This window comes from Amycolatopsis rifamycinica (genome assembly GCF_000695625.1).
GTDB lineage: Bacteria > Actinomycetota > Actinomycetes > Mycobacteriales > Pseudonocardiaceae > Amycolatopsis > Amycolatopsis rifamycinica.
Genome location: NZ_JMQI01000047.1, coordinates 56191 through 170682 on the forward strand (window position 1 = coordinate 56191; position 114492 = coordinate 170682).

Here is a 114492-nt window from a genome sequence, read left to right on the forward strand (position 1 = left end):
CTCGTCCTTGGACCGGCCCGTGACGTCCGGGACCGGCGGCAGCGGGATCGGGCCCTTCGACACGGTGATCGTGACCTGGCCGCCGATGGTCAGCTGGCTGCCCGCCGACGGCGTCGTGCGGATGACCGCGCCCTGCGGGACTTCGGCGTCGAAGTCGTCGCCGCCGCGGACCGGCGTCAGCTGCGCCGCCTTGATCGCCTGCTCGGCGTCGGCGAGCGCGGTGCCCGGCTGGATGTCCGGCACCTGCGGGCGGCCCTTCGACAGCACCACCGACACCGTCGCGTTCGGCGACAGCGGCGTGCCCTCCGCCGGGTCGGCACGCAGCACCGTGTTCGACGGCGCCGTGTTGTCGTACTCCTGGCTGAACCGCGGGGTCAGCTTCACCGCCCGCAGGGCGTCGCCGGCCGCGGCCTGGTTCAGCCCGACCAGCTTCGGCACCCGCGCGGTCTTGTCGCCGCCGGTGTCGGTGAGGATGAACGCGAACGCCCCGATCAGGCCGCCGATCAGCAGCACCGCGGCGGCGATCACGAGGATCCGCTTGCGGTTGTCCTGCGGCGGCTTCTCCGGCTCCGGCCGGCTCCGGCGCCGCGGCGGGGGCGGCGCCACGGGCGGGACCTGCGTGGTCGCCGGCCCGGCGGCGTGGGTCAGGGCCCGCGTCGGGTTCGAGGTGGGGTGCGGGTTCGGGCGGTGCACCGGCATCGTCTTCCCGGTGTCCGGCACCTGCGGGATCCGCGGCAGCGTGCGCTCGGTGTCGGCGAGGTCGCCCTGGCCGCGGGACACCGGGATCGGCACGGTCACCGGCAGCAGCCCCAGCTGGGCGCGCACCGCGGTCAGCTCGGTGAGGAACTCGCCGGCGTCGGCCGGCCGCAGCTGCGGGTCCCGCCGCGTCGCGCGGACGACCAGGTCGTCGAGCGCCGGCGGCAGGTCCGGGCGCAGCCCGCTCGGCCGCGGCACGTCGTCGTTCACGTGCCGGTAGGCCACCGAGATCGCCGTGTCCCCGGTGTAGGGCACCCGGCCGGTCAGCATCTCGTACAGCAGGATCCCGGCCGAGTAGACGTCACCGCGCGAAGACGCCGCGCCGGTGGCGACCTGCTCCGGCGACAGGTAGGCGACCGTGCCGAGGATGACGCTCGAGGAGGTCGTGCCCGCGCTCGCCACGGCCCGCACCAGCCCGAAGTCCGCGACCTTCACCGCCCCGCCGGTGTGCTGCCCGACCCGGCCGATCAGCACGTTCTCCGGTTTGACGTCCCGGTGCACCAGCCCGGCCCGGTGCGCGGCGGCCAGCGCCGACAGCACGGGCTCGGCGACGCTCAGCGCCAGCGCGACGTCCAGCGGGCCTTCGTCGTCGAGCAGGTCGCGCAGCGTGCCGCCGTCCACCAGCTCCATCACCAGGAACGCCAGCCCCGACTCCGCACCCGGCGGCAGGTCGAACCCCTGGTCGTGCACCGCCACGACGTGCGGGTGGTGCAGCTGCGCCGCGGACTGCGCCTCGCGCACGAACCGGTCCACGAACGACCGGTCGTCGGCGAAGCGGGGGTCCATGATCTTGATCGCGACCGGACGGTCCAGCCGGGTGTCCGTCCCCCGATAGACGGAAGACATTCCGCCGTGGGCGAGCAGCCGGTCCACCCGATAGCGGCGCTCCAAGAGCGTGCCGACCAGGCTGGGTTGGGTGCGTGTCACGAGTATGGATCGTACGGAACCGCGCACGCCTCGTGGAGGAGACCTCGCGGGTCACCCGTGCGTACTAGCGGGTGCGGGGACGGAATGTGGCACAGTGTCACCTGTGAGTGGGATTCCTGTCGCCGAAGACATCCTCGACACCGCCATCGCGGTCCTCCCGTTGCCGGAGGTGGCGACCGTCCTCGGGACTTCGACCAACAAGGTCCGGCAGATGCTGCGGGACGGGCAGCTGATCGCGCTCAAGCGCGGCGGCGAACTGTGCGTGCCCAGCGACTTCTTCGTGAAGGACGGCGTGGTCAAGGGCCTCACGGGGACGATCACCGTGCTCGCCGACTCCGGGTTCTCCCGGACCGAGATGCTGCGGTGGCTGTTCACCGCCGACGACACGCTGCCCGGCAGCACGCCGATCAACGCCCTGCGGACCAGCCACGGCACCGAGGTCAAGCGGCGCGCGCAGGCCATGGCGTTCTGACCTGCGCAGACAGGTCATGGCCGCGGCCAGCTGAACGGCGGTCGCGGTCAGCAGGCACGCCGGGAGCGACCACGCGGCCAGGGGACCGGCCAGCGCCGCGCCCGCTGCCAAACCGGTGATCTTCACGCTCGCGGCCGTCGTGAACACCTGGGCGCGAACGTGCTCCGGTGCTTCGCGGTGCCGGATCGCGAACAACGCCGTGAGCTGCGGACCTTCGGCGAATCCGGCCAGCACCGCCGCGACGACGACGGACCCGCTCGCGGCGACCAGGCAGCTCGCCGCCAGGAGGAGCGTGCTCAGCCAGACGGTCCGGTCGGGCGCCCACGGCAGCGGCTTCCTCGCGAAGACGGCGTTGGCCAGCAGCGACGCGACGGCGAGGACGGTCAGCAGCAGCGCGCCGTCCGCCGGTCCGCGCAGGTGCGCCGCGCCCAGCAGCGGGTAACACACGGTGACCATGCCGATGCCGGCGCAGGAGATCGTCGAAGCGACGGTCGCCCGCCTCAGCGGTGCGTTGCGGACCAGCACCCGGAAGCCGTCCTTGAGGCGCGTCTTCGCCGGTTGCCGCTTCGGCAGCGACCACGCCATCGGAAGGGCCGTGGCGACCAGGCCGACGGCGACCACGAGCCCGGTCGGACCGCCGAGGAGCCCGGCCAGCCCGGGCCCGGCGAGGGCGGCGGCGGTGAACGTCATGGCGTCGAGACGGCTGGCCTTCGGCAGGGCGGGCCCGGCGACCGCGGGCAGCTGCGCGGTCCAGCCGCCGGCGATGGCCGGGTTGAGCAGGCCGGTCACCACGGCCACCGCGACGACGGCTGCGAGCGGCAGGTGCCCGAAGGTGGCGGCGACCAGCGCGATCCCGCCCGCGTAGCCGCCGAGCGCGACGGCGAGCAGCCGTCCGGGCGCCGGGCTGCGGTCCAGCAGCGCCCCGAACAGGGGTCCGCCGGCGGCGGCCGCCGCGGTCAGCCCGGCGAGCAGCGCCGCGCCGGCGTGCGGGCCCGCGGTCATCCCGAGCAGCAGCAGGGCGGGGCCGGACAGTTCGTCGCCGGTCCGGGCGAGGGTGGCGCCGGCGAGGTAGCCCGCGTAACGGCTTGGCATGATCGAGACGTTACAGTGGAGCATGGCCTTCCCGCACCGCGATTCCGTGCAGCGCGCGGTGGACCTGCTGAACGTCCTGCTTCCGGACCCCGACCCGGCCGCGGTCGGGCGGGTGCTGCGCGATCACGGCGAACCGGACGTCTCGCTGTCCGCGGAGGACGTCGCGGAACTGCGGGCGGCGGCCCGGGAACTGCGTGAGGTCTTCGCGGCGCCCGACGTCGCATCGGCGGCTTCGGTGCTCAACGCGCTGTTCGCGGCGTACGCGGGACCACCGCGCCTGACGGACCACGAAGAGGGCTACGGCTGGCACCTGCACGCGGACGCGGCCGACGACGGGCCGTGGGGCGCGTGGCTGGTGACGTCATCGGCGCTGGGGCTGGCGTCGCTGCTGGCCGAGCGGCAGGACGTGCCGGGCGGGCTGTGTGCGTCACCGTCGTGCGGGAGGCCGTTCGCCCACACGGGCGGCGGCAGCCCGCGACGGTTCTGCTCGCCCCGGTGCGCGACGCGCGAACGCGTCGCCGCGCACCGGGCTCGCGGGTGAAGCTCAGCCCTGGGTCTTGTCGCGCCAGGCGATCCAGGACTTCAGCGCGTCGAGGTCGTAGTCCGGGCCGCCGACGCCGACGGTGAACGTCGTGACGCCCAGCGCCAGCAGCTTCGGGCCCAGCTCGTCCGGCTCGCCCTGGACGCCGCACGACCGCTCGATCTCGCCGGGGTCGCGGCCGACGTCCGCGCAGTGCTGGTCGAGGATCTTGACCTTGCGCTCGACGACCTCGGGGTCGCCGAAGCCGTGCCAGATGTCGCCGTGCTTGGCGACCAGCTTGAGCGTCTTCTTCTCGCCGCCGCCGCCGATCAGCACCGGGATCTTGCGGGTCGGCGCCGGGTTCAGCTTGCCGAGCCTGCTCTCGATCCGCGGCAGGGACTCGGCGAGGTCGTCGAGGCGGCCGCCGGCGGTGCCGAACTCGTAGCCGTACTCGTCGTAGTCCTTCTCGAACCAGCCGGAGCCGATGCCGAGGATGAGCCGGCCGCCCGAGATGTGGTCGACCGTGCGGGCCATGTCGGCGAGCAGCTCGGGGTTGCGGTAGCTGTTGCAGGTGACGAGCGCGCCGATCTCCACCCGGGACGTCGACTCCGCCCACGCGCCGAGCATCGTCCAGCATTCGAAGTGCATGCCGTCGGGGTCGCCGTAGAGCGGGTAGAAGTGGTCCCAGTTGAAGACGATGTCGGCCCCGAGGTCTTCGGCGGCCGACGCGGTGCGCCGGATGGAGTCGTAGTCGGCGTGCTGCGGCTGGAGCTGCAGGCCGATCCGGATGCGTCGTTCGGTCATGATCGCAGCCTACGACCGCCGCGGAACGTCTCGCGCGCCCAGACCGTGGCCAAGGGTGGTAGCGCGACTACCAGCCTCCGTGACTTCGGCACGACGGCCCGGCGGGTCAGGATGTCGTAGTCCAGCGCGACGATCTCGTCGAGGATGCCCTCGTACAACGTCAACGCCGTCCGCACGCACGGCCGCGATTCCGGGCGCAGCGACGCCACCCCGGCTTCGGCCCGCCGGTACACCGCCCGCGTCCGCGCGACGAAGTACGCCAGCGCCGCCCGGATCCGCGGGTCGGGCCGCCGCGCCTCGAGCAACGAGCGCGAAACACCGAAGGCGGCGAGTTCCGCGGTGGGCAGGTAGAGCCGCCCCCGGTCGAGGTCCTCGCCGACGTCGCGCAGGAAGTTCGTCAGCTGGAACGCCTCGCCCAGCGCGATCGCGCCCGGTTCGGCGTCCTCCACCGCGCCGACCGTGCCGAACACCGGCAGCATCTGCAGCCCGATCACCGCGGCCGAGCCGTACATGTACTCGCCGAGCTCGGTGAACGTCCGGTATTCGACCGGCGCCAGGTCCATCCGCATCGACTTCAGGAACGCGTCGAACAAGTCCCGTGAGAGGCCGTAGCGCCGCACGGTGTCGGCCAGGGCGACGAGCACCGGCTCGGCCGGGTCCCCGCCCTCGAAGACGACGTCGACCATCGCGCCCACCCGGTCGAGGGACTCCGCCGGGTCGCTGCCCGGGGCCGGGTTGTCGACCAGCTCGTCCGCCATCCGCGCGAACCCGTACAGCGTGTGCGCGGCGGGCCGGGCCCGGGCCGGCAGCAGCCGGGTCGCGAGGAAGAACGTGCGCCCGTAGTGGGCGTTGATGCGGCGGCACTCCGTGTACGCCGCCCGCAGGTCCGGCGCGAGAATGCCCGCCGCGTCGAGTTCGTTCACCGGCCGGTGATCCTTTCCGCCGCCAGTCGTCCGGAGATCAGCACCGGCGGGATGCCGACGCCGGGGGTGGTGCCGCAGCCGGCCAGCACGACGTTGCCCGCCGCGCGGACCAGGTTCGCCGGCCGGAACGGACCGGTCTGGGTGAACGTGTGCGCGAGCGAGAACGGCGTCCCGGCCGTGAGCCCGCGCGCCGCCCAGTCCGCCGGGGTGATCGTCTCGTCGACGGTGAACCCGCCGCCGAAGCCGGTCAGCCCGCGGGCCTCCAGCGTGCGAAGCAGCTCCTCGCGGTACGGCCCGCGGATGCGGTCCCAATCGATTGCGCCGCGACGCACGTTCGGGGCGGGCGCGAGCACCGAGACGATCTCGCCGCCGCGCCCGGCCAGCCCCGGATCCGTCGCCGTCGGCCGCGTCACCAGCAGTGACGGGTCGCTCATCAGCTTGCCCTCGCGGATGATCTCGGCGAACGTCCGCTCCCACGCGCCGCCGAAGAAGATCGTGTGGTGGCCGAGGTCCCACTTCTCGGTCGTCCGCCCGTGCAGCACCACGGCCGAGGGCGAGTAGCGCAACGGCAGCGGACGGCGGGGCCGCGCGCCGAGCAGCCGGTAGGCCGTGCCCAGCTCGGTGGCCAGCACGACCGCGTCGCAGGCGATCCGCTCGCCCGAACGCGTCCGGACCGCGCGCACCCGGGAATGCACCCGCTCGAGCCACGCCGCTTCGGTGCCGAACCGCACGTCCGCGCCCGCCCGCGCGGCGGCGCCGGTCATCGCCCGGCCGATCTCGCCCATCCCGCCTTCGGGGTAGTAGACGCCGCCGACGGTGTCCATGTAGGCGATGACGCCGTACGCGCCGATCGCGCTCGCCGGGTCGAGACCGGCGTACAGCGCTTGGAAGGTGAAAAGCCGCCGGACGCGCTCGTCGAGCAGGTAGCGGCCGACGCGCGGGCCGAGCCGCCCGAAGCCGCCCAGCGCGGCGAGCTTCGCCAGCTCGGGGCGGGCCAGGTCGAGCGGTGAGTCGAAGTTCGCCGCCAGGAACCGGTCCTTCTGCACGGTGTACAGCTCGGTCAGCCAGCGCCGCAGCGCGCGGTAACCCACCGCCTCGCGGGCGCCGGCGAAGGCGCGGATCTCGGCCTCCATCGCGTCGCCGTCCGTGCGCAGCGCCAGCGAGGTGCCGTCGGCGAACCGGGCCCGGTACGCGGGGTCGAGCCGGGTCAGGCGCAGGTTCTTGGCCAGCGGCTCGCCGACCGCGGCGAACGCTTCTTCCAGCAGCTCCGGCATGGTGAGCACGCTGGCGCCGGTGTCCACGGCGTTGCCGTCGAAGTTCTGCTGCCCAGCCCGGCCGCCGGGCGTGCCCGCCTGCTCCAGCAGCGTGACGCGCCGTCCCGCGCCGAGCAGGTGCAGGGTCGCCGAAAGCCCGGCCAGCCCCGCCCCGATGACGACGACGTGGTCGGCCGGCCCGTCGATCGTGCGCACGTCAGTACGTCCGCTGGGTGGCCTTGACGACCAGCCCGGTCAGCGCCGCGGGTGCGGGCTCGGCCAGGTGCGCGCGGTCCAGCGCGGCCATCGCCGCGGTGGTCAGCTCGTCGATCCGCCGCTCGACCGCCTCGACCGCGCCGACCTGCTGCAGCGCCATCCGGACGGTCTCGACGCCCTCGTCGGACAGGTCCGCGTCGCCGATCGCGTCGGCGATCACCGTGGCCGCGGCCTGCTCGCCCGTTTCCGCCGCGAGCTGCAGGCCGAGCGCGACGAGCAGGGTGCGCTTGCCCTCGCGCAGGTCGTCGCCGGCGGGCTTGCCGGTGACCGACGGGTCGCCGAAGACGCCCAGCAGGTCGTCGCGCAGCTGGAACGCCACGCCGACCTCGCCGCCGAACTCCAGCAGGGTGGCGATCAGGTCCGGGCCGGCTCCGCCGAGCGCGGCGCCCAGGTGGAGCGGCCGCTGCACGGTGTAGGCGGCGGTCTTGAGCCGGTCGATCTTGAGCGCGGCCTCGACGGAGGCGTCACCGGTGGCCTGGGTGCGGACGTCGAGGTACTGGCCGGCGAGCACCTCGGTGCGCATCGCGCGCCAGGCCGGGCGGGCCGCGGACAGGGTCGCGGCCGGCAGCGGGGCGTCGGCGAACATGTCGTCGGCCCAGGCCAGCGCCAGGTCGCCGACCAGGACCGCGGTGGCCAGGCCGAACGTCGCGGGGGAGCCGAGCCAGCCACGGTCGGCGTGCAGCTTCGCGCCCGCGATGTGCACCGTCGGGTGGCCGCGGCGGGAGTCGGAGGAGTCGATGAGGTCGTCGTGGATCAGCGCGCACGCCTGGATCAGCTCCAGGCTGGACACCGCCTGCAGCACGCCCTCGGCGTCCGGGCCGTCCGGGTCGCCGCCCGCGCCGCGCCAGCCCCACCAGGCGAAGGTGGGGCGCAACCGCTTGCCACCGCCCAGCACGAACCCGCGCAGCGCGTCGATCCCGGCGGCCACGGTGGGCTCGGTTTCGAGGATGGTGGTGCTCGCCCGATCGAGGAATCCGGCCAGCGCGCGCTCGACGTGGGCGGGCAGGTCACGGTCGGCGGCGAGCGCGTTCATGCCCGTAATACTCGCCGAACGCGCGGGGGCGCGGCCCGCCGGGGCACCCGGATGTGGTGAATCAGACTCCGGCCGTGGCGGCCCAGAACGGACCGGTGAGACCCGCCTCGGCGAAGTAGGCGACGGCGTCGTGCGGTTCGCGCCGCCGGTAGCCGCGCTCCAGCCGTCCCGCGTACCAGCCGCGGGCGAGCCGCCACAGGGTGACCAGGTCGAGCACGGAACCCTTGGGCTGCCCGGTTTCCGCGAGCCAGGCGTCCACACAGGACTCGCAGCAGAAGAGGCGCTGGTTCGCGCAGGTGTGCAGCACGTCGTCCCACATCCGCGCGGCGGGCACCAGGAAGTGCGCCACCTGGGCGCCCTCCGGCGGCACGGCCCGGTTCACCACCAGCGCGTGCGGCTGCGCGCAGCCGGGGCAGCGGGTCGCGACGAGCACCTCCGGCTCGGCGTCCACCAGGTGGGGGATGGCGAACGAGTCCCACGCGCAGCCGCCCCACCACAGCGTGTGCGAGCCCATCACGGAGAAGCCGAGCGACTTCGCGGCGAAGGGGTGGGCCAGGACGACGTGCTCGCACTCGTCGAGGACCAGGTGGTGGGCAGCGGCGAGGCGGTGCAAAGCCTGCTTCGCGACGGCCAGCGACCCGCCCGCGGCGTCGGCCAGCTCGGGCGCGGTCGGCGCCCGGCCGTGGCGGGCGAAGGCGCGGTAGACGGCGAGGCGCACGTCCTCGTCCCAGCTCGCGTCGTCGTCCCTCATCGCCTCAGTTTAGTCCTCGAAGGTGACTCGAATGACTGTCTCGGGACGCGGACGGGGACTCCCGCATGGCGGGCGTCGGCCCTTAACATGCCGGTATGACGTCGGTGATCGAGCGGTTGCGCGGAGACGGGCCGAAGTTCTCCATCGAGTTCTTCCCACCCCGTGACACGGCGGACGAGGCCGTCCTGTGGAAGGCCGTCCGGGAGCTCGAGCCGTACGACCCGGCCTACATGTCGATCACCTACGGCGCCGGCGGCTCCAGCCGCGACGGCACGATCCGCAGCATCGCCCGCGTCGCGACCGAGACGACGCTGGTGCCGATGGCGCACCTGACGGCGGTCAACCACTCCGTCGCCGAGCTGCGCAACGTGATCGGCTGGTACGCCTCGGTGGGGGTCCGCAACATCCTCGCGCTGCGCGGCGACCCGCCGGGCGACGTCTACGGCGAGTGGATCCCGCACCCGGAAGGCCTCCAGTACGCCGAAGAGCTGGTCCAGCTGGTCCGGTCGCTGGGTGATTTCTGCGTCGGCGTGTCGGCGTCCACCTACGGCCACCCGCGCTCACCCGACCTGGAGTCGGACACGAAGTACCTGGTCCGCAAGCTGCGGGCCGGTGCGGACTTCGCGATCGCGCAGCTGTTCCACGACGCCGAGGACTTCCTGCGCCTGCGCGACCGGGTGGCCGCGACCGGCTGCGACGTCCCGGTGCTGCCGGGCGTCATGCCGCTGACCACCATGCGGACCCTGCAGACGACGATCAAGCTGTCCGGCGCGCCGGCCCCCCGGAAGCTGCTGGACCGCCTGGAGCCGCTGGCCGACGACCCCAAGGCGTTCCGGGCCGCGGGCATCGACGTCATCACGGAGCTGTGCGAGAAGCTGATCGCGGAAGGCGTGCCGAACCTGCACTTCTACACGTTCAACCGCTCGAAGGCGACGCGCGAGGTGATCGCCCGGCTGGGTCTCGTCCCGGCCCGTGCTTAAGTACGTACCGCACGGTACGGGCGGCCCGGTAGCGTGCCGCGCATGGCTTCTACTGCTTCCGAAGGCGTGCACGAAATCTGTGACCGATACGTCGACGAATACGTGGCCGCGGATCCGGTCGCGGCGACCGTCCACGGCGTCGCCGGTCACGACCACCGGCTGACCGACTACTCGGCGGACGGCTTCGCCGAGCGCGCCGGGCTGGCCGCGCGGGCGCACGCCGCCGTCACCGCCGCCGAGCCGCGCGACGCCGCCGAGCGCGCCGCCAAGGCCGTGTTCACCGAACGCGTCGGCCTGGAGCTGGAGATCCACGAGGCCGGCCTGGACGTGGCGAACCTCAACGTCATCGCCAGCCCGGTCCAGGAACTGCGGATGGCGTTCGACCTGATGCCGTGCGAGACCGAGCAGGACTGGGCGGTCGTCTCGGCCCGGATCGCCGAGGTCCCGCGCGCGCTGGCGAACATCCGCGGCGGCCTGCTTTCGGCGGCCGACGCGGGGCACGTCTCCGCGCTGCGGCAGGTCGCGAAGGTGGCGGAGCAGTGCGAGACGTGGGCGGGCATGAAGGAGGAGACGGGCTTCTTCACCGAGCTCGTCGGCGGCGCGTCCGCGCCGGCTTTGCGGGCCGACCTCGAGCGCGGCGCGCGGGCCGCCGAAGAGGCGTTCGCGGAGTTCGCCGGCTTCCTGCGGGCCGAGCTGGCGCCGAAGGCCCCGGTCAAGGACGCCGTCGGCGAGGACGTCTACCGCCTGTGGTCCCGCTACTTCGTCGGCGCGGCGCTGGACCTGCGCGAGGCCTACGAGTGGGGCTGGGCGGAGTTCGCCCGGATCGAGGCCGAGATGCGCGCGGTGGCGAACCGCGTCAAGCCGGGAGCGACGCCGGCGGAAGCCGCGGCGGCCCTCGACGCCGACCCGCGCTACCGCGTCCGCGGCCGCGCGGAGTTCGAAGCGTGGATGCAGCGCCTGTCCGACGACGCGATGGAGTCGTTGCGCGGCAAGCACTTCGACATTTCCGACCGGGTGATGGCCCTCGAGTGCAAGATCGCCCCGCCGGGCGGCGGCGTGGGCGCGTACTACACCCCGCCGAGTGAGGACTTCTCGCGGCCGGGCCGCATGTGGTGGTCCCTGCCGGCGGGCCGTGACGAGTTCAGCACCTGGCGCGAGACGAGCACGGTCTACCACGAGGGAGCGCCGGGCCACCACCTCCAGATCGCGACGGCGGTGGACCAGTCGGGCGCGCTGAACAAGTACCAGCGGCTGCTGGCGTTCACGTCGGGTCACGCGGAGGGCTGGGCCCTGTACGCGGAGCGCCTGATGGAGGAACTGGGCTACCTGTCCGACGACGGGGACCTGCTGGGCATGCTGTCGGAGCAGCTGTTCCGCGCGGCCCGCGTGGTGGTGGACCTGGGCATGCACCTGGAGCTGGAGATCCCGGCCGGAACGGGTTTCCACGAAGGCTCGCGGTGGACGCCGGAGCTGGGCCTGGAGTTCATGCTGACCCGCACGATCACCGACCAGGCCCACATCCGCGACGAGATCGACCGGTACCTGGGCTGGCCGGGCCAGGCCCCGGCGTACAAGATCGGCGAGCGCCTGTGGCTGACGGCCCGCGCGGAGGCCCGGACCCGCGCCGGGGCGTCGTGGGACATCAAGCGGTTCCACACGGAGGCGCTGAAGATGGGCGGGATGGGGCTGGACACGCTGCGGGAGCAGCTGGCCCACCTGGACTGAGCGCGGGGCGGGGTCACCGGAAAACCCGGTGGCCCCGCCGCGCGTCTCCCCGTTAGGTTCCTCTCGTGCGTCGCATCCTCTTCGTCACCCCACCGCCCCGCGCCTGAGCGGGGTGGTCCCTCGCCGCGTGGCCTTCCGGGCCCGCGGCTGCTTCGTCTTGCGCACCGCCCCGCGTCGTCGAACTCCCTTTCCTTCGACGCAGGAGCGTTCATGTCCCTCACCCTCCCCACGCGCGCCCGCTCGTCGGCCGCGCTGGTCCTCGCCGGTGTCCTCTGGGGCACCGGCGGTCTCGCCGGCTCGCTGCTCGGCTCGCGAGCCGGGCTGCACCCGCTCGCCGTCGCCGACTACCGGCTGCTCGTCGGCGGCACCGTGGCGGCCGTCCTCCTGAAGGGCGGCACCTTCCCGCGCACTGCGGCCGCGGCCAGGCGCGTCCTCGCCGTCGGCGGGCTGTTCGCCCTCTTCCAGGCGAGCTACTTCGCCGCCGTCGCGCTCAGCTCGGTGAGCGTCGCCACCATGACCACGATCGGTGCCGCACCCGTCATGGTCACCCTCGCGTCGGTGCGGAAGTTCCGGCGCTGGACGGTGGTGTCCGTGGCGGGCACCGTCGCCGGCCTGGTGCTGCTCCAGTGGTCACCGGGCGAGCCGATCTCGTTCGGCGGCCTCGGCTTCGCCCTGCTCGCGGCGGCGGGCTTCGTGACCCTGACCCTGGTCACCGCGAAGCCGGTCGAAGGCCTGGAGCCGCTGTCGACGACGGCCTTCGGCTGTCTCGCCGGCGGGCTGCTGCTCCTGCCGTTCGCGAGCTGGTCCGGCATGGCGATCCCGCTGCGCGCGGACGTCCTCGCGGTCGTCTGCTACCTCGGCGCCGTCCCCACGGCGCTCGCGTACGCCGCGTACCTGCGCGGGCTGGCCGACGCGCACCCCGTGCTCGGCTCGCTGTCGGCGGTGTTCGAGCCGCTGACGGCCGCGGTGCTGTCCGCGGCGCTGCTCGGGGAACGGCTGAGCGTCACGGCGTGGTGCGGCGCGGCCGTGCTCGTCGCGGCGCTGGTCGTCGGCTACTGGCGGCCCGAGCCGCGGTGAGGACCGCCGCCCCTCGGCTCAGCGCGGGTCGAGGGGCAGCGCCCGCCCCAGGATCGCGAACGGCCGCGGGTCGCCGGCGAAGTGGTAGTCGCGCAGGACGTCGACGAAGCCGGTGCGGCGGTAGAGCTTCCACGCCCGGCTCGTGCCCTCGGGCGTCGACAGCAGCACGTTCGCGCTCGGAACGCCTTCCAGGAGGCTGCGCAGCAGGTCCTCGCCGATCTGGTGGCCCTGGTTCTCCGGCCGGACGTGGATTTCGGTCAGCTCGAAGTAGTCCGACAGCCAGCGGTCGGCCTCGGCGGCCCCGGACCGGCGGCTCAGGCCGTGGCGCACCTGCTCGTGCCACCACTGCCCGGCCCGGCCGCGGTAGCCGTAGGCCACGCCGAGCAGGACGTCGTCGGCGTCGAGCGCGGCCATGCAGCGCCAGCCCTCCCGCAGCGCGTGGGTGAGCCACATCGGCGCGCGCTGTTCGGCGGTGCCCGCCGGGTACCGCATCGCCCGGACGTAGATGTCGAGCGCTTCGGGCAGGCGGGCGCGGAACTCGTCCGCGGAGAGCTGGACGTACCGGGAGCAGCCGGCGGGCATCGCGGTCACGGCTGTCCATCTTCCTCCGCGCCGCCGAGCGCGCCGGGGGTGCCCCCGGTCAAGGCGACCAGCCCGGCGAAGGTGGTGGGGAACACGGCCTTGGGGTGCCCGGCGGCGGCCCACACGACGTCGTGCTCCCGCAGCGCGGTGTCGACCAGGGTGGGCAGCGGCTCGGGGTGCCCGACCGGGGCGACGCCGCCGATCGGCTGCCCGGTGTGCGTCCGCACGAAGTCGGCGTCGGCCTTGCCGATTTCGCCGCCGGCCAGCCGCGCGAGGGTGGCCGGATCGGCGCGGTGGGCCCCGGAGGTCAGCGCGAGGAGCGCTTTTTTGTCGGACCCCAGGCGGAAGATGAGGCTGTTGGCGATGGCCCCGACGGGCACGCCGAGTGCTTCGGCCGCCTGAGCGGCAGTCCGCACCTCGGCGGGCAGGACACGGATGCCCTCGGCGGCGCCGTGTTGCCCGGCTTCGGCCAGCGCGGCCGCCACCTTGGCGACGGCGGGGTGCTCCAGCGAACTCATGAACCTATGAGATCACGCCACCGACCTGGTGTCCCGCACCACGCCCCCTGGGGTTGAGCGGGCGGTGGGTCGGGGGTTACTCTGGAAATCGTTCGAACAAGCGTTCGACATTCGGTGAGTGCGCACCGGACCGGTGCCCGCGCTCACCCGCGCAGGAGGAGGGTCGCCATGTCCGTCAAGGTCGTGTCCCCCACGGATCCCGGGCAGCCGGAGCTGCCCATGCCGCCGCACCCGCAGGCCACCCACCGCGGCCGAGCCCGCCAGTGCCTGCCGACGACGACCCCGGACCCCCGCCACCGCCCCACACCGGCGGCGGCGGACTCGCGGCAGCCTCAGCTGCCGATCTCCCTGTGCCCTTCGAGCCCGGCCGGTCCGGGACGCTCGGAGGGGCGTGAGCCGTCCCCGGCCGCGGCGGGCCGGGCGCAGCCGACGGCCGCGGAGGAGCGGTTCGGCCAGTCCGAGCTGCCGCTTTCCGCCCCGCTGATCCCGGCCCAGACCCGACCGGCGCGGACCGGTCGTCCCGAGCTGCGCACGGGTGCGGATTCCGCGCAGCTAGAGCTGCCGTCCGCGGCGCAGCTTCACGGGACGGCAGCGTCTCCCGCCGCCCGGCGTGGGTCGGCTGTTGCTGGGGATTCGGGTCAGGTCGGGCCGGTGGCTGCCGGCGCCGGTCGGCGTGAGCCGGGCACTTCCGCGGATTTGGCGGAGGGTCGGCCGGTGGCTGCTGGCGCCAGCCGGCGTGGGTCGGGTACTTCCGCGGGTTCGGCGGAGGCTCGGCCGGTGGCTGCCGACTCCGGCCGGCCCGAGCCAGCCACCCCTGCGGAGTCAGCGCAGCCCCGGCCGGTGGTCACCGAGCCCTCGCAGCCGCCCGTCGAGGCGTCGGCGGCTCCTGGCTCTCGGCCGTCCGACCTGCCGCTTCCCGAGGCCCCCGCGCCGGCGGCCACCGCCGCGTCGGCCGAGTTGCCCGTGTCGCTCCGGCCGCCGGGTGCCGGCTCCGATCAGTCGCAGCTGCCCATGGCCCTGCGTCCTCCCGCCTCGCCGGCCGCTGCCGGGTTGCTTGCCCAGGCTCGGCGCGGGCTCGCCGAGGCCGCGCAGGAAACCCGGCCCGCCGAACGCTTCATCGGCGCCTACCTCGCCGCCCTCCGGGGGGCCGCCGCCGTGCTCGCCGCGCGGGGGCGGCCGCACCGGGGACGCGCGCGGCCCGCCAGCACCTGGGTGCTGCTCGACTCCGTCGCCCCCGAACTGCGGGAATGGTCCGCCTTCTTCGCCAGCAACTCGGCCACGCGCGCCGCCGCGCAGGCCGGGATCACCGGGAAGGTCACCGCCGAGTCGGCCGCCGGGCTGGTCGGGGCCGCCACGCCGTTCCTCGAACTCGTCCGCCGTCTCGTGCACGGCCTGCCGATCACCGGGGGAGCCCATGTCGCGTGAGCACGGCCCGGTCGACCAGGGGCGGTTGCTCACGGCGTTGGGAATCGAAGGCAGGCTGCTGGCCGAAGCGGTGCACGCGGCGCCGACCGAAGCGCCGGTGCCCGCCTGCCCCGGCTGGTCGCTCGGCGAGGTCGCCCGGCACGTCGGCAGCCTCTACCGGATGGTCCGGCGCCGGCTGACCGACGGCCGGAGCCCCGACGACTGGCCCCGCGAACCCGAGCCCGGCCAGAGCCTGCGGAACTTCCTGGAAACCGGTCTCACCGAGCTGCTCGACGAGCTCGCCGCGCACGACCCGGAGGACCGCGCCGACACCTGGTGGCCCGCCGACCGGACCTACGGGTTCTGGCGCCGCCGGATGCTGCACGAGACGGTCGTCCACCGGGTCGACGTCGAGCAGGCGGCGGGCGCGGAGCCGCGCGGCGTGCCCGAAGACGTCGCGATCGACGGCATCGACGAGGTGCTCACCCTGTGGTTCGGGCAGAAACTGCCGATGCTCGGCCTGACCGGCACGAAAGCGGGCTCGGTCGGCGTCCGGGCCGGCGCGCACAGCTGGATCGCGCGGGCCGGACCCGTCACCACGGAGGCCTGGCGCTGTTCGGCCGAGGAGGCCGAGGCCGCGGACGACGTCGTCACGGCCAAACCCGCGCAGATCTACCTGTGGCTCTGGGGCCGGGCGTCCCTGACCTCGGTGACCGTGCGCGGGGTCCACGACCAGGCGGCCCAGCTCTGGGCCCTGCTGCGGCTCGCGACCCGATGACCCGGCCGGTGGGGAAGCCGAACCGGAATCGTCGGAGGTGGCGGTTAGCCTGCGGCGCATGACCACGCGCCTGGTGAACCTGGTGATCGACGCGGCGCGGCCGGAAGTCCTCGCGGGCTTCTGGGCCGCGCTGCTCGGTTGGCACGTCGCCGTCGAGGAGGCCGGCGAGATCGACGTCCGCGCCCCGGAAAGCGACGGCTGGGGCCTGGACCTGGTTTTCGTGCCGGTCCCCGAACCCAAGGAGGTCAAGAACCGCATCCACCTGGACCTGGCGAGCACGACACCGGCCCACCAGGTCGAGCTGGTCGCGCGCGCCTTGGAACTGGGCGGCCGCCGCGTCGACCTCGGGCAGGGTGACGTGCCCTGGGTGGTGCTCGCGGACCCGGAAGGCAACGAGTTCTGCGTCCTGGAGCCCCGCGAGCGCTACGCGGACACCGGCGCGGTGGCGTCGATCCTCGTCGACGCGCACGACCCGGAGCTCCTGGCGGCCTTTTGGGCCCGGATCACCGGCTGGCCGGTCCGGGCCCGCGACGGCGACGTCCTGGTGGGTCTGCGCGCGCCGTCCGGCCGCGGGCCGTGGCTGGAGTTCCTGCGCAACGGTGACGTCAAGCGGGTCAAGAACCGCGTACACCTCGACGTCGCGCCCCCGGCGGAGGCCGCCCACGCCGCGGCGGTGACGGAGGTCGTCGCGGCGGGGGCGGCGCCGGCGGACCTGGGTGGTCCCGAGTTGCCGTGGCGGGTGCTGACCGATCCGGAGGGCAACGAGTTCTGCGTGCTCACCCCGCGCTGACCCGGCGTGGGGGCCGCCCGGCCGGGGGAGCGCGCCGGATCGGAGCCCGCGTTGGCGGCCGCCTGCCGAAGCGGCGCCGCTCGGCTGAGAAATTCCCGGCGCGACGTTCGCCGCGGCCACCTCGTCCAGCGGGTCGGGCCGATCGTCAGCCACGGTTCCGGCTCAGTGTTTCGGCGGCGTTGCCGGGGCGCGTCGAACGCTGACCTGAGCGAAACACCGGCGTCCTGGAGCGGCAACAACCCCGGGGGACCGTGGAGGCATGGAGACCTCCAGAGCGTTGCCCCAGCCGGGCCGGACGGCCACCGTCGAAGAGCCGGCGGCGCCGTCGGCGTGGCGGGTGCGGATCCGGATGCACGACCACCCGGGCACCCTCGCCCGCATCGCCATCCGGCTCGCCGACCTCGAGTGCAACATCCTCGGCCTGTCCGTGCTGCCGGTGCCCGGCGGGGTGCTCGACGAGATCGTGCTGCGTCCCGCGACCGGCCTGCCCCGGCAGCACCTGGTCGACGCCATCCGCGCCGAGGGCTGCGAGTGCACGGCGATCATCGACGCCGACGTCCACGAGCTCGTCGACCCGTCGGCCTCGACGCTGCTCGCGGCCCGCCGCGCGATCGACGACCCGGCCCGGCTCGCCGAAGTGCTGAAGGACGTGCTGGCCGCGGACGTCGTCACGTTCGTCCCCGCCGCCGAGGCGAACCCGGCGCGCACGGAAAGCGGGCACCGGGCGGTGTTCGCGCTGGCGGACGGCAGTGCGCTGGTCGCCCGCCGCCAGTGGGCGCCGTTCGTGCAGCTGGAACTGACCCGCGCCGCAACCCTGCTGTCCCTGCTCGCGGCGGCGGCGCGGAACGCGGCCGGTCCGGTCGTCCTCGACCGCCCGGACGGCGCGGCGATCGTCCTGCGCAAGGGGCTCCCCGGCGACGCCGACGCGGTGGCCGAGCTCCACCGCCGCTGCTCGATGGCGACGCTGTTCCGGCGCTACCACACGGGAGTGCGGACGGTACCCCGCCGCCGCCTGCACCGGCTGCTGGTGCCCCCGCGCGGCACCAGCGTCCTCGCCGTCTTCGGCCGCGACGTGATCGGCCTGGCCCAGCTCATCCCGATGAACACCGGCGGCGCCGAGATCTCCCTGCTGGTGGAGGACGACTGGCAGCGCCAGGGCATCGGCACAGCCCTGCTGGCGCGGCTAGCGGTGCTGGCGGAGGCTCAGGGCATCGCGGAACTGGCCGCGGACTGCCTGGCGGGCGACGACATCCTGCCCCGCACGGCGGCCCGGGCCGGCCTGCGCACGGAACGCAGCGTCGAGGACGGTGCCCGGCTGAGGCTGTTCCTGCCGGCCTGAGCTCAGCGCTTCCAGAACCAGTCCTTGTCGCGCGCTTCGCGCAGGGCGGACTTCTTGCGCTCGGCGGTGAGCCGGTCGAGGTAGAGAATGCCGTCGAGGTGATCGGTCTCGTGCTGCAGGCATTGAGCCAGCACGTCCTCCCCTTCGACCTCGATCGGCTCGTTGCGGACGTCGACGCCGCGGACCTTCGCGTGCTTGGCGCGTTTGGTGGGGAACCACAGTTCCGGCACCGACAGGCAGCCTTCGTCGATCTCGTGCGTCTCCTCGGACAGCTCGACGATCTCGGGGTTGATCACGTACCCGGTCAGCCCGCCGACGTCGTAGCTGAAGACGCGAAGCCCCACCCCGATCTGCGGCGCGGCCAGCCCGGCCCGCCCGGCGGGTTTGACGGAGTCGACCAGGTCCCGCACGAGCGCCTCGAGTTTTTCGTCGAACACGGTGACCGGATCGCAGACGGACTTGAGGATCGGGTCGCCGAAATAGCGCAGTTCGCGCATCGCCATGAGCAGAACATCCTTCGTGCGTGTCGGACTGGCAGCTTAGGCCAGGCCGGACCGGTGCCGTAGGCGAATCCGGGACTTGGGGACCTCGACGGGTTTGCCGCGCCCGGCGGGCGGAGCCGGGCCGCGCTCGTCCGGCGACGGTGCCGGTGGATGTGGGGGCCTCCCTTCAGCTCTTAGGCCCGCAGGCGCAGACCGGAGGGGGTGGCGCGGAAGCCCGCCTCCTGCAACACCTCTGCCAGCTCGGATGTCAGTGCTTGCTCGCCGTCCGCGCGTTGGACCGACAACTGGCCCAGCCAGCCTTCGCGGACCGCGGCCGACAGTGCCTGAGCCGCCTCCGACAACGCTTGGCGCTCCTCCGTGAAGCTCAGCAGGGATCGGCCTCCTCGCTCGACGTACAGGGCCGGGACGCCGTCGACCAGGACTGCCAGCGCTCCGGCCTTGCGGGCGGGACGGTGCTTCGTGTCGCCCGTGGCCGCCGGCCAGGGCAGGGCCGCGCCGTACGGCTGGGCCGGATCCGCGGCCGCCAGGACCACCGGACGGCCCGGCGCCGGACGACCCGGGCCCGACAGGGCACGCAGACGGTCCACCGCCCCCTTGGCCGCGAACTGGGCCGCGCCGAGGCCCTCCACCACGTACCCGCGGATCACCTGGCCCGTGTCCTCCATGCCGCGGAGCACCTTGTAGATGCCGGAGAACCCGCCCGTGACGCGTTCGGTGTCCAACGCGCCGCGGGTGAGAACGCCGTGGCGTTCGAGGAAGGCCTCCGTCCGCGCGTGGGCGCGGCGAGTGGCGTCGGTTTCCCGCGGTGGGGTCAGCGCCCACCGGCCCGCGACCGTCGGCGGCCCGGACCGCGACGGCATCTGCGGCCGCCCGGCGCGCAGCCGGGCGTAGCGGCCGCGGGGTGCCTGGCGTCGCGGCTTGTGGGCGCCGTGGCCGGCGACCTGGGCCCGCAACGGCCCCAGCGTGTCGCCCGTGACCAGGCCCGCCCAGACCAGGTCCCACAGCGCCGCCACGACTTCGGCGTCGTTGGGCGCCTTGTCCACCAGCACCGTCGCGCGGTCCACCAGCTGGCGGAAGAACAGCGCGCCACCCTCCAAAGTGGACACGATGGCGTCGTGCAACGGGCCGGTCGGGATGTCCTCGACGACCTCGGGCAGCAGGAGGTCGGCGACGTCGGTCGGGGCCAGTGCGATCCAGCCGTCGCCCCCGGACAGTGCGCCGCAGCCCGCCCAGGTGACTTCGCCCGCCGTCGTCAGCTCGTCCAGCAGCGCGGGGGAGTAGCCCGGCAGCCGGCCGGGCAGGATGAGCGACTCCACCGCGCTCGCCGGCAACGGTGCCCCGGCGAGCTGCTCGACCACCGACAGCACGTCGTCCGCCGTCGGCGCCGCCCGTACGCGGCCGCCGAACCCGTGCCACGACGGCAGGAACCGGCCCAGCGCCGCCGGTTCGACCGGCTCGACTTCGGCGCGCAACTTGGCCAGCGACGCCCGCCGCAGCCGGCGCAGCACGGCCGCATCGCAGTACTCGACGCCGGCACCGTGGGTTTCCGGGCGCCCGATCGGGCTCAGCTCGCCCCGCACCAGGCGGCCTTCCCCGGTCATCCGGTCCAGTACCCCGGTGACGACCGCCGTGCCGAGCCCGAACCGCGCGGCCGCGTCCGCCGCCGCGAACGGGCCCCGGCCGCGGGCGTAGCGCGACAGCAGGTCGCCGAGCGGGTCCGCCACCGGTTCGGTGAACGCCTCGGGTACGCCCACCGGCAGCGCGGTGCCCAGCGCGTCCCGCACCCGGCCCGCGTCCTCGATCGCCAGGAAGCGTTCCGCACCGCCGATCCGCACCCGGATCGCCCGCCGGGCGGCTTCCAGTTCGGTGAGCCACTCGGCCTGGATCCCGCGCTCCGCGGCCTCCTCGACGGTCAGGTCGCCGAGGAACCGCAGCAGGTCGGCGGCGTCCTCGGCCGAGCGCGCGTGCCTGTCCGGGTCGAGCCGCTGCAGCGACCGTTCCACCTCGGTGACGGCTTCGGGATCCAGCAGTTCCCGGATCGCCTCGGTGCCCAGGAGCTCGGCCAGCAGCGCCGAGTCCAGCGACAGCGCCGCGGCCCGCCGCTCGGCCAGCGGGGCGTCGGTCTCGTACAGGAACATCCCGACGTAACCGAAGAGCAGGCTGCGCGCGAACGGCGACGCGGCCGGCGTTTCGACCTCCACCAGCCGGACCTTGCGGGCCCGGACGTCGGCCATCAGCTCGCGCAGGCCGCTGACGTCGTAGACGTCCTGCAGGACCTCCCGCATCGCTTCCAGCACGACGGGGAACCGCTCGTACTTCGCCGCGACCGAGAGCAGTTGTGACGCGCGCTGCCGCTGCTGCCACAGCGGGGTCCGGCGCCGCGGGTCCCGGCGGGGCAGCAGCAGCGACCGGGCCGCGCATTCGCGGAACCGCGCCGCGAACACGGCCGAGCCGCCGACCTCGGCGACGATCAGCTGCTCGACCTCCTCCGGGTCGAGCAGCACGTCGTCGGCGCCGATGGTGACCTCGCCGCCTTCGGCGTCCAGCGCGTCCGGCAACCGCAGGACGATGCCGTCGTCGGAGTGCGCCACCTGCGCGTCCACCCCGCGGTTTTCCCGCAGCCGCGCGGCGATGGCCAGCGCCCACGGCGCGTTCACCTGTGCCCCGAACGGCGAGTGCACGATGATCCGCCAGTCGCCGAGCTCGTCGCGGTAGCGCTCCAGCAGGATCGTCCGGTCGTTCGGGACGTGCCGGGTGGCGGCCTTCTGCTCGGCCAGGTAGGCGAGGAGGTTGTCGCACGCCCGCTCGTCCAGCCCCGCCGCCTCGGCCCGCTCGCGCGCCTTCTCGTCGTCCGAAGTGGACAGTTCACGGACGAACTTCCCCAGCGCCCGGCCCAGTTCCAGCGGGCGGCCCGGCGCGTCACCCTTCCAGAACGGCATCCGCGCCGGTTCACCCGGCGCCGGCACCACGATCACGCGGTCGTGCGTGATGTCGGTGATCCGCCACGACGACGTGCCGAGCAGGATGGTGTCGCCGACGCGCGACTCGTACACCATCTCCTCGTCGAACTCGCCGACGCGTGAGCCGGGTTTGTCGTCCGCGCCCGGCGTCATGACGGTGAACAGGCCGCGGTCCGGGATGGTGCCGCCGGACGTGACGGCCAGCCGCTGCGCGCCGGGCCGCCCGCGCAGCTCGCCGCCGATGCGGTCCCAGGTGATCCGCGCCCGCAGCTCGCCGAACTCCTCGCTCGGGTAGCGGCCCGCGAGCATGTCGAGCACCGCGTGCAGGGCGTCGTCCGGCAGCGCGGCGAAGGGAGCCGCCCGCCGGACCAGCGACGCCAGGTCCGGCACCGTCCACGGCTCCAGCGCCACCATGGCGACGACGTGCTGCGCCAGGACGTCCAAGGGGTTGCGCGGGTAGCGGACCGCCTCGATCGCGCCGCTCGCCATCCGCTCCGCGACGACCGCGCACGAGACGAGGTCACCGCGGAACTTCGGGAACATCACCCCGGACGACACCGCGCCGACCTGGTGCCCGGCCCGGCCGACGCGCTGCAGCCCGGACGCCACCGTCGGCGGCGCCTCGATCTGCACCACCAGGTCGACCGCGCCCATGTCGATGCCCAGTTCCAGCGACGACGTCGCCACCACGCACGGCAGCTGCCCGGACTTCAGCGACTCCTCGACGTGCGTGCGCTGTTCGCGCGACATCGACCCGTGGTGGGCCCGGGCGATCACCGGCGGGGCGCCGGTGCTCACGCCGGACTGCCCGACGGCTTCCGCCGGGAACGCCTCGCCCGGCGTCAGCTCGGACTGCTCGGCGGCCAGCTCGTTGAGCCGGGCGGTGAGCCGCTCGGTGAGCCGGCGCGAGTTGGCGAAGACGATGGTCGAGCGGTGCGCGCGGATCAGGCTCAGCACCCGCTCCTCGACCGCCGGCCAGATCGACGGCCGCTGCACCGGGTTGCCGGCCATCTCCTCCAGCGTCCCCAGGCCGCCCGGCGCGATGTCCGCCGGCGGGAACGCCTCGGTCAGCGACTCCAGCGACTGCAGTGACTCCAGCGCGTCGAGCGGGCTCGGCGCCGGGCCGCTGCGGGGCGCGTCGAGGTTGCTCATGTCCTCGACCGGGACCTCGACGCGGACCTCGATGGTCTTCGCCAGCTTCGGCTGGACCACGCGCACCGGGCGGCCGCCGGCCAGGAACGCGCTCACTTCGTCGACCGGGCGGACCGTCGCCGACAGGCCGATCCGCTGCGCCGGCTTCGGCAGGAGGGCGTCCAGCCGTTCCAGCGAGACCGCGAGGTGCGCGCCGCGCTTGCCGCCGGCGACCGCGTGCACCTCGTCGACGATCACGGTCTCCACGCCGCGCAGCGACTCCCGCGCCGACGAGGTGAGGATGAGGAACAGCGACTCCGGCGTGGTCACCAGCACGTCCGGGGGTGTCTTGGCGAAACTGCGGCGCTCGGCCGCGGTCGTGTCGCCGGTGCGCATGCCCACTTCGATCCCGGGCACCGGCAGCCCGAGCCGGCGGCTGGCCTGCGAGATGCCGGCGAGCGGGGCCCGCAGGTTCCGCTGGACGTCGACCGCCAGCGCCTTCAGCGGCGAGACGTAGAGGATCCGGCAGCGTTTCGTCGCCTCCGCCGGCGGCGGCTCCACGGAGAGCCGGTCCAGCGCCCAGAGGAACGCCGACAGCGTCTTGCCGGACCCGGTCGGCGCGACGACGAGGGCGTGCTCGCCCGCGTGCGCCGCACGCCAGGCCCCTTCCTGGGCCGCGGTGGGCGCGGCGAAGGCCCCGGCGAACCAGTCCCGGGTCGCGGGGGAGAAGAGGTCGAGCACGTCGGTGGCCACGTCATTCATGATGCGCGGCACCACCGACAATTTCCGGGGCTCCGGCCACGATCACGCTCTCGGCGAACTGCGGGAACACCACGTCGACCCGGGGTTCGTCGGTGATCAGCCGGTAGTCGCGGTCGAGCGGCGTCCAGTAGGAAAAAGGGGCCTGGTCCAGCTTGGAGTGGTCGGCCAGCACGTACGCCTCCGCGCCCGCGTGGAGCATCGCGTGCTTGACCACCGACTGCTCCAGTGACGGGCAGCACAGCCCCCGGCCGGCGACCACGCCGTCCGCGCCCAAGAACACCCGGTCGGGTGAGATGTGCCGCAGCTGGGCCAGCACGCTCTCGCCGAGGATGGCTTCGCCCGGGTGCCGCAGCCGGCCACCGAGGACGACCAGGTCGATGCCGGAGAAGCCGGCCAGCTCCCGGATCGCGGTGACGCCGTTCGTGACCACGGTCAGCCCCTCGCGGTGGGCGAGGTGACGGGCCAGCCTGCCCGTGGTCGTGCCCGCGTCGAGCAGCACCACCTCGCCGTTCCGGACCAGCGCGGCGGCCTCCCGGGCGATGGCGTCCTTGGCCGCCGCGTGCTCCCGGTCCTTGTCGCGGGGACTGCGTTCCGTGTCGAGCGCGCCGCCGTAGGTGCGGACGACGTGCCCCGCGCCGGCGAGCGAGGCGAGGTCACGCCGGATCGTCGACTCGGAGACGCCGAACTCTTCGGCCAGCTCGGCGATGCTGCCGGAGCCGTCACGGACGGCCTCCAGCAGCAGCGCGCGCCGGTCACGGGTGCCTGGTCGCGGCTGGGACATGCGCCGACTCTTCCACAGTGGCGGGTTTCAGCCCGAAGAACGCCAGCCCGGCGGCCACGGCGAGGAACGCGGCCAGGACGACGAACCCGGTGGTCGCGGCGCCGGTGACATCGGTGAGCCAGCCGACCAGGTAGGGGCCGGCGAACCCGCCGAGGTTGCCCAGCGCGTTGATCAGGCCCATCGCCACGGCGACGACCTCGATGCCGAGGACCCGGCTGGGAATGGCCCAGAACGGCCCGTACGGCATGTGGACGCCGGTCGCGACCACGCAGAGCAGCACCAGCTGCACGGCCGCCGGCCACCGCACGAGGTTGCCCGCCAGCAGCCCGGCGATCGCGACCAGCAGCGGCACCGTGACCGCGAGCCGCCGGTTGCCCGTGCGGTCGGACCAGTGCGCGCACGCGACCATCCCGGCCAGCGCCAGCACGTACGGCACGGCCGACAGGAAGCCGACGGCGGTGGCCGAGCCGCCGGTCATCGTCTTCACCACCGATGGCAACCACAGGGAGAAGCCGTAGAAGCCGGTGATCCAGAAGAAGTAGACGCCGACCAGCAGCAGCACGTGACGGTTCGCCAGTGCCTGCCGGTAACCCTGTTTGGCGAACGCCGGCTTCGCGTCTTCTTCGGCCTGCAAGGTGGTTTCGAGGTACTCGCGTTCCGCCGCGGAGATCCACCGCGCCCGCGCCGGCCGGTCGGCCACCGCGAACCACCAGACGACCGCCCACAGCAGCGGCGGCAGGCCCTGCAGGACGAACACCCAGCGCCAGAACATGTGGTCGAGCATGAACCCGGACAGCGGCGACATCAGGATCGCCGAGATCGGCAGGCACGTCATCCACAGCGCGTTCGCCCGCGCCCGCTCCGCCTGCGGGAACCAGGACGCCAGCAGGACCAGCACCGCGGGCCACACCCCGCCCTCGAACAGCCCGAGCAGCAGCCGGGCCAGGTACAGCTGGGTCTCGCTCCGCACCAGCCCGCACAGCACGGCCGCGACCGCCCACGCGATCATCAGCAGCAGCACGGTCTTGCGGGCGCTCCACTTCGCCGCCAGGACCGCCGCGGGGATCTGCAGCACGAGGTAGCCGACGAAGAAGATGCCGCTCGCCAGCCCCTTCGCGCCGGCGGACAACGGGAAGTCGCCGCCGATGTAGGGCAGGATCACGGCGACGTTCGTGCGGTCGAGGTAGGCCAGCATGTACATGACCACCGCGACCGGGATGACGTACGCCCAGCGCTTGCGGGGGATCACCGGACCCCCGGTGGGTAGATCGCGGGCAGCCTCCGCGCGTACGGCGCCAGGGTGGCCGCGGCCTTGAACGCCGCCCGCATGGTGCCGTGCGACGCCCGGCCGGTACCGGCGATGTCGAACGCCGTGCCGTGGTCGACCGACGTGCGCAGGATCGGCAGGCCGACGGTCACCGACACCGTGCCGTCGAAGTCGTACGTCTTCGACGCGATGTGCCCCTGGTCGTGGTAGAGCGAGAGCACCCCGTCGAACCGGCCCTGGATTCCCTGGTGGAACACGGAATCCGCGGGGATCGGACCGACCACGTCGAGGCCGGCCACCCGTGCGGCGGCGACCGCCGGGGCGATCGCGATGATCTCCTCGTCGCCGAACTTGCCGTTTTCCCCGCCGTGCGGGTTCAGCGCCGCTACCGCCAGTCTCGGTTTCTCCGTGCCGAACACCTCCAGCGCGGTGTACGCCTCCCGGATCGCGTGCTCGATGTTCTCCCGCGTGATCTGGCTGATCGCTTCGCGCAGGGAAAGGTGCCGGGTGGCGAAGAAGATCTTCAGCCCGGAGACCCAGAACATCGTGTTGAACCGGGTCGACCCGGTCAGCTCGCCGAGCATCTCGGTGTGCCCGAGGTGCTGCGAACCCGCCGCCCAGATGGCCTCCTTGTTGATCGGCGCGGTCACGATCGCGTCGACCTCGCCGGCCATCGCGAGCCGGGTGGCGACCTCGATCGCCCCGACCGCTGCGGCGCCCGCGGTGGCGTTCACCTCGCCCCACGGCAGGTCCTCGCGGACGACGCCCAGGTTGAGCACGTCGATCACGCCGGTGGTGAAGCGCGCGTCGGCGACCGTGGCGATCGGGTTGATCTCCAGGTTCAGGCCCAGGTGCCGGACCAGGCGTTCCAGCACGATCGCGTCGCCCACCGCCACCCCGTGCGCCATCTGCAGGGCTTCGGGCTCGGCGAGGGTCTTCAGGGTGATCTCCGGGCCGATGCCGACGGGGTCGCCGAGGGTGACGGCGAGAACGGGGAGGTCGCTCACAGGTTCTTCCTTCCGGTGGGGAGGACGTGGTTCACGGTGGTCTCGCGCCGCCTGGGCAGCGTGTGGCGGCGAGGTGTGCTGGGTACCTCGCTTCACCACCAGCGCGTCGGTCAGGTCGTCCCGAGGACGAGCAGCTTCAGCACCAGCCTCTCCCATCTTGCGCGAACTGAGCAACTCTGTTGATCGAACTGTGCAACTAGAGTGCACCTTGATCGCCATCCGAGTCAAGGAGCAGTGACTTTTCCGGGTCCGCACGCACGGTGACCGCACGCATGGCAGCATCACCGCGGGCGCGTCGGCGCTTGTTTTCGCGAAGGGGAGTGCTGTGCGGATCCTGTCGGTGGACCTCGGGACGTCCAACACCGTGGCCGTGCTTTCGGCGCACGGTATGCCGCCCCGGGTCGTCGAGGTGGACGGCTCGGCCAACATGCCGTCGGCGGTGTTCGCCACCGAAGAGGGCACGATCATGGTCGGCCGCGACGCCGAGCGGCGCGCCCGGCTCGACCCGACGCGCTTCGAGCCGAACCCCAAGCGCCGCATCGACGAGCAGACCCTGCTGCTCGGCACTGACGTCGTCCCGGTGACCGACGCGCTGGCCGCCATCCTGCGCCGCGTGCTCGAGGAGACCTCCCGCCAGCTCGGCGGCGAGCAGCCCGACGAGGTCCGGCTGACCCACCCCGCGCAGTGGGGGCAGACGCGCCGCAACGTGCTGATGTCCGCCGCCCGGCTGGCCGGGATGGGCCCGAACATCCTGCTGGTGCCCGAGCCGGTGGCCGCCGCGGCGCACTTCGCGTCGTTCCCCGGCAAGTCGCTCGCGCCCGGCCAGGCGCTCGCCGTCTACGACCTCGGCGCGGGCACCTTCGACGTCGCGGTCGTCGGTGCCACGCAGAACGGGTTCACCGTGCTCGCCGAGGACGGCCTGCCCGACCTCGGCGGCCTCGACGTCGACCAGGCGCTGATGGTGCACGTCGGGCGCGAGGTGTCGCACTCGGACCCGCAGCGCTGGCAGCGGCTGCTGCGGCCGGAGTCCACCGGCGACCGGCGCACCCGGCGTGCGCTGCAGGAGGACGTCAAGGCGGCCAAGGAGGTGCTCTCGCGGCACCCGCAGACCGAGGTGCCGATGCCGGAGCCGTTCAAGGACGTCCTCGTCACCCGCGGCGAGCTGGAAGGCCTGGTCCGGCCGGCGATGCTGCGTAGCGTGGAGCTGCTGTCGCGGACGCTGCGGTCGTCCGGGCTGACGCCGGACCGGCTGGCGGGCATCTACCTCGTCGGCGGGTCGAGCCGGTTGCCGCTGGTCGGCACGATGATCGCGGAGAAGCTCGGTGTCGTGCCGGGCAGCCTCGACCAGCCGGAGACCGCCGTCGCGCTCGGCGCCCAGCACGTGGCCCGCGACGGGCTGTCCGTGCGCACCCAGAACGTCGAAGGGGCGGTGGCCGCGGGCGCGCCGCCGCACCGGCCGCAGTACGCGCCGCCGCCTGCGCCGCAGTACCCGAACTACGCGCCGTCGAACTTCCCGGCCAGTGGCCCGCAGCCGGTGCCCTCGAACTTCCCGGCGTACTCGCCCGCGCCGGAGAAGGCCGAGCCGAAGCCCGGCGGGAAGAAGAAGCTGCTGATCGGGATCGCGGCCGCGGTCGTCGTGGCGCTCGCGGTGGGCGTGACGTTGTTCCTCACGTCGTCGTCCTCGGTGGCGACCTACACCGCGGACCAGTGCAAAACGCCGGGTCAGGAGGACGACAAGGGGTTCACCGGTTGCCTGCGCCAGCTCGCCGGGAAGATCGCCGACACCGGCGACTGCAAGCCCGGCATGGGCAACGGCCCGGCGGCGCCGGCGCAGCGCCTGGGCGCCGCCTCGACCTGCTCCGCGCCGGGCCGGGCAGGCACGCAGGTGACCTACGTCCACGGCGACAGCGCCGACACGCTGAAGCAGTACACCGACGGCCTGCTCACCTCGGCGGGCGGCGACCGCACCGAGGCCGACTGGGGCGGCAACGGGCTGAAGGGCCACTACTCGTCGGCGGCGGGGAAGACGTCGGCGGTGCTCGTGTTCACGGTCGCGGACCGGCCGCTGGCCGGGTTCATCTACCAGCTGAACACGAGCGACCAGGCGGCGGCGACCACGCCCGGCACGCTGGCCGACTACTTCGAGGCGAGCGTCCAGCCGGGTCAGTAGACGGCGCGGACGGGCCGTTCACGCCCGCCGGTTAGAGTGGGTCCGATGCGGATCACGGTTTTCCGGCGGCTGATGGCCGAGGAGTTCGGTCCCGGGCGGGCCCAGGTGCTGGCCAGCGACCACGTTCTGAGCGGGCTCGGCGGGCGCACCGTCGACCAGGCGCTGACCGCGGGAATCCCGGCCAAGGAGATCTGGCGCGAGGTCTGCAACGCCTTCGACGTCCCGGCTGAACGGCGCTGACCTGGAGTTTTGTGGATAGGCATGACCCGGGCGGGCGAAAACTCTACCGCAAGGGTGTGTCGCTGCGGACCTCGAACAGGTGTTCGTCTAAGGTGTTGTCCACATCGGGTCCAGCGATCCACAGATTGGGCGCCGCGCCTGGAATTGTCGGTCCCCGCCGCTAGCGTCGGACCGGACAGCTGAAGAACCGACACAGAGCCCTCGAGACGAGGGCTTCGACCAGCGAGGTGGACTTCCATGCCTGCAGCACCCGACAAGGACAAGGCGCTCGAGCTCGCGCTCGCGCAGATCGACAAGCAGTACGGCAAGGGCTCGGTCATGCGCCTGGGCGAGGACACCCGGCCGCCCATCGCCGTGATCCCCACCGGCTCGATCGCCCTCGACGTCGCCCTCGGCATCGGCGGCCTGCCCCGGGGCCGGGTCATCGAGGTCTACGGGCCGGAATCCTCCGGTAAGACCACGGTCGCCCTGCACGCGGTGGCGAACGCGCAGCGCAACGGCGGCATCGCGGCGTTCATCGACGCGGAGCACGCGCTGGACCCGGACTACGCCAAGAAGCTCGGCGTCGACACCGACGCGCTGCTCGTCTCCCAGCCGGACACCGGTGAGCAGGCCCTGGAGATCGCGGACATGCTGGTCCGCTCCGGCGCGCTCGACATCCTGGTCATCGACTCCGTGGCCGCGCTCGTGCCCCGCGCCGAGATCGAGGGCGAGATGGGTGACTCGCACGTCGGCCTCCAGGCCCGCCTGATGAGCCAGGCCCTGCGCAAGATGACCGGTGCGATGAACAACTCCGGCACCACGGCGATCTTCATCAACCAGCTGCGCGAGAAAATCGGCGTGATGTTCGGCTCCCCGGAGACCACCACCGGTGGCAAGGCGCTGAAGTTCTACGCGTCGGTCCGCCTGGACGTGCGCCGCATCGAGACGATGAAGGACGGCGGCGAGGCGGTCGGCAACCGGACCCGCGTCAAGGTCGTCAAGAACAAGATGGCCCCGCCCTTCAAGCAGGCCGAGTTCGACATTCTGTACGGCCACGGCATCTCCCGCGAGGGTTCGCTCATTGACATGGGGGTCGACCAGGGCATCCTGCGCAAGTCCGGCGCCTGGTACACCTACGAGGGCGACCAGCTCGGCCAGGGCAAGGAGAACGCGCGGAAGTTCATGCGCGACAACCCGGACATCGCCAACGAGATCGAGAAGCGGATCAAGGAGAAGCTCGGCATCGGCCCGCAGCTCGACGCGGCCGCCATCGAGCCCGTCCCGGCGCCGGTCGACTTCTGATCGCCCGCCGCCGTCGCATCGAGTGGTGACGGTGCGGCCGGGTGAGGCGCGGCCGGCTGTGAGAACGAGGAGTGATCGAGGTGGCGAGGGCACCGAAGGTGCCGCCCGCCGAGCTGCCTCCTGAGGAGCGGTACAAGAAGGCCAAGGAGATCTGCTTCGATCTCCTGGCCGCCCGGCCGCGCACTCAGGAAGAGCTGCGGCAGGCGCTGCACCGCAAGGGGTTCGACGAGGAGACCAGCGAGACCCTGCTCGGGAAGCTCGACCGGGCGGGGCTGGTCAACGACGCGGAGTTCGCGGAACTGTGGGTGAAGTCCCGGCACGCGAACCAGGGCCTGTCCCGCACCGCGCTGGTGGCCGAGCTGCGGCGCAAGGGCGTCGACGACGAGATCGCCACGCAGGCCGCCGGCGAGGTCGACCGCGAGTCCGAGGAACAGATGGCCAGGGAACTGGTCCGCAAGCGCCTCGGCTCGCTCGGCAACGTAGACGAACAGACCGCCCTGCGGCGGCTGCTCGGCTTCCTCGCGCGCAAGGGCTACCCGCAAGGGCTGGCCTACACGGTGATCAGGGAGGAACTCCGCGAGTACGGCGCGGAGTCCACCCTGCTCGACGACGCCGTCATCGACTGACCGACGCTCGCCGTGCCGGGTTTCGGCTCGGTGTTGTGGCCGGTGGCCGGAGTGGGTGCGGTGCGGCGGCCCGGTGGTGCCGGTGGCCCGGTGGCCGCGGGTGAGCCCGGTGGGGCGCGGCGGTGTGGCGGCCGGGCCGGGCGGTGGTGTGGCGCGGCGGTGCGTGGCCGGGGTGGGTCCGGTGATCGGTGACCGAGGTGGGCGCCATTGGTGTGGTGGCTGGGTCGGGCCGGTGGCGCGGCGCGGCGGCCGTTAGCCCGTCGGTGCGCTCGGTGAGGGTCGGCGGCTCCGCGGGGTGGGCTGGTTTGGCCCTGCGCGAGCGCCGGTGCCTGTGCCTGCCGGCACCCGCTCGGCGGTGTGAGGTGGCTCGGTGGTGCGTCAGCGCCGATGCCCGGCCGCATTCCAAGCCGGCGCTGGGGTCAGTGGCGGACTTCTCCCACCTCGTGCCGTGTGCGGAGTTGCGGGTCGGCCGGTGGGAAAGTCGTGCCCGGACGGCGGGCGGCGGGGACCCGGCGGTCCGAGCGGTGCTTGCGGACCGCCAGCAGCAGCACCGCGAGCAGACCCATCGCGCCGCACGTCACGATGGCCGTCAGCAGGAGGAACTCGTTCAGCTGCCCGGCTGCCAGGTACGCACCCAGTGCCACCGCGACCAGTGCGCACACCGCCCTGTCCACAATGGACTCCATGGACAGGAGTGTCGCGCGGTAGCGGGAGTCCGTGATGGAGTCGTTCAGCAGTTGCTTCTGGATCGGGAACGCGATTCCCGTCGCCACCGCGAACACGCACAACAGCACCACCGCCGGGAAGGCGCCCACGAACACGATCACCCCGAGGCAGAGGGCCATCACGATCGTCAGCGTGAACACCGAACCCACCGGGCCTATCGCGCGGCGAAGCCGGTGGGGGCGGGCCGCGCCCAGTGCTTCGAAGACCGTCATCGCGGCCAGGACCGTGCCGTACCAGTTCACCGAGAGCGTCTTCGACTCCAGGATCGGCTGGAACAGGTTCACCTGGCAGATCCGGACCAGCGTGAACATCGCGACGCCCTGCACCATCAACAACACCAGCCACCGGGACGAACGCAGCGTCCACAACGCGCCGCCGAGTCCCGCCACCAGTGATGCCGTCTTGTCGGTTACGCGGCGGCCGCCCGGGATCGGGGGGAGTTTGAGCGCGAAGGCGAGCGCTATGCCCGCGTTGATCGCCGTCAGCCAGTACGGTGAGGGGAGGCTCCACGACATCAGCAGGCCGATCACCGGCCAGAACACGATCTTGCCGACCAGGCTGTACGCGCGGCCGACGCCTTCCACGCGGAGGTAGTGTTCCCCCGCGCCGGATGCGTGCAGGTACTCGTACAGGTACGCGCTCTGCGCACCCGAAACCAGCGAGCGGGCCAAGGCGATCAAGACGAAGTGCACCAGGAATCCGGGGTAGGAGCTCAGGAACACCGGCACCAGGTTCGCGGCCACCAGCACGCCCGCGCCCGCCGTCAGCGAGGTGCGGTAGTCGAAGCGGTCGGCGATCATCCCGGTCGGGATCTCGAGCAGGCAGAACACGATGTAGTAAATGCTCTGGATGCCGAAGATCTCGCCGTCGGAGAGCCCGATGAGCTTCTGGTACGAGTAGAAGATCGGCACCCACAGCAGCAGGCCGAAGAAGAACTGGAAGCCGTAGGTCAGCCGGACGGCGCGCTGAACGGCGGGTTTCGCGGGCAGGCGAAGCCCCAGCATGATCGTGTGTCTCCCGGGAAGGTCAGGCCGAATAGGGGCGCAGCTGCACGAGGTGGAGGTGCTCGCCGTCGGCGAGCCACTCGATGTCCACTGGTGAGTCGAAGGTGTAGTCGGGCGAGAAGTGGCCCTGCAGCAGGCGGCCGGCGACGGCGAGGCGCTGCAGCTGCGCGTGGGCGCGCTCGTCGAGGTCCGCGGGCGCGTCGCCCAGGGACAGCGTGCGGCCGCCGCCCTCGACCGTCGAATACAGGTACTGCATCGGCAGCGCCGCACCGTCGACGACGTCCGTCATGCGAGGCGACACGTTGACGTACACCGTGCGGAAGTCCGCGCGGTTCATCGGGTTCGTCGTCACCAGCACCCCGCCGAAGTCCGCCGCGACCTGCTCCTGGATCACCACGCCCATGTAGCACTCGTCGAGGGAGATCCCGGCCTGCTGCCGCAGCCGGACGCTGCGCACGGACACCAGCGACGCCCAGACCTCCTTGACACTGGCGAAGATCCGCTCGGCCGTGGTGACGTGGTTGTGCGACTCGTAGATCCCGGCCGCGGAGAACCCGGCGAGGTCTTCGGCGTTCGACGAGCTGCGCACGACGAACGCCCGCACGCCGGCCAGTTGCGATACCAGCGCGGAGTCGATTTCGCCGGCCAGCGCGCCCGGCATCCGCGCGGACCGGATCAGGCCCTGCAGCTCGACGCACAGCGGCTCGATCTCGCGGGCGTCCAGCTCCAGAGCCATCTTCAGCTTCCCGATGGCCTGCTGAATCCGCGGCGACGACTCCAGGAACCGCCGCTGCAGCGAGAAGGGCAGCGCGATGCCGCGCGGCACGCGGACGTGCTCGTCGAGCAGCCGCCGGGCCGCGGCGCGCAGGTCGGCGTCGAGCGGGACGTCCAGCAGCCGGGCCAGGTAGGGGAGCAGGTTGTCCCGCGGTGGCCGCGGCACCTGGTAGAAGCCCAGGAGCCGCTGTGAACCGGAAGCCAGCACGTGGTGCAGCTCGCCGAGGTTGGCCGCCTTCGTGCCGTAGCGGTGGCGGTCGGACGCGCGCAGCCGGGCGAGGTTCACGATCGGGCTGTGGTCGGCCTCCGGCTGCTCCAGCGTGACGCGCTGGGCGTACCAGGCCGGCGGCGCCGCGCCGGCCGGCTCGTCGACCTCGCGCAGCGAGAGTCCCTGGGCGTCCACTGTGTACTCGACCCACTTGCCGTCGAGCCCGCGGCGCTCGACCTCGGCCAGCGCGCCGAGCTGGACGGCGTTCGGGATCTGCCAGCCGGTGGCGAGGACGTTGGTGTGCGACAACGGCGTCGTGTGCCGGGCGTTGACGATCCCCGCCAGCCGCGGGATGTCGTCGGGGACGCGGTCCATCACGATGATGTCGGTCCAGTCCAGCGTCGCGGCCCGGTACTCGGCCTCGGTGCGGAACGCGCGCAGCCGCCCGGTGGCCGTGCCCGGGTTCAGCGCCACGAACGGCGCCGTGGAGAACAGCTCGTGCGCGAAGACGCGCGGCAGCTCGCCCGCCGGGATGTCGCGGACGATCCGCTCCTGCAGCTGGTTGGCCGGCTTGAACAGCAGCGGCAGCGACGGGTCGACGTACTGGGCGACGAAGGCGTGGAACTCGCGGATCAGCTCGGCCGGCATGGTGTCGACCTCGACCGTCTCCAGCGAAAGCATCTGCGGGTGCAGGGCGAGAATGCCGAGCAGGAACCGGCGGTCCGGCGCGTGGTAGAAGGCCTCGTTGTACGAGTCGATCTCGGCGCGCACGCGTTCTTCGCCGACGCCGAGGATCTCTTCCCCGATATAGATCGCGTGAAAGGAATGCCGCGCGTTGTGCAGGAAGTGGATCTTCGCCTGCTCGCGGTCGACCACGACCTTGACGAAGGAATAGCCGCCGACAGTGTCGCCGAGCTGGTGAAGTGCGGACACCGAAAGGCGTTCGCCGACGAGTGCGGCGACGGTCTCGGGGGCCGGATCGGGCGCGACCACGCTGGTCAGGGACACGGATTCTCCTCGCTGGAAACAGCGAAGAGAAAGATAACAGGCAGGTAAATAACCCACCAGAGCGGCATCTGCGCCATTCAGCGGAACACGCGAAGATTTCATGACCGGCGCCACACCCGCACGGAGCACCGTTCCAGCGCGCTGGAACGGTGCTCCCGGAATGCGGACGCCGGTTCCGCCGTTCGGGTGCGGCGCCGACGCGGAGTGATCTCCGCTACAGCGCGGCGGCCTCGGCGGCCAGCTTCTCGATCGTGGCGGGGTCGAGCGAGGCCGTCAGCCACGAGCCGCCGATGCAGCCGACGTTCGGCAGCGCCAGGTACGACGGCGCCGAGGCCACCGTGATCCCGCCGGTGGGACAGAAGCGCAGAGACGGCAGCGGACCCGCGATCGACTTCAGGTACGCGACACCGCCCGACGCCTCCGCCGGGAAGAACTTCAGCGCCGACAGCCCGCGCTCGGCGAGCCGCATCGCCTCGGACACGGTGCTCGCGCCCGGCAGGAACGGCAGCCCGGTCTCGAAGCACGCGTCGACGACGGCGTCCGTGCAGCCCGGCGTCACGAGGAACTTCGCGCCCGCGTCGGCCGCCTGCTTCGCCTGGTCCGGCGAAGTGACGGTGCCGGCGCCGATGACGATGTCCGGCACCTCGGCGGCGACGCGCTCGATCGCCGGCAGCGCCGCCGACGTGCGCAGGGTCAGCTCGATGACCCCGATCCCGCCGGCGAGCAGGGCCCGCGCCGTGGGGACCGCGTCGTCGGCGTCGTCGATCACCACGACGGGCATCACGGGGGACAGCTCGAGCAGGTCCTGACCGGTGGTCACTGACCGACCTCCTGTGTTTCCAGAGTGGGCATTCCGAAGTGCTCCGGGGTCAAACCGCCGAACACCGAAGCGCCCTGGTCAGCGGGGCCGACGGCACGGCGCAACGCGGCGAACAGCTCTCGGCCGGTGCCGGTCCAGGATGCTTCGGACGGCGGGGAGTCCACAAGCTCGCGCCGGGCGAGTTCTTCGTCACCGACCAGCACGTCGAGCGAACCCGCGGCGGCGTCGAGCCGGATGACGTCGCCGTCCGCGACGCGGGCGATCAGGCCGCCCGCGGCGGCTTCCGGCGTCACCTGGATGGCGGCCGGGATCTTGCCCGACGCGCCCGACATCCGGCCGTCGGTGAGCAACGCCACGGCGTGCCCGCGGTCCATCAGCACGCCCAGGGCCGGGGTCAGGCCGTGCAGCTCCGGCATGCCGTTGGCCCGCGGGCCCTGCTGCCGGATCACCACGACGACGTCCCGGTCGAGCTCGCCGGCCTCGAACGCGGCCGTGAAGCCCTCCTGCGTGGTGAACACCCGTGCCGGCGCCTGGACGACGCGGTGCTCGGGCGCGACCGCGGACACCTTGACCACCGCGCGGCCGAGGTTGCCCTCGACCATCCGCAGCCCGCCGTCCGCGGCGAAGGGCCGCCACGCCGGGCGCAGCACCTCTTCGTCCAGGCTGCGGGTGGGCACGTCGCGCCAGACGAGCTCGCCGTCGGACAGGATCGGCTCGGCGCGGTAGCGGTGCAGCCCGAACCCGGCCACCGTGTGCACGTCCTCGTGCAGCAGCCCGGCGTCGAGCAGCGTGCCGACCAGGAACTGGATGCCGCCGGCGGCGTGGAAGTGGTTGATGTCGGCGCTGCCGTTCGGGTAGACCCGCGCCAGCAGCGGCACCACGGCCGAGAGGTCGGAGAAGTCGTCCCAGGTCAGCTGGATGCCGGCGGCCGCGGCGATCGCGACCAGGTGCATCGTGTGGTTCGTCGACCCGCCGGTGGCGAGCAGCGCGACGACGCCGTTGACGAAGGCCTTCTCGTCGAGGATCCGCGAGACGGGCGTGTACTCCTCGCCGCGCGAAATCGCCACGATCCGCCGCCCGGCCTCTTCGGTCAACGCGCGGCGCAACGAAGAGCCGGGCTGGACGAAGCTGGCGCCGGGCAGGTGCAGGCCCATCACCTCGACGACCATCTGGTTCGAGTTGGCGGTGCCGTAGAACGTGCAGGTGCCGGCCGAGTGGTACGACGCCGCTTCGGCGTCGAGGAGGTCTTCGCGGGTGGCGAGGCCCTCGGCGTACAGCTGCCGGACGCGCGCCTTCTCCTTGTTCGGCAGCCCGGAGTTCATCGGGCCGGCCGGGATCAGCACCGCCGGCAGGTGGCCGAACGACAGCGCGCCGATCAGCAGGCCGGGCACGATCTTGTCGCAGACGCCCAGCAGCAGCGCCGCGTCGAACATGTCGTGCGAGAGCGCGATCGCCGTCGACATCGCGATGACCTCGCGGCTGAACAGCGACAGCTCCATGCCCGCGCGGCCCTGCGTGATCCCGTCGCACATCGCGGGCACGCCGCCGGCGAACTGGGCGACACCGCCCGCGGAGCGCACGGACTTCTTCAGCCACGCCGGGTACTCCTGCATCGGCTGGTGCGCCGACAGCATGTCGTTGTAGGAGGACACGATCGCGACGCCGGGGGCGCGCGCGGCGCGCAGCGCTTCCTTGTCGACGCCGTCCATCGCGGCGAAGCCGTGGGCGAGGTTGCTGCACGCGAGGCCGCGGCGGACCGGGCCTTCGGCGTGCGCGGCGGCCGTGCGGCCGAGGTAGGCGGTGCGGGTCGCGGCACTGCGCGCGGCGATGCGGGCGGTGACCTCGGCGACGACCGGGTGCAACGATGTGGTGGGGGTCGGGCTCATGTCCGGCTCCGGATCACTGGTGTGGGGTGGTCCGCGGGACGGCAGCGCTGACGCCTCTGGGTCGTGACTCTGGCCACACTACCTCGGGAAAACGCTGAATCAAAATCGATTCAGAAGATCGATCCGAGTGACCCCGATCACCCTCGGAACCGTTAGTGTGCTAGTTGTCACACTGCACGACGCGTGGCAGTGCCTTCGAAGGTTGCCTTCGCCGGTTCCCTGCCAGCCCCACCACACGGGAGGCATGATGTCCACCTCCGAGATCGCCGAGCTGCGGCGAACCATCGGCCAGCTCCGGCAGTGCGTCGGCGCACTGCGCTCGCGCTACGGCGACGCGTCGGCGGTGCGCCGGCTCGCCAACGACGTCGAGCGCCTCGACATCGACATCGCGGACCTCGACGGCGTGCCGCTCGCGGTGCCCGCCCAGGCGAAGGCCGCGGAGCGCGTCCCCGTCCCCGACACCCCCTACGACCCGGCGCTGTGGCACGGCGCCGATGACGAAGGCGTCGGCGGCTACAAGCGCGACCAGCGGTGAGCGCTCCCGCTGACAACGGCGTCGGCACCGGCGTCCGGGCCCCCAAGCGGGCCCGGATCGCCGAGCGCACCCTCCGCACGGACCGGTGGTGGCTCCAGCCGCTGCTGACCGTGCTCGGACTGTCGGCGTTCATCGTCTACGCGACGGTCCGGTCGTTCGTGCGCACCGCCTACTGGGTGCCCGACTACCACTACCTGACGCCGTTCTACTCGCCGTGCCTGTCCACGTCCTGCGTGGCGGGCTCGAGCCACTTCGGCCACTGGTTCGGCGACCTGCCCGGCTGGATCCCGCTCGGCTTCGTGGTGCTGCCGTTCCTGCTCGGGTTCCGCCTGACCTGCTACTACTACCGCAAGGCCTACTACCGGTCGGTGTGGTTCTCCCCGCCCGCCTGCGCCGTCGCGGAGCCGCACGCCAAGTACACCGGCGAGACGCGGCTGCCGCTGATCATCCAGAACGTCCACCGCTACTTCTTCTACGTGGCGCTGATCGTCTCGCTGGTCAACACCTACGACGCGATCACGGCGTTCCACGGCAAGACCGGCGGCTTCGGCTTCGGGCTGGGCAACATCGTCCTGCTCGGCAACGTGATCCTGCTCTGGGCCTACACGCTGTCCTGCCACTCGTGCCGGCACGTGACCGGGGGCCGGCTGAAGCACTTCTCCAAGCATCCGGTGCGCTACTGGATCTGGACGAAGGTCTCGAAGCTCAACACCCGCCACATGACGCTGGCCTGGACGACGCTCGGCACGCTGGTGCTGACCGACTTCTACGTCATGCTCGTCGCCAGCGGCGCGATCTCGGACCTGAGATTCGTCAACTAGCGCCCGCTCTCCCAACCACAGACGTCCCCAGTTCCGAGGTGGAATCTCTTCATGACCGAGGTCGAACGGCACAGCTACGACGTGGTGGTGATCGGTGCCGGTGGCGCCGGTCTGCGCGCCGTGATCGAAGCCCGCGAACGCGGCTTCCGCGTCGCGGTCGTGTGCAAGTCCCTGTTCGGCAAGGCGCACACGGTGATGGCCGAGGGCGGGTGCGCCGCCTCGATGGGCAACGCGAACTCGAACGACAACTGGCAGGTCCACTTCCGCGACACCATGCGCGGCGGGAAGTTCCTCAACAACTGGCGGATGGCGGAGCTGCACGCCAAGGAGGCGCCGGACCGCGTCTGGGAGCTCGAGACGTACGGCGCGCTGTTCGACCGCACCGCCGACGGCCGGATCAGCCAGCGCAACTTCGGCGGCCACACGTACCCGCGGCTGGCGCACGTCGGTGACCGCACCGGGCTCGAGCTGATCCGCACGATGCAGCAGAAGATCGTCTCGCTGCAGCAGGAGGACTTCGCCGAGACCGGCGACTACGAAGCCAAGATCAAGGTCTTCGCCGAGTGCACGGTCACCGAGCTGCTCACCACCGAGGGGAAGATCGCCGGCGCGTTCGGCTACTGGCGCGAGAGCGGGCGGTTCGTCCTCTTCGAGGCGCCCGCCGTCGTGCTCGCCACCGGCGGCATCGGCAAGTCGTTCAAGGTGACGTCGAACTCGTGGGAGTACACCGGCGACGGCCACGCGCTGGCCCTGCGGGCGGGCGCGAAGCTGATCAACATGGAGTTCGTCCAGTTCCACCCGACCGGGATGGTCTGGCCGCCGAGCGTCAAGGGCATCCTCGTCACCGAGGGCGTGCGCGGGGACGGCGGCGTGCTCAAGAACTCCGACGGCAAGCGGTTCATGTTCGAGTACGTGCCCGACGTGTTCAAGGGCCAGTACGCCGAAAGCGAAGAGGAAGCCGACCGCTGGTACTCCGACCAGGAGGACAACCGGCGCACGCCCGACCTGCTGCCCCGCGACGAGGTGGCCCGCGCGATCAACTCCGAGGTCAAGGAGGGCCGCGGCTCGCCGCACGGCGGCGTCTTCCTCGACATCGCCAGCCGGCTGCCCGCCGAGGAGATCCGCAAGCGGCTGCCGTCGATGTACCACCAGTTCAAGGAGCTGGCGGACGTCGACATCACCGCCGAGCCGATGGAGGTCGGCCCGACCTGCCACTACGTCATGGGCGGCATCGAGGTCGACCCGGACACGGCCGCGGCGAGCGTGCCCGGCCTGTTCGCGGCCGGGGAGTGCTCGGGCGGCATGCACGGGTCCAACCGGCTCGGCGGCAACTCGCTGTCCGACCTGCTGGTGTTCGGCCGCCGCGCCGGGCTCGGCGCGGCCGAGTACGTGTCCGGCCTCGAGGGCAGGCCCGCGGTACTGGAGTCCGATGTGGACGCCGCGGCGAAGATGGCGCTCGCGCCGTTCGACCCGCCGGCCGGCGCCTCCGCGGAAAACCCGTACACCCTGCACACCGAGCTGCAGCAGTCGATGAACGACCTGGTCGGCATCATCCGCAAGGCGGGCGAAATCGAGCAGGCGCTGGTGAAGCTGGCCGAGCTGCGCGAGCGGATCCTGCGCGTCACCGTCGAGGGGCACCGGCAGTTCAACCCCGGCTGGCACCTCGCGATCGACCTGCGCAACATGCTGATGGTCAGCGAGTGCGTCGCGAAGGCGGCGTTGACGCGGACCGAAAGCCGCGGCGGGCACACGCGCGACGACTACCCGAGCATGGCCCCCGAGTGGCGCAACAAGCTCCTCGTGTGCTCGGCCGCCGCGGGCGACAACCCGGTGGTGCCGGACATCGACGTCGAGGTGAAGGAGCAGGTGCCGCTGCGGCAGGACCTGCTGGAGCTGTTCGAGTTCGGCGAACTCGGGAAGTACTACACCGATGCGGAGCTCGAGACGCACCCCGGGAGCAAGGCATGAGCTACAAAGCGAGTTTCCGGGTCTGGCGCGGCGACGCCGACGGCGGCGGGCTGCAGGACTTCACGGTGGAGGTGAACGAGGGCGAGGTCGTCCTCGACATCATCCACCGGCTGCAGGCCACGCAGGCCGCGGACCTCGCCGTGCGCTGGAACTGCAAGGCGGGCAAGTGCGGTTCGTGCTCGGCGGAGATCAACGGCCGCCCGCGCCTGCTGTGCATGACGCGGATGTCGACGTTCACCGAGGACGAGGTCATCACGGTGACGCCGATGCGGACGTTCCCGGTGATCCGCGACCTCGTCACCGACGTGTCGTTCAACTACACGAAGGCGCGCGAGATCCCGTCGTTCACCCCGCCGGCGGACCTCAAGCCGGGCGAGTACCGGATGCAGCAGGTGGACGTCGAGCGTTCGCAGGAGTTCCGCAAGTGCATCGAGTGCTTCCTGTGCCAGAACACCTGTCACGTGGTGCGTGACCACGAGGAGAACAAGGAAGCCTTCGCCGGGCCGCGGTACCTGATGCGTATCGCCGAGCTCGAGATGCACCCGCTGGACGTCGCGGACCGCCGTGACGCGGCGCAGGACGAGCACGGCCTCGGGTACTGCAACATCACGAAGTGCTGTTCCGAGGTGTGCCCGGAGGGCATCCACATCACCGACAACGCGCTCATCCCGATGAAGGAGCGCGTCGCGGACCGCAAGTACGACCCGATCGTGTGGCTGGGCAACAAGCTCTTCCGCCGGGACAAGTGAGCCTTTCCCGTTCGACGCTCGCGAACCGTGTGCTGGCCGCCCTCGAGGCGGCTCAAGCCGGTTCGCGAGCGTCTTTACGGGGGTCGCTCGCCCGGGGGACCGCCGACGCGTACAGCGACATCGACGTCGAGTGGCTCGTGCCGTCCGCCGCCTTCCCGGGTTGTCTCGCCGTGACGCCGGTGCTCTCGGCGGTGCGGCCGGTGGCCGCCGTGCGGTTTTCGCCGGACTTCCTGCACTCGCCGGTGCAGCGGCTGGTCTTCGTGCGGTTCGCGGGCGTCCCGGTGTTCTGGCGGCTCGATCTCGACGTGCGCACCGAATCGGCCGACGACCGGCCGGTGCCGGCGGCCGAAGGCGAATGGTCCCGGCCGGCCAGCGCGCTGGCCAACGCGCTCGGCGCGGTGAAAGCCGTCGCCCGCGGCCGGTTCGACGACGTCCGGGGGTTGCTCGACCGCGGCTTCGAGCGGATCGGCTCGGACAGCCGGGCGACCGGTGACGCCCCGGCGGACATCGCCCGGCTGGCGGCCCAGTGCGTCCGCCTCGAGCCGGAGCTGGCGGGGTTCGCGGCGGAGGTCGTCGCCGCGGCGTGACAAGGTGGGTGGCATGGAGATCGAGGTACTGGCACCGTCCGCCGGGGCCGCGGTGATCGAGCGGGTCACCGGGCTGGTCAACGAGGTCTACGCCGAGGCCGAGAAGGGGCTGTGGCGGGGGAGCACCGATCGGACCACGGCCGGCGAGGTGGCCGGGTTCGTGCGGGCCGGGGAGATCGCCGTCGCTTTCGTGGACGGGGACGTCGCCGGGGCGGTGCGGATCCGGCGGCTCGACGCCGCGACCGGTGAGTTCGGGATGCTCGCCGCCGATCCGGCGCGGCGGGGGCTCGGTGTCGGGCGGGAGCTCGTGCGGTTCGCCGAGCGGGTGAGCCGGGACGCCGGGTGCCGGGAGATGCAGCTCGAACTGCTCGTGCCGCGGGAATGGACGCACCCGTCCAAGCAGTTCCTGGCCGAGTGGTACGGCCGGCTCGGCTACCGGGTGACGCACCGCGCCGACCTCGCCGAGGACTACCCGCACCTGGCGCCTTCGCTGGCCACGCCGTGCGACTTCCTCGTCTATCGCAAGGATCTCGCGTGACGGTGCTCGTTGGCGCGCGGGTGTTCGATCCCGAAACCGGGGACAGCACGCGCGCCGACGTGCGGCTGGACGGCTCGCGCATCGCCGAGGTCGGCCTGGGCTTGGACGGCCCCCGCGTCGACTGCTCGGGCGGCCTGCTGATTCCCGGGCTCATCGACTGCCACGCGCACGTGGCTTTTCCGCGGCCCGAGCCGTTGCCGCGCAGCGCGCGGATCCTCGAAGCCGTGCCGGTGCTGCGCGGGCTGCTGGCGCGGGGGATCACCACCGTCCGGGACGCTTGGGGTGCCGACGCCGGGTTCAAGCACGCCCTGCGCGCGGGGTGGATCACCGGGCCGGACCTGCTGATCAGCCTGCGTCAGCTGAGCCCGACCGGCGGGCTCGGCGACAGCTGGGAGCCGCCCGCGGGCGCCGTCGACCACTACGGCGATCCGTCGTTGCCGGACCCGCTCTTCGACGGGCCGGACGCGGCGCGCGCGGCGGTCCGCCGGATGGTGCGCGCGGGCGCCGACTGGATCAAGGCCGGCGCGAGCGGGGCGATGCGGGCGGTGCGGGCGGGGACCGACGTCAGGCCGGCCGACGACGAGCTCACCGCGCTGGTCGACGAGGCCCGCCGCTGCGGCCGGGACGTGATGGCCCACGCGCACTCGACCGCCGCGGTCGTCTCGGCCGCCCGCGCCGGAGCACGCAGCATCGAGCACGGCACGTTCCTCGACGACTCCGCTGTCGCGGCGCTGGCCGGCGCTTGGTACGTGCCGACGCTCTCGCCGATCAGCGACAGCGAGTTCGCCGAGGCACACCGCCGTTCGGTCCGGCTCGCCGTGGACGCCGGTGTCCGCATCGCCGCCGGTTCGGACCTCGCCCCGCGTCCCCATGTCGACTTGACGACCGAGCTGCGATTGCTGGCCGCGGTGCTCGGCGAGGCGGCCGCCCTGAAGGCGGCCACCTCCGAGGCGGCCCGCCTGCTCCGCCTCGACGACGACCGCGGCCGCATCGAGCCGGGGCTGCGCGCCGACCTGGTGCTGCTGGACGGCACGGATCTCGACGTGACGGACCTGCCCGGGCGGACCCGGGCGGTCTGGCACGACGGGGAACGCGTCAGCGCAGCGAGCTGAGCAGCGCCTTCCACGCGGGGTGGGGGACGGTCAGGTGCCCGGCGGCGGGCGCCTTCGAGTCGCGGACCGCGGTGGTTCGCGTGTCGAGAGCTACTTCGACACAGGTGCTGTGTTCGGTGTCGGCATCGCTGTGACTGCTCTTGAACCACATCCGTTCGCGGCCCGCCATCGGTCACTCCTTCATGCGCTCGAACTCGTCCGCCAGCCGGACGAGCACCTCCCTCGATTGTCCCTCGGAAAGGGCGGCTTGTTCCAGCCGTGTGGCCAGGACGTAGAACGCCTCCACCGCGACCCGGTCGTCGATGAACAGGCCTGCCGCATAGGTTTCCTCGTACACGACCGGCGAGTGTTCGGGGAACTCCATGATGGTGAACCGGCTGCCCACCAGGTGGTAGGGCAGGGCTGTCTCCGGCAGGATCCGGATGGTGCAGTGCGGCAGGTTGGTCGCCAGCACCAGGTACTGCAGCTGCTCGTGCATCAACGCCGGGTCGCGGACGACGGTCCGCAGGCTGCGCTCGTAGACGAAGTACAGGCAGCGCGGCGGATTCCGCCGTTGCAGCAGCTGCTGCCGGTCGAGCCGCGCCTGGACGAGGAGCTTGAGGCGGTCCGCCGTGTAGCGCCCGGCCAGTTCGTGGAGCTCCTTGACGTAGTCCTCGGTCTGCAGCATGCCCGGGATGGCGGTCGGGCTGTGCGAGACGATCGTTTCGGCCAGGTTTTCCTGGACGACCAGCGATTTCATCGGGTCGACGAGCTTGTCGAAGTAGGGCCGCACCCAGTAGAGGTCACCGGGCGGCTTGGCCAGCTCGAGGAGCCGCGCGCGTTCGGCGGCCTTGGTCCCGCAGTGGGCGAGGTAGATCGCCGCGTCGATCGGCGAGATGCGGCGGCCGTTCTCCCAGGCCGACACCTTCGACGCCGACCAGTCCGCGCGGCGGGCCAGCTCGCGCAGGGTCATCCGGTTCAGCTCGCGCTGGCCCTTGAGTTCGTAGGCCATTTCCCGCGTGCGCACCGTGCTCTTTTCGGTCATGGCAGGGACGGTAGAGGGGACCTCCGACAAAACGACGTGCGCCGCGCGCGGATTCACCGCAAGGAGGTCGGTGTTTCGCCTGTGTGACAACAAAAACCGGCCGCGAAGCGCTGCGAAGCAGCTTCGCAAAATGAAGCGCGCTTCGCGCCTTCGCGCGACACAATGTGCCCATGGAATTCACTCCAGGAATCGAACTGTCCCGGCGGTTCCACGCCGAAGCGGTCCGCCCGATCCTGCGCCGCGCGTTCCCGCGTATCCGGTACACCGCCGCGCTCATCGGGTACGGCTCCGAGGTGCTGGGCTTCGATTCGCCCCGCTCCACCGACCACAACTGGGGACCGCGGCTGCTGCTGTTCCCCGATGGCGACGGCGCCGGGCTCCCCGACCTGCTCGCCGACCAGCTGCCCCGCACCTTCCTCGGGTACTCGACGCACTTCGTCACCGACGGCGAGGGCACCCGGCACCTCGCTCCGGCGACCGGCCGTGTCGACCACGGGGTCGTCGTCGCCGGGCTCGACGACTGGGTCCGCGGAACGCTCGGGTTCGACCCGCGGCGGCCGGAGCGGGCCGACTGGCTCGCGACCCCCACGCAGGTCTTCGCCGAATTCACCGGCGGCGCGGTGTTCCACGACGACCTCGGGCTCGAAACCCTGCGGCAGCACGTCGCCTGGTACCCGGACGACCTCTGGCGGTACGTCCTGGCGTGCCAATGGCAGCGGATCGGCCAGGAGGAGGCCTTCGTCGGCCGGTGCGGTGAGGCCGGGGACGAACTGGGGTCCGCGGTCGTCGCCGCGCGGCTCGTCCGGGACCTGATGCGACTGTGCCTGCTCATGGCGCGCCGGTACCCGCCGTACAGCAAGTGGCTCGGCAGCGCCTTCGCCCGGCTGCCCGCGGCTGCGCAGCTCACCCCGCACCTCACCGCCGCACTGGCCGGCACCACCTGGCGCGAACGCGAGCGGCACCTCGTGGCCGCCTACGAGCGCGTCGCCGGACTGCACAACGCCCTCGGCCTCACCGATCCGGTGGAGCCGCGGACCAGCGGCTACCACGACCGGCCGTACCAGGTGATCCACGCCGGCCGCTTCGTGACGGCGTTGCTCGCGGGGGCGCCGCCGCACGCGCTGACCGGGACGATCGACCAGTTCGTGGACAACACCGACGCGCTCGGGGACCGCGCGTTCACGCGCCGGGTGGTTGACTGCCGGCATGGCTGAACCGAAACCGCGGGACCTGGCCGCGCTGCTGCTGACGCTGACCGTCGTCACCGGGGTGGTCGACGCCGTCAGCTTCCTCGGCCTCGGCCGGGTGTTCGTGGCCAACATGACCGGGAACGTCGTGTTCCTCGGGTTCGCCGCGGCGGGGGAGACGACGCTGTCGGTGCTCGCCTCACTGACCGCGGTCCTCGCGTTCCTGGCCGGTGCGCTCGCGGGTGGGCGGCTGGCCCGTCGCGGGGACGACTACGACGCCCTCCGGCAGGCGACCGCGGCGCAGGCGGCGCTGATCGCCGCCGCCGTCGTGCTGTCGGCGACGCTGGGCAGTGGTACGCGGCTGGGCAGCGAACTGCTGATCATCGCACTCGGGCTGGCGATGGGCCTGCAGAACGCGGCCGTCCGCCGGATCGGGGCGCCCGATCTGACGACGACCGTGCTGACGATGACGCTGACCGGCTTGGCGGCGGATTCCCGGGCGGCCGGCGGGACCGGTTCGCACCCGCTGCGGAAGATCGCCGCGGTGGGGGCGATGCTCGTCGGCGCCTTCGTGGGCGGCCTGCTGCAGCTGCACGTCGCGATGTGGGTCGCGCTCGGCCTGGCGCTCGTGCTCGTGCTGGGAGTGCTCGCCGTGCTGCAGCGGGCCAGCCGAACCCAGCGGACCGAGCGGAACGACGCGCGGCGGCGGGCCCGTCGGGGTGGCCCGCCGCCGCGCACCCGCTGAACCGTCCAATCGGACGATCAGGGACCGGTGACTGGAAAAGGGCCGGGGCCGCGCAGCGCGCCAACATGCTCGGCAACGAGCGGGACGCGAAGGTCGCGGACATCGTCGGCGGCAAGCGCACCAAGGAACTCACCGGCCACGGCCAGGACTTCGAGATCGTGATGCCGGGTGTCAACAGGACCGGGGGTGGATGTGTTCGGGCCGAACGGCGAATACATCGCGGTCGGCGGGCCGGGCAAGTCACGGCTTCGGCGGTCCGGTCCACCGGAAGGGACAGGACACGGTGATCCGCCGGATCCTGGCCGAGTTCCGGACGACCGGGCCGGCCGCGGTCGGCCTGGTCGTCGACCGCTGGGGGCCGTCACTGGACACCGACCTCGACGACATCGTGACCGGCGGCCCGACACCGGTGACCGTGACACCGGAGCTGATGGTGCTGCGGCCCGAGGTCGCCGTCCGGCACCCGGAACTGCGGAATCCGGTCCCGTTCGGCGGCTTCCTCGCCCGAGACACAGACGGGGTCCTCGCGCTGGTCCCGGACTAACCGAGCGAGCGGCCGCCGTCGACCAGCAGGCGCTGGCCGGTGACGAAGCCCGCCTCCTCCGAGGCGAAGAAACTCACCGCGGCGGCCACGTCCTCGGGCGTGCCCAGCCGTCCGGCGGGGACCGAGGCCTGGTAGGCCGAGCGCTCGGCCTCCGGAACCTCCGCGTGGCGCTCCACCGGGATGAACCCGGGCTCCACCGTGTTGACCGTGATGCCGTCCGGGGCCAGCTCGCGCGCCCAGGCCCGGGCCAGGCCGGCCTGCGCGCTCTTGGCCGTCGCGTACGCCGAGCGGCCGGGCGGCGGGCGGTCCGCGACCTCCGAGCCGACGTGCACGATGCGGCCGTGGCCGCGGGCGCGCATCCCCGGCAGCACCGCGTGGCCCAGCAGCACCGGCGACCGGACGAAGAAGTCGAGCTGGGCCAGGTGCTCCGGCCAGTCCACCCCGGACAGCGGTGCCTCCGGCTGCGGGCCGGTGGCGTTGAGCACCAGCACCCCGATCGGGCCGAGCACCGCCGTGACCGCGTCGACCAGCTCGCCGACCTGGCGCCGGTCGGTGACGTCCGCGGCGAACGCCGCCGCGCGGCCGCCTTCGGCGAGGATGCCCTCCGCGGCCGTCTTCAGGTCGGCGTCGTCGTGGCGGCCGTTGACCGCGACGGCGAACCCGTCTCTGGCCAGCCGGCGCGCGATCACGCGGCCGAGACCCCGGGAACTGCCGGTCACCAGTGCGACACCCATGCGCCCGACGCTAGGGGACACGCCGGGACACGACAAGGCCCCCGGGACGCGTCCCGGGGGCCTCGAACGGGTGACTCAGGCCGACGCGGCGGCGAGGGTGTCGGTCACCGGGGGCGGGGCCGCGACGACCTTCTTGTTGCGGCGGTTGCGCCGCTCCAGGTACGTCGCCAGCGCCGTCAGCAGCAGGCACATCACGACGTAGATGGCGGTCGCCACGATCGTCGACGGCACGATCGGCCGGCCGAACGAGCCCTGCGAACCGATGTAGCGCGCGTAGTACAGCAGCTCCTGGAACGTGATGATGAAGCCGAGAGCGGTGTCCTTCAGCAGCACGACCAGCTGGCTGATGATCGTCGGCAGCATCGCCCGGATCGCCTGCGGCAGCAGGACCAGGAACATCACCTGCGTCTTGCGCATGCCGAGCGCGTACGCGGCTTCGCTCTGGCCCTTCGGCAGCGACTGGATGCCCGCCCGGAACACCTCGGCGAGCACCGAGCCGTTGTACAGCGTCAGGCCCAGGACCACGCCGAGGAACGGCGTCGTCGGGACGCCGACGGTCGGCAGGCCGAAGTAGAACAGGAACATCAGGATCAGCGCGGGGATGGCGCGGAAGAACTCGACGACGAACCCGGCGATCCGGCGGACCCACGCGTGGTCGGACAGCCGGCCCGCCGCGAAGATCGCGCCGAAGACCAGGGCGAGCACCGCCGCGGCCGCGAACGCCTGAAGGGTCTGGAGCACCGCGTTGAGCAGGTCACGCTGCACCTGCGCGTACTGCAGCCACTCCCACTTGCGGGCGGTGAACTGGCCGCTGTCGTAGAAGCGCCACCCGATGTAGGCGACGAACGCGAGCACCAGGAGCGTGCCGGCCACCGCGTACGTGCGGTACCGCAGCCGCGCCTTCGGCCCCGGTACGTCGAACAGTACGTTGCTCATCGGGCCACGCTCCAGCGCTTCTCCAGGCTGCGTTGGACGAACGACAGCACGGCGACCAGGATGATGAAGCCGAGGGCCACCCACAGCAGGCCGATCAGCTGGTTCTCCCCGCGTTCGGACAGGTACGAGCGGATCGCGCCGGCCTCCGCGACGGAGAAACCGGCGGCGATGGTGGTGTTCTTCAGCAGCGCGATCAGGGTGCTGATCAGCGGCGGGACGACCGAGCGCAGCGCCTGCGGCAGCACGACCTGGCCGAGGATCTGGCCGAAGGTCAGCCCCAGCGCCCGGCCCGCCTCGGCCTGGCCGACCGGCACGGTGTTGATGCCCGAGCGCACGACCTCGCAGATGAACGCCGAGGTGTACACGGTCAGGGCGACGACCGCGGCCGGGAAGTAGTCGAGCTTGACGATGTCGAGCAGCGGGTACGCGAACACGAAGAACGCGAACACCAGCGTGAGCGGTGTGTTGCGGGCGATCGTCACGTACGTGGTGCCGACGGCGCGGAAGACGGGGACCGGGCTGACCCGCAGCATGGCGAGGATCGTGCCCCAGATCAGGCTGCCGACGGCGGCGAGCACGAACAGTTCGATCGTGCGCAGGAAGAACGGACCGAACAGGTCCAGGTTGTTGAGCAGGACGTCCATGGAGCCTTCCCCGCGTCCGTGGTCAGGTGGCTGAAATGAGGCCGGTGGACCGGGCGCACCCGATCCACCGGCCTCGTGTCACGTCAGTACTTCTCGAGGGTCGGCTTGGTCGCGGTCGAGCCGGACTTGCCGAGGGTGGCGTCGTAGATCTTCTGCCAGGTGCCGTCGTCCAGCGCCTTCTGCAGGATCTCGTTGACCTTGTCGCGCAGCACCTTGTCGTCCTTGTTGAGGCCGATGCCGTACTTCTCGGTCGAGAACGTCTTGCCGACGACCTTCAGGTTGTCCGGGTCCTGCGCGGCGTAGCCCTTCAGGATCGCGTCGTCGGTCGTGACCGCGTCGACGTCCTTCGACAGCAGCTTCTCGACGCACTGCGAGTACTTCTGGAACTCGACGATGTTGGCCGGCTCGGTCAGGTTCTGCTGCCGGACCTTCTGGATCGGGGTCGAGCCGGTGACCGAGCAGACCTTCTTGCCCTTGAGGGTCTCCGGGCCGGTGATCGAGCTGTCGTCCTTGCGGACGAGCAGGTCCTGGCCCGCGAGGAAGTACGGGCCGGCAAAGGAGACGAGCCCCTTGCGCTTGTCGGTGATCGAGTAGGTGCCGACGTAGTAGTTCACGTCGCCGTTCGCGATCGTCTGCTCACGGGCGCCGGAGTCGACCGTGCGGAAGGTGATCTTCTCCGGGTCGAAGCCGAGGCCGGCCGAGACGAGCTTGGCGATCTCGATGTCGAAGCCGCCGAACTTGCCGGTCGTCGGGTCCTTCTGGCCCAGGCCGGGCTGGTCGTCCTTGGCGCCCACGGTCAGCGCGCCCGCCGACTTCATCTTCGCGAACACCGGCGAACCCTGCAGGTCGACGCCCTGCGCCACCGGGTAGCTCAGCGCCGCGGGGGCGTTCGTGCCGCTCTGGTCGCCCGAACCCGGCGAGGTCGGCGTGCCTTCCTTGCCGCAGGCGGTCAGCGTGGTCAGCGCCAGGCCACCGGCGAGCAGTCCCACCGCGAGGGTGCGGATCCTCATGTGAATCTCTCCTGTGTGTCGTCACCCGGACGCCGACGGCGCCGCGGAACGTTCTCAGCGGTTGTGCTCAGTGGGTAAGGATCTTGCCGAGGAAGTCCTTCGCGCGCTCGCTCTTCGGCGCGGTGAAGAACTCTTCGGGCGTCGTGTCCTCGACGATCTCGCCGTCGGCCATGAAGATCACCCGATCGGCTGCCCTCCGGGCGAAGCCCATCTCGTGGGTGACGACGAGCATCGTCATGCCGTCCTTGGCCAGGCCCGTCATCACGTCGAGGACCTCCTGGACCATTTCCGGGTCCAGCGCCGAGGTCGGCTCGTCGAACAGCATGACCTTGGGGCGCATCGCCAGCGCCCGCGCGATGGCGACGCGCTGCTGCTGGCCGCCCGAGAGCTGCGCCGGGTACTTGTCGGCCTGGTTGGCGATGCCGACGCGCTCCAGCAGCTCCATCGCCGTCTTGCGGGCCTCGGCCTGGCCGACCTTGCGCACCTTCACCGGCGCGAGCATGACGTTCTCGACGATCGTCTTGTGCGCGAACAGGTTGAACGACTGGAACACCATGCCGACGTCGGCCCGCAGGGCCGCCAGTGCCTTGCCCTCGGCGGGCAGCGGCACGCCGTCGACGGCGATCTCACCCGAGTTGATCGGCTCCAGCCGGTTGATCGCCCGGCACAGGGTCGACTTGCCCGAGCCCGACGGGCCGAGCACCACCACGACCTGGCCGCGAGGCACCTCGAGCGTGATCTCCCTGAGCACGTGCAGGTCGCCGAAGTACTTGTTCACGGCGGACGCCTTGATCATCGGCGCCGCCACCTCCGCGGTCATCTGGCCTCCCGGGTCGTTCGTGCAATTCGGGCATGGGTCACCACGCGATGGGCGAGAACCTACCGTTGTCGTACCGGCTGGCAAGGCCGCTTGAGCAATACTTAGGGTTTCAACTGAGTATCGATGTCCATTTTGGGGGTGTGCCCCTCGTGGGCACCGGGAGTAACCGTCCGGGTGGCCGGTGCGGTGGCCGCGCGGACGTCCTAGAGTTCGCGCTACCGGCCGGTGGAGCAGGTCACCATGGGAGGCGGACGGGTGCGGGTGCTGCTGGTGGAGGACGACGACCGGGTCGCCGGTGCGCTCATCCCGGCGCTGACCCGCCGTGGCCTGGCGATCGCCCGGCTGGCCACCGGAGCCGGCGTGCTCGACCGGGTGCACGAGGTCGACGTCGTCCTGCTCGACCTCGGCCTGCCCGACATCGACGGCGTCACGCTGTGTCGCCAGATCCGCGCGGTCAGCGACGTCGCGATCATCGTCGTCTCGGCGCGCGGCGAGGTCGACGACCGGATCCAGGGCCTGCGCGCGGGCGCCGACGACTACCTGGTCAAGCCCTACGACGTCGAGGAGCTGCTCGCCCGGGTCGAGGCCGTGCGCCGCCGCCGCGGGGAGCACCCCGCCGCCGAGCCGGTGGTCATCCGGGTCGGGGACGTCACCGTCGACGTCTCCCGGCACGAGGTGCTGGTCGGCGGCAAGGCGGTCGCGCTGTCCCGCAAGGAGTTCCAGGTGCTGGCGCTGGTGGCGGGGGCGCGCGGCGCGGTCTGCTCGCGTGAGCAGGTGCTCACCGAGGTGTGGGGCCACCGCGGCGCGGCGGAGAGCCGCTCGCTCGACGTCCACGTCGCGACGCTGCGGACGAAGCTGGGCCGCCCGGCGCTGATCGAAACCGTCCGCGGGGTCGGCTACCGGCTCGGCGGCCAGGTCGCCAGGAGCTGAGGGGCGTGCGCGTCCGGCTGCAGGGCATCGTGCTGACGCTGGTCGCGTTGCTGGTGTTCGGCCTGGGCATCCCGCTGGCCAGGAGCATCGCCGCCGGTGCCCAGCAGGACCTGTTCCTCGACCGGCTGACCGACACGGCCCGGTTCGCCTCGCTGGCGCAGCGGCCGCTGCTGGACAACAAGCCGGGGCTGATCGAGCCGGACCTGATCCGCTACAACGAGGTGTACGGCGTCCAGGTGGCGGTCGTCGACCAGGACGGCGGGCTGTTCGCCTCGTCGCTCGGGCCGTCCGCCGCGCGGATCGACCTGAAGGCCGAGCGGATCAGCGGGCCGGTCCACGAGGCGCTCGCCGGCCGCCGGTCCCAGCCGGCCGGCGTGCTGATGCCGTGGGATTCGACGCCGCTGGTGCTCGCCGAGCCGGTGCTGGCCGACGGTGAGGTGCACGGCGCGGTGCTCACCGTGTCCGACACCGGCGCCGAGCGCGCGGATGTGCTGTGGTGGTGGCTGCTGCTGGCCGCGGGCGGGATCCTCGCCTTCACGCTCGCGCTGGCCGTGGCGATCCCGGTGGTCCGGTGGATCCTGCGGCCGGTGCAGCGGCTCGACGACGCGACCGGCGCGCTGGTGGCCTCGGTGGTCGGCGGCCGGGAGGCCGAGCCGGTGGGGGAGGGCGGCGGGCCGCCGGAGCTGCGGCAGCTCGGCCGGTCGTTCGACCGGATGGCATCGAGTGTGTCGGGCGCGCTGGCGGCGCAGCGCGCGTTCGTCGCCGACGCCTCCCACCAGCTGCGCAACCCGCTGACGGCGCTGAAGATCCGGCTCGGCAACCTCGACGGCCACGTCGACGACGAGGCGGCGGCCGCCGACCTGGAGGCCGCGCGCGTCGACGCGGGCCGGCTGCACCAGATCCTGGACGGGCTGCTGACGATGGCCCGCGCCGAGGCCTCCGGCGGCGAGCTGGACCCGGTGGTGCTGGACGAGGTGGTCGCGGACCGGGTCGCGGACTGGTCGGTGGTCGGCGAGGCCCGCGACGTGCGCCTGGTCGTCGACGCGTCCGGGGACGGCGCCCGGGTCCGCATGCCGCCGCGCGGCGCCGAGACGATCTTGGACGCGCTGCTGGACAACGCGCTGAAGTTCACCGCGGCGGGCACGGAGATCCGGATCGCGGTGGTCCGGGAAGGCGACCGGGTGCGGTTGTCGGTGCGGGACCACGGGCCGGGCCTGCCGCCGGACGAGCTCGATCGCGCGCTGGACCGGTTCTGGCGCAGCCCGGCGCACCAGAACGTGCCCGGTTCGGGGCTCGGGCTGGCGATCGTCAGCGAGCTCGTCGCCCACTCCGACGGCGAGCTGGAGCTGGACCTGCCCGAGGGCGGCGGGCTGCGGATCTCGATGGTGTTCCCGGTCCTCTAGGTCTTCTGCGCCCGGTAGTACCGCAGCGCGCCGGGGTGGAGCGGGACCGGCTGGGTCTCGATGCCCGGGTGGACGTCGATGGACAGGGCGGCCGGATTGGCGCTCGCGAGCCGGCGGCGGGCGTCGAACAGGCCGCGGACCAGGGCTTCCGCCACGTCGTCGGGCATGGACTTCGGGACCACCAGGAAGTTCGGGACCACCAGCGTCGTCACCGGCAGGCGCTGGTTGTACGTGCTCGCCGGGATCGCCGCGGTGCTGTAGACCTGGTTGAGGCCCTGCACCTTCGGCAGCACGTCGGTGAGGTCGAGCAGGCGCAGCCGGCCCCGGATCTCCGGTTCCGCCAGCTTCGGCGTGGGCAGGCCGCCGGACCAGAAGAACGCGTCGACCTCGCGGTTGAGCAGCGCGCCGACGGATTCGTCGAGGCCGCGGGTGGTCGTGCTGACCGAGTTCCGCAGCCCGACCGCGGCGAGCAGGGACTTGGCGATGTACTCGACGCCCGAAGCCGGCGAGCCGATCGCGACCTGGTGGCCGCTCAGCTGGGACACCGACCGGATGTCGGAGTCGGCCCGGACGGCGATGTGCAGGTAGTCGTCGTGGATCCGGGCGAGCGCGGCGAACCCGGGGCTGGCCTGGTAGCGGTCGGCCGCGACGTCGGCCGCGACGAAGGCGACGTCGGCCTGGCCGGCGAGCACCTTGGTCACGTTGTCGGGCGAGCCCTGGGTCTGCAGCACCTCCGGCCGGTCGATACCCAGATCGGCCTGCCAGGCGGTGGCGAGGGGCTGGGCGAGCTTGTAGTAGACGCCGCCGGAGTTGCCGGCGGCGATCCGCAGCTTGAGCTCGCCGAAGCCGGTGGTGCAGGCCGTGAGCACCAGCAGCAGGGCGGCCGCCACCGCGAGTCCGCGCGTCCACCGGCTGCTGCTCACGGCCTGATGGTGCCAGACTCCGCGCCGTCCGGGCAGCTAACGGCCTTCCCGGAGGCGCAGCACCGCGTAGAGGACGTCGTTGACGGGCGTCGGGATCCCGGCCTCCCGGCCGAGCCGCACCACCGAACCGGTCCAAGCGTCCAGTTCGGACGGCCGCCCGGCGGCGATGTCGCGCTGCATCGACGTCGTCCCGTCGGCGGGCTGCCGGTCGACGAACGCCATCGTGCGGGCGACGACGTCGGCGGGCAGCTCGACACCGGACGCGCGGGCCAGGCGTTCGACCTCCACCATCGCGGCCTGCAGCGTCCGGCGCGTTTCGGGGTGCTCGCGCAGCTCGCCGAACGGCACGCCGGCGACCGCGCCCAGCCCGCCGAGCGGGGCGATGAACAGGAACTTCGCCCACAGCTCGGTCCAGATGTCCGCCGGGGGCGTGGTGGGGATCCCGGCGGTGCCGAACGCGGCGCGGATCCGCTCGGCCCGCTCGCTCGGCCGGTTGTCCCACTCCGCGAAGTCGAGCGAGCCCGGGCCGCCGACGTGCCGGACCGTGCCCGGCCCGGCGAGTGCGGCGATCACCTTCGCCACGCCGGGGAGTACCGCGTCCTTGCCCACCGTCCGGGCGACCTGCGCGGGGGCGTCGACGCCGTTCTGCAGGGTGATCACCGCGTCCGCCCAGGGCGGCAGCGCGGCCACGGCGGCGTCCAGCTGCGCGATCTTCACCGCCAGCAGGACGGCGTCGGCGGGGTCGAGTTCCGCGGGGTCGGCCGTGGCGTGGACGGGCCGGGCCGTCGCCGTCCCGTCGGGGGCGAGCAGGGTCAGGCCGCGCTCGCGCAACGCCGTGAGGTGCTCGCCGCGGGCCAGGAAGGAGACGTCGTGTCCGGCGTCGGCGAGCCGGGCCCCGAAGAACCCGCCCAGGCCGCCCGCGCCGATGATCGCGAATTTCACGAATCCCACGTTACCGGTTGAAGGGGTAACGCGGTAGCCTGGCCGGGTGGAAGACAAGCTCGGCTTCCGCTTCCACGGCGGGCGGCCCTCGGTGAACTTCACGGCCACGGTCGGCATGCGCCGGACCGACGGCGGTTTCGAGCGCCTGCCCGACCCCGCGGCGCTGGGCCGCTGGTTCACCGAAGCGGGCCTGACGCCGGAGGACCCGCCCTGCACGGTGGCCGACCTGACGGCGGCGCGCGAGCTGCGGGAAGCCGTGTACCGGCTGATGCTGGGCCGGCTGACCGGGGACCCCGCGGCGGAAGCGGACGTGGCCACGGTGAACCGGTGGGCGGCGCACCCGCCGCCGGTCACCGCGTTGCACGTCACCCCGGAGGGGCTGCGGGCGCGGCCGGCCTCGGCGACCGTGCCCGCCCTGCTGGCCGCGATCGCCGCGGACGCGGTCGCGGTGCTCGGCGACGCCGCCCTCCGGTTGCGCGAGTGCGCCGACCCGGGGTGCACATTGCTGTTTCTCGACACCTCGAGGGCGGGCGCGCGCCGCTGGTGCTCGATGAGTGCGTGCGGCAGCCGCGACAAGATGCAGCGGTACCGAGCCGCCGAGCGGTAGCCCGGGCGCGCAGTGTCCAGAGTGGACACCTGCCGCGCGCCCGGGACCGGGTGAATTCGTCGAATTCGCGATACCCCCGCGGAAGATCAGGTTACTGCCCGGCGAATTACTCCGGACGCGCCTTGACCGGGGTCGGCCGGGCGCTGATCATTCCCCGCAGCGATTCCGCGTGCGCTTTTCCGGCGCCTTCCCAGGAGACCGACTTGACCTCTGTGCTTCGGGACCGGCGGACCTTCCTGCGCTGGTCCGCGCTCGTCCCCGCCGTCGCCGCCCTGCCCGCCGTGGCGGGCGTGCCCGCCTGGGCGGAGGAGGCGGCGTTCGTCGACACCTACCGCACGAACGTCCCGGCCAACCGCACCCCGGAGACCAACGCGGCGGTGCGGATCCTGAGCGGGATGCACCGGGTCTGGCGTACCGGGTCCACATGGGACAGTGGCGTCGTGCTCGACGCGGCCCTGCTGCGCGCGAACGTCCGGCACTGCGTCGCCGTCACCCACGCCCGGACCGACGCCGAAGCGAAGCGCGCCTTCGTCTACGACCGCCGGCACCAGTCCTACGCCGCCATCGGCGGCCTCGGCCCGCTGGCCGACCTCTACCGCAGCGGGGCCAAGGCCGTCACCGGCATCACCTCCGCGCCCGACGGCACGCCGCCGGCCAAGATCGACGACGCCGTCCCGGCGAACGCCCCGGCGGGCTCGGCGCTCGGCGCCGGCGCGCACGACTCGGAGCTCGGCCTGGTGGCCACGCTCGTCGACACCGTCCGCGGCACCTTCGCCTCGGGCAACCCGAGCAAGAACGCCTACCAGTACCCGCGGCCGTGGCGGCTGACCGCCGACAGCCGGGTCGAGGACACCGGCCGGGCCGACGCGCTCGGCTTCCCGGTCTACCGCTCCGAGGTCGTCGTCGCGCCGCAGCTGCTGCGGCAGCGCGGCACGACCCCGGCCGAAGACGGCGGCTACCCCAGCGGCCACACCAACGCGTTCCACCTGGCCTGCCTCGCACTGGCCTACGCGGTCCCGGAGCGGTTCCAGGAGCTGGTGGCGCGGGCCTACGACCTGTCCGACACGCGGATCGTCGCCGGGATGCACTCGCCGGTGGACGTGATCGGCGGCCGCACCCTGGCCACCGCGCTCGCCGCGGCGACGCTCGCCGATCCGGAGAACGCCACGCTCAAGGCGGCGGCGCGCGAGCAGGCGCTGGAGTACTTCACCGCCAAGACCGGCACGACCCCCGACACGCTCTTCGCCCGGGCCCACACGGGCGCCGACGAATACGGCGACCGCCGCGCGAACGCCGCCATGGTCGCGCGCCGGGCGACCTACGGGCTGCCGAGCCGCGACACGCGGACGCCGATGCGGGTCCCGAAGGGGGCCGAGGTGCTCCTCGAAACCCGCCTGCCGTACCTGGACGCGGCCCAGCGGCGGGAAGTCCTGCGCACGACGGCGTTCCCGGCCGGGAACCCGCTGCTCGAGGGCCCCGAGCCGTGGGGACGGCTGAACCTCTTCGCCGCGGCCGACGGCTACGGCGCGTTCGGCTCCGGCGTCCGCGTCACGATGGACGCCACCCGCGGCGGGTTCGACGCGAACGACAGCTGGCGCAACGACATCGGCGGCGACGGCGGGCTCGTCAAGGCGGGCACCGGCACGCTGACGCTGGCCGGGGCCAACAGCTACCGCGGCGGCACTCGTGTCGAAGCCGGCACGCTGGTCGCGGCGACACCGGGCGCGCTCGGCACCGGCACCGCCGAACTCGCCGGGGGCACCCTGCGCGCATCCGGCCTCCGCGTGGGCGGCTACCACCAGACCGGCGGCACGCTGTCCGTCGCCGCCGGATCGGCGCTGGTCGTGCGCGGCGAGGCCACCCTGGAGCGAGGCGTCCTCGAGATCCGGCTGACCGGCGGCTGCCCGGCGCACGAGATCGAGGTGCTGCGCGCGCGGCGGCTGCGTGGCCGCTTTTCCGCCATCCGCGCCGACCGCCCGGGGTACCGGGTGGTCCCGCGCTGCACGCCCACCGGTTTGTCCGTCCGAATCCTCCGGGAGTTCTCGTGAAGAAACGCTTGGCCGTCCTGGCGCTCGCCGCCGCGGTGTCCACAGTGGTCAGTCCGGCGGCCGCGCACGCCGCCACCGACAGCGGCGGCTTCTCGGTGCTGAGCTACAACGTCGCCGGGCTGCCCGAGAGCATCTCGAGCGCGCCGACCCCGCGTGACCCCGCGACGACGGCGATCGGGCAGCGGCTCGGCCCCTACGACGTCGTGCACGTCCAGGAGGACTTCAACTACCACGCCAGGCTCTACGCCGCCGACAACCACCCGTACCGCACGCCCACCAGTGGCGGCGCGGGGATCGGCAGCGGGCTCAACACGCTGTCTTCGCTGCCGTACGACGTCGACGACTTCGAGCGCGTGCGCTGGACGTCCTGCCAGATCGACTCCGGCGACTGCCTGACCCCGAAGGGCTTCACCTTCATGCGGGTACGGCTGGCCGAAGGCGTGTACGTCGACTTCTACAACGCGCACACCAACGCCGGGACGAACGACGGCGACCAGGCCTCGCGCGCGTCGAACCTGGCCCAGCTGACCGCGTTCATCCGGGCGCACTCGGCGGGCAACGCGGTGGTCGTCATGGGCGACACCAACACCCGCTACACCCGCGCGGCCGACACGATCGCCCAGTTCGGGGCGGACAACGGGCTGACCGACGCGTGGGTGAAGCTCGTGCGCGGCGGGGTCGCCCCGGCTCCGGGCAGCCCGGCGCTGGTGTGCGACCCGCAGGCGGTCACCAACGACTGCGAGGTCGTCGACAAGGTGCTCTACCGCGGCAGTGAGCTCGTGTCACTCGACGCGACCTTCTACAACAACGAGCACGCGAAGTTCCTCGCCGCCGACGGCAAGATGCTGTCCGACCACGACCCGATCACCGTGCGCTTCGGCTGGAAGCGCAACCCGGCGCTGCAGCTGTCGGAGCAGTACGGCGGCCCGCACGGCGGCTACTTCACCGACGTCCCCGCCGTGCCCGCCGGCGCCCGGGTGCGGACGGTGTCGCTGCGCAGCGGGTCCCGCGTCGACCAGCTCGGGCTGACCCTGGAGAACGGCACCACCCTGACCCACGGCGGCACGGGCGGGACGGCGGCTTCGCTCACGCTCGGCACCGGCGAGTACGTCACGACGGCGACCCTGTGCCAGGGCAAGTACAGCACCACGACCCGGATCTTCTCGGCCCGGTTCACCACCAACCTCGGCCGCGTGCTGGCCGGTGGCTCGGCCACGCCGGACTGCGTGACCCGCACCGCCCCGGACGGCTGGCAGATCGCCGGGTTCCACGGCCGCGCCGGCGACGAGGTCGACAAGGTCGGCTTCGTCTACACGCAGCGGTAGTCGCCTCCGAGAGCAGGCCTGGCCCCGCCGTCCGGCCGCGAAACCGGACGGCTGGGCAGGAAGCCGCTCAGCAGCTCTTCGGCGGCCGCCATCGTGGGCCGTGCCGTCGGGTAGGGGTGGAGCAGCCGGAGCACGGCCTCGGTGAGCGGATGGCACTGCTCGCCGCCCAGCGCGGCGTAGAGGGTCGCGCCCAGGGAATACACCTCCGACGGGAAGTCGGGGAAGCCGCCGTCGAGCACCTCGGGGGCGAGGAAGGCGCGCAGGGCGCTCCCACTGGCCACGATCCCGGCGCGGCCCTCGGCCGAGAGCACGACGTGGTCCGGATCGACGGCGGAGTGCAGGACGCCCTCGTCGTGCGCGGCCGCCAGCGCCGAGGCCAGCTGGGCCCCGAACCGGGCGACGAGCCCGGGGGCGAGCGTGCGGTGCTCGTCGAGCAGCTCGGTCAGCGTCCGCGCCCCGGGGTAGGCCAGCACCAGGTAGGTCGTGCTGTCTTCGTCGACGACGTCGCAGACGGCGGCCCGCGGCGCTGGGACGGCCGGCGCCGGCTCGTCGAACAACGGCCGGAGAGCGACGATCCGGTCGAGCCGTTCGTCCCGGGCGTGCACCGTGCCGTGCCCCGCCGGGCCGAGCAGGCGGTACCGGTCACCGATGAGTGTGCCTTCGTGCGCCACGTCGTCGTCCCTCCGCGTCGTCCACCGTCCTGCTGGGGGATACGGCCCCCACGCCGATCCGGTTCGCTTGATCGACTTTTTTCCCGGCCTCGGGTGGGGGCCGCCGAGCCGGCTCCCGACGATCGGCCCCTTGACATGGTGTGGCGCAGCTCACCTACACTGTGTTAACGCTAACAATCGCGCTCTCGACGACGAGGCGGGTGGACGATGATCAGCCGGCGAAGACTGATGGCAGGCGCGGCGGGAGCCGCGGTCGCCGGCGTACTCGGCAGGGAAGCGTTCGCCCAGGCCGCCGCCGGCGCCTACGTCATGGCGTACTTCACCGAGTCGCCGTCCATGACCGGCGCCGACTACGGCCTGCACCTGGCGGTCAGCGCCGACGGCCTCGACTGGATGCCGCTCAACCAGAACAACCCCGTGGTGACGCCGACGGCAGGCACGGGCGGGCTGCGCGACCCCTTCGTGCTGCGCAGGCAGGACGGCCGGTTCGTCGTGCTGGCGACCGACCTCAAGGGCACGGACTGGTCGCTGCAGAACCAGTACGTCCACGTCTGGGATTCGGCGGACCTGCGCGGGTTCACCGGCTACCGCCGGATCAAGCTGCACTCGATGGCCACGCACAGCTGGGCGCCCGAGGCGTTCTGGGACCCGTCGCGCAACCAGTACGCGATCATCTACTCGGCGGCCTACGGCGGGCACGACGTCATCATGGTCAACTACACCACCGACTTCGTGACGGTCGGCGCGCCGCAGGTGTTCTTCGACCCCGGCCACGCGACGATCGACGGGACGATGGCCACCATCGGCGGCGTCAACTACCTGTACGTCAAGAACAACACCAACAGCACCCTGGCCGGCCAGCGCTCCGGCACCCCGGCCCCCGGCGGCTTCACCACCTACCGAACCGGGATCTCCCCGGGGCGCGGGGTGGAGGCGCCGCAGATCGTGCCGGCGGCGTCGGGGACCCGCTGGTACCTGTGGGGCGACACGTGGAGCCCGAACGGCCGGTTCTTCTGCTGGGAAACCACCGATGTGGCCGCCGGGAACTGGACGTTGCTGAACGACCGCGCCTACACGCAGCCGGTGAACTCCAAGCATCCCGGCATCACGCCGATCACGGCCGCGGAGCGGTCCGCCCTCGTCGATCGCTGGGGCGCCCCGGCGTGGCGGCGGCTCAAGTCCTACAACTTCCCGGACCGCTACGTCCGGCACGCCGATTCCGTGGGCCGCATCGACGCCTACCCGTTCGACCCGTACGCCGACCAGCTGTGGAAACCGGTGCCCGGCCTGGCGGACGTGGCCGGCGTCTCGTTCGAGTCCGTCAACTACCCCGGCCGGTACCTGCGCCACTACAACTACGAACTGCGCCTCGCGGCGAACGACGGCACGGCGGCGTTCAAGGCGGACGCCACCTTCCACCAGGTGGCCGGGCTGGCCGACGCGAGCTGGTCTTCGTTCCGTTCGCACAACTATCCGGACCGCTACCTGCGGCACTACGACTACGTGCTGCGGATCGACCCCCTCGGCAGCACATCCTCCACTGTGGACAAGCAGGACGCGACTTTCCGCGTCGGCTACTGACCCCCCGCTCGCGAAGGAGCCGTCATGCTACGACGACGTGGCGTGGTTTTGTCCCTGCTCGTGCTCGTCACCCTGCTGCTCGGCGCGCCCGGGGCGTCCGCCGCGCCGGTGGCGGTGACCAGCGGGAGCCAGTTCACCGACACCTCCGGCGCCCTGGTGCACGCCCACGGCGGCGGGATGCTGAAGGTGGGCGCGTACTACTACTGGTTCGGCGAAAACCGCAACGCCGACGACACCTTCCGAGCGGTCTCCGTCTACCGCTCGACCGATCTGAAGACGTGGGAGTTCCGGGGCGACGTGCTGACGCAGTCGTCGGCGGCCGAGCTGGGCCGGGCGAAGATCGAGCGGCCGAAGGTCATCTACAACAGCTCGACCGGGCAGTACGTGATGTGGATGCACAAGGAGAACGGCGACGACTACGCCGAAGCGCGCGCGGCCGTGGCCACCTCCTCGACGGTCGACGGCGGCTACACCTACCGCGGCAGCTTCCGCCCGTTCGGCACCCACATGTCGCGGGACATCACGCTGTTCAAGGACGACGACGGCACCGCGTACATGGCGTCCGCGGCCCGCGAGAACGCCGACCTCAACGTGTACCGGCTCACCGCCGACTACACCGGAACCGCCGCGCTGGTGCAGACCCTGTGGCCCGGCTCGTACCGCGAGGCGCCGGCGATGTTCAAGCGCAACGGCGTCTACTTCCTGCTCACCTCGGGCGCCACCGGCTGGCAGCCGAACCAGCAGAAGTACGCCACGGCGTCCAGTGTCACGGGCACGTGGAGCGGGTTGACGAACGTCGGGGACGCCACCGGTTTCGGCAGCCAGACCGCGTATGTGCTGCCCGTGCAGGGCACGCAGGCGACGTCGTACCTGTACCTCGGCGACCGCTGGGCCGGCGCCTGGCAACGTCCGGTCAACGAGTCGCGGTACGTCTGGCTGCCGCTGGGTTTCCCCGGCGCCACCACGCTGTCCATGAGCTGGTACCCGAAGGTGAGCATCGACGCGGCGACCGGCGTCGTCTCGGGCACCGGCGGCGGCAGCGCGTACGAGTCGCTCGTCGCCCGGCACAGCGGCAAGTGCGCCGACATCCCCGGTTCGTCCCGCAACGACGGTGTGGCGCTGACGCAGTACACGTGCAACAACGGCTGGAACCAGCAGTGGAGCGTGCTCGACCTCGGCGACGGCTACGTCACCCTGATCGCGCGGCACAGCGGGAAGTGCCTCGGCGTCGCGGGCGGCTCGACGGCGGACGGCGCGGCGGCGGTGCAGGGGACGTGCACGTCGGGCGCGAACCAGCAGTGGCAGGCCCAGTCCGCCGGCGGCGGGTACGTCCGGTGGGTGGCCCGGCACAGCGGGAAGTGCCTCGACGTCGTCTCCGCGTCCACGGCCGATGGCGCGGCGGTCAAGCAGTACCCGTGCACCGGCGTGACGAACCAGCAATGGCAGCGGCGGGCGGCCTGAACGCACCGTCCGGCCCTTGACGCCCGAAGGCCCGCTCGCTAACTTTTTTGCGAAACTCCTTCATGTTTGGGGCCGCCATCATGCGCATGCTCGTGGCTTTGCTCACCGCCGTGGCGATGACTTCCGGCGTCGTCGCGTCCGCCGTGGCCGAGGACGTTCCCGCGCACCGGCTGACCGTGCGCGGCTCCGCCTTCGTCGACGAGTACGGCCGCGAAGTGGTGTTGCGCGGCTTCAACGTCTCGGGGGAGACGAAGCTGGCGGAAAACGGTTTCCTGCCGTTCGCCACCGCGGCCGACGCGCGCCGCTCTGCCTCGGCGATGCGGGCGCTGACCGGCGCGAACGCCGTGCGGATCCCGATCGCGTGGGCCGGGACGCAGCCGGTGCGCGGGCCGGTGAACACGCGGTACCTGGCCGCGCTGACCGAGCAGCTGAAGGCGTTCCTGGACGAGGGGTTCACCGTCCTGCCCGACTTCCACCAGGACCTGTTCTCCCGCTACCTGTTCAACCGCGGCAGCTGGTACACCGGCGACGGCGCGCCGAAGTGGGTCGTCGACCTCGGCGGCTACCCCGCGGAGAGCTGCGGCATCTGCGCCCACTGGGGCCAGAACATCACCCAGAACGGCGCGGTCCAGGACGCCACGAAGGACTTCTGGCACAACGCCCGCGGCGTCCAGGACGAGTTCGTCGGCATGGCCGTCCAGACGATGACGTACCTGCGGGCGAACCTGAGCGCCGCCCAGTTCGCCGGCATCGCGGGCATGGACCCGTACAACGAGCCGTTCGCCGGCCGGTACGACCAGGGCCAGGACAGCAAGGCGTGGGAACAGAACGTGCTGTGGCCGTTCTTCCAGCGGTTCCGCGACGCGATGGATTCCGCCGGCTGGCAGGACAAGCCCGCGTTCGTCGAGCCGAACATGTTCTGGAACGCCAACATCTCCTTCCAGCTCCACCCGGGCGGCTTCCTGGACACCGGCGTCATGGGGCCGCGATACGTGTTCAACACGCACTTCTACGACCAGCTCGCCCAGTCCGGCGTGTTCATGCCGGGCAAGGCGGGCGACGGCCAGTACAGCGGCGCCTTCGGCACGGTCCGCGACCGCGCGTCCGCGCTGGGCACGGCGGCGATCGTCACCGAGTTCGGCCACCCGATGACCGGGTACACCTCGGACAAGACCCCGACCGTGGACAAGGCGATGTACCAGGCGCTCGACTCGCGCGTGTCCGGGGCGAACTGGTGGCGCAGGCCGGCGGAGTCGGGCCCGGTGCTGTCGGGAACGCAGTGGCAGTGGGACATCTACAGCGGCCGTCACCACGAGCTGATGAACGACAACCCGGACAAGGTGAAGACGGACGGCGACGCCTGGAACGGCGAGGACTTCTCGTCGGCCCGCACGGCCGACGACGGGACGGTCCAGCTCCGCCAGGACGCGCGGCTGCTCGACCGCCTCTACCCGGCCGCGGTCGCGGGGCACACGCTGGCGTTCACGTACGAGGACCGCTCGCGAGACGGCGGCCGGCCGCTGACGTGGAACCAGATCCCGGCCACGCTGCCGGCGACGGCGGCGCTGACCGGCGCGGGACGCTACGGCGTCCTCGTCTGGCAGGGCACCGACGCGGGCGCCCCGACCGAGCTGCACGTCCCGGCGGGGATGACCCCGACGGTGGTGACGGACCTGCCCTCGGCCACCCGGGTGGGTGACCGCCTGCGCCTGCCGGCCACTCCCGGCCTGCACTACGCGCTGATCGCGGAACCGGCGGCGGCGCCGACCGCGGCCCAGCTCGCGGCGGTCCGGGCGGAACTCGCGGCCTGGGCACCCACGGCGGTCCGCTAGCCGGGTCATGCTCGTCGCCGGGCCGCGCCACCCGGCGGGTTGCGTAAGCGGAAAACTTTTCCGTATAGTTCCGGAATAAGTTTCCACTTACGACCGGCGTACGGTGTCCGCGCCGGCCGGCACCTCGGCGGGAGAGAACCCCATGCACTACCGCACCCTCGGCCGGACCGGGATCAAGGTCAGCCCGTACGCGCTCGGCGCGATGATGTTCGCGACGTCCTTCGGCAATCCCGACCCGGACGACTCCGCCCGCATGATCCGCAAGGCGCTGGACGCGGGCATCAACTTCATCGACACCGCCGACGCCTACGGCGACTCCGAAGAGGTCGTCGGCAAAGCCCTGCGGGACCGCCGCGACGAAGTCGTGCTCGCCACCAAGTTCGGCCGCCAGGTCGGCGCCGACCCGCACCACCAGGGCGCGTCCCGGCGCTGGATCGTCACCGCCGTCGAGAACTCGCTGCGGCGCCTGCGGGTCGACCACATCGACCTCTACCAGCTGCACCGCACCGATCCCGCGACGGACGTCGAGGAAACGCTTTCCGCGCTGACCGACCTGCTGCGCGCCGGCAAGATCCGCGCGATCGGCACGTCCCAGAGCCTCGCGTCCGACATCGTCGAGGCCCAGTGGGTCGCCGAACACCGCGGCCTGGCGCGGTTCCGCGCCGAGCAGGCGGCCTACTCCATTCTCAACCGCGGCGTCGAACGCGAAGTGCTGCCGCTGACCCAGCGCTTCGGCATGGGCACGCTGATCTGGGGTCCCCTCGGCCAGGGCCTGCTCACCGGGCGCGTCCGCAAGGGCGGGCGCAACGACCTGCGCCGCGCCCACCTGCTCAAGCACCTCAGCGACGAACGCCGGCTCGACGTCGTCGAGCAGCTCGTTCCGCTGGCCGCCGAAGCGGGCCTGCCGATGACCCACCTCGCGATGGCCTTCGTCATCGCCCACCCCGGCGTCACCAGCGCGCTGCTCGGTCCCCGTACCATGCCGCAGCTCGACGACCTGCTGGCCGGCATCGAGGTCCGCCTCACCGACGACGTCCTCGACCGCATCGACGAAATCGTGCCGCCGGGCACCAACATCGGCGCGCTCGACCAGAACTACCAGCCGCCGGCCGTGCACGACCCCGGCCTGCGTCGCCGCCCGCTCGCCGAGCGCGCCGCGGCCTAGCTGCGCTGTCCGGCAACGGGTCGGCCTACCGCTCGCACGCCTGGCGCGACTCCGGCACCAAGCCGGGAATCACCCCGAAACGCACCCGGCCCTGCCGGCCGCGGAACAGCACACCTAGCGCAGGGTCGCGATCCCGGCCAGGAAGATGTCGACGCCGGCGAGGAACTGCTCGCGGTCGTCGTGGTCCCGCAGCCGGGTCGCCGCCCGGTGCACGAACGGGTACTGCTCCGGGTCCAGTGACGCCCAGCGGGCGGCGATGTCGCCCAGGAAGGCCGACCGGTCCGCCGGGTCGCCGTCGAGGAGCCGGGCGTTGGCGGCGTTCTGGCCGGCGACGCCGAGCACGTAGTTGACCAGCGCGCCCGCGGCGTCGAACACCGTCTGCTCGGGGACGTCGAGCGCGGCGAGCAGTCCGCCGATGCGCTCGTAGATCTCCAGCAGCGCGGGCCGCCACGGCTCGCGGGACAGCTGGGCGCCGACCCACGGGTGGGCGTCGATCGCGTCGAACAGGCCCAGCGACACCGTGCGCAGCGCCTCCCGTGGGTCCGCCCCGACGACCGCGTCGCCCATGACGCGGGCGATGACGGCGTCGGTCGCCGCCGCGAGGAGGTCGCTCTTGTTCGCGACGTGGTGGTAGATCGCGCCGTAGCCGGTCGAGAGGCGGGCGGTGAGCGCGCGGAACGTCAGCGCGGCCTCGCCGCCGTCGTCCAGGATCGCGGCCGCCGCCTGAACGATCACTTCCTTGGACAGCCCGTCCGTGCGCCGTTTCGCCATGTGCTGATCATCGCACGCTTGGAACGTCGATCCAAACTCGTGCTAGCGTCGTGATTGGAACGACGATCCAATCGGAGGTAATCATGACTGTCACGATCATCGGAGCCGGCCTCGGCGGCCTCGTCCTGGCCGGCGTCCTGCACCGGCACGGCATCCCGGTCGCCGTCCTGGAGGCGGAGGCCTCCCCGGCGGCGCGCCGTCAGGGCGGGATGCTCGACATCCACCCGTGGAACGGCCAGCCGGCGCTCGAGGCGGCCGGGCTGGGGGAGGGGTTCCGCCGGCTCGTCCTCCCGGGCCGCGAGTCGTCCCGCATCGTCGACCGCGACGGCACCGTGCTGCTCGACCGGCCCGACGACGGAACCGGCGAGCGGCCCGAGGTGCAGCGCGGCGAGCTGCGGCAGCTGCTGCTGGACGCGCTGCCGCCGGGAACCGTCCACTGGGGACACAAGGTCACCGGGGCGCGGGCCCTCGGCGGCGGCGAGCACGAGGTGAGCCTGGCCGACGGGCGCAGTCTCGTGACGAGCCTGCTGGTCGGGGCGGACGGCGCGTGGTCGAAGGTCCGCCCGCTGCTCTCGGCGGCGACCCCGGAGTACGTCGGCGTGACGGTCGTCGAGACCTTCCTCTTCGACGGCGACACCCGTCATCCCGCCACCGCGAAAGCGGTCGGCGCCGGGGCCCTGTACGCGCTCGCGCCGGGCAAGGGAATTGTGGCGCACCGCGAAAGCGGCGGGACCCTGCACACGTACGCGCAGCTGTTCAAGCCCCAGGACTGGCTGGCGGACGCCGACGCCGCGACCGTGACGGCACGCGTCGCCGAGGAGTTCGCCGGCTGGGCCCCCGAGCTGACCGCGCTGATCACCGGAAGCGACGTCCCGCCGGTGCTGCGCCGCCTGTGCACGCTGCCGGCCGGGCACCGCTGGGACCGCGTGCCGGGGGTGACCCTGCTCGGCGACGCGGCCCACCTGATGCCGCCGAACGGGGAAGGGGCCAACCTGGCCATGCTGGACGGCGCCGAACTCGGGCAGGCCCTCGCCGCCCACCCCGGCGACGTCGAGGCGGCGCTGGCCGAGTACGAGCGGGCCATGTTCTCGCGCGCGGCCGCGGAGGCCGACGACGAGGACGTCTACGCGATCATGTTCGGCGAGGACGCCCCGCACAGCATGGTCGCCTTGTTCACCGGCGCGGCGGGTTAGCCGGAGATGCCCGCCCCGATGCCGTCGAGCAGGTAGCCGAGGCCGATCCGGAAGGTCTCGTCGGCGTCGAGGTGGGCGGCGTCGCGGACGACCGTCTCCAGCGCGGGGAACCGGCCGGTGGCGAACATCCGCACCAGGTAGGGGCCGAAGGTGGCCTGCCACTGCCGCTGGTCCATCCCGGTGGCGCGCTCGGCCCGCCGCTCGGCGATCTCCCGGCGGACCGCGCCGATCACGTACGCGTCGACCGCGGTGGCCACCGGCATGATCAGGTCGACGTCGACGCCGTCCAGCGCGGCCATCACCGCCTCGCCCCTGGCCAGCGCGTTCGGGCCGAGCTGGGGCCGCCCGCCGATCAGGTCGGCGAACCACTCGTGCCGGTGCACGGCCCGCCGGGTGGCCTCGGCCATCGAAGTCAGCACCTCCCGCCAGCCGTCCCCGGTGGGCCGGATCTCGGCGTGGACGGCGTCGACCATCAGGTCGAGCAGCTCGTCCTTGGTGTCGATGTACCCGTAGAGCCGCATCGGCCCGACGTCCAGCGCGGCGGCGATCTTCCGCAGCGACACGGCTTCCAGGCCGGCCTCGTCGGCCAGTTCCACCGCGGTCCGGACGATCAGGTCCCGGCTCAGCGGCGCCGGCGCCGGTCGATTCGCCGGCTCCGGCCGCTCCCACACCAACATGGGGGTGACAATACATCGGCTGCCGCGATACAGTGTATCGAGAAGTACACCGTATCGAAGGGGGAGTCATGGCCATCGTGATCGTGGGGGCCGGCCTGGGCGGGCTGGCGCTCGCCGGAGTGCTGCACGTGCACGGCATCGAGAGCGTGGTGTACGAGCGCGACGCCTCACGCGACGCCCGCCGCCAGGGCGGCATGCTCGACATCCACTCCGGGCAGCGGGCGCTGCGGGAAGCGGGCCTGCTCGACCGGTTCCTGGCGATCGCCCGCAGCGAAGGGCAGGACATGCGCCTCCTGGAGCCGGACGGCACCCTGCTCCTGCAGGAGGACACCCCCGACGACGCTCCGGCCCTGCGGCCCGAGATCGACCGCACGGACTTGCGCAACCTGCTGCTCGACGCCCTCCCCGAGCGAACGGTCCGTTGGGGGAGTGCCTACGACCACGCGGAAGACGGCGTCGCGCACTTCGCGGACGGCACCACCGCGCCGTACGACCTCCTGGTCGGAGCGGACGGCGCGAACTCCCGCGTCCGTGCCCTCCTCACCGACGCCCAGCCGGCGCACATCGGCCAGAACGTGGTGGAGCTGGCCATCCCCGACATCGACCGCACCCACCCGGACCTCGCGGCCATGGTCGGCCGAGGCAACTACTGGGTCCTGGGCGACGGCAAGTCCCTGGCCGCCCAACGCAACGGCGACGGCTCGGTCCGCATCGGCGTCAGCTTCTACAACACGGACGAGAACTGGTTCACCGAGACGGGCATCCCCTTCGACAACCCACCCGCGGCCCGAGCAAGGCTGATCGAGCTCCTGGACGGCTGGGACACCCGCTTCACCACCCTGATCGCCGCCTGCGACGACACCGTGACACCCCGCACGCTCACCACGCTCCCCGCAGGCCTCACATGGCCCTCGAACCCGGCGATCACCCTGCTGGGAGACGCGGCGCACTTGATGCCCCCGGTGGGCGAGGGAGCCAACATGGCCCTCCTGGACGGCGCCGAGCTGGCCCTCGCCTTGGCGGCCCACCCCGAGGACTTCGCCACCGCGGTGGCGGAGTACGAGAAGGAGATGTTCAAGCGCACCGCGGCGGCCGCCCGCATGTCGGCGGACATGCAGGAGCTGCTGATGTCGCCCGACGCGAGCCGGAGGATGCTGGAGTTCTTCCAGCCGAACTGACGGCGGCCGGCGGTCAGGCAGGCCGCCCCGGCCGAACAGCGGGTCCGCCCTCAGCCGGGTGGCGCAAACTCCGGCGGCGTGGCCATCACCCCGGCGTACGGCCGGCGTGGGCCAGGAGCCGCAGGCCTTCCAGGCGTACCGCTTCCGGGTAAATCGTCCGGTAGATGTCGCAGTTGGGGGAGCGGACATCGAAGCGACCGGTGGCCCGGAACGTCGCTACAGCACAGCCGCCCGCACACCAATTCTTCCACGTGCAGTCGCGGCAGCCGGCTTTTTCGTCGACGAGGAGATTCTTGATCTTGCGCGCCGGATCGCGGACGGCCAGCACCGGATCGGTCGTGCGGATGTCGCCCGCGGCGTCCTCGAGTTCCATGTGGCACTGGGCGATCCGGCCACGCTGGTCGATGACCACGTAGTCGTCGCCGACCCCGCACGTCCGCGACCGCGGCCGCAACAGCTGCCCGCGGTCGAGGATCGATCCCAGGACGCTCCAGCGCGGCAGAGTCCGCTCGATTTCGCCGAACGCCGCCCGCAATCCATCGAGTAGCGCTTGCTCTTCGTACTGGAGATCCGTGAACGCCGACGCGCAGTCGTTGTCCCGAAAGAAGTTGAAACTGAAGGTGAGGTCGCGATCGAGACCGAACCGGACGACCTCGGCCACGGCATCGACGTTCCGGCTCGTGATGGTGATCGACAGGTGCGGCGGCACGCCCTCGGCGCACAGCTTGTCGATCGTTGTGAGAACACGCGCCGCCGACGGCTTTCCGGTGAGAGTGGGCCGCTGCGCGTCGTGGGCCTCGCCGATGCCGTCCAGGGAAATCATGACTCGGATATCGAGCCGCTTCAGCTCCTGCGCGAGCCGCCGCGAAATCGCGACGCCGTTGCTCAGCAGCACGGCGCTGAGTTTCAACCCGGCCACAGTGCACGCTTCGACGGCGTACTCGTGCAGTCCGAGCAAGACATCGGCGTTGAGACTGGCCTCTCCGCCGGCGTACTTCAGGCGGAGTGAGGTGAAGCCGTTGTCGACTGCCGACCGGACCAGGGCGGTCACGGATTCGCGCGCCGTGTCGGAGTCCATCGATTCGCCCGACTTGTGCACATAGCAGTACGGACACCGCAAGTTGCACTTGTTCGTCACGTGCAACCACGCGGTCAGTTCGTGGCTCTTCGGCAATTGCTGGCTGGGCGGGGCGCCAAGGGGGTGCACGATGTCGTGGGCCAGCAATTTCCGCAGGACGGTATCGCCTCCGGTAAAACCCATCGCGCGATCAGGTGAACACGCCCGGGTGAAAAGATCGAAGATGGCGCGCGCCGCGGTGTTCAGCACCACCACGCCACCGTTTCCGGACGGGCTGAACAAGGCGACGTGCTCCGCGTCGACCGGAAGTTCGAGCACACCCGGAGTGCGGACCAGGGGTCTGCCGTCCAGTTCCGGTTCGGCCCGCTCGGACTCGCCACCGGACGGCGGGCAGGCGCAGTCCTCGCAGCTGCGAACGAGCAGTTCCTGCGCGTCGCCGATGTCCGATGCGGACAGTGCGAGCGCCGGACGTCCGGGTGGATTCATGAGCTGCAGCCTCCCACGGTGGCAATGGTTCGGGCGCACCCGGGGCTCAGTAGAGCTGTTCCAAACGGGCCAGGAGCGAAGTGGAGCGGTCCCCCTCGGCGGCCCACCGGTCCCGCAGCAGGGTGTACCAGTCGATCTGGACGTTCTGCGGCAGCATGGCGAACAACTGGTGGAAACGTTCGAATTCGTCTGCGATCGCCGACGCACCGTGAGAACCGACTCGTGCGCCCGCCAGAATCGAGAAACCCTGTGAATAGTGTTCGACGGCCGCTTCCAGCAGTGTTTCCGGCCGGTCGCTTCGCAGCGCGTCGTGCACTTCGAGATGACCTTGCAGGAGCCGCCAGCGAGCGTCCAGGTCGGCGAACCGGTAGTGCCGAATGGCGTTTTCGACGTCCGACACCCGCTCACGGATGAGCGAACGGTAGCGGTCGTCCCCCGTCTCGGACCACGCGCGGTAGGTGAGTTCGAGGTACTCGATCAGGCTGGCGGACAGGAACCAGCCGTCGGCGATCCGCGAGGCTTCGGCGATCGCCTGGTCGAGGTGACGCAAACCCGAATCGGGGTCGTCCGCGCCGAAGATGCGACCCGCCCGGTTGAGCGCGGACGGGTACCACCGGACGCCGTAGTCACGGCAGATGTCGAGCGCGCTGCAGATCATCTTCCGCGCTCTCGCCATCGGCTTCTCGACGAGGTCAAGACCCTCTTCGTGGGCCTGCATGAGGCAGATCGCCGCCTCCTGGTGCACCAGGCCGAGCCACGAGCCGGTGCGCAGTTCGGTGAAGAGCTCCTCCGCCTGACGGTACTGTTCCCACGCTCGCGTGAACTTCCGTTCGTAGCGGTAGATCTCGGCCGACACGCTCAGCGACACCGCGATGGCGTGTTTGGCGCCCAGCTTCCGCCGGACCGCCAACGCGGGCTCGACGAGGTTCCGGGCGTCGTCGTAGTCGCCCTGCAACGCCTTCAGGTAAGCCCAGTTCGCCTGGATCGACGCCAGTTCTTCGCGGTCACGCGCCGAGGCACCCGGCCCTGTCTTCGGGACGATGACGTCGTAAGCCGATTTGTAGTTCCTGTCGGCCTCGGCCCACTTCCCCAGGTTGCGGCAGTAGAACCCGAGTTCTTTGTAACCCTGGGCGCGCAGGTGCTCGCGTTGCGGCGACGGGAGTCGGTCGGCGAAGGCGAGCGCCTCTTCGAAGTGCGGCTGCGCTTCTTCGACGCGGCCGGGAACGCCGAGCCAGGCGTTGCCCCGCTCGTTGGCGAGCCGGTACTTCAGCTCGGTGCCGGCGGCCGACGCGGGCAGCCGGTCCAGCAGCGCCAGCGCGGCCTGGGGCTGCGAGGCGTGCCGCAGGAACCGCGCGACGTCCAGGCCGATCTCGAGGTACCGCTGCGGCTGGCCGGCCAGCCAGTCGCGGAACCGGTCGATGACGACGCCCACCGCATCCTCCAAGGGAGGCTGCGGGGTGGCGGGCGGGAGGAACCGCTCCAGTTCGTGGCAGGCGAGCTCCTGGAAGTGCACGTCGTCCCGCTCGGCGGCTTCCGCGAATTCGGCGGTGAAGCGGCTGGTTCCGCCCTCGAAATCCGTCAGCAGCCGGTAGAACAGCCCGGCGGCGCGGAGCTGGTCCAGCTCCCGCTTGCGGATGTCCAGCTCGGCCACTTTCTCGAACAGGGCACGCGCGTTGGGCGCGGGTTCCCTGAACACCTCGGCCTGGGCTCGGACGACGTCGGCGTACTCGGCGTCGCACAGTCCTTCGTACGTCTCCGCCGCCGTCTGCCAACGCTCACGGCGCCAGCTCTCGTCCTGGTCGTGGAGCGGGATCAAGCGCTGGGCGATCTCTTCGGCCAAGGCGTCGTGCAGCGTGACGTACCGCTCGTTCGCCCGGGGCCGGATCCACGGCCGGTCGAGGAGCAGACGCCAGGCGTCGTGCCAGTCCGCGGCGTCCGCCGGCAGATCCCGGTCGGCCATGAGGGACTGCCACAGCCCCTCGTCGACGCTGTGCCGGACGACCGACAGCCGTTTGATCGCTTCCGGCCAGAAGGCGCTGCTGCGGTACGGGGTGACCAACCGGCGCCGGAAGGCTTCCCGCATCCTGTTCCCGGCTTCGCGATCGCTGGACATCTCCGGAGGCGGATCGTTGTGCTGCAGGTAGTCCACCGCCAGGGCCAGCCACAGGGGATGCCCGCCGGTGAGGGCGACGAGCCTGCTCTTCTGTGGTTCGTTCAGTGAATCCTTGAGGACCCCGGCATCGAGGAACGCGTGGGCGTCCTGTTCGTCGAAGCCGGTGAGAGCGATCTCGATGGTCTCCAGCGAGGCCGGCGGCACCGTGAGCAGATCACGGATCGGGTCGTGCGTTTCCCAGCCCCATACCGGACGCCCGGACAGGACGAACAGGGTGCCGGGCAGCCCCTTCATCCATTGCGCCAGTGAGACCAGCAGGAAGGTGCTGCGCATGGTTTCCACCGTGTCCAGCGTGATCACCACGGTCTTCCCCGACCCGGCGATGTAGTTCGCGTAGCATTCGGCGAACAGTTCGTGGCTGCGCCGGTGGTGGCTGGCCATGGTGGCCTTGCCGACCTGCTGGACCGACAGGCCGGGCAGCCGGTCCATGTGGTCGACGAAATCCGCGAAGTACTCACGCCGCGGGTCGAGGCTCGCCACGATGTCTCGCTGGAGGCCGTCGAGCAGCCAGTACTGCGAGTCGTCGATGTCGATGGGCCGGATCCAGCGGACGGACGGATCGGCGCCGTCCCGGGCGGCGAGCGCGCGCACCATCCGCGTCTTGCCGATGCCGCCCGGTCCGTAGAGCAGGACGGCCCGGCTGGCGGCGTGTTCGCGCACCAGCTGGACCTGCTCGAGGACCTGGTCCTCTTCCCAGCGCCGGACGTAGAACGTGCCGCGATCCGGAGCCATCAGGCACCTCCAGTGATGGTGTCGGCGATCGCGGCGACGACTCGCGGGAAAAGACCGTCGAAGTCTCTCAACAACATCTCGAATTCGCGGTCGGCCGTCAGCCGCTCGGTGACGTAGTCGCAGTACTCGGAGGGTTCGAGGATCTCCGGTCGCCGGAATTCGTCGACCAGGCGGACCGCGGTGCGCGGCAGGTCTTCCGGAACGGTGCCCGGACTCGTGTGGAGCAGCTTCGCCGTTTCGTGCCACAGGCTTTCGACCAGGATGGGACCCAGCTCCCAACCGGCTCCCCTGGCGGCCCACTTCGCGTAGAACTCGCGCGCCTGCTCGTGGCTGCTGCGCCGGGAATCCGCGTCCGGGTAGTAGTAGCGGTAGAGCAACCGCCGGATCGGCCGGTGCAGGACGTGCCACGGTTCCTGCACTTCCCGGTTCTGCAGCGCGGTCTGCCCGATGGCCTGCCAGAGGTCGACCTGGTTCCAGCCTGCGGTCTCGAGCAGCCGCTGGAACTCGGCGTTGTTCTCGATGTGGTAGCGCAGGTGCGATTGGGTGAGCAGGCGGTACCGGACGGCGAACTTGAGCGCCGCTTCGAGGGCGGCCCGCCGTTTCGGGTCGTCGCCCGCGAACGGGAGCAGGCTCTCCGTGGCCAGCAGGTCCCCCTTGATGTAGGGACGGGCGACCTGGTCGAACACCTCCTGCGCCGCGGTCTGGCAGTCGTCGACGAACTCGGTGCTCTCCGCCCACCGCAGGCTCTGCGCCAAGACCGCGGGCAGTCCTTCGCTGAGCCGGCAAAGCCCGTCCGACCACTTGTCGAGGGCGTCTGTGCTCAGATCGTCGGCGAGCTCCCGCACCGCCAGCCGGACGACGTCTTCGGTGAATTCGCCGAGGGGGATCTTGACGATCCTGGGGCCACCCTGGGGGCCGAAGCCCTCCCAGCCGTCCTTGTGCCGGCTGGCGATGATCAGGCTGACGCGGGTCTTGCCGCTACTGCTCCGCCGCTGCACGAGCCGGTGGATGGTGGTCAACGCCGAGCGGAGGTTCGCCGCGGCGGGCTTGCTCATCAGGTCCGCGCTGTCGAGGAGGTACAGCTGGGCGCGGTCTCGCTTGATGAGTGCCGCGGCGGCGGTCACGCATTCGCTCTGCCCGAAGGTGGCCGACGCGGGCTCGGCGATGTCCAGCAGCTGACAGAGGACCTTGATCCAGTCATGGCGGTACTCGAGCGGCAGGGACCGGAGATCGACGAGCTGGATCCGGCACGGCGGGTCCAGCGCGGCCCGGCGGCGGAGGACCTCCTGCAGGAACCAGGTCTTGCCCAGCTTCGGCGGGGAAACCACCAACCACAGGTCCGGCGTTCCACGGGTCGTCAGGGCGTTGATGAGCCGGTTCAGTTCGTCTTCGCGGTTGTGGAAGACCGTCCACGGGGTCGGTCCGGTACCCGGTGCGGGAGCCCCGTCGCCGAAGCCCAAGGCGGCCAGCGTCTTCGTGAGCTTGTCGGGGGTCTGCGGTTCGAGCAGGTCGATCCAGGAGGCGACGCGCAGGAACCCGGTTCCGGTCCGCGGTGTGCGCTGAACCTGGACGACGAAGACGAATTGCCGTTTCAGCTCGATCTGACGGTGGTAGGCGGTTTGGCGTTCGAGGTCGCACCAGTCGGATTCCATGGCCGCGGGAGAGATCAGCGCCACGAAATAGTCGGCGTTTTCCAACGCCGACTGAGTGCCTCGCACGAACTCCTGGCCGGGGCGATCGCCGTAGTCGTAGACTTCCGCGCCGCGCTCCCGCATGGCCTCGCTGAGCCGGCCGGCGATGTCGGAGTCGGCGCCGGTGTGACTGAGGAAGATCCGCGTCACCGGATGGGACTCGGCGTCGGCACCTCCGGCCGACCCTCGGTCGTCCTCCCCTGGCCTGGCCACCTTGCCTCCGTCCGCGGACGCTTCCCCAGCCGATCCCAGGATAGGTCGTCGCCGGTGCTCCTCCTGTTACGGTTCCGGCGAACCGGATGGAGACGGTTCGTGAACCGTTCCGGTTATTGCTTCGCCGGCCGTTCGTCGCTCCCGAGTTTGGCCATCCAGCCCTCGTTCTGGATCGAGATCACCCGCTCCGCGTCGGCCACGAAGTCGTCGTCGGTGGTGAGCCCGGTCGTCCGATTCACCAGGAGGCGCTCCAGTTCATCCGCCGTGCGGGTGAACTCGACCTGCTGATAGGCGTACCGCGCCGCACCGACGTGCGCCGTGATCGCGGTGGTGATCGTGGTCAGCACCCCGATCCAAGCGGACACGGCGATCCCGGGGAAGACCGCGACGACGGCGGCCAGCCCAGCCGCGGCGGCGGAGAGCCCGATTTCGCACTGCCGGGCGGTGCGCACCCGAACCGCCATGAGCCGTGCTTTCGGCCGGTAATAGTGGTCGAGCTGGCCGCGCACCCGCACTGCCGCATACGAGTCGACGTCGTCGACGGCCGGCAACGGTCGAGTCCGCGGAGCGAGGCCCGTGGTGTGGCGCACGAGGTCGCCCGCGCTCGCCGACAGCTCGGCGAGCGCGCGGAGGACCACTTCGTCCCGGTCGGCGCCGCCGAATCTTCCGACGCCGGCGAGGTAGCCGAAAACTTCCGACTTCAGGGCTTCGGAGACGGAACGAGCCCGGGTCCAGTCCCGGACGTTGCCGGGAGCGGCTCCTCGAGCGGCGACCGCGGCAAGGGCGAGCGCCAAGGCCGCCACCGCGGCGCAGAACCGCCCGGCGGACTGGGCGACAGCCGCCGAAGCCGCACCGGCGACGGCGCCGGTCACCGTGAGCGAGAGCACGAGGACGCGGGCGCGTGAGATCCGCACTTTGAGCCGGTCCGAGGCCTGCGACCAGATGCTCTGGCGATTCCACAGCAAGGTGATCGCGTCGGTTGTCATGGCGCCATCCTCGCGCGGGTCCGTTCCGGTGCGGAAGGGTTCGCCGAAATCGGTCCGGCATCGTGGCGAGATCCCCGGTGGCCGGCCGCCGTCCGGCGGCGACTCCGGCGCCGGCTTCCGGGCGGCGAAGCCCGTGGACGCCGTGCGGCAGGACATCGCCCGCGGCGTGAGGGCTGCTCCACGGAGGCCGCCGGGAGGGGACACCCCAGGCGCAGGTGAGGGCGGGTCTACCCTGGAAGCCGATGACCGAGAACAAGGCACCCAGGGCGTACCAGATCCGCACCTTCGGCTGCCAGATGAACGTGCACGACTCCGAGCGCCTCGCCGGGCAGCTCGAGGACGCCGGCTACGTCCCGGCCACCGCCGGGGCCAAGCCGGACCTGATCGTGTTCAACACCTGCGCCGTCCGGGAGAACGCGGACAACAAGCTGTACGGCACCCTCGGGCACCTGCGCCCCGACAAGGTCGCGAACCCGGACCTGCAGATCGCCGTCGGCGGGTGTCTCGCCCAGAAGGACCGTGGCGAGATCGTCAAGCGGGCGCCGTGGGTCGACGTGGTGTTCGGCACCCACAACATCGGGTCGCTGCCCACGCTGCTCGAGCGCGCCCGGCACAACGCCCAGGCCGAGGTCGAGATCCTCGAATCGCTCGAGACCTTCCCCTCGACGCTGCCCGCGCGCCGCGAATCGTCCTACGCGAGCTGGGTGTCCGTTTCGGTCGGCTGCAACAACACCTGCACCTTCTGCATCGTCCCCGCCCTGCGCGGCAAGGAACGCGACCGGCGGCCCGGCGAAATCCTCGCCGAGGTCGAGGCGCTCGTCGCCGAGGGCGTGCTCGAGGTCACCCTGCTCGGCCAGAACGTCAACTCCTACGGCGTCGAGTTCAGCGACCGGCTGGCGTTCGGCAAGCTCCTGCGCGCGTGCGGCACCATCGACGGCCTCGAGCGCGTCCGATTCACCTCGCCGCACCCGGCGGCGTTCACCTCCGACGTCATCGACGCCATGGCCGCGACCCCGAACGTCTGCCACCAGCTGCACATGCCGCTGCAGTCCGGGTCCGACCGGGTCCTGCGCGAAATGAAGCGGTCCTACCGTTCGGCGCGCTTCCTGAACATCCTCGACGAGGTCCGCGCGGCCATGCCGGACGCCGCGATCACCACCGACATCATCGTCGGCTTCCCCGGCGAGACCGAGGAGGACTTCCAGGCGACCCTGGACGTCGTCGCGCAGGCCCGCTTCTCCAGCGCGTTCACCTTCCAGTACTCGAAGCGCCCCGGCACGCCGGCCGCGACGATGGCGGGCCAGCTGCCGAAGGAGGTCGTGCAGGAGCGCTACGACCGCCTGGTCGAGCTGCAGAACGCGATCTCCTGGGACGAGAACAAGAAGATCGTCGGCCGCCGCGTCGAGCTGCTCGTCGCCGCGGGCGAGGGCCGCAAGGACGCCGAGACGCACCGGATGAGCGGCCGCGCCCGCGACGGGCGCCTGGTGCACTTCACGCCGACCGGCGCCCACGTCGACCGCGCGGTCCGCCCCGGCGACGTCGTCGAGACGACCGTCACCTACGCCGCCCCGCACCACCTGGTGGCCGACGGCGACCTGCTGTCCCACCGGCGCACGCGCGCCGGCGACAACGCGGAGGCCGGGCTGCGGCCGAAGACGAGCGGCGTCACGCTGGGCCTGCCGGGCTTCGGTGCCCCGGCCGTCCAGCCCGAACCGGTGAGTGGGTGTGCGCTGTGACGGAGTCCCGTGGCAACGGCGAGCTGGCCGAGCTGGCGGCCGAGATCGACGAGGCGGGCGCGCGGGCGTCCCGCACGGTGGAGCTGGGCCGCCGCGGATTCACGATCGCGGTGTTCACGTTCGTGCTGCTGATCTGCCAGATCCTCCCGTGGGTCGGCGACAAGGCGGGCTGGCAGGTCCTGGCCGGCGAGGGCGGCGGCATCCCCCAGCTGTTCGCGGCGACGTCGACGGCTGTCGGCATCCTGGCTTCGGCACTGGCGTTGGTGACCCGGCGCTGGTGGCTGGCCTGGGTCTGCGCGGCGGGCGGCTGGTTCGCCTCGGTGGACGGGCTGCTGGCGATCTGGTCCCAGCAGTCGTCCCACGCCCCGGGCTCCGCGGGCGGCGGCCCGGGGTTCGGCATGGTGATCGCCTGGATCGCGATGATCTGCCTGGCGGTCCAGTGGATGCGAACGGCGTTCTCACGATCGTGAGAACCGGCGGGGACCGAGGTCAGCCGACGCGCAGGGTGAAGGTGCTCGCCGAGTAGGCGGCGGCGTAGAGCGTGCTCTCGGGGTGGAAGAGCCGCAGCGAGATCGTGGCGCTCACGCTGAAGCTGAGGTTGAAGGAGAACCCGCCGTTCGGCCGGCAGGTGGTGTCGGCGATGTTCACCCACGCCCCGGCTTGCAGCTGCTGCACGATGACGGTCTCGACGGTCGCCTCGGAACGGGCCGCGTCGAGCACCTTCAGGTTGCCCTTGAGGTCGACCTTCTCGTTGACCTTGACGTGGTCTTTGCCGAGCTTCCCGTCGAGCTTGACCTTCCCCTTGCCGGCTTCGGCGGAGGAGGAGAGCGAGGCGGCCCCGGCGGGGGAGACGAGCGCGGGAACGAGCCCGGCGAGGGCGAGGCTGAGCACCAGAGCGGAGAGGATCCTGGCGGCGCTGCGGGGTGTCCTGGTCATGATCAAAGTGGAGCACCGGCAGGGGACGGAAGCGCGCGGTAACCCCCGGTCGTGGCGCCGACCGAACCCCTTCGGGTGGCCGGCGAACCTTCCCCTTGCCGCGCGGCCGACACAGCCCGCCCTCCCTGGGGGCTGCCCCCGCTTCCAGCGTATCGGCGCCGACCGACAGATCCGGGCGAAAATCCAGCAAAGCGGCAGGCTTGTCCCCATCACGGCGGTGCTGTGGAAAACCGCGAAGGCCCTCCCCACCAGCTGAAAGCCGACGAGGAGGGCCGTCGTGGGAGCAATTTTTCGCGGTTCGGGGCTATCTCAGCGGCTCAGGCCCCAGCAGGTCGCAGCAGCGTGGGCCCGCGAACCCTGCGCGACCGCGGGCCACGCGAGCCACGCTGGTCTGCGGGCCGTGCTGGTCCGCGAACCGTGCGAGCTGCGCCGGCTTGGGAGCCGCGCCGCCCGCGAGCCGCCTTGGCCCCGAGCCGAGCGGCCCGCAAACCGCCCGGGCCCCCTAACCTGCAGGCCGCTAATCCACGACCCGCCCAGCTCACGACCCGCCCGGCCCACGACCCGCAACCGACCCAACCGACCCCAAACCTCACCGATCAGCGATCGCCGCCTCCGCGGCCTGCAGCCACTCGCGCCACTGTGCCGCCTGCTCGTCGGCCTTCTTCGCCCGCCGCTCGTCCCCCGCCGCGCGGGCCTTCGCCGCCTGGGATTCGAACTGCTCCACCCGCTCGCGGAACTGGGCCGCTCGGGCCTGGGCCTCCGGGTCCGTCCGTCGCCACCGGGAGTCCTCGGCTGCCTTGACCGCGTCCTGGACCGCCTTCAGGCGGCCGTCCAGCTCGCGGATGCGCTCGCGCGGCACCTTGCCGATCTCGTCCCACTGCTCCTGGATGCGCCGCAGCGCGCTCTTCGCCGCCTCCAGGTTCGCCGCCGCGTCGATCTTCTCGGCCTCGACGAGCAGCTCCTCCTTGCGGGCCGCGTTCGCGCCGAACTCCGCGTCGCGCTCCGAGAACACCGCCGAGCGGCGGGCGAAGAACTTGTCCTGGGCCGCGCGGAACCGCTGCCACAGGGCCTCGTCGCTGTCCTTCGGCGCCCGGCCCGCCGCCTTCCACTCCGTCATCAGGTCCTTGTAGCGGCCCGTCGTCTCGCCCCAGTCCTCGGACTCGCTGATGGCCTCGGCCTCCGCGATCAGCTCTTCCTTGCGCTGCTTGGCCGACGCGCGCTGCTTGTCCAGCTCGGCGAAGTGGGAGCCGCGGCGGCGGTTGAACGCCTCGCGCGCCTTGGAGAACCGCTTCCACAGCTCGTCGTCGGTCTTGCGGTCGACGCCCTTGACCGTCTTCCACTCGTCGAGGATCGTGCGGAGCCGGTCGCCCGCCGCCTTCCACTGGGTGGACTCGGCCGCGATCTTCTCCGCCTCCTCGGCCAGTGCCTGCTTGCGGGCGACCGCCGCGGCCCTCGCCTCCTCGCGCTCCGCCTTCGCGGCGGCCAGCGCCTTCTCGGCGTGCGCGATGACGTACTCCAGGCGCGCGGCGAGCGCCGCCACGTCGCCGACCACGGCGGCCTCGGCCAGCCCGTCCCGGATCTGGGTGGCGCTCGACAGCGCGTGCTTCGGGTCGCCCGCCCCGGAGATCAGCCGGGTCTCCAGCAGCTCGACCTCGGTGCGCACGTCGTCGAAGCGACGCGCGTAGTGCACCAGCCCCTCGTCGGGGCTGCCGGCCTGCCAGACGCCGACGGCGCGCTCGCCCTCGGCGGTGAGGACGTAGACGGTGCCCTCGTCGTCGATCCGGCCCCAGGTCGACGGGGTGGGTTCGGCGGGCGGCACGGGCGGGGCGGCGTGCCCGGCGTGCAGCGCGTGCGGCACCGGGTGCGGGGCCGGGGTACCGGTGGAAGTGTTCTCCTGGGCCATCGCAGGCTCCTTATCGCCTGTACGCCCGCTGGTGCGGGCGCCCCGCCGCGAAGCGGGGCCGGGTAATGCGGTCGTCACGGGCCGTGCTCGGATGCTACGGCCCCACGCGGCATTCAAGCAGCTCAGCGCGCACCGTGGTACTGGATGGGCCACCTGAAGCTCGTGATCCTACTTCCGGTGGACGCTCTCGATCGGTCCGCAGGTATCGTCAGCCGCCGTGAACAGCCCCGTCGTCGGAGTCGCGGTGGTCGGGCCGACGGCCACCGGCAAGACCGCGCTCGCCGTGGACCTGGCCCGCGAGCTCGGCGGCGAGGTCGTCAACGCCGACGCGATGCAGCTCTACCGGGGCATGGACATCGGCACCGCCAAGGCCACCGAGGCCGAGCGCCGCGGCGTCCCGCACCACCTGCTCGACGTCCTGGACGTGACCGAGACGGCGTCCGTCGCGGTCTACCAGCGCGACGCGCGCGCCGAGATCGAACGGCTCCTGGCCGCCGGCCGGGTCCCGGTGCTGGCCGGCGGGTCCGGCCTGTACGTCCAGGCCGTGCTCGACGACCTGCGGTTCCCCGGCACCGACCCGGCCGTCCGGGCCCGGCTCGACGCCGAAGCCGAGCGGCTCGGCACCCCCGCGTTGTACACCCGGCTGGGTGAGCGTGACCCGGTGGCCGCGGCGAAGATCCTGCCGACCAACACCCGGCGGATCGTGCGCGCGCTCGAGGTCATCGAAATCACCGGCGAACCGTTCTCGGCGAACCTGCCCGAACCGGGGCCCGCGCGCTACGGCACGGTCCTGATCGGCGTCGACCGCGAGCCGGCGGAGCTCGACGAGCGCGTCAACGAGCGCGTGCGGCGGATGTTCGAGGGCGGGCTGGTCGACGAGGTGCGCGAACTGGAGAAGCGCGGCCTGCGCGAGGGGAAGACGGCGGCCCGGGCGCTCGGCTACCAGCAGGTGCTCGCCGAACTGGACGGCGACGGCGACTTCGAGGCGGCCGCCGCGGCGACGGCGCAGGCCACCCGGCGCTTCGTCCGCAAGCAACGCTCCTGGTTCCGGCGCGACCAGCGGATCCACTGGTTCGACGGCGCCGATCCCGGGCTGGCCGCGCGCGTCCTGGATACCCTGGGCCGGTAATCTTGCCCCCATGGGCGGAATCGAGTTCCTCAAGGGGCACGGCACGCAGAACGACTTCGTGCTGCTCCCCGATCAGGCGGGCCGCCTCGAGCTGACCGAGGCCAGGGTCGCCGCGTTGTGCGACCGCCGCCGCGGCCTCGGGGCCGACGGCGTGCTGCGCGTCGTGCGCGCCGCCGCGCTCGGCGAGCCGTCCGCGGGGGAGTGGTTCATGGACTACCGCAACGCTGACGGGTCGATCGCCGAGATGTGCGGCAACGGCGTGCGCGTGTTCGCCCGCTACCTCGTCGATTCCGGCTTGGCCGCCGGGGGCGAGTTCGTCGTCGGCACCCGCGCCGGCGACCGCCCGGTGGTCGTGCACCCGGACCGCTCGGTGACCGTCCACATGGGACCGGCGACGATCACCGGGACGTCGGTCACCGTGGTGGCGGGCCGCCCGTTCTCCGGCGTGGCGGTCGACGTCGGCAACCCGCACCTGGTGTCGGTGCTCGACGACGACGTGGCCGGGCTCGACCTGCGCGAGCAGCCCGACTTCGACCACGACGTGTTCCCGAACGGCGTGAACTTCGAGTTCGTCAACCGCCTCGGCGAGGGCGCGCTGCGGATGCGCGTGCACGAACGCGGGGTGGGGGAGACGCGCGCGTGCGGCACCGGCACGGTCGCCGCGGTGGCGGCCGCCTTCCACCTGGCCGGCACCGACACCGGAAGCTCCACTGTGGACATCCCGGGGGGCCGGGTCGAGGTCACGGTGTCCCGTGGCGCGTCGACGCTGTCGGGCCCGGCGGAGATCGTGGCCCGGGGCGAGATCGACGAAGCCTGGTGGGCCGCCGCCGGGTCCTGACGGCGGCCCACCGGCGTCACCCGATCTTCGCCGCCACCGCGAACTCGCCTTCGCGCGTCTCCACCGCGGCGACCGCGCCCGCGATGCGGATGTCGGGCTCGATCCGCGCGAACCGCGCCAGCACGTCCGCCGGGCCGGTCACGGTGAGCGTCTCGACGGCGGACCGCATCGACACCTTCGCGTCCGTCTTCGCCCGGCGCACCGCCGCGATCACCTGGCTCGCCAGCGCCAGCAGCTCCGGATCACCGTCGACGGCGGCCTGCGCCGGCCACGCGGCGCGGTGCACCGAGCCCTCCTGCCACCACGACCAGACCTCCTCGGCCGCGAACGGCAGGAACGGCGCGAACAGCCGCAGCACCGCCGACAACGCCGTCACCAGCGCCACCTGCGCGGACTCCGCGCCCGAAGCGCCGCTGTCGCCGTACGCGCGGCCCTTCACCAGCTCGACGTAGTCGTCGCAGAACGTCCAGAAGAACGTCTCCGTCACCTGCAGCGCCCGGGCGTAGTCCAGGGCCTCCAACGCCGCGGTGGCCGACGAAACGACGGCGGAAAGCGCCGCCAGCAGGGCCCGGTCCAGCGGCTCGGTGACCACCGCGGAAGCCGGCGGCAGGCCCAGGCCCAGCACGAACCGGCTCGCGTTGAGCAGCTTCGTCGCCAAGCGGCGGCCGACCTTCATCTGGCCCTCGTCCACCGCCGTGTCGACGCCGGGCCGCGCGCTCGCCGCCCAGTAGCGGACCGCGTCCGAGCCGAAGCGCTCCAGCAGGTCCACCGGTGTCGTCGCGTTGCCCTTGGACTTCGACATCTTCTTGCGGTCCGGGTCGAGCACCCAGCCCGCGATCGACGCCTCCCGCCACGGCAGCACGCCGTGCTCCAGCTCCGCGCGCACCGCCGTCGAGAACAGCCAGGTGCGGATGATCTCGTGCGCCTGCGGCCGCAGGTCCATCGGGAAGACGCGCGAGAAGAGGTCGTCGTCGAGGCTCCACCGGCCGACGATCTGCGGCGTCAGCGACGACGTCGCCCAGGTGTCCATCACGTCGGGATCGGCGGCGAACCCGCCCGGGACGCCCCGCTGCTCCTCGGTGAACCCCGGCGGGACGTCGCTGCTCGGGTCCACCGGCAAGGTGTCCGGCAGCAGGCGCGCGCCGTAGTCGGGCTCGCCCCGGTCGTCGAGCCGGTACCACAGCGGGATCGGCACGCCGAAGAACCGCTGACGGCTGATCAGCCAGTCCCCGGCCAGGTTCTCCACCCACGACGAGTACCGGACGCGCATGTGCTTCGGCACCCAGTTCAGCTCTTCGCCGCGGGCGAGCATCTTCTCCCGGAAGGCCGGGTCGTTGCCGCCGTTGCGCAGGTACCACTGCCGGCTGGCGACAATCTCCAGCGGCTTGTCGCCCTTTTCGTAGAACTTCACCGAGTGCGTGATCGGCCGCGGTTCCCCCTGCAGGGCCCCGGCTTCGCGCAGCAGCCGCACCATGATCTCGCGTCCGGTGTGGACGGTCTTGCCGGCCAGCGGCGCGTAGGCGCCCGCGGGCACGCCGGACGGCGCCTCGGGCAGGAACCGGCCGTCGCGGCCCAGCACCACCCGCGTCGCCAGGCGCAGCTCCCGCCACCACGTGACGTCGGTGGTGTCGCCGAACGTGCACACCATCGCGATGCCGCGGCCCTTCTCCGGATCCGCGAGGTGGTGTGCCACCACGGGCACCTCGACACCGAACACCGGCGTCCGCACGGTTTTCCCGAACAGCGGCTTGAACCGTTCGTCATCGGGGTGCGCCACCAGCGCGACGCACGCGGGCAGCAGCTCCGGCCGGGTCGTCGCGATCACGACGTCGGCGCCGTCCGGCCCGGTGAACGCCAGGTCGTGGAACGCGCCCGGGCGTTCGCGGTCTTCCAGCTCGGCCTGCGCGACGGCCGTGCGGAACGACACGTCCCAGAGCGTCGGCGCCTCCGCCTGGTAGGCCTCGCCGCGCTCGAGGTTGCGCAGGAACGCGCGCTGCGAGATCAGCCGCGACTCGCGCCCGATCGTCTGGTAGGTCATCGTCCAGTCGACCGACAGGCCGAGCTGTCGCCACAGCTGCTCGAAGGCCTTTTCGTCGGTTTCGGTCAGCAACTCGCACAGCTCGACGAAGTTGCGCCGCGAAATCGAGACCACGTCCTTGCCCGGGTTCTCCGGGGCGCGGAAGGCCGGGTCGTAGGGCAGCGACGGCTCGCAGCGGACGCCGAAGTGGTTCTGCACCCGGCGTTCGGTCGGCAGGCCGTTGTCGTCCCAGCCCATCGGGTAGAACACCTCGAGCCCGCGCATCCGCTTGAACCGCGCGACGACGTCGGTGTGGGTGAAGGAAAAGACGTGCCCGATGTGCAGCGACCCGCTGACCGTCGGCGGGGGAGTGTCGATCGAGTAGATCTCGTCCCGGGTCTTCGTGCGGTCGAAGCGGTAGGCACCGGTGGATTCCCATACGGGTACCCACTTGGCCTCCAGACCGTCGACACCGACCTTGTCCGGGACTCGCGGGTGCTCGTACGGAGTATTCATGAAACAACTCTAGGGGGCGCCGGAATCGCTTTTCGCTTCGGTCGGCAGGTCCCGCATGTGCCGCAGCGGCGAGCACACCACCCACAGCGCGGCCGCGGTCTCTCCGGCCACGGCGACCCAGATCGCCCCGCGCAGCCCGAGCCCCTCGCCGAGCGCGCCGCCCAGCAGCCCGCCGAGCGGCAGCGTGCCCCAGACGAGGAAGCGGACGCTCGCGTTCATCCGGCCCATCAGCCGGTCCGGGCAGATCGCCTGCCGGTAGGAGACCTGCGCGACGTTGTAGACGATCACCCCGAACCCGAAGAGCACCTCGCCGAACGCGGCGAGCGCGAGCCGCCAGTCCGGGCCGGTCCACGGGATCAGCAGGTGCGCGGGCCAGGACAGGAGCGGGACCAGCCAGATCGTGCGGGCGTGGCCGATCCGCCGGGTGAGCGCCCCGGAGAAGACCGCGCCGAGGACGCCGCCCGCGCCGCCGACGGCGAGCATCACGCCGACGACCGCCGGGGACAGCCCGACGGTGCGGGTCAGGAACAAGACCTGGACCGCCACGAACGCGCCGCCGAAGAGGTTCGCCGTCGCCGTGCACGCCACGCTCGCGCGCAACGGCTTGTCGGAGAAGACGAACCGCAGCCCTTCGGCGATCTGCGGCACCAGGCGGGCGTGCCCGGTGCGTTCCGGTTCCGGCTCGGCCGCGCGGATCCGCAGGAGGCACAGGGCCGAGGTCAGGTAGCCGAAGGCGGTGACGAGCACCGTGCTCGCCGCGCCGGCCAGCTGGACCAGCACACCCGCGCCGCTCGGCCCGGCGACCTGCGCGACCGACTGGACGGCCTGCAGCTTCGCGTTGCCCTCCAGGAGGTGCTCCCGGCCGACGAGCGAGGGCAGGTACGACTGGTAGGCGACGTCGAAGAACACCGTCGCGACGCCGACGAACAGCACGACCACCAGCAGCTGCGCGAACGTCAGCACCCCGCCCCACCAGGCGAGGGGCACGCTCAGCAGGAGCGCGAAGCGGACGAAGTCGGCGGCGAGCATCACCGGGCGGCGGCGCAGGCGGTCCACCCAGACGCCCGCGGGCAGCCCGATCAGCAGGAACGCGAGCGTCTGGGCCGCGGTCAGCAGGCCCATCTCGAGCGGCGTCGCCGCCAGGGTCACCGCGGCGAGCAGCGGGATGGCGGTGTACCCGACGGCGGTGCCCAGCTGGCTGGCCGTGTCGCCGGCCCAGAGCCGCCGGAAGTCGGGGTGGAAGAAGAGGGACGCCCTGCGCATGCCCGCGAGTCTGGCGGGAGTGATTGGAAAGTGTCAATCACTTGTCGCCTAAGCTGTCCGGCGTGCTCCCCGAGAAACGACGTCCCGCGAGCGAAGCCGAGGCCGCCGCGCTGGCCTCCGGAATACGGCTGCGCATCATCCGGTTGACCTACTCGGAAGCGCTGACGAACAAGGAGCTGGCCGAAAGGCTGGGCCGGGACCCGGCGACGACGCTGCACCACGTGCGCAAACTCGTCGACACCGGCTTCCTCGCCGCGCAACCCCCGCGCCGCGGGACCCGGGGCGCCCGGGAAATCCCGTATCTTTCGACCGGGCTTTCGTGGACACTCGACTCATGCGGTGACAAGGGCGTGGAACAGGCGGTTCTCGAGGCGTACCTGGCCGAGATCGCCGAAACCGGATTCGAGGGCGTGCACCAGTCGCGCCTGGTCGTCCAAGTGGCCCCCGAGGAGCGGGCGGAGCTGGAAACCCGGCTCAACGCCCTGCTCGAGGAGTTCCGCGCGCGCCCCCGCCGTCCCGGCGCCGAGCGCACCGCGGTCTACCTCGCCACCTATCCCAGCACGTAAAAGTTCGGTTCCCGCGGCGAATCGTGGGAACATGGAGGCACGATGACAGAACTGACACACACCGAAGACCACGACGACGACCTGTACGACCCGTCGACCGGCGAGATGGAGCTCGAAGACCGCGCGTCACTGCGCCGGGTCAGGGGCCTGTCCACGGAGCTGGACGACGTCACCGAGGTCGAATACCGGCAGCTGCGGCTCGAGCGCGTCGTGCTGGTCGGCGTGTGGACCGAGGGCACGGCCCTGCAGTCCGAGGCGTCGCTGGCCGAGCTGGCGCGCCTGGCCGAGACAGCGGGCTCGGAGGTCCTCGAAGGCCTCATCCAGCGGCGGACCAAGCCGGACCCGGCCACCTACATCGGCTCGGGCAAGGTGCGGGAGCTGCGGGACATCGTCGGCTCCACCGGCGCCGACACCGTGATCTGCGACGGCGAGCTCTCGCCGGGCCAGCTGCGGCAGCTCGAGGAGAAGGTGAAGGTCAAGGTCATCGACCGGACCGCGCTGATCCTCGACATCTTCGCCCAGCACGCCCGGTCGAAGGAGGGCAAGGCGCAGGTCGAGCTGGCCCAGCTGCAGTACCTGATCCCGCGGCTGCGCGGGTGGGGTGCGTCGCTGTCCCGGCAGGCCGGTGGCCGCGCCGGCGGCGGGAACGGCGGCGTGGGCCTGCGCGGTCCCGGTGAGACCAAGCTGGAGACCGACCGGCGGCGGATCAACAAGCGCGTGGCGAAGCTGCGCCGGGAGATCGCGGCCATGGACACCATCCGCGAGACCAAGCGCGGGCGGCGGCTGGCCAACGAGGTGCCCAGCGTGGCGATCGTCGGCTACACCAACGCCGGCAAGTCCAGCCTGCTCAACGCGCTGACCGGGGCCGGGGTGCTGGTGGAGGACGCGCTGTTCGCCACCCTCGACCCGACCACGCGGCGCGCGCAGACGCCGGACGGCCGCGGCTACACGCTGACCGACACCGTCGGGTTCGTGCGGCACCTGCCGCACCAGCTGGTGGACGCGTTCCGCTCGACGCTGGAGGAAGCCGCCGACGCCGACCTGCTCGTGCACGTGGTGGACGGGTCCGACCCGGCACCCGAAGAGCAGGTCAGCGCGGTGCGCGAGGTGCTCGGCGAGATCACCCGCAAGCGCAAGGAGCCGCTCCCGCCGGAGCTGCTGGTGATCAACAAGACCGACGCGTCCGACGAGGTCAGCCTGGCCCGCCTGCGGCACGCGCTGGCCGGGTCGGTCCAGGTCTCGGCCCGGACCGGGGTGGGCATCCCGGAGCTCGTCGAGGTGATCGCCGACCGCCTGCCGCGGCCGGAGGTCACGGTCGAGGTCTTCGTGCCCTACTCGCGCGGCGAGCTCGCCGCGCGGGCGCACGCCGAGGGCGAGGTCCTCGAAGAGGAGCACGCCGAAGAGGGCACGCGCCTGCTGGTGCGGGTCCGCCCGGACCTCGCGGCGGCTTTGCACGAGTACGAGACCAACTCGACCAGGGCCTGACACGTCTCCGTAGTGTGCGACCGGACGAGGTCGCACACTACGGAGGTGGCTGGGTGCGCTGGGTTGTCGCGTTGGTCTTCTTGGCCGTGTTCAGCGGGTCGGTCCCCGCTTCGGCGGCCGAGACGCCGCAACCGTTGTGCACGATGAAGGACACGCGCATCGGCGAGCTGTCCGGCCTGGTCTCCGACGGGTCCAAGCTGTACGCGATCAACGACGGCGGCAGCAAGGTCCAGGTGTTCGTGCTGGGCCGGGACTGCAAGGTGCAGAAGGTCCTCACGGACAAGACCGACCCGTTCGACGTCGAGGACCTGGCCCGCACGCCCGACGGGACGCTGTGGCTGTCCGACACCGGCGACAACAAGAAGGGCCGGCTGACGGTCGCCCTGCTGGAGATGACCCCGCAGGGCAAGGTGACGCTGCACCGGCTCACGTACCCGGACGGCCAGCACGACACCGAAGCGCTGATCATGGACAAGGCGGGCACGCCGTACCTGATCACCAAGGACGTCCTCGGCGAGGCTCGCGTGTACCGGCCGTCGGGACCGCTGGCGAGCCCGGGCCCGACCACCATGGAGAAGGTGGGCACGGTCAAGATCGCGACGACGGACACCCAGGGCGGCCCGGTGGGCTCGATCGGCTCGGTGCTGGTGACGGGCGGCGCTTCGATGGCGGACGGCAGCGCGATCGCATTGCGGACGTACACGGACGCGTACGTCTACGCGGCGCCGGACGGCGACGTGCTGGCCGCCTTGCAGCGCAACCCGGCACGGATTCCGTTGCCGGGGGAGCAGCAGGGCGAGGCGATCGCGTTCGACCCCGACGGGACGTTGATTTCGGGCAGCGAAGGCGTGGGCCAGCCCCTCCGCACGGTGCGGGGCGCGGCGGCACTGGCCGCGCAGTCCGGCGCACCGGCGGAGGGGACGACCTCGACCGGGACGAGCGCGTCGTCCGGCTCGGCGGAGGACGGGGCCGGGCTCCCCGTCCTGCCTGCCGCCGGGATCACGGTCGCGGTGGTCGGCCTGGGCTGGTTCGGCTTCAGCAGGCTGCGCCGCCGAACCCGCCGCTGACCTCCGGCTCCCCACGGCCGAAGACCATCCGATCCGGTGAATCTCCCGGGCCGTGCGAAAGCCCGGGAAAGACCCCTCAGAGGCGGCGGAGCACCGCCACCACCTTGCCGAGCACCGTGGCGTCGTCGCCGGGGATCGGCTCGTACGCCTCGTTGTGCGGCATCAGCCAGATGTGGCCGCCCTTGCGCTTGAACGTCTTGACCGTGGCCTCGCCGTCGATCATGGCCGCGACGATCTCGCCGTTGTCCGCGTCCGGCTGCTGGCGGACGACCACCCAGTCGCCGTCGGTGATGGCCGCGTCGACCATCGAGTCACCGGTGACCTTCAGCAGGAACAGCTCGCCCTCGCCGACGATCTCCCGCGGCAGCGGGAAGACGTCCTCGATGGCCTGCTCGGCCAGCACCGGGCCACCGGCGGCGATCCGGCCGACCAGCGGCACGTACGCCGCCTTCGGCATGACCGGCTGCTGGTCCATCTCGATGCCCATGGGGTTGTCGTCGGTCGCCGAGAGGACGCCGACCGCGCGCGGGCGGTTCGCGTCCCGGCGCAGGTAGCCCTTGCGCTGCAGGGCGCGCAGCTGGTGCGAGACCGACGACGTCGAGGTCAGCCCGACCGCCTCGCCGATTTCGCGGACGCTCGGCGGGTAGCCGAACCGGCTCACCCACGAGCGGATCACGTCGAGCACCTGCTGCTGGCGGACGGTGAGGGTCTCGTCCACGTCGTACACCTCGGGCATGGCGTGCACCTTGCCCGAGCCGCCGGGGGACCCACTGGTCCTGCCCGCCTTGTTCTCCTTCGCCACTGCGTCGCCTCCCAGACGTTCGCTGCACGTATCTGCGCGCCGGCCGCCGCCCGCGGGGTGCGGGCAGCCTCGCCGGGCGGCATCTGCCCGGCAGATGCCCTGGTCACCGACGTTAGCCCCCGGGCACGACGATTTCAAACATCTGTTCGATCGACACGCCGTGTCCGCTCGATTTTGTCGGTGGCAGGTGGTAGACCTTCGCACGGGCGTTCGATAGAACGCCTGTTCGACCTTGATCCACGGGCCGCTCCCGGTCCGGGAAACGGGCGGACACAGGGTTTCGAGGAGGTTCGGATGTCCATTCTGGCCGAACGCGGACACGTTCGCCCGGCGACCCCGGTCCCGGCGCCCCTCCGTCCCGTGCGCCTTCTGCGGGGGCGCCGCGGCGAGGTGCACCGCCCGCCGACGCGCGCACGGGTCGTGGCGGGCCGCCGCCCGGCCGGCGCCCCCTGCGCGGCGCCGCGGCGGGTGGCGGTGCGCTGGCCGTGGCTGGCGGCGCTCGCCGTCGGGAGCTGCCTGATGATCACCGGATTGGGTCTTCTCGGGGGCGGGGCGTCCGGTGCGCCGGTGCCCGAGCGGACCGCGACGGTGTCCGTCGGCCAGGGCGACACCCTCGCTTCGCTGGCCGCCCGATTCGCGCCGGACAGTGAGCCTGGCGCGGTTGTCGCCCGGATCAAGGAGCTGAATCGCCTGGACCGGGCCGCCCTGGTGCCCGGGCTGCCGCTCACGGTCCCGGTCGCCGACCCCGCCGCCGTCCCCGCGCCCTGATCCGCGCGGGCCGTCAACCGCACTCACCCGGGCGAGGATCGCGCCCGGCGTGGCGCTTGCGCGCGCACCCCGCGAGTTCTACCCTTCGCCGCTATATGTAGTAGTTACACCGCTGTAGTTGGTCCACAGGTTGGGGTAGACTGGACAGCAGTTGTCCACAGCTGGTCGGCTTTTACCCACCGGATGTCCACAAATCGATCACCAGGTGCGCCGGATGCGTGGTGGCCGCGGGGGACGTCGACCGCGGGCAGCCGGCGAGGAGGGGAAGGTGATCGGCGGATGAGGTGCCCGTTCTGCCGGCATGCGGACTCTCGGGTCGTCGACTCCCGAGAGGTGGATGAAGGCCAGGCGATCCGCAGGCGGCGCTCGTGCGCGTCGTGCGGCCGCCGGTTCACGACGTCGGAGACGATGGTGCTCGCCGTCGTCAAGCGGTCCGGGGTCACCGAACAGTTCAGCCGGGACAAGGTGGTGAGCGGCGTCCGCCGCGCCTGCCAGGGCAGGCCGGTCGACGACGACGCGCTGCAGCAGCTCGCGCAGCGCGTGGAGGAGTCGATCCGCTCCGCCGGGCTGGCGGAAATCCCGAGTCACGAGGTCGGCCTGGCCATCCTGGGCCCGCTGCGTGAGCTCGACGGGGTCGCCTACCTCCGGTTCGCCAGTGTCTACCGCTCCTTCTCCTCGGTCGAGGACTTCGAGAAGGAGATCGCCGACCTCCGTGAGGCCATGGCGGGTTCTGCTGCCGAGAAGGACAGCGATCAGCGCGAAGACGGCGACTGAGCCGTCCCGCTGCGGGAGAGGGTTCAACCGATGACGGAAACCGTGGGAACGGGGGCCCGCGCGGCCACCGGCAAGAAGAGCAAGGCCGCCGGCGGGCTGAGCATCCAGCGCGTCTTCACGACGGAGGGGCAGCACCCGTACGACCAGGTGACCTGGGAGCAGCGGGACGTCGTCATGACGAACTGGCGCGACGGCTCGGTCAACTTCGAGCAGCGCGGCGTCGAGTTCCCCGAGTTCTGGTCGGTCAACGCCACCAACATCGTCACCAGCAAGTACTTCCGCGGCGCCGTCGGCAGCCCGCAGCGCGAGCGCAGCCTCAAGCAGCTGATCGACCGGGTCGTGAAGACCTACGTCAAAGCCGCGCGCGACCACGGCTACTTCGCCACGCCGCGGGACCTCGAGATCTTCGAGCACGAACTCACCTGGATGCTGCTGCACCAGGTCTTCAGCTTCAACTCCCCGGTCTGGTTCAACGTCGGCACGCCGTCGAAGCAGCAGGTCTCGGCGTGTTTCATCCTCGCCGTCGACGACACGATGGAGTCGATCCTCAACTGGTACCGCGAAGAGGGCCTCATCTTCAAGGGCGGCTCCGGCGCCGGGCTGAACCTCTCCCGCATCCGGTCCTCGAAGGAGCTGCTCACCTCCGGCGGCACCGCGTCGGGCCCGGTCTCGTTCATGCGCGGCGCCGACGCGTCCGCGGGCACCATCAAGTCCGGCGGCGCCACCCGGCGCGCGGCGAAGATGGTCGTGCTCGACGTCGACCACCCCGACATCGAGGAGTTCATCCAGACCAAGGCGCGCGAAGAGGAAAAGATCAAGGTCCTCCGTGACGCCGGGTTCGACATGGACCTCTCCGGCGCGGACATCTCCTCGGTGCAGTACCAGAACGCGAACAACTCGGTCCGCGTGTCCGACGAGTTCATGCAGGCGGTCGAGAACGGCACCGACTTCGGCCTGCGCGCCCGGCTCACCGGCGAGGTCATCGACCGCACCGACGCGAAGAAGCTGTTCCGCACGATGGCGCAGGCCGCGTGGGAGTGCGCCGACCCCGGCATCCAGTACGACGGCACGATCAACGACTGGCACACCTGCCCGGAGTCGGGCCGGATCACCGCGTCGAACCCGTGCAGCGAGTACATGCACCTCGACAACTCCAGCTGCAACCTGGCGTCGCTGAACCTGCTGAAGTTCGTCACGCCCGAGGGCACGTTCGACGCGCCGCTGTTCGCCCGCGCTGTCGAGTTCGTCATCACGGCGATGGACATCTCGATCTGCTTCGCCGACTTCCCGACCGAACCGATCGCCGACACCACGCGGAAGTTCCGCCAGCTCGGCATCGGCTACGCCAACCTCGGCGCGCTGCTGATGGCGCTGGGCCACGCCTACGACTCCGAGGGCGGCCGCGCGCTCGCGGCGGCGATCACGTCGCTGATGACGGGGGTGTCCTACCGGCGTTCGGCGGAGATGGCCCAGGTCGTGGGCGCGTACGAGGGCTACGCGCGCAACGCCGAAGCGCACCAGCGCGTGATGCGCAAGCACGCGGCGGCGAACGAGCTCGTCCGCACCTACCACTCGAACGACGCCGCGGTCCGCGCGCTGGCGACGGCGGAGTGGCAGAAGGGCATCGAGATCGGCGTGAAGCACGGCTGGCGCAACGCGCAGGCGTCGGTGCTCGCGCCCACCGGCACCATCGGCTTCATGATGGACTGCGACACCACCGGGATCGAGCCGGACTTCTCGCTGGTGAAGTTCAAGAAGCTCGTCGGCGGCGGCTCGATGCAGATCGTCAACCAGACGGTGCCGCGCGCGCTGGAGGCGCTGGGCTACCTGACCGAGCAGGTCGAGGCGATCGTCGAGTACGTGGCGCAGCACGGCCACGTCGTCGACGCGCCGGGGCTGCGTCCCGAGCACTACGAGGTGTTCGACTGCGCGGTCGGCGAGCGCTCGATCGCGCCGATGGGGCACGTCCGGATGATGGCCGCGGTGCAGCCGTTCCTCTCCGGCGCGATCTCCAAGACGGTCAACATGCCGGAGTCGGCGACGGTCGAAGAGGTCGAGGAGATCTACTTCCAGGGCTGGAAGCTCGGCCTGAAGGCCCTCGCGATCTACCGCGACAACTGCAAGGTCGGCCAGCCGCTGTCGACGGCCAAGAAGGAGAAGGCCGCCGACTCCGCCTCCGCCGAGCCGGAGAAGGTCGTCGAGCACCGGCCGGTGCGCAAGCGCCTGCCGAAGAAGCGCCCGAGCCAGACGGTGTCGTTCACCGTGGGCGGCGCGGAGGGTTACCTGACGGCGGGCTCGTACCCGGACGACGGCCTCGGCGAGATCTTCGTCAAGCTGGGCAAGCAGGGCTCGACGCTGGCCGGCGTGATGGACGCGTTCTCGATGTCGATCTCGGTCGGCCTGCAGCACGGCATCCCGCTGGAGTTCTACGTCTCCAAGTTCAGCAACCTGCGCTTCGAGCCGGCGGGCATGACGGACGACCCGGACATCCGCATCGCGACGAGCGTGATGGACTACCTGTTCCGCCGCCTGGCCCTGGACTACCTGCCGTACGAGAAGCGCTCCCAGCTGGGCATCCTCTCGGCGGACGAGCGTTCGGCCGAAGTCGAGGCGTCGTACGGCAACCCGGGCGTGGACCTGGAGGCCCTGCAGTCCACAGTGGACTCCTCCCCGAAGCCGCACGCGGACGAACCGGAGCACCCCCACCGCGAAGCCCAGACGACGACGGAGCTGATGGAACTCCGCCTCGGCAAGGCGGCGGACGCCCCGCTCTGCATGACGTGCGGAACGAAGATGCGCCCGGCGGGCTCGTGCTACGCCTGCGAAGGCTGCGGCGCGACGTCCGGCTGCAGCTGACGTTTCCGGCCGGCCCGGGCGGGATTTCCGCCCGGGCCGGCCGGCTTCACCGAATCTCCACGGGAGCCACTCACCGGGTCCACGAACGCGCGGCATCATCGAGGTGATGACTCACGCACACTGGCTCCAGGACTTCGAGGCCGAAGCCGAACGCCGCCGCGGTCGCGAAGATCCGCCGTGGGAACAAGGCACCACCCTCCACCCCGACATCGCGAAGAGCATCCAGCGGTTCCAAGTCGGCGAAGCCGGTGATGGTGCCAACCTCATCGCGAAGGCCGCCGGCGACGACACCTACCTCGCCGCCGTCAAGCTGTTCGTCGCCGAGGAGCAGAACCACGCGCGGCTGCTCGCCGAACTCCTGCGTGCCGCCGGGGTGGGCACCATCGCAGGACACTGGTCGGACACCGTGTTCGTCAAGCTGCGGCGGGCGCTCGGGCTGCGCCTCGAACTCATGGTGCTGCTCATCGCCGAAGTCGTCGCGCTGCGCTACTACCGCGCCCTGCGCGACGGCGCCGGCGATCCCCTTGTCGCCGAGGTCGCCGCCCGGATCCTCGCCGACGAGGAGCGGCACGTGCCCTTCCACTGCCACCGGCTCCGCGGCGGATTTCCCGCGGGCGTGCGTGCCGTCGTCTTCGGAGCCTGGCGGGTTCTGCTGATCGGAGTGACGATCACCGTCGCCGTCGATCACGGTCCGGCCTTGCGGCGGCTCGGCGTCGGGCGGCGGGAGTTCGTCGCCGACGTCCTAACCGCCTTCGACGTCGCCCTCGCGAGGCTCCAGTAGCCCGGCCAGCTGCCGCAAAGCCGCGAGGATCCGCTCCACCGGCACCCCCCGCGACGTCTGGTGCAGGAACAGTTCCGGCGCCAGCGGGGCCAGCAGCACGTCGGACAGGACGTCGGGGTCCGGCGCGCCCGCCGCCTCCGCCAGGACCCGGATGTGCGTGCGCCAGAACCCGTACGCGCCCGTCGTGAAGCGCGAATGGCCGACCTCGGCACCCAGCACCAGCGGTGCGTGGCGCGTCAGCAGCTCTACCATCGCCTCGTAGAACGCCGCCAGCCGCTCAGCCGGCGGCGCGCCCGGGCCCAACGGGGGCTCCCCGCGCAGCAACTGCTCCTGCAGGCGGCGCTCGTGTTCGTCCAGCAACGCCACGGCGATCGCGGAACGGTCCGGGTAGCGGCGGTACAGCGTTCCCCGGCCGACCCCCGCCGCCCGGGCGATGTCCTCCATCGTCACCTCCGCCGCGCCTCGGGCGGTGAACAGCTCCTCCGCCGCCGCGAGGATTTTGGCGCGGTTGCGGGCCGCGTCGGCGCGTTCGGGCATGGCGCCAGCTTAGGGAATATCCGGACGAGGCGTCCAGTTGAGTCAACTGGACACCGTGTCCACTTGAGGAGGAATCGTGCCCCACCTGCTGCACCTCGACTCCAGTGCCCGCCGCTCGTCGTTCTCCCGCGAGCTGTCCGCCCGGTACGCCGCCGGCTGGGCCGGCACCCGGACCTACCGCGACCTCGCCGCCGACCCCGTGCCGGTGATCGGCGAGGCCTGGACCGAAATCTGCGACGCCCTGCTCACGAACGGGATCACCGACCCCGCGCACTACGCCGACGTCGTCGAGACGCCGGCGCAGAAGCAGGCCTGGGCGGTCGTCGAGCCGCTCCTAGACGAGCTGCTCGCCGCCGACGTCGTGCTGATCGGCGCGCCGATGTACAACTTCTCGATCCCGGCCGCCCTGAAGGCCTGGATCGACCAGGTGACGTTCCCGAAGATGTCCCTGCGCGGCAAGAAGTTCGTCATCGCCGGGGCCAGGGGAGGGACCTACGCGGAAGGGACGCCGCGGGCACCGTTCGACCACCACGAGCGCTACCTGCGGGACTTCATCGCCGGGCACTACGACGTCGACGACGTCCGGTTCGTGCACGCCGAGCTGACCAACGCCCTGGTCGACCCGCACCTGGCCGCGCGCGACGGCGAGCGGAAAGCTTCGCGCGAAGCGGCACTGGCGGCGCTCTGATGGGCTGGGTGACGCTCGTCTTCGCCGGGCTCGTCGAGATCGCCTGGTCGCAGAGCATCAAACCGACGGAGAACTTCACGCGGCCGTGGCCGACGCTCCTGTGCTTCGTGCTCGGCGCCGCCGCGGTCTACCTGCTGTCGCGCGCGATGGACACCGTCCCGGTGGGCACCGCCTACGCGGTGTTCACCGGGATCGGTGCCGTCGGCGCGATCGTGCTCGGCGTCGTCGTGACCAAGGACCCGCTGAGTGTCGGCCGGGTGGCCGCACTGGCCCTGATCGTCGGCGGCGTCGTGCTCGCGCGGCTCACTTCGTGAGCTGCTCCCACAGGAACTCGAAGACCAGCGCCCACTTGAACGCCAGCTGCTCGTTGTCCGCCGCGGCGCCGTGGCCGCCTTCGATGTTCTCGTGATACCGGACGTCGTGCCCCTGCTCACGCATCCGCGCCACCATCTTGCGGGCGTGGGCGGGGTGCACGCGGTCGTCGCGCGTCGAGGTCACGAACAGCGACGGCGGATACGTGCGTCCGCTGTGGACGTTCTGGTACGGCGAGTACTTCGCGATGTACTCCCACTCCGCGGCGTCGTCCGGGTCGCCGTACTCGGCCATCCACGACGCGCCGGCCAGCAGCAGGTGGTAGCGGCGCATGTCCAGCAGCGGCACCTGGCTGACGATCGCGCCGAACCGGTCCGGGTAGCGCGTCAGCATCACGCCCATCAGCAGCCCGCCGTTGCTGCCACCCTGGATCCCCAGCCGCGACGGCGTCGTGATGCCCCGCGAGACCAGGTCCGCGGCCACCGCGGCGAAGTCCTCGTACACGCGGTGGCGCTGCGCCTTGATGGCCTGGGTGTGCCAGCCGGGCCCGTACTCGCCGCCGCCGCGGATGTTCGCGACGACGTACGTGCCGCCGCGGGCGAGCCAGCCGCGGCCGATCATGCCGCTGTAGGACGGCGTCAGCGAAATCTCGAAGCCGCCGTAGCCGGTCAGCAGCGTCGGGCCGCCCTCGGCGCCGGACGGCCGGACGACGAAGTACGGGATCTTCGTGCCGTCCTCCGACGTCGCGAAGTACTGCGCGACGCTCATGCCCGAAGCGTCGAAGAACGCCGGAGCCTGCTTCAGGACTTCGACAGTGTCATTCCGGGGCGCCGCCCCGGGCCGGGGGCTCTGCCACCCGGAGCCCCCCGAAGACCCCGGTTCGCCGACGTGCCCGTAGCTGAGCGTCGACGGCTGGAGGAACCCGCTGGAGTCGATCAGGTACTCGTCGCTGACGTCGGGATCGGTGTCGAAGATGTCCGCGCTGCCGAACTCCGGCCCGCCGGCCAGCGGCGCCTCCTGCCAGCCGTCCGGGCCCGGGGTCAGCGTCCGCAGCTCGCTGCGGACGTCGCGCAGCGTGCCGAGCAGCAGGTGGTGGCGCGTCCAGGCCCAGTACTCGAGCGAGGTGTGCTCGTCGGGGGTGAACAGCGTGGTGAAGTTCCGGTCGCCGGCCAGGAAGGCGTCGAAGAGGATGGCGATCAGCGAGCCCGCCGGGTGTTCCGTGCCGCCGACGGTCCACGCCGTCCGAGGACGCACCAGCAGCCACTCGCGGTGCACCGACGCGCTCGCGTCGTCCGGGACGTCGATCTTGACCAGCCCGCTGGGCGTCTTCAGGTGCAGTTCCGAGCGGTAGAAGTCGATCGCGCGGCTGACGAAGTCGCGCTCGAACCCTTCGGTCGGGTCGTGGGACGCGCCGATCGAGACGTCGTCGGGCTTGCCCTCGAAGACCAGTGTCGCCGCCTCGAGCGGCGTGCCGCGGCGCCACTCCTTGGCCAGCCGCGGATATCCGGAGCTGGTCAGCGAACCCGGGCCGAAGTCCGTTCCGATGTAGACGCGGTCTTCGTCGATCCAGCCGATCCGCGTCTTCGCCTCCGGGACCGTGAAGCCGTCGGCGACGAACTCGTGCGCGTCGAGGTCGAACTCGCGGACGACGGTGGCGTCCGCACCGCCGCGGGACAGCTCGACCAGGCCGCGCCGGTAGCCCGGACGCAGCACGGCCGCGCCCTGCCAGACCCAGTTCTCGCCCTCGGCCTCGGCCAGCGCGTCGACGTCGAGCAGCAGCTCCCACTCGGGTTCGTCGGTGCGGTAGGACTCCAGCGTGGTCCGCCGCCACAGGCCACGCGGGTGGCTCGCGTCCTGCCAGAAGTTGTAGAGGAATTCGCCGCGCCGGCGCACGTACGGGATCCGGTTGTCGGCGTCGAGCACCTCGCGCAGCTCGTCACGCAGTTCGGCGAAGCGCGCGCCGGCGGTCAGCTCGGCCAGCGTCTCGTCGTTGCGGGCGCGCACCCAGTCCAGTGCGTCGTCGCCGGTCACGTCTTCCAGCCACAGGTAAGGGTCCTCGACACTCATGGCCCCAGTCTCGCCTGGCCGGTGGCCCGGCGGCCACCCGGTGGCGTTTTCGTTTCGTGATCCCGGCCTCCCGGGGGGTCCGTATGCTGGTGCCACACAGCAGGGGGAGAACGTGAACGACACCGAGCCGTCATGGCCGGAGCCGGCCCGGCCACCGGAATCCGCGTGGGTGCCCGAGCCGAACCCGTGGGCGCCCAACTGGGCCGCGGCCCCGCCGGTCCCGATCGCGCCCCCGCGCAGCCGGCTCTGGGGTGCCGTGACCGGCGTCCTGATCATCGTGGTGGCCGTCTCCCTGATCGCCGCCACCATCCCGCGCCGGGTGGACGGCCGCGCGTTGGCCGCCGAGGGCGTCGATCCCGGCCGGGCGTACGGCGACAGCGGGAAGCCGCCGAAGGCCGTGCCGGAGCTGGCGCGCAACCCGCTGCTCGGCGCCGGCATCAGCCCCGGGCCCGCCACCTGCACCCTGCCGGACCTCGGCCGGGCGGCCGAGCAGCTCAAGGCCTACTACCGAGCGCTCGTCACCTGCCTGGAGCAGTCGTGGCGCCCGGCGCTGGAGAAGGCGAACGAGCCGACGCTGACCGCCACCGTCTCGGTGACGCTGCCGGAACACAGCTCGTGCGGCAAGGCACCGACGGAGAACGAAGCCGTCGCCTACTACTGCGGCGGCGACACGACGATCTACGCCCCGACCGACTGGATGCTCTCGGACGCCGGCCTCAACAAGGCCCGGCACATCGCGACGATCGCCCACGAGTACGGCCACCACGTGCAGCGCGAGAGCGGCATCCTCTCCGCGGCGGCGGACAAGATGACCTCGCCGGACGAGGACAGTGCGGCCGACAAGGAGGTCGTGCGCCGGATCGAGCTGCAGGCCAACTGCTTCGGCGCGCTGTTCCTGACCGCCGTCGCCGGCTCGGGCTCGATCAGCCGGTCGCTGGCGAACGCCGGGGTCGCCGACTACGGCCGGGCCAACGACAGCGACACCCACGGCTCGCGCGAGCACCAGCTGTCGTGGGCGAAGGCGGGCTACGACGGCAAGGCCACGAAGGCGTGCGACACGTGGAGCGCGCCGGTCGCCGAGGTCAGCTGAGCGTCCAGGCGGGGTCGCGGCCGAGGAGGGCGAGGAACCGGTCGAGTTCGCTCGCGCCCGCGGGCACCGCGAGGCTGCGGGCGAACGAGCCGTTCTTCTCGCGGCCTTCGTCCGGGATCCGCTCGGCCAGCTTCGTGGCGATGTCCACGGCTTCGGCGTCCGGCTCGTAGGGCAGCCCGAGCGCGCGGGCCAGGTCCCAGCCGTGCGCGACCGTGTCGACCAGGTGCATGTGCGCGGCGATCGCGCCGGGGAACGTGCCGAAGTGGTTGATGGTGAGCTGCCGCTCCAGCACGGCGTCGTCGGCGAAGGCGTCGAGGAAGTCGTCGACGGACGCCCGGTACGCGGCGTAGGGGTCGTCGCCGAGGACGCCGGCGTCCCAGTCCGGCGCCGAGCCTTCGCGGGCCGCCGTCGCGAAGGCGTGGTTCTCGCTGACCTGGTGGCGGAGCAGATCGGCGAGCGTCCAGCCGGCGCACGGGGTGGGGCGGGCGAGGTCGGCGGGGGTCACGCCGGCGACGAGCTTGTCGAGGACGAGCAGGGTGCGGCGGTCGAGTTCGCGAAGATTCATGCCGAGCACGGTAAGCCGGGCAGCGGACCACGGACAGTGCCAAAACCACCGCAACCTTCGTGGGCCAATCTAGACTGACGCGGTGGAGATCCACATCGACCTGGCCGGGGCGCGCGGCCACCGCGACGCGATCTACCGGCAGCTCCGCGCGGCGATCCTGGCCGGCCGGATCCGGCCGGGCGAGGCGTTGCCGCCCACCCGTGAGCTCGCGCAGCGGCTGGCGGTCTCCCGGACGACGGTCAGCGCGGCCTACGACCGGCTCACCGCGGAGGGCTTCCTCACCGGCCGCGTCGGCGCGGGCACGTTCGTCACCGCCTCGCCGGTGGAGCGCCCTTCGCCGGTCCCGGACGGCCCGGGCGTCCGGCCGCTGCCCGAGTGGGACGCCGTCCCGCGGCCGCCCGCGCCGTTCGCCCCGGCGCCGGAGTTCGACTTCCGGCCGGGCGTCCCCGACCTGTCGCTGTTCCCCTTCGACACCTGGCGGCGGCTGATCACCCAGCGGCTGCGCGCGGGCCAGGCCGACCTGATGACCTACGGCGACCCGCAGGGACACGCCGGGCTGCGCGCGGAAATCGCCCGGCACATCGGCGTTTCCCGGGACGTCCGCGCGAGTGCGGCGCAGGTCGTCGTCACCGCCGGCGCCCAGCAGACGACCGACCTCGTGGCGCGGGTGCTGCTGCGGACCGGCGACCTGGCCGCCGTCGAAGACCCGGGGTACCCGCCGCCGCGGCTGGTGCTCGGCGCGCGCGGCGTCCACGTCGCGCCGGTGCCGGTGGACGCGTCCGGGATCGTCGTCGACGCCATCCCGGCGGGGACGCGGCTGGTGTACGTGACGCCGTCGCACCAGTACCCGCTCGGGCTGTCGATGTCGCTGGAGCGCCGTCTGGAACTGCTCGACTGGGCCGAGCGGAACGACGCGGTGCTCCTCGAAGACGACTACGACTCCGAGTTCCGCTACACCGGGCGGCCGCTGGAACCGTTGCACAGCCTGGATTCCCGGGGCCGGGTCGTGTACGTCGGCTCGTTCTCGAAGGTGCTTTCGCCGGCGCTGCGGCTGGGTTTCCTCGTCGCGCCGCCGTCGCTCGTGCCCGCCCTCGTCAAGGCCCGCTACCTGACCGACTGGCACGCGCCGAACGTCGAGCAGGCGGCGCTGGCGGCGTTCATGGCCGAAGGCGGCTTCGCCCGGCACGTCCGGCGGATGCGGAAGGTCTACCGCGCGCGGCACGAACTGCTGTCCCGGTCGCTGGCTTCGTTCGCGGATTTCCTGACGCCGCTGCCGTCGACCGCGGGCCTGCACCTGAGCGCGGTCGCAGCTGCGGATTGCGGCCCGCTGGTCCGTGCCGCTCGCCGTCGTGGCGTCCGGCTGTACTCGCTGGGCGACTTCGGGGCGGGCGAGCGGCGGCACGGTCTCGTCTTCGGTTACGGTGCGATCGCGGCCGAGCGGATCGAGCCCGGACTGGCCCGGCTGCGGGCACTGGCGGACGAAGGAGCGGCATGACCGACGACGTGATGGTGGCGATCGACGCCGGTCTGCGGCAGCACATCGGCGGGGACCGCGCCGGCGCGTACGCGACCTTCGCCGAGCTGTGGTCTTCGATCGGCGAAGACGGCGACCCGCTGCACCGCGTCGCGCTGGCGCACCACATGGCCGACGTCTGCGACGACCCCGCCGAAGAACTCGAGTGGGACTTGCGAGCCCTCGCGGCGGCCGACTCGCTGACCGACTCGCGGGCCCAGGAGTACCACTCGTCCCTGGCCGTGCGCGGGTTCTACCCGTCACTGCACCTCAACCTGGGCGAGGACTACCGCAAGCTCGGCGACCTGGCGGCGGCCCGCGAGCAGCTGGCCCTGGCCCGCGCACGCCTGACCGACCTCGGCGACGACGACTACGCGGCCGGGATCCGGCTGGCCCTCGACGGCCTGGCCGAACGCCTCGGCTGAATCGGTTCGAATACCACGAAGACGCCCCATTTGCCGGACTTTCGCGGGGCGCCGCCGGGCCCTAACCTGTGGTGATCCAGCTCACCGACGGGAAGGATCGCCATGCGGATTGCGGATCTGCTGCGCAAGAAGGGGTCGGCGGTCGCGACGGTCACCCCCGAGACCACGGTGACCACGCTGCTGGCCGGCCTGGCCGAACACAACGTCGGCGCGATGGTGGTCGTCGCACCGGACGGCTCGATCGCGGGAATCGTCTCCGAACGCGACGTCGTCCGCCGCCTGCACGAGCACGGCCCCGGCCTGCTCGACGGCCCGGTCTCGGAGATCATGACCACGCTGGTGGCCAGCTGCACCCCCGACGATTCGGTGGACCAGCTGTCGGTGCTGATGACGGAACGGCGCATCCGCCACGTCCCCGTCCTGGCCGACGGCCGCCTGGCCGGGATCGTGTCCATCGGCGACGTCGTGAAGAACCGGATGGAACAGCTGGAGCAGAGCCAGGAACAGCTGCAGGCCTACATTTCCCAGGGCTGATCGTCCTCCGTGGCCGACGCTCGTCCCGTCGGCCACGGACCTACTCCCGCCACCCCGACAGTTCCACGCCCTTCGCGACATCGACCCGATAGGACAGCGTCACGGTCTTGGTCTCACCGGCGGCCAAGGTCAGCTTCCACGTGAACTCGCCCAGTGCCGACGTCTCCACCGGGTCCGGTGACGTCTTGACGTCCCGCACCGTGATCGTGTCGTCCCGCGAAACCGGCGCCTGGTCCAGCACCGTCACCACGGCTTCCCGAGGCCCGTGGTTGCCGACCGAAATGCGGTACTCCGCCTCCCGCCGCTTCTGTCCCGACAACGTCGCCTTGGACGCCGTGCGCCGGACCAGTTCCCGCTCGACCCGGATCCGGTCGTCGACCCCCAACGCCAGCTCCAGCTCTTCCCCGGGCGCCCACGGTTCGAGCATCGTCGTCCCGACGAACTCCGCGTCGTGGAACACCGAAGCGCGGCCGGGCCGCAAGGCGTACTCCGACGTGTTCTCCACCGTGGCGCGCAGGTACGCCTCCTCCGCCAGCACCGGTGCCGTCACATAACCCAAGGCTGCCGTGAGCGAAAGCTGCGCCAGCGTGGTCCGATGGCCGGAAGCGCCCGACGGCACCGCGACCGGCCGCGAAGGCCGGTAGGTGACCGCCGTCGTGCCCTGCTCGACCGCGGCCAGCTTGTTCACCATCGCCGGAGCCGCCGGCGCGAACTGCCTCCGTGCGCCTTCCGGGATCCCGCCGCCTGAACCGCCGTAGGCCGCATTGGCCGAGAATCCGCCCGGATTCGGCAGGACGCGGTCCAGGTACCACGGCTGCAGTTCCGGCACCACCACCGACACCGCGGGCCGGGCCGTCGACAGCGCCAGCTCGCACTCCGGCCAGTCCTCGCCCGTGTGCTGGCTGACCAGCCCGTACGAGACCACGGTGACCTCGGTGCCGCGCACCCGGATGTCGTAGCCCGGCTCCCAGCTCGCGCCGGGGACCACATAGGACAGTTCCAGCTCCGCTTCCCCGGCGGGGTCCGAGATTTCCAGCTCGACGATCACCGACGTACTGTCCTGTCCGGACTGCGCGCTGTGCGCTTCGATCCGCCGGTCGAGCGCGGCGAGGTCCTCGCGCAACCGCGCGATCCGCTCGCTCAGCACCCGTCGTGCCTTCAACGCGGAGGCCAGCCGCGCACTCAGCGCGTCGGTGACTTCGGCGACGCGCGCCGGCTCGGTGGTGCCGGCGGCCAGCGCCTTCGCGAAGCTGCCGCCGCTGCGCTTCGCGAGCGAAGTCAGCAGATCCACCTTCATCGTTTCGGCCGCTTCGTCGTCGAGGACGCCGTCGAGCGTGGCCTGATCGGCACGCCGCTGCCCGACGAGCGTTTCCAAGGCCGCGTCGGCCGGGGCGGCGTGCCACTCGGTGCGCACGTCGACGCCGGTGATCAGCGCCGGCCCGGTACCGGTGACGCGCACCGAGCCCGGGTCGAGGGCCGGGGGCAGCCCGGCGAACTCCAGGCGCGGCCCGCCGCCGAGCGGGGCCGTGCCCCGGCGGGTGATCCGCGCCTGCTGCGGGTAGACGGTCACGGCGGTGATCGGCGCTTCCACGGTCGGCATGCCTCCGACGTTAGTCTCTTGACACCCCCGCGGGCGGACCGGAAGTGTCTTCAGGCGTCCGCTTCGCCCGGCTTGGGGGTCCTGAGTGAAAGCCGCAGTCCTGCTCGCCGCCGTCCTCGCGCTGCCGCTGACCGCGGGCATCGCCGAAGCCGCGCCGCCCGCCCCGGTGTTCACCGGCGGCCAGGCGCAACCGGTGTTCGACCCGGCCGACGTCGTCCGCGAGGACGTCTGGGTCACCGCGCCGGTCGACAGCGACCACGACGGCGCCGACGACCTCGTGCACGCCCAGGTCGTGCGGCCGCGCGCGACCCAGCAGGGCCTGAAGGTGCCCGTCGTCTACCAGGCCAGCCCGTACTACGCCGGCGGCAACGACGTCGCCAACCACGACGTCGACGTCGAGCTGTCGGTGCCCGGGTACGCCCGCGGTCCGGAGGGCCCGCGCGTCGCCGCGCACGGCGTCGGCCCGGCCGCCCCGATCACCTGGCGCTACCAGGACTACTTCACCGCGCGCGGGTTCGCCGTCGTCTACGGCGAATCGCTCGGCACCGGCCTCTCCACCGGCTGCCCGACGACCGGTGACGTCAACGAGACGGTCGGCGCCCGCTCGGTCGTCGACTGGCTCAACGGCCGGACCTCCGCGCGGGACGTCACCGGTGCCGCGGCGAAGGCGGACTGGACGACGGGCAAGACCGGCATGATGGGCGTCTCCTACAACGGGACGCTGCCCAACGCGGTCGCCAGCACCGGCGTCGAAGGCCTCGAGACGATCGTGCCGATCGCGGCCATCTCCAGCTGGTACGAGTACTACCGCCACGACGGCGCGGTCGTCGCGGCCGGCGGCTTCCAGGGCGAGGACGCCGACGTGCTCGCCGAGTACGTCTACACCCGCGAAGACCGGCAGATCTGCCGCCCGGTGATCGACGGGCTGACCCGCGACCAGGACCGCGTCACCGGCGACTACACGCCGTTCTGGGACGTTCGGAACTACCGCAACGACGTCGGCAAGGTGCGCGCGTCGGTGCTCGCGGTGCACGGCCTCAACGACTGGAACGTCAAGACCGAGCAGGTCGCGACCTGGTACGAGGCGCTCAAGGCCCGCGGCGTCGAGCACAAGATCTGGCTGCACCAGTCCGGGCACGCCGACCCGTACTCGCTGCGGCGCGACGTCTGGCTCGCGACGCTGAACAAGTGGATGTCGCACTACCTCTACGGCATCGACAACGGCATCCAGAACGAGCCGAAGGCGACGATCCAGCGCGAGGACAAGTCGTGGACCGACGAGGCCGACTGGCCGGCGCCGGGCACCGCCGACGTCCGCGTGTACCCCTGGCCGGGCGGCCGGGCGAAGGGCACGATCGACACCCGCAACCCGGTCCCGGGCACGGCGGCCGCCGAAACGCTCGCGGATGACTCGTCGAAGACGATCGAGCAGCTGGCCGCCCTCGCCTCCTCCGGCAACCGCCTGCTGTACGCGACTCCGGCGGCGAAGCAGGCCGTACGCCTCTCCGGCACGGCCCGCGCCGATCTGGCTTTGGCGTTCGACCGGCCCGCGGCCAACGTCTCGGCCATCCTGCTCGACCGCGCCCCCGACGGCACGTCCCACGTGATCACCCGCGGCTGGACCGACCCCCAGAACCGAACGTCGCCCGCCCGCACCGAGCCGATCACGCCGGGGCAGACCTACCGGATCGGCGTCGACCTGATGCCGAAGGACTACGTCCTCGCGGCCGGCCACCGGCTGGAGTTCCTGGTCGCCTCCAGCGACCACGACTACACGCTGCGGCCGAAGCCGGGCGCCGGACTCGCGCTCGACCTCACGAAGACGTCGGTCACGCTCCCGGTCACGGGCGGCAAGCCGGCGCTGCGGGCCGCGTTCGGCTGATGCTGCCGGAGCACCTCCGGGCCGACGTCCGCACGCTGTGGAACTACCACGACCTGCGGCACGAGCCGCGGCGGTCGGACGCCGGGATCGGGCTCGGCAGCCGCGATCCCGGCGTGGCCGTGCACGCGGCGGAGCTGTTCCACGCCGGGTGCTTCCCGCTGCTCGTGTTCACCGGCGCCAACGCCCCGACGACGGTGGACCGCTTCCCGCGCGGCGAGGCGGTCCACTACCGCGAAATCGCGCTGGAGCTGGGCGTGCCCGACGACGCGATCCTCGTCGAGCCCGAAGCCCGCAACACCGGGGAGAACATCGTGTTCACCCGCCGGCTGCTGGCCGGCCGTGACGTGCGGTCCGTGACGCTGGTGACGCGGCCGTACCAGCAACGTCGTGCGTACGCGACGGCCAAGCGGCTCTGGCCCGGTGTCGACGTCGTGTGCGCGTCGAAGGCGGCCTCGTTCGAGGACCACCTCAGCGAGGAAGAAGACGCCGACCGCGTGATCGGCATGCTCGTCGGCGAGACCCAGCGGATCACCGAGTACGCCGAGCGGGGCTTCGCGATCCCGCAACGCGTCCCGCCCGGCGTCGAGCGCGCCTTCGGCAGGCTGGTCGAAGCCGGATTCACGCAGCGGCTCGTCGCTTTCCGCGGCGAGGGTGACTCAATGTAACGATTTTCGCCGGTCAGGAACGGCGAGACCGACTGGTCTCGGCCGAGGTCGTCACCGGCGTTCGACAGGGGCCGCTTGTACGGAAAATGTACCGACGCGGGCTTTCCTTCGTGCCGTCAAGTTGTCCCGTTTGTCAGGAGGTTCCCCCATGTCCAGGTTGCGACGGCTCGCCCTGCTCGCCGCCGCCGCGGCGCTGCCCGCGCTCGGCCTCACCCTCGCCGGTCAGGCGCCCGCCTCGGCCGCGCCCAACTTCCAGGTGCCGTTCAAGTGCGGGGTCACCGTGGACGCGGCCACGTTCAGCGGCCACAGCCCGGAGTACTCGGTCGACTTCCAGAAGTCCGGTATCACCGGAATGCCCGTGCTGGCTTCGGCTTCCGGCACCGTGACGCGGGTGGAGAACGAGGGCAGCGCGAGCTACGGCCGGTGGATCGAGCTGGACCACGGCGACGGCTGGCGCACCCGGTACGCGCACCTGTCGACCCAGTCCGTTTCGGTCGGCCAGTCGGTCACCGGCGGCAAGCAGCTGGGCACCGCGGGCGCGACCGGCCACGTCACCGGCCCGCACCTGCACTTCGAAGAGCGGCTCAACGGCACCGTGCAGAAGGCCAAGCTGAACGGTGTCGCGGTGCCGTACTACGGGCACACCAGCTTCACGAGCAAGAACGCCTGCGGTGGCAACCCGTACTCCGCCGAAGAGGTGTGCGGCGACGGCTTCGACGTCGTCGACCAGCAGGCGCTGGCCAACTCCTCGGGCACGGCTTACCTGCTGTACAACGCTTCCACCAAGGCGAACTGCGTCACCACGCTGAAGTCGACGTCGCTCGGCACCGCCAGCGCGGTGTCGGCGTTCCTGGAGGTCGAGGGTGCGGCGCGGGTGACCGATTCCGGCGACTTCACCTACTACGCCGGTCCGGTCAAGAAGACCGCCGACTCGACCTGCGTGAAGTGGGGCGGCTCGGTGGGCGGCAACACCTACGAGAGCGGGTTCGAGCACTGCGGCTGAGCCTGTCCGGCCGGTGGGGCCGGGCAGCATAGCCCGCCCCACCGACAGGAAAGTCCCGCCCGGCCCCGGCCGGGCGGCTTCCGTCCACATCGGTCCCCGCCATCCACAGATTTCCCGCCACCGCCCCACCCGGCCCCGTCGTGCCCCACAGTGGAGGCATGACCACAGCCACCCCGCCCGGCCCGACGCCGGTCGACCTCCGAAACCCCGCGCAGCTGCTGGCCGCGCTCCCGTACCTGATCGGGTTCCGGCCCGCGAAGTCCGTGGTCCTGCTCGGCCACCGGTACCCGGGCCACCGCCCGGGCCTGATCCTGCGCGGCGACCTGCCCCGTCGTGAACACCGCGCCCACCAGGCGCGGGCGCTGGCCGCCCGGTTCGCCGCGGACCACCACGTCGGCGTGACCGTGGTGGTCGTCGGCGGACGGCGAAGACCCGAGAAGGCACCGCCCCACGCGCCCTTCGTCGGCGAATTGACGGAAGCGTTGGGAGACCTGGGTCTCCCGGTGCTGCACGCCCTGTGGACGCCCGCGATCAGGGCGGGCGCACCATGGGCGTGTTACCGCATCGAAGAATGCGGCGGCACGTTGCCGGACCCACGCGCAACGGTGGTGGCGGCCGCCGCCACCGAATGCGGCACGGTGGCGTTCGACAGCCGCGAAGAGCTCGAAGCGCTGCTGGCCCCGCGGTCCCCGGAGGCCCTCGCCCGCCGCGCGGATCGCTTGTCGGGTGCCGAATCCCCGCCGTGGCCCGCGTCAACGTGCGTCAACGACGCGGCATCGGTGGTCCACGCGGCATTCGACCGCCTACGCCGAGGCGAAGGACCGCCGACGGACGAGCAAGCGGTCCTGCTGGCGCACGCGTTGAAGCTCCCGGACATCCGCGACCTGTGCTTGGCGATGGCGGTCCCTCCGGCCACGGCGGCGGCCCGGGAAGCCGAACGTCTCTGGCTGACGCTGGTCCGGGAACTCCCACCCCCGGAGAGAGCGGAACCGGCGGCCCTGCTGGGCTTCACGGCCTACCTCCGCGGCGACGGAGCCTTCGCGGGCATGGCCCTGGACAACGCCCTCGAGGCGGCCCCGGATCACGTACTGGCGTCGTTGCTGAAGAGGGTCCTGGACAGCGGAACGCCCCCCGAGGTCATCCGCGGCTTGGCAGTCGCGGCAGCAGGTCCGCTGGCGGGTTTCGGCATGGATCCGGCGGACTTCGACGTAGGCCAGGCAGCGTGAGGGCGAGGCGGCGCTGATCCACTGTGGACAGCGGCCGGGGAGCCCAGCCGGAGGAGGTGGCCGTCCTGGGCCGGGCGGCGGGCTGAGGCTGAGCTTAGGTCGCTTCTGGTCGGCGCAAGGTCAGCCCCGCCGCGTCTGGGTGAATTCTTGGGCTTCCACCCGATCCCGGCTGGGGCGCGGTCCGTGCAGGCTTGCCGCGCAACCGCTTCGGTGTCCGGGTCGGTGGCCGCCACGAGCCGGCCCGCTACGGCCGTCGGGTGGCTGAGCACTCTCCAATCCGGCGCGAGCCACCGGCCCGATCGGCCCTGCGGCATGCCCCGACCCGGCGGCCCGAAGCACCGAGGCCCCATCCGCCACAAATCGGCGCGAGATCAGCTCCGTCGCGACTGGGTGAACTCCCAGGCGTCCCGCACGATGCCGGCCAGGTCGGTCCGCTCGGGCTTCCACCCGAGCTCTTCCCGAGCCCGGTCGCTCGCCGCCACGAGCACCGACGGGTCGCCGGCCCGTCGCGGGGCCACCGCCGCCGGCACCGGGTGGCCGGTGACCTCGCGGCAGGCCTCGATCACCTCGAGAACGGAGAACCCGGTGCCGTTGCCCAGGTTGTAGATGCGGTGCTCGCCCGCGGTGGCGTGCTTCAGCGCCAGCAGGTGCGCGTCCGCGAGGTCCACGACGTGGATGTAGTCGCGCACCGCCGTGTGGTCCGGCGTCGGGTAGTCGTCGCCGAAGACCTGGATGCGCTCGCGGTCGCCCGAGGCGACCTGCAGAACGAGAGGGATGAGATGGGTTTCCGTGGTGTGGCGCTCGCCGAAGGCGCCGTACGCGCCCGCGACGTTGAAGTAGCGCAGGCTCACCGCCGCCAGACCGTGCGCGACGGCGAAGCTGGTGATCGCGGCGTCGATGGCGAGCTTCGTGGCGCCGTAGGTGTTGGTCGGCCGCGTCGGCGCCGTCTCCGGGATCGGCGACTGCTCCGGCTCGCCGTAGGTCGCCGCCGTCGAGGAGAACACCAGCCGGGGCGTGCCGTGCTCGTGCATGGCCTCGAGCAGCCGCAGCGAGGTGACGACGTTGCCTTCCCAGTACTTCGCCGGCTCCGTCATCGACTCGCCGACCAGCGACTTGGCCGCGAAGTGCAGCACGCCGTCGAAGCCCTCGCGCAGCAGGCTGCCCGCCGCCTCGGCGATGTCGCCTTCGATGAACCGCGCGTCCGGGTGGACGGCGTCGGCGTGCCCGGTGGACAGGTCGTCGACGACGGTGACCTGGTGCCCGGCTTCGACCAGCCGGGCGGCGCAGACACTTCCGACGTACCCGGCTCCGCCCGTCACGACCAGCTTCAGGGCGTTGCTCTGCTCCGACACATCCAGGCCTTCCTGCCGACGGTGACTGTGCCGCCCAGTCTTCCCCCTCGCCGACGCGCGGGTCCGCGCGGGGGTTGCCCCGGGCGGACCCGCGCGGCGTCAGAGCTCGTCGCGGCCGGCGCCGCGGGAGGGCACCGCCGTGAACATCCGCGGCCGCCGGTAGCCGGCCTTTTCGTAGGCCGCCTCGACGGCCTCCTTGACCCCCTCCAGGTCGGCGTCGCGGACCAGCGCGATCGCCGAGCCGCCGAAGCCGCCGCCGGTCATCCGCGAGCCGAGCGCGCCGGCCGCCCGCGCCGCGTCGACCGCGAGGTCCAGCTCGGCCGTGGAGATCCGGTAGTCGTCGCGCATGCTGACGTGCGAGGCGTCCAGGTACGGGCCGATGTCGGCCAGCCGCCCGGCGCGCAGCAGCTCGACCGTCTCGAGCACGCGCTGGTTCTCGGTGACGACGTGCCGCACCAGCGGCACCAGGTCCTCCGGCAACCGGTCGAGGGCCGCGGAGAGCCCGTCGGGGGTGACGTCGCGCAGCGCCTTCACCCCGAGCAGCTCGGCCGCCCGTTCGGTGCCGCGCCGGCGCTCGCCGTACCCGCCTTCGGCGTGCGAGTGCTTGGTGCGGGTGTCCATGATCAGCACCTGCAGCCCGGCCTCGGCGAGGCCGAACGGCACCTGCTCCTGCTCGCCCGACCGCACGTCGAGGAACAGCACGTGGGACTCGGTGCAGCAGAGGGACGCCGTCTGGTCGAGCAGGCCGGTGGGGGCGCCGACGAAGTCGTTCTCCGACCGCTGCACCCACCGCGCGACCTCGGGCCGCGTCGGGACGTCGTCGCGGCTGCCGTCCAGCTCCAGGCCGGCCAGCCCCAGCAGCGCCAGCGACACCGCGCACTCGAGCGCGTGGGAGGAGGACAGGCCCGCGCCCGACGGCACGTCCCCGGCGATGACCAGGTCGGCCCCGCTCGCGAAGCCCTGGTCGCGCAGCACCCAGGCGACGCCCGCCGGGTACGCGGCCCACCCCTCGACGGTGCCCGGCGCCAGGTCGGCGATCTTGAGCTCGCCGGAGCGCTGGAGCTGACCGTCGTCACCGAGGGTGGCCACGGACAGGATGCCGTCCTCGCGGGGCGACGCCGCCACGGCGAGCCGGTGCGGCAGGGCGAACGGCAGCACGAAGCCGTCGTTGTAATCGGTGTGCTCGCCGATCAGGTTGACGCGGCCCGGCGCCGACCAGACGCCGGCCGGCGCGGTGCCGTGCACCGTGTGGAACGCCGCGACGGCGTCCGAAGCGGGGCTCATCGAGCCTGCGCCAGGACGGCGTGCAGCGCGGAGCTGGCGACCTGGGCGGTGGTGTCCCCGCCGGTGACCTCGATGGTGCCGCCGGTGGCCTTGCCGACGGTGACGGTGCCGCCCGGCACGATGCCGACCGACTTGAGCTCGGTCATCAGCGACTCGTCCAGCTGGACGTGCTCGGCGATGCGCCGGATCTCGACGCGGCCGCCGCCGGTGCGGGCGAACTCGTCGAGCCGGACCAGGTCGGCCTCCGCGGGCGGCGCGGGTTCACCGTCGCCCAGCTTGTCCAGGCCCGGGATCGGGTTGCCGTACGGGGAGGTGGTCGGGTGGTCGAGCAGCTTGACCAGCTTGCGCTCGACGGCCTCGCTCATCACGTGTTCCCACCGGCAGGCCTCGTTGTGCACGTGCTCCCACTCGAGCCCGATCACGTCGACGAGGAGACGTTCGGCGAGGCGGTGCTTGCGCATCACGGCGATGGCCAGTTCCCGGCCGTGGTCGGTGAGCTGGAGATGCCGGTCGTCGGCGACCACGACCAGGCCGTCCCGCTCCATCCGGGCGACGGTCTGGCTCACGGTCGGGCCGCTCTGCTGCAGGCGCTCGGCGATGCGGGCGCGCAGCGGAACGACACCTTCTTCTTCGAGCTCGTAAATCGTACGCAAGTACATCTCGGTGGTGTCGATGAGATCGTTCACGCTGTCCCCTTCGTCCGCGTTGCTCATCGTAGTCGTTGACCCGGGCCGTGGCGGGGGGCCTCGGGAGTAACAACTCGCCGGTGGGGGATATGTCCGCACCCCGGCGCGGCCGGGCGGGTGGCCGCTGGAAGATGGGAGGCATGCGTCCGCTGATCAGCACCACCGACCTCGCCGCCGCGCTGGCCGCCCCGGCCGGGGCCCGCCCCGTGGTCCTCGACGTCCGCTGGCGGCTCGCCGGTCCGCCCGGCGCCGAGTCCTACCGCGAGGGACACGTGCCCGGAGCGGTGTTCACCGACCTCGACAGCGTGCTCGCCGGCCGTCCGGGCGAGGGCGGCCGCCACCCCCTGCCCGACCCGGCCGACCTGCAGCGCGACCTGCGCGCGGCCGGCGTGCGCGAGGGCGTCCCGGTGGTGGCCTACGACGACGCGGACGGCTCGGTGGCGGCGCGG

Annotated in this window: 103 protein-coding genes and 1 pseudogene (2 of these 104 cut by a window edge); 59 read left to right on the forward strand and 45 right to left on the reverse strand. The window is 72.0% G+C overall.

The genetic code is table 11. The features are described 5' to 3' along the window. Nucleotides 1-1683, reverse strand: partial view of a Stk1 family PASTA domain-containing Ser/Thr kinase gene (pknB, locus tag DV20_RS21915; RefSeq protein WP_043783197.1) — the 5' portion only. The gene continues 354 nt to the left of window position 1, outside the view; 1683 of the gene's 2037 nt are visible here — the first part of the coding sequence; its start codon is at nt 1681-1683; its stop codon lies beyond the left edge, outside the window. Between the two features lie 103 nt (nt 1684-1786). Here pknB and DV20_RS45585 point away from each other — a divergent pair, with 103 nt between their 5' ends. From DV20_RS45585 to DV20_RS21925, 4 genes are all read left to right on the forward strand, one after another. Next, on the forward strand, nt 1787-2155 hold the full coding sequence (locus DV20_RS45585; RefSeq protein WP_160169751.1) for an Rv2175c family DNA-binding protein: 369 nt from the start codon (nt 1787-1789) through the stop codon (nt 2153-2155). Nucleotides 2156-2270: 115 nt separating this feature from the next. After that, nucleotides 2271-2597: a hypothetical protein gene (locus DV20_RS46670; RefSeq protein WP_235190912.1), complete on the forward strand. Its 327-nt coding sequence runs from the start codon at nt 2271-2273 to the stop codon at nt 2595-2597. Between the two features lie 6 nt (nt 2598-2603). Further along, nucleotides 2604-3020 carry a hypothetical protein gene (locus DV20_RS46675; RefSeq protein ID WP_235190913.1) on the forward strand — a complete coding sequence of 139 codons (417 nt, stop codon included), beginning with the start codon at nt 2604-2606 and terminating at the stop codon, nt 3018-3020. A gap of 249 nt (nt 3021-3269) precedes the next feature. Next, a complete protein-coding gene (locus DV20_RS21925; RefSeq protein ID WP_043783664.1) occupies nt 3270-3788 on the forward strand; it encodes a CGNR zinc finger domain-containing protein in 519 nt (172 codons plus the stop codon). Between the two features lie 3 nt (nt 3789-3791). Here the strand turns inward: DV20_RS21925 and DV20_RS21930 are convergent, their stop codons facing one another. The 5 genes from DV20_RS21930 to merB all read right to left on the reverse strand — a co-directional run bounded on the left by DV20_RS21930 (nt 3792) and on the right by merB (nt 8807). Then, nucleotides 3792-4571: an LLM class F420-dependent oxidoreductase gene (locus DV20_RS21930; RefSeq protein WP_043783200.1), complete on the reverse strand. Its 780-nt coding sequence runs from the start codon at nt 4569-4571 to the stop codon at nt 3792-3794. Then, nucleotides 4568-5494 (reverse strand): phytoene/squalene synthase family protein, encoded by a 927-nt coding sequence (locus DV20_RS21935; RefSeq protein WP_043783202.1) that lies wholly within the window; start codon nt 5492-5494, stop codon nt 4568-4570. The genes DV20_RS21930 and DV20_RS21935 overlap by 4 nt, the downstream gene beginning before the upstream one ends. Next, nucleotides 5491-6963, reverse strand: coding sequence for a phytoene desaturase family protein (crtI, locus tag DV20_RS21940; protein WP_043783203.1), 1473 nt, complete (start codon nt 6961-6963; stop codon nt 5491-5493). Before crtI ends, DV20_RS21935 begins: the two co-directional genes overlap by 4 nt. 1 nt (nt 6964) lies before the next feature. After that, on the reverse strand, nt 6965-8056 hold the full coding sequence (locus DV20_RS21945; RefSeq protein ID WP_043783205.1) for a polyprenyl synthetase family protein: 1092 nt from the start codon (nt 8054-8056) through the stop codon (nt 6965-6967). 61 nt (nt 8057-8117) lie between these two features. Beyond that, entirely contained in the window at nt 8118-8807 is a 690-nt protein-coding gene (gene merB, locus DV20_RS21950) for an organomercurial lyase (protein ID WP_043783207.1), read from the reverse strand. Between the two features lie 95 nt (nt 8808-8902). Between merB and DV20_RS21955 the strand changes: the two genes are divergently transcribed. From DV20_RS21955 to DV20_RS21965, 3 genes are all read left to right on the forward strand, one after another. Further along, nucleotides 8903-9787: a methylenetetrahydrofolate reductase gene (locus DV20_RS21955; protein WP_043783209.1), complete on the forward strand. Its 885-nt coding sequence runs from the start codon at nt 8903-8905 to the stop codon at nt 9785-9787. 42 nt (nt 9788-9829) lie between these two features. Then, nucleotides 9830-11512: a DUF885 domain-containing protein gene (locus DV20_RS21960; RefSeq protein ID WP_200876477.1), complete on the forward strand. Its 1683-nt coding sequence runs from the start codon at nt 9830-9832 to the stop codon at nt 11510-11512. A 210-nt stretch (nt 11513-11722) separates the two neighbouring features. Continuing rightward, a complete protein-coding gene (locus DV20_RS21965) occupies nt 11723-12589 on the forward strand; it encodes a DMT family transporter (protein ID WP_043783212.1) in 867 nt (288 codons plus the stop codon). A gap of 18 nt (nt 12590-12607) precedes the next feature. On the opposite strand, the gene DV20_RS21970 is transcribed toward DV20_RS21965, so the two are convergent. Both DV20_RS21970 and DV20_RS21975 read right to left on the reverse strand, forming a co-directional pair. Continuing rightward, nucleotides 12608-13180 (reverse strand): GNAT family N-acetyltransferase, encoded by a 573-nt coding sequence (locus DV20_RS21970; protein WP_043783214.1) that lies wholly within the window; start codon nt 13178-13180, stop codon nt 12608-12610. Further along, nucleotides 13177-13689 (reverse strand): YbaK/EbsC family protein, encoded by a 513-nt coding sequence (locus tag DV20_RS21975; protein WP_043783216.1) that lies wholly within the window; start codon nt 13687-13689, stop codon nt 13177-13179. The genes DV20_RS21970 and DV20_RS21975 overlap by 4 nt, the downstream gene beginning before the upstream one ends. 1011 nt (nt 13690-14700) lie before the next feature. On the opposite strand from DV20_RS21975, the gene DV20_RS46680 reads away from it, so the two are divergent. The 4 genes from DV20_RS46680 (at nt 14701) to DV20_RS21995 (ending at nt 18000) form a co-directional block, all read left to right on the forward strand. Continuing rightward, on the forward strand, nt 14701-15114 hold the full coding sequence (locus tag DV20_RS46680) for an SAV_6107 family HEPN domain-containing protein (RefSeq protein ID WP_235190914.1): 414 nt from the start codon (nt 14701-14703) through the stop codon (nt 15112-15114). After that, on the forward strand, nt 15104-15871 hold the full coding sequence (locus DV20_RS21985) for a maleylpyruvate isomerase family mycothiol-dependent enzyme (RefSeq protein WP_043783220.1): 768 nt from the start codon (nt 15104-15106) through the stop codon (nt 15869-15871). Before DV20_RS46680 ends, DV20_RS21985 begins: the two co-directional genes overlap by 11 nt. Before the next feature lie 58 nt (nt 15872-15929). Further along, on the forward strand, nt 15930-16661 hold the full coding sequence (locus tag DV20_RS21990) for a VOC family protein (RefSeq protein ID WP_043783222.1): 732 nt from the start codon (nt 15930-15932) through the stop codon (nt 16659-16661). 277 nt (nt 16662-16938) lie between these two features. Continuing rightward, on the forward strand, nt 16939-18000 hold the full coding sequence (locus DV20_RS21995; RefSeq protein WP_043783223.1) for a GNAT family N-acetyltransferase: 1062 nt from the start codon (nt 16939-16941) through the stop codon (nt 17998-18000). 2 nt (nt 18001-18002) lie between these two features. Here the strand turns inward: DV20_RS21995 and def are convergent, their stop codons facing one another. The 5 genes from def to pdxA form a co-directional block, all read right to left on the reverse strand. Continuing rightward, the gene (gene def, locus DV20_RS22000; protein ID WP_043783225.1) at nt 18003-18503 is read right to left on the reverse strand and encodes a peptide deformylase; all 501 of its coding nucleotides are present in this window, start codon (nt 18501-18503) and stop codon (nt 18003-18005) included. 173 nt (nt 18504-18676) lie between these two features. Beyond that, nucleotides 18677-23356, reverse strand: coding sequence for a DEAD/DEAH box helicase (locus DV20_RS22005; protein WP_200876478.1), 4680 nt, complete (start codon nt 23354-23356; stop codon nt 18677-18679). Beyond that, complete coding sequence (locus DV20_RS22010; RefSeq protein WP_043783229.1) at nt 23349-24137, reverse strand: DeoR/GlpR family DNA-binding transcription regulator; 789 nt, start codon at nt 24135-24137, stop codon at nt 23349-23351. The genes DV20_RS22005 and DV20_RS22010 overlap by 8 nt, the downstream gene beginning before the upstream one ends. Next, the gene (locus tag DV20_RS22015; RefSeq protein WP_043783231.1) at nt 24109-25386 is read right to left on the reverse strand and encodes an MFS transporter; all 1278 of its coding nucleotides are present in this window, start codon (nt 25384-25386) and stop codon (nt 24109-24111) included. The genes DV20_RS22010 and DV20_RS22015 overlap by 29 nt, the downstream gene beginning before the upstream one ends. Continuing rightward, complete coding sequence (pdxA, locus tag DV20_RS22020; protein ID WP_043783233.1) at nt 25383-26411, reverse strand: 4-hydroxythreonine-4-phosphate dehydrogenase PdxA; 1029 nt, start codon at nt 26409-26411, stop codon at nt 25383-25385. Before pdxA ends, DV20_RS22015 begins: the two co-directional genes overlap by 4 nt. Before the next feature lie 325 nt (nt 26412-26736). Between pdxA and DV20_RS22025 the strand changes: the two genes are divergently transcribed. From DV20_RS22025 to DV20_RS22040, 4 genes are all read left to right on the forward strand, one after another. Then, on the forward strand, nt 26737-28581 hold the full coding sequence (locus DV20_RS22025) for an Hsp70 family protein (RefSeq protein WP_043783235.1): 1845 nt from the start codon (nt 26737-26739) through the stop codon (nt 28579-28581). Nucleotides 28582-28626: 45 nt separating this feature from the next. Beyond that, on the forward strand, nt 28627-28821 hold the full coding sequence (locus DV20_RS22030; protein ID WP_043783236.1) for a DUF3046 domain-containing protein: 195 nt from the start codon (nt 28627-28629) through the stop codon (nt 28819-28821). A 237-nt stretch (nt 28822-29058) separates the two neighbouring features. Beyond that, nucleotides 29059-30105: a recombinase RecA gene (gene recA, locus DV20_RS22035; RefSeq protein ID WP_043783238.1), complete on the forward strand. Its 1047-nt coding sequence runs from the start codon at nt 29059-29061 to the stop codon at nt 30103-30105. Nucleotides 30106-30203: 98 nt separating this feature from the next. Further along, the gene (locus DV20_RS22040) at nt 30204-30731 is read left to right on the forward strand and encodes a regulatory protein RecX (protein ID WP_084093617.1); all 528 of its coding nucleotides are present in this window, start codon (nt 30204-30206) and stop codon (nt 30729-30731) included. A gap of 419 nt (nt 30732-31150) precedes the next feature. On the opposite strand, the gene DV20_RS22045 is transcribed toward DV20_RS22040, so the two are convergent. From DV20_RS22045 to edd, 4 genes are all read right to left on the reverse strand, one after another. Next, nucleotides 31151-32461, reverse strand: coding sequence for an MFS transporter (locus DV20_RS22045; protein WP_235190915.1), 1311 nt, complete (start codon nt 32459-32461; stop codon nt 31151-31153). A gap of 22 nt (nt 32462-32483) precedes the next feature. Next, nucleotides 32484-34451: a PEP/pyruvate-binding domain-containing protein gene (locus tag DV20_RS22050; RefSeq protein ID WP_043783240.1), complete on the reverse strand. Its 1968-nt coding sequence runs from the start codon at nt 34449-34451 to the stop codon at nt 32484-32486. A 214-nt stretch (nt 34452-34665) separates the two neighbouring features. Further along, on the reverse strand, nt 34666-35271 hold the full coding sequence (gene eda / locus DV20_RS22055) for a bifunctional 4-hydroxy-2-oxoglutarate aldolase/2-dehydro-3-deoxy-phosphogluconate aldolase (RefSeq protein ID WP_043783242.1): 606 nt from the start codon (nt 35269-35271) through the stop codon (nt 34666-34668). Further along, nucleotides 35268-37157, reverse strand: a complete 1890-nt coding sequence (gene edd / locus DV20_RS22060) for a phosphogluconate dehydratase (protein WP_043783244.1) — start codon at nt 37155-37157, stop codon at nt 35268-35270. The genes eda and edd overlap by 4 nt, the downstream gene beginning before the upstream one ends. Nucleotides 37158-37404: 247 nt before the next feature. Between edd and DV20_RS22065 the strand changes: the two genes are divergently transcribed. The 7 genes from DV20_RS22065 to DV20_RS22095 are packed head-to-tail and all read left to right on the forward strand — an operon-like array spanning nt 37405 to nt 43467. Next, nucleotides 37405-37692, forward strand: a complete 288-nt coding sequence (locus DV20_RS22065) for a hypothetical protein (protein ID WP_043783673.1) — start codon at nt 37405-37407, stop codon at nt 37690-37692. Further along, nucleotides 37689-38513, forward strand: a complete 825-nt coding sequence (locus DV20_RS22070) for a hypothetical protein (protein WP_043783246.1) — start codon at nt 37689-37691, stop codon at nt 38511-38513. The genes DV20_RS22065 and DV20_RS22070 overlap by 4 nt, the downstream gene beginning before the upstream one ends. A gap of 51 nt (nt 38514-38564) precedes the next feature. Continuing rightward, nucleotides 38565-40481 carry a fumarate reductase/succinate dehydrogenase flavoprotein subunit gene (locus DV20_RS22075; RefSeq protein ID WP_043783248.1) on the forward strand — a complete coding sequence of 639 codons (1917 nt, stop codon included), beginning with the start codon at nt 38565-38567 and terminating at the stop codon, nt 40479-40481. After that, nucleotides 40478-41230 carry a succinate dehydrogenase/fumarate reductase iron-sulfur subunit gene (locus DV20_RS22080; protein WP_043783250.1) on the forward strand — a complete coding sequence of 251 codons (753 nt, stop codon included), beginning with the start codon at nt 40478-40480 and terminating at the stop codon, nt 41228-41230. Before DV20_RS22075 ends, DV20_RS22080 begins: the two co-directional genes overlap by 4 nt. Then, complete coding sequence (locus DV20_RS22085) at nt 41227-41817, forward strand: hypothetical protein (RefSeq protein WP_043783253.1); 591 nt, start codon at nt 41227-41229, stop codon at nt 41815-41817. Before DV20_RS22080 ends, DV20_RS22085 begins: the two co-directional genes overlap by 4 nt. 13 nt (nt 41818-41830) lie before the next feature. Next, nucleotides 41831-42355: a GNAT family N-acetyltransferase gene (locus DV20_RS22090; RefSeq protein ID WP_043783255.1), complete on the forward strand. Its 525-nt coding sequence runs from the start codon at nt 41831-41833 to the stop codon at nt 42353-42355. Next, complete coding sequence (locus DV20_RS22095) at nt 42352-43467, forward strand: metal-dependent hydrolase family protein (protein WP_051736087.1); 1116 nt, start codon at nt 42352-42354, stop codon at nt 43465-43467. Before DV20_RS22090 ends, DV20_RS22095 begins: the two co-directional genes overlap by 4 nt. Here the strand turns inward: DV20_RS22095 and DV20_RS22100 are convergent. Both DV20_RS22100 and DV20_RS22105 read right to left on the reverse strand, forming a co-directional pair. Then, on the reverse strand, nt 43451-43636 hold the full coding sequence (locus tag DV20_RS22100) for a DUF397 domain-containing protein (RefSeq protein WP_043783257.1): 186 nt from the start codon (nt 43634-43636) through the stop codon (nt 43451-43453). The genes DV20_RS22095 and DV20_RS22100 overlap by 17 nt on opposite strands. Before the next feature lie 3 nt (nt 43637-43639). Next, nucleotides 43640-44491, reverse strand: a complete 852-nt coding sequence (locus DV20_RS22105; RefSeq protein WP_043783259.1) for a helix-turn-helix domain-containing protein — start codon at nt 44489-44491, stop codon at nt 43640-43642. A gap of 170 nt (nt 44492-44661) precedes the next feature. Between DV20_RS22105 and DV20_RS22110 the strand changes: the two genes are divergently transcribed. From DV20_RS22110 to DV20_RS22125, 3 genes are all read left to right on the forward strand, one after another. Continuing rightward, nucleotides 44662-45705: a DUF4037 domain-containing protein gene (locus DV20_RS22110; RefSeq protein ID WP_043783261.1), complete on the forward strand. Its 1044-nt coding sequence runs from the start codon at nt 44662-44664 to the stop codon at nt 45703-45705. Beyond that, nucleotides 45698-46423, forward strand: a complete 726-nt coding sequence (locus tag DV20_RS22115; RefSeq protein ID WP_235190916.1) for a YoaK family protein — start codon at nt 45698-45700, stop codon at nt 46421-46423. Before DV20_RS22110 ends, DV20_RS22115 begins: the two co-directional genes overlap by 8 nt. 283 nt (nt 46424-46706) lie before the next feature. Next, a complete protein-coding gene (locus tag DV20_RS22125) occupies nt 46707-46967 on the forward strand; it encodes a hypothetical protein (protein ID WP_043783265.1) in 261 nt (86 codons plus the stop codon). Here the strand turns inward: DV20_RS22125 and DV20_RS22130 are convergent. From DV20_RS22130 to DV20_RS22150, 5 genes are all read right to left on the reverse strand, one after another. Further along, nucleotides 46964-47701, reverse strand: a complete 738-nt coding sequence (locus DV20_RS22130; RefSeq protein WP_043783266.1) for an SDR family NAD(P)-dependent oxidoreductase — start codon at nt 47699-47701, stop codon at nt 46964-46966. The two genes, DV20_RS22125 and DV20_RS22130, sit on opposite strands and share 4 nt — an antisense overlap. Nucleotides 47702-47776: 75 nt before the next feature. Beyond that, nucleotides 47777-48637 (reverse strand): amino acid ABC transporter permease, encoded by an 861-nt coding sequence (locus DV20_RS22135; protein ID WP_043783268.1) that lies wholly within the window; start codon nt 48635-48637, stop codon nt 47777-47779. Further along, nucleotides 48634-49281 carry an amino acid ABC transporter permease gene (locus tag DV20_RS22140; RefSeq protein WP_043783269.1) on the reverse strand — a complete coding sequence of 216 codons (648 nt, stop codon included), beginning with the start codon at nt 49279-49281 and terminating at the stop codon, nt 48634-48636. The genes DV20_RS22135 and DV20_RS22140 overlap by 4 nt, the downstream gene beginning before the upstream one ends. 83 nt (nt 49282-49364) lie before the next feature. Continuing rightward, nucleotides 49365-50291: a glutamate ABC transporter substrate-binding protein gene (locus tag DV20_RS22145; RefSeq protein WP_043783270.1), complete on the reverse strand. Its 927-nt coding sequence runs from the start codon at nt 50289-50291 to the stop codon at nt 49365-49367. A 67-nt stretch (nt 50292-50358) separates the two neighbouring features. After that, nucleotides 50359-51087: an amino acid ABC transporter ATP-binding protein gene (locus DV20_RS22150; protein ID WP_200876483.1), complete on the reverse strand. Its 729-nt coding sequence runs from the start codon at nt 51085-51087 to the stop codon at nt 50359-50361. Between the two features lie 279 nt (nt 51088-51366). Here DV20_RS22150 and DV20_RS22155 point away from each other — a divergent pair, with 279 nt between their 5' ends. Further along, nucleotides 51367-52041, forward strand: coding sequence for a response regulator transcription factor (locus tag DV20_RS22155; RefSeq protein ID WP_043783273.1), 675 nt, complete (start codon nt 51367-51369; stop codon nt 52039-52041). Between the two features lie 5 nt (nt 52042-52046). Continuing rightward, nucleotides 52047-53444: a sensor histidine kinase gene (locus DV20_RS22160; RefSeq protein WP_043783274.1), complete on the forward strand. Its 1398-nt coding sequence runs from the start codon at nt 52047-52049 to the stop codon at nt 53442-53444. Here DV20_RS22160 and DV20_RS22165 read toward each other — a convergent pair. Next, complete coding sequence (locus DV20_RS22165) at nt 53441-54367, reverse strand: TAXI family TRAP transporter solute-binding subunit (RefSeq protein ID WP_043783275.1); 927 nt, start codon at nt 54365-54367, stop codon at nt 53441-53443. The two genes, DV20_RS22160 and DV20_RS22165, sit on opposite strands and share 4 nt — an antisense overlap. Nucleotides 54368-54403: 36 nt before the next feature. Beyond that, a complete protein-coding gene (locus DV20_RS22170; RefSeq protein WP_043783277.1) occupies nt 54404-55309 on the reverse strand; it encodes a 2-dehydropantoate 2-reductase in 906 nt (301 codons plus the stop codon). A gap of 46 nt (nt 55310-55355) precedes the next feature. Here DV20_RS22170 and DV20_RS22175 point away from each other — a divergent pair, with 46 nt between their 5' ends. From DV20_RS22175 to DV20_RS22185, 3 genes are all read left to right on the forward strand, one after another. Beyond that, complete coding sequence (locus DV20_RS22175; RefSeq protein WP_043783280.1) at nt 55356-55916, forward strand: CGNR zinc finger domain-containing protein; 561 nt, start codon at nt 55356-55358, stop codon at nt 55914-55916. A gap of 212 nt (nt 55917-56128) precedes the next feature. Beyond that, on the forward strand, nt 56129-57964 hold the full coding sequence (locus tag DV20_RS22180; RefSeq protein ID WP_326938502.1) for an autotransporter-associated beta strand repeat-containing protein: 1836 nt from the start codon (nt 56129-56131) through the stop codon (nt 57962-57964). Further along, complete coding sequence (locus tag DV20_RS22185; protein WP_043783285.1) at nt 57961-59289, forward strand: jacalin-like lectin; 1329 nt, start codon at nt 57961-57963, stop codon at nt 59287-59289. Before DV20_RS22180 ends, DV20_RS22185 begins: the two co-directional genes overlap by 4 nt. Here DV20_RS22185 and DV20_RS22190 read toward each other — a convergent pair. Further along, nucleotides 59274-59960 (reverse strand): protein kinase domain-containing protein, encoded by a 687-nt coding sequence (locus DV20_RS22190; protein WP_043783288.1) that lies wholly within the window; start codon nt 59958-59960, stop codon nt 59274-59276. The two genes, DV20_RS22185 and DV20_RS22190, sit on opposite strands and share 16 nt — an antisense overlap. A 228-nt stretch (nt 59961-60188) precedes the next feature. Here DV20_RS22190 and DV20_RS22195 point away from each other — a divergent pair, with 228 nt between their 5' ends. From DV20_RS22195 to DV20_RS46685, 5 genes and pseudogenes are all read left to right on the forward strand, one after another. Beyond that, nucleotides 60189-61541: a glycoside hydrolase family 43 protein gene (locus DV20_RS22195; RefSeq protein WP_084093599.1), complete on the forward strand. Its 1353-nt coding sequence runs from the start codon at nt 60189-60191 to the stop codon at nt 61539-61541. Nucleotides 61542-61565: 24 nt separating this feature from the next. After that, nucleotides 61566-63002, forward strand: a complete 1437-nt coding sequence (locus DV20_RS22200) for an RICIN domain-containing protein (RefSeq protein ID WP_063607826.1) — start codon at nt 61566-61568, stop codon at nt 63000-63002. An 80-nt stretch (nt 63003-63082) separates the two neighbouring features. Next, nucleotides 63083-64834: a cellulase family glycosylhydrolase gene (locus DV20_RS22205; protein WP_043783295.1), complete on the forward strand. Its 1752-nt coding sequence runs from the start codon at nt 63083-63085 to the stop codon at nt 64832-64834. Nucleotides 64835-64976: 142 nt separating this feature from the next. Next, nucleotides 64977-65999, forward strand: coding sequence for an aldo/keto reductase (locus tag DV20_RS22210; protein ID WP_043783296.1), 1023 nt, complete (start codon nt 64977-64979; stop codon nt 65997-65999). 5 nt (nt 66000-66004) lie between these two features. Next, nucleotides 66005-66109 (forward strand): annotated as a pseudogene (locus DV20_RS46685) (IS481 family transposase); the annotation flags it as partial. 4 nt (nt 66110-66113) lie between these two features. Here the strand turns inward: DV20_RS46685 and DV20_RS22215 are convergent. Then, nucleotides 66114-66770, reverse strand: coding sequence for a TetR/AcrR family transcriptional regulator (locus DV20_RS22215; protein WP_043783298.1), 657 nt, complete (start codon nt 66768-66770; stop codon nt 66114-66116). A gap of 83 nt (nt 66771-66853) precedes the next feature. Between DV20_RS22215 and DV20_RS22220 the strand changes: the two genes are divergently transcribed. Continuing rightward, complete coding sequence (locus DV20_RS22220; RefSeq protein ID WP_043783300.1) at nt 66854-67963, forward strand: FAD-dependent oxidoreductase; 1110 nt, start codon at nt 66854-66856, stop codon at nt 67961-67963. On the opposite strand, the gene DV20_RS22225 is transcribed toward DV20_RS22220, so the two are convergent. Next, nucleotides 67960-68640: a TetR/AcrR family transcriptional regulator gene (locus DV20_RS22225; RefSeq protein WP_043783301.1), complete on the reverse strand. Its 681-nt coding sequence runs from the start codon at nt 68638-68640 to the stop codon at nt 67960-67962. The genes DV20_RS22220 and DV20_RS22225 overlap by 4 nt on opposite strands. Nucleotides 68641-68708: 68 nt before the next feature. Between DV20_RS22225 and DV20_RS22230 the strand changes: the two genes are divergently transcribed. Continuing rightward, nucleotides 68709-69818, forward strand: a complete 1110-nt coding sequence (locus DV20_RS22230; protein WP_043783303.1) for an FAD-dependent oxidoreductase — start codon at nt 68709-68711, stop codon at nt 69816-69818. 85 nt (nt 69819-69903) lie between these two features. On the opposite strand, the gene DV20_RS22235 is transcribed toward DV20_RS22230, so the two are convergent. The 4 genes from DV20_RS22235 to DV20_RS22250 all read right to left on the reverse strand — a co-directional run bounded on the left by DV20_RS22235 (nt 69904) and on the right by DV20_RS22250 (nt 77177). Then, nucleotides 69904-71382 carry a radical SAM/SPASM domain-containing protein gene (locus tag DV20_RS22235; RefSeq protein WP_043783305.1) on the reverse strand — a complete coding sequence of 493 codons (1479 nt, stop codon included), beginning with the start codon at nt 71380-71382 and terminating at the stop codon, nt 69904-69906. A 46-nt stretch (nt 71383-71428) separates the two neighbouring features. Next, nucleotides 71429-74287, reverse strand: a complete 2859-nt coding sequence (locus tag DV20_RS22240) for an ATP-binding protein (RefSeq protein WP_043783306.1) — start codon at nt 74285-74287, stop codon at nt 71429-71431. Continuing rightward, the gene (locus DV20_RS22245) at nt 74287-76191 is read right to left on the reverse strand and encodes a TIR domain-containing protein (protein WP_160169749.1); all 1905 of its coding nucleotides are present in this window, start codon (nt 76189-76191) and stop codon (nt 74287-74289) included. Before DV20_RS22245 ends, DV20_RS22240 begins: the two co-directional genes overlap by 1 nt. Nucleotides 76192-76304: 113 nt before the next feature. Next, a complete protein-coding gene (locus tag DV20_RS22250; protein ID WP_043783680.1) occupies nt 76305-77177 on the reverse strand; it encodes a DUF4231 domain-containing protein in 873 nt (290 codons plus the stop codon). A gap of 242 nt (nt 77178-77419) precedes the next feature. Here DV20_RS22250 and miaB point away from each other — a divergent pair, with 242 nt between their 5' ends. Together miaB and DV20_RS22260 are read left to right on the forward strand one after the other, a co-directional pair. Further along, on the forward strand, nt 77420-78913 hold the full coding sequence (gene miaB / locus DV20_RS22255) for a tRNA (N6-isopentenyl adenosine(37)-C2)-methylthiotransferase MiaB (RefSeq protein ID WP_043783310.1): 1494 nt from the start codon (nt 77420-77422) through the stop codon (nt 78911-78913). Further along, complete coding sequence (locus tag DV20_RS22260; RefSeq protein WP_043783312.1) at nt 78910-79383, forward strand: Rv2732c family membrane protein; 474 nt, start codon at nt 78910-78912, stop codon at nt 79381-79383. Before miaB ends, DV20_RS22260 begins: the two co-directional genes overlap by 4 nt. Nucleotides 79384-79402: 19 nt before the next feature. On the opposite strand, the gene DV20_RS22265 is transcribed toward DV20_RS22260, so the two are convergent. Beyond that, nucleotides 79403-79849, reverse strand: coding sequence for a hypothetical protein (locus DV20_RS22265; RefSeq protein WP_043783313.1), 447 nt, complete (start codon nt 79847-79849; stop codon nt 79403-79405). Nucleotides 79850-80438: 589 nt separating this feature from the next. Next, on the reverse strand, nt 80439-81752 hold the full coding sequence (locus tag DV20_RS22270) for a DUF349 domain-containing protein (protein WP_043783316.1): 1314 nt from the start codon (nt 81750-81752) through the stop codon (nt 80439-80441). 217 nt (nt 81753-81969) lie between these two features. On the opposite strand from DV20_RS22270, the gene miaA reads away from it, so the two are divergent. Next, a complete protein-coding gene (gene miaA / locus DV20_RS22275) occupies nt 81970-82881 on the forward strand; it encodes a tRNA (adenosine(37)-N6)-dimethylallyltransferase MiaA (RefSeq protein WP_043783318.1) in 912 nt (303 codons plus the stop codon). Between the two features lie 10 nt (nt 82882-82891). Continuing rightward, the gene (gene dapF, locus DV20_RS22280) at nt 82892-83719 is read left to right on the forward strand and encodes a diaminopimelate epimerase (protein ID WP_084093601.1); all 828 of its coding nucleotides are present in this window, start codon (nt 82892-82894) and stop codon (nt 83717-83719) included. Between the two features lie 16 nt (nt 83720-83735). On the opposite strand, the gene valS is transcribed toward dapF, so the two are convergent. Then, nucleotides 83736-86252 (reverse strand): valine--tRNA ligase, encoded by a 2517-nt coding sequence (gene valS, locus DV20_RS22285; protein WP_043783321.1) that lies wholly within the window; start codon nt 86250-86252, stop codon nt 83736-83738. Nucleotides 86253-86261: 9 nt separating this feature from the next. Further along, nucleotides 86262-87515, reverse strand: a complete 1254-nt coding sequence (locus DV20_RS22290; RefSeq protein WP_043783323.1) for an MFS transporter — start codon at nt 87513-87515, stop codon at nt 86262-86264. A gap of 62 nt (nt 87516-87577) precedes the next feature. Here DV20_RS22290 and DV20_RS22295 point away from each other — a divergent pair, with 62 nt between their 5' ends. Genes DV20_RS22295 through DV20_RS22305 form a run of 3 tightly spaced genes read left to right on the forward strand, consistent with a single transcriptional unit; the run spans nt 87578 to nt 90633 of the window. After that, on the forward strand, nt 87578-88081 hold the full coding sequence (locus DV20_RS22295) for an ArsR/SmtB family transcription factor (RefSeq protein ID WP_043783324.1): 504 nt from the start codon (nt 87578-87580) through the stop codon (nt 88079-88081). Nucleotides 88082-88123: 42 nt separating this feature from the next. Beyond that, the gene (hflX, locus tag DV20_RS22300) at nt 88124-89566 is read left to right on the forward strand and encodes a GTPase HflX (protein ID WP_043783326.1); all 1443 of its coding nucleotides are present in this window, start codon (nt 88124-88126) and stop codon (nt 89564-89566) included. Between the two features lie 53 nt (nt 89567-89619). Continuing rightward, nucleotides 89620-90633, forward strand: coding sequence for an esterase-like activity of phytase family protein (locus tag DV20_RS22305; protein WP_043783329.1), 1014 nt, complete (start codon nt 89620-89622; stop codon nt 90631-90633). A gap of 76 nt (nt 90634-90709) precedes the next feature. On the opposite strand, the gene lexA is transcribed toward DV20_RS22305, so the two are convergent. Continuing rightward, entirely contained in the window at nt 90710-91369 is a 660-nt protein-coding gene (gene lexA / locus DV20_RS22310; protein WP_051736098.1) for a transcriptional repressor LexA, read from the reverse strand. 426 nt (nt 91370-91795) lie between these two features. Here lexA and DV20_RS22315 point away from each other — a divergent pair, with 426 nt between their 5' ends. The 4 genes from DV20_RS22315 to DV20_RS22330 all read left to right on the forward strand — a co-directional run bounded on the left by DV20_RS22315 (nt 91796) and on the right by DV20_RS22330 (nt 96614). After that, the gene (locus tag DV20_RS22315) at nt 91796-92203 is read left to right on the forward strand and encodes a LysM peptidoglycan-binding domain-containing protein (protein ID WP_235190918.1); all 408 of its coding nucleotides are present in this window, start codon (nt 91796-91798) and stop codon (nt 92201-92203) included. 279 nt (nt 92204-92482) lie between these two features. Further along, a complete protein-coding gene (nrdR, locus tag DV20_RS22320; RefSeq protein ID WP_043783335.1) occupies nt 92483-92977 on the forward strand; it encodes a transcriptional regulator NrdR in 495 nt (164 codons plus the stop codon). A 30-nt stretch (nt 92978-93007) separates the two neighbouring features. After that, on the forward strand, nt 93008-95833 hold the full coding sequence (locus DV20_RS22325; protein WP_043783337.1) for a vitamin B12-dependent ribonucleotide reductase: 2826 nt from the start codon (nt 93008-93010) through the stop codon (nt 95831-95833). A 106-nt stretch (nt 95834-95939) separates the two neighbouring features. After that, the gene (locus tag DV20_RS22330; protein WP_043783339.1) at nt 95940-96614 is read left to right on the forward strand and encodes a ferritin-like domain-containing protein; all 675 of its coding nucleotides are present in this window, start codon (nt 95940-95942) and stop codon (nt 96612-96614) included. Here DV20_RS22330 and DV20_RS22335 read toward each other — a convergent pair. Continuing rightward, nucleotides 96576-97151, reverse strand: a complete 576-nt coding sequence (locus tag DV20_RS22335) for a TetR/AcrR family transcriptional regulator (RefSeq protein WP_043783340.1) — start codon at nt 97149-97151, stop codon at nt 96576-96578. The genes DV20_RS22330 and DV20_RS22335 overlap by 39 nt on opposite strands. A gap of 76 nt (nt 97152-97227) precedes the next feature. On the opposite strand from DV20_RS22335, the gene DV20_RS22340 reads away from it, so the two are divergent. Both DV20_RS22340 and DV20_RS22345 read left to right on the forward strand, forming a co-directional pair. After that, nucleotides 97228-97839, forward strand: a complete 612-nt coding sequence (locus DV20_RS22340; protein WP_167344393.1) for an FMN-dependent NADH-azoreductase — start codon at nt 97228-97230, stop codon at nt 97837-97839. Continuing rightward, nucleotides 97839-98153, forward strand: a complete 315-nt coding sequence (locus tag DV20_RS22345) for a DMT family transporter (RefSeq protein WP_043783342.1) — start codon at nt 97839-97841, stop codon at nt 98151-98153. The genes DV20_RS22340 and DV20_RS22345 overlap by 1 nt, the downstream gene beginning before the upstream one ends. On the opposite strand, the gene DV20_RS22350 is transcribed toward DV20_RS22345, so the two are convergent. Continuing rightward, nucleotides 98143-100218: a prolyl oligopeptidase family serine peptidase gene (locus DV20_RS22350; protein ID WP_043783344.1), complete on the reverse strand. Its 2076-nt coding sequence runs from the start codon at nt 100216-100218 to the stop codon at nt 98143-98145. The two genes, DV20_RS22345 and DV20_RS22350, sit on opposite strands and share 11 nt — an antisense overlap. A 112-nt stretch (nt 100219-100330) precedes the next feature. On the opposite strand from DV20_RS22350, the gene DV20_RS22355 reads away from it, so the two are divergent. Continuing rightward, nucleotides 100331-101308 carry a neutral zinc metallopeptidase gene (locus tag DV20_RS22355; RefSeq protein WP_043783346.1) on the forward strand — a complete coding sequence of 326 codons (978 nt, stop codon included), beginning with the start codon at nt 100331-100333 and terminating at the stop codon, nt 101306-101308. Here the strand turns inward: DV20_RS22355 and DV20_RS22360 are convergent. Further along, on the reverse strand, nt 101301-101873 hold the full coding sequence (locus DV20_RS22360; protein WP_043783687.1) for a TIGR03086 family metal-binding protein: 573 nt from the start codon (nt 101871-101873) through the stop codon (nt 101301-101303). The two genes, DV20_RS22355 and DV20_RS22360, sit on opposite strands and share 8 nt — an antisense overlap. Nucleotides 101874-101955: 82 nt before the next feature. On the opposite strand from DV20_RS22360, the gene pdxR reads away from it, so the two are divergent. The 3 genes from pdxR to DV20_RS22375 all read left to right on the forward strand — a co-directional run bounded on the left by pdxR (nt 101956) and on the right by DV20_RS22375 (nt 104345). Beyond that, entirely contained in the window at nt 101956-103368 is a 1413-nt protein-coding gene (gene pdxR / locus DV20_RS22365) for a MocR-like pyridoxine biosynthesis transcription factor PdxR (protein ID WP_043783349.1), read from the forward strand. After that, nucleotides 103365-103811, forward strand: coding sequence for a hypothetical protein (locus tag DV20_RS22370; RefSeq protein ID WP_043783351.1), 447 nt, complete (start codon nt 103365-103367; stop codon nt 103809-103811). The genes pdxR and DV20_RS22370 overlap by 4 nt, the downstream gene beginning before the upstream one ends. 102 nt (nt 103812-103913) lie before the next feature. Further along, the gene (locus DV20_RS22375; protein WP_043783352.1) at nt 103914-104345 is read left to right on the forward strand and encodes a CBS domain-containing protein; all 432 of its coding nucleotides are present in this window, start codon (nt 103914-103916) and stop codon (nt 104343-104345) included. A gap of 40 nt (nt 104346-104385) precedes the next feature. Here DV20_RS22375 and DV20_RS22380 read toward each other — a convergent pair whose 3' ends face one another. After that, nucleotides 104386-105945 (reverse strand): DUF4139 domain-containing protein, encoded by a 1560-nt coding sequence (locus DV20_RS22380; RefSeq protein ID WP_043783353.1) that lies wholly within the window; start codon nt 105943-105945, stop codon nt 104386-104388. 85 nt (nt 105946-106030) lie between these two features. Between DV20_RS22380 and DV20_RS22385 the strand changes: the two genes are divergently transcribed. The 4 genes from DV20_RS22385 (at nt 106031) to DV20_RS22400 (ending at nt 110721) form a co-directional block, all read left to right on the forward strand. After that, entirely contained in the window at nt 106031-107827 is a 1797-nt protein-coding gene (locus DV20_RS22385; RefSeq protein ID WP_043783354.1) for a Xaa-Pro dipeptidyl-peptidase, read from the forward strand. Further along, on the forward strand, nt 107827-108492 hold the full coding sequence (locus DV20_RS22390) for a YdcF family protein (protein ID WP_043783356.1): 666 nt from the start codon (nt 107827-107829) through the stop codon (nt 108490-108492). Before DV20_RS22385 ends, DV20_RS22390 begins: the two co-directional genes overlap by 1 nt. Nucleotides 108493-108640: 148 nt before the next feature. Further along, nucleotides 108641-109495, forward strand: a complete 855-nt coding sequence (locus DV20_RS22395; protein WP_043783358.1) for a M23 family metallopeptidase — start codon at nt 108641-108643, stop codon at nt 109493-109495. A gap of 158 nt (nt 109496-109653) precedes the next feature. Beyond that, a complete protein-coding gene (locus DV20_RS22400; RefSeq protein ID WP_043783360.1) occupies nt 109654-110721 on the forward strand; it encodes a DUF4192 domain-containing protein in 1068 nt (355 codons plus the stop codon). Nucleotides 110722-111092: 371 nt separating this feature from the next. Here DV20_RS22400 and galE read toward each other — a convergent pair whose 3' ends face one another. The 3 genes from galE to DV20_RS22415 form a co-directional block, all read right to left on the reverse strand. After that, on the reverse strand, nt 111093-112073 hold the full coding sequence (gene galE, locus DV20_RS22405) for a UDP-glucose 4-epimerase GalE (protein ID WP_043783361.1): 981 nt from the start codon (nt 112071-112073) through the stop codon (nt 111093-111095). A 99-nt stretch (nt 112074-112172) separates the two neighbouring features. Beyond that, the gene (gene galK / locus DV20_RS22410) at nt 112173-113357 is read right to left on the reverse strand and encodes a galactokinase (protein WP_043783363.1); all 1185 of its coding nucleotides are present in this window, start codon (nt 113355-113357) and stop codon (nt 112173-112175) included. Further along, nucleotides 113354-114070 (reverse strand): metal-dependent transcriptional regulator, encoded by a 717-nt coding sequence (locus DV20_RS22415; protein ID WP_084093602.1) that lies wholly within the window; start codon nt 114068-114070, stop codon nt 113354-113356. The genes galK and DV20_RS22415 overlap by 4 nt, the downstream gene beginning before the upstream one ends. 113 nt (nt 114071-114183) lie before the next feature. On the opposite strand from DV20_RS22415, the gene DV20_RS22420 reads away from it, so the two are divergent. Continuing rightward, nucleotides 114184-114492, forward strand: the 5' end (the start) of a protein-coding gene (locus tag DV20_RS22420; RefSeq protein WP_043783365.1) for a sulfurtransferase. The gene runs 537 nt beyond the window's last position; the window shows 309 of its 846 coding nt (coding positions 1-309); its start codon is at nt 114184-114186; its stop codon lies beyond the right edge, outside the window.

What these genes read in the sequence shown, in the direction of transcription:
- nrdR (WP_043783335.1), top strand. Translation starts at nt 92,483, where the DNA reads ATGAGGTGCCCGTTCTGCCGGCATGCGGACTCTCGGGTCGTCGACTCC.
- DV20_RS22345 (WP_043783342.1), top strand. Translation starts at nt 97,839, where the DNA reads ATGGGCTGGGTGACGCTCGTCTTCGCCGGGCTCGTCGAGATCGCCTGG.
- lexA (WP_051736098.1), bottom strand. Translation starts at nt 91,369, where the DNA reads ATGCCCGAGGTGTACGACGTGGACGAGACCCTCACCGTCCGCCAGCAG.
- miaB (WP_043783310.1), top strand. Translation starts at nt 77,420, where the DNA reads ATGACCGAGAACAAGGCACCCAGGGCGTACCAGATCCGCACCTTCGGC.
- DV20_RS22045 (WP_235190915.1), bottom strand. Translation starts at nt 32,461, where the DNA reads ATGCTGGGGCTTCGCCTGCCCGCGAAACCCGCCGTTCAGCGCGCCGTC.
- DV20_RS21955 (WP_043783209.1), top strand. Translation starts at nt 8,903, where the DNA reads ATGACGTCGGTGATCGAGCGGTTGCGCGGAGACGGGCCGAAGTTCTCC.
- DV20_RS21975 (WP_043783216.1), bottom strand. Translation starts at nt 13,689, where the DNA reads ATGAGTTCGCTGGAGCACCCCGCCGTCGCCAAGGTGGCGGCCGCGCTG.
- valS (WP_043783321.1), bottom strand. Translation starts at nt 86,252, where the DNA reads ATGAATACTCCGTACGAGCACCCGCGAGTCCCGGACAAGGTCGGTGTC.
- DV20_RS46680 (WP_235190914.1), top strand. Translation starts at nt 14,701, where the DNA reads ATGGCCCTGCGTCCTCCCGCCTCGCCGGCCGCTGCCGGGTTGCTTGCC.
- merB (WP_043783207.1), bottom strand. Translation starts at nt 8,807, where the DNA reads ATGAGGGACGACGACGCGAGCTGGGACGAGGACGTGCGCCTCGCCGTC.
- DV20_RS22110 (WP_043783261.1), top strand. Translation starts at nt 44,662, where the DNA reads ATGGAATTCACTCCAGGAATCGAACTGTCCCGGCGGTTCCACGCCGAA.
- DV20_RS21930 (WP_043783200.1), bottom strand. Translation starts at nt 4,571, where the DNA reads ATGACCGAACGACGCATCCGGATCGGCCTGCAGCTCCAGCCGCAGCAC.
- DV20_RS22370 (WP_043783351.1), top strand. Translation starts at nt 103,365, where the DNA reads ATGACCGACGACGTGATGGTGGCGATCGACGCCGGTCTGCGGCAGCAC.
- galK (WP_043783363.1), bottom strand. Translation starts at nt 113,357, where the DNA reads ATGAGCCCCGCTTCGGACGCCGTCGCGGCGTTCCACACGGTGCACGGC.
- DV20_RS22215 (WP_043783298.1), bottom strand. Translation starts at nt 66,770, where the DNA reads ATGGCGAAACGGCGCACGGACGGGCTGTCCAAGGAAGTGATCGTTCAG.
- DV20_RS22065 (WP_043783673.1), top strand. Translation starts at nt 37,405, where the DNA reads ATGTCCACCTCCGAGATCGCCGAGCTGCGGCGAACCATCGGCCAGCTC.
- DV20_RS22335 (WP_043783340.1), bottom strand. Translation starts at nt 97,151, where the DNA reads ATGCCCGAACGCGCCGACGCGGCCCGCAACCGCGCCAAAATCCTCGCG.
- DV20_RS22200 (WP_063607826.1), top strand. Translation starts at nt 61,566, where the DNA reads ATGCTACGACGACGTGGCGTGGTTTTGTCCCTGCTCGTGCTCGTCACC.
- DV20_RS22250 (WP_043783680.1), bottom strand. Translation starts at nt 77,177, where the DNA reads ATGACAACCGACGCGATCACCTTGCTGTGGAATCGCCAGAGCATCTGG.
- DV20_RS22360 (WP_043783687.1), bottom strand. Translation starts at nt 101,873, where the DNA reads ATGAATCTTCGCGAACTCGACCGCCGCACCCTGCTCGTCCTCGACAAG.
- DV20_RS22195 (WP_084093599.1), top strand. Translation starts at nt 60,189, where the DNA reads ATGGCAGGCGCGGCGGGAGCCGCGGTCGCCGGCGTACTCGGCAGGGAA.
- DV20_RS22005 (WP_200876478.1), bottom strand. Translation starts at nt 23,356, where the DNA reads ATGAATGACGTGGCCACCGACGTGCTCGACCTCTTCTCCCCCGCGACC.
- DV20_RS22380 (WP_043783353.1), bottom strand. Translation starts at nt 105,945, where the DNA reads ATGCCGACCGTGGAAGCGCCGATCACCGCCGTGACCGTCTACCCGCAG.
- def (WP_043783225.1), bottom strand. Translation starts at nt 18,503, where the DNA reads ATGGCGATGCGCGAACTGCGCTATTTCGGCGACCCGATCCTCAAGTCC.
- DV20_RS22375 (WP_043783352.1), top strand. Translation starts at nt 103,914, where the DNA reads ATGCGGATTGCGGATCTGCTGCGCAAGAAGGGGTCGGCGGTCGCGACG.
- DV20_RS22205 (WP_043783295.1), top strand. Translation starts at nt 63,083, where the DNA reads ATGCGCATGCTCGTGGCTTTGCTCACCGCCGTGGCGATGACTTCCGGC.
- DV20_RS22290 (WP_043783323.1), bottom strand. Translation starts at nt 87,515, where the DNA reads ATGCGCAGGGCGTCCCTCTTCTTCCACCCCGACTTCCGGCGGCTCTGG.
- DV20_RS22400 (WP_043783360.1), top strand. Translation starts at nt 109,654, where the DNA reads ATGACCACAGCCACCCCGCCCGGCCCGACGCCGGTCGACCTCCGAAAC.
- DV20_RS22135 (WP_043783268.1), bottom strand. Translation starts at nt 48,637, where the DNA reads ATGAGCAACGTACTGTTCGACGTACCGGGGCCGAAGGCGCGGCTGCGG.
- DV20_RS22225 (WP_043783301.1), bottom strand. Translation starts at nt 68,640, where the DNA reads ATGTTGGTGTGGGAGCGGCCGGAGCCGGCGAATCGACCGGCGCCGGCG.
- DV20_RS22235 (WP_043783305.1), bottom strand. Translation starts at nt 71,382, where the DNA reads ATGAATCCACCCGGACGTCCGGCGCTCGCACTGTCCGCATCGGACATC.
- hflX (WP_043783326.1), top strand. Translation starts at nt 88,124, where the DNA reads ATGACAGAACTGACACACACCGAAGACCACGACGACGACCTGTACGAC.
- DV20_RS21990 (WP_043783222.1), top strand. Translation starts at nt 15,930, where the DNA reads ATGACCACGCGCCTGGTGAACCTGGTGATCGACGCGGCGCGGCCGGAA.
- DV20_RS22150 (WP_200876483.1), bottom strand. Translation starts at nt 51,087, where the DNA reads ATGATCAAGGCGTCCGCCGTGAACAAGTACTTCGGCGACCTGCACGTG.
- DV20_RS22105 (WP_043783259.1), bottom strand. Translation starts at nt 44,491, where the DNA reads ATGACCGAAAAGAGCACGGTGCGCACGCGGGAAATGGCCTACGAACTC.
- DV20_RS22140 (WP_043783269.1), bottom strand. Translation starts at nt 49,281, where the DNA reads ATGGACGTCCTGCTCAACAACCTGGACCTGTTCGGTCCGTTCTTCCTG.
- DV20_RS22350 (WP_043783344.1), bottom strand. Translation starts at nt 100,218, where the DNA reads ATGAGTGTCGAGGACCCTTACCTGTGGCTGGAAGACGTGACCGGCGAC.
- DV20_RS22115 (WP_235190916.1), top strand. Translation starts at nt 45,698, where the DNA reads ATGGCTGAACCGAAACCGCGGGACCTGGCCGCGCTGCTGCTGACGCTG.
- DV20_RS22030 (WP_043783236.1), top strand. Translation starts at nt 28,627, where the DNA reads ATGCGGATCACGGTTTTCCGGCGGCTGATGGCCGAGGAGTTCGGTCCC.
- DV20_RS22010 (WP_043783229.1), bottom strand. Translation starts at nt 24,137, where the DNA reads ATGTCCCAGCCGCGACCAGGCACCCGTGACCGGCGCGCGCTGCTGCTG.
- DV20_RS22325 (WP_043783337.1), top strand. Translation starts at nt 93,008, where the DNA reads ATGACGGAAACCGTGGGAACGGGGGCCCGCGCGGCCACCGGCAAGAAG.
- DV20_RS22075 (WP_043783248.1), top strand. Translation starts at nt 38,565, where the DNA reads ATGACCGAGGTCGAACGGCACAGCTACGACGTGGTGGTGATCGGTGCC.
- DV20_RS22330 (WP_043783339.1), top strand. Translation starts at nt 95,940, where the DNA reads ATGACTCACGCACACTGGCTCCAGGACTTCGAGGCCGAAGCCGAACGC.
- DV20_RS22210 (WP_043783296.1), top strand. Translation starts at nt 64,977, where the DNA reads ATGCACTACCGCACCCTCGGCCGGACCGGGATCAAGGTCAGCCCGTAC.
- DV20_RS22230 (WP_043783303.1), top strand. Translation starts at nt 68,709, where the DNA reads ATGGCCATCGTGATCGTGGGGGCCGGCCTGGGCGGGCTGGCGCTCGCC.
- DV20_RS22130 (WP_043783266.1), bottom strand. Translation starts at nt 47,701, where the DNA reads ATGGGTGTCGCACTGGTGACCGGCAGTTCCCGGGGTCTCGGCCGCGTG.
- DV20_RS22265 (WP_043783313.1), bottom strand. Translation starts at nt 79,849, where the DNA reads ATGACCAGGACACCCCGCAGCGCCGCCAGGATCCTCTCCGCTCTGGTG.
- DV20_RS22100 (WP_043783257.1), bottom strand. Translation starts at nt 43,636, where the DNA reads ATGGCGGGCCGCGAACGGATGTGGTTCAAGAGCAGTCACAGCGATGCC.
- DV20_RS21965 (WP_043783212.1), top strand. Translation starts at nt 11,723, where the DNA reads ATGTCCCTCACCCTCCCCACGCGCGCCCGCTCGTCGGCCGCGCTGGTC.
- DV20_RS22415 (WP_084093602.1), bottom strand. Translation starts at nt 114,070, where the DNA reads ATGAGCAACGCGGACGAAGGGGACAGCGTGAACGATCTCATCGACACC.
- DV20_RS22270 (WP_043783316.1), bottom strand. Translation starts at nt 81,752, where the DNA reads ATGGCCCAGGAGAACACTTCCACCGGTACCCCGGCCCCGCACCCGGTG.
- DV20_RS21925 (WP_043783664.1), top strand. Translation starts at nt 3,270, where the DNA reads ATGGCCTTCCCGCACCGCGATTCCGTGCAGCGCGCGGTGGACCTGCTG.
- DV20_RS22220 (WP_043783300.1), top strand. Translation starts at nt 66,854, where the DNA reads ATGACTGTCACGATCATCGGAGCCGGCCTCGGCGGCCTCGTCCTGGCC.
- recA (WP_043783238.1), top strand. Translation starts at nt 29,059, where the DNA reads ATGCCTGCAGCACCCGACAAGGACAAGGCGCTCGAGCTCGCGCTCGCG.
- DV20_RS21985 (WP_043783220.1), top strand. Translation starts at nt 15,104, where the DNA reads ATGTCGCGTGAGCACGGCCCGGTCGACCAGGGGCGGTTGCTCACGGCG.
- DV20_RS22145 (WP_043783270.1), bottom strand. Translation starts at nt 50,291, where the DNA reads ATGAGGATCCGCACCCTCGCGGTGGGACTGCTCGCCGGTGGCCTGGCG.
- edd (WP_043783244.1), bottom strand. Translation starts at nt 37,157, where the DNA reads ATGAGCCCGACCCCCACCACATCGTTGCACCCGGTCGTCGCCGAGGTC.
- DV20_RS21945 (WP_043783205.1), bottom strand. Translation starts at nt 8,056, where the DNA reads ATGAACGCGCTCGCCGCCGACCGTGACCTGCCCGCCCACGTCGAGCGC.
- DV20_RS22390 (WP_043783356.1), top strand. Translation starts at nt 107,827, where the DNA reads ATGCTGCCGGAGCACCTCCGGGCCGACGTCCGCACGCTGTGGAACTAC.
- DV20_RS22240 (WP_043783306.1), bottom strand. Translation starts at nt 74,287, where the DNA reads ATGGCTCCGGATCGCGGCACGTTCTACGTCCGGCGCTGGGAAGAGGAC.
- DV20_RS22080 (WP_043783250.1), top strand. Translation starts at nt 40,478, where the DNA reads ATGAGCTACAAAGCGAGTTTCCGGGTCTGGCGCGGCGACGCCGACGGC.
- dapF (WP_084093601.1), top strand. Translation starts at nt 82,892, where the DNA reads ATGGGCGGAATCGAGTTCCTCAAGGGGCACGGCACGCAGAACGACTTC.
- DV20_RS22090 (WP_043783255.1), top strand. Translation starts at nt 41,831, where the DNA reads ATGGAGATCGAGGTACTGGCACCGTCCGCCGGGGCCGCGGTGATCGAG.
- DV20_RS22395 (WP_043783358.1), top strand. Translation starts at nt 108,641, where the DNA reads ATGTCCAGGTTGCGACGGCTCGCCCTGCTCGCCGCCGCCGCGGCGCTG.
- DV20_RS21960 (WP_200876477.1), top strand. Translation starts at nt 9,830, where the DNA reads ATGGCTTCTACTGCTTCCGAAGGCGTGCACGAAATCTGTGACCGATAC.